At 70.3% G+C, this 107,353-nt stretch carries 95 protein-coding genes and 1 pseudogene (1 of these 96 only partly in view); 30 read left to right on the top strand and 66 right to left on the bottom strand.

Annotated features, from left to right (window positions below):
* Together MT347_RS10705 and MT347_RS10710 are read left to right on the top strand one after the other, a co-directional pair.
* On the top strand, positions 1–59 hold the 3' portion of the coding sequence (locus tag MT347_RS10705) for an OsmC family peroxiredoxin (RefSeq protein WP_243500929.1). Its footprint begins 367 nt before the window's first position; 59 of the gene's 426 nt are visible here — the last part of the coding sequence; its start codon lies off the left edge, out of view; it ends in the stop codon at positions 57–59.
* Positions 52–972, top strand: coding sequence for a TIGR01777 family oxidoreductase (locus MT347_RS10710; protein WP_243500930.1), 921 nt, complete (start codon positions 52–54; stop codon positions 970–972). Before MT347_RS10705 ends, MT347_RS10710 begins: the two co-directional genes overlap by 8 nt.
* 189 nt (positions 973–1,161) lie before the next feature.
* Here the strand turns inward: MT347_RS10710 and MT347_RS10715 are convergent, their stop codons facing one another.
* The 5 genes from MT347_RS10715 to MT347_RS10735 all read right to left on the bottom strand — a co-directional run bounded on the left by MT347_RS10715 (position 1,162) and on the right by MT347_RS10735 (position 6,757).
* A complete protein-coding gene (locus tag MT347_RS10715) occupies positions 1,162–1,614 on the bottom strand; it encodes a hypothetical protein (protein ID WP_243500931.1) in 453 nt (150 codons plus the stop codon).
* A complete protein-coding gene (gene dapB / locus MT347_RS10720; RefSeq protein ID WP_243500932.1) occupies positions 1,611–2,423 on the bottom strand; it encodes a 4-hydroxy-tetrahydrodipicolinate reductase in 813 nt (270 codons plus the stop codon). Before dapB ends, MT347_RS10715 begins: the two co-directional genes overlap by 4 nt.
* Before the next feature lie 97 nt (positions 2,424–2,520).
* Positions 2,521–3,123 carry a histidine phosphatase family protein gene (locus MT347_RS10725; protein ID WP_243500933.1) on the bottom strand — a complete coding sequence of 201 codons (603 nt, stop codon included), beginning with the start codon at positions 3,121–3,123 and terminating at the stop codon, positions 2,521–2,523.
* 77 nt (positions 3,124–3,200) lie between these two features.
* The gene (locus tag MT347_RS10730) at positions 3,201–4,226 is read right to left on the bottom strand and encodes an aldo/keto reductase (RefSeq protein ID WP_243500934.1); all 1,026 of its coding nucleotides are present in this window, start codon (positions 4,224–4,226) and stop codon (positions 3,201–3,203) included.
* A gap of 233 nt (positions 4,227–4,459) precedes the next feature.
* On the bottom strand, positions 4,460–6,757 hold the full coding sequence (locus MT347_RS10735) for a polyribonucleotide nucleotidyltransferase (RefSeq protein WP_243500935.1): 2,298 nt from the start codon (positions 6,755–6,757) through the stop codon (positions 4,460–4,462).
* A gap of 304 nt (positions 6,758–7,061) precedes the next feature.
* Here MT347_RS10735 and MT347_RS10740 point away from each other — a divergent pair, with 304 nt between their 5' ends.
* Positions 7,062–8,369: a hypothetical protein gene (locus MT347_RS10740; RefSeq protein WP_243500936.1), complete on the top strand. Its 1,308-nt coding sequence runs from the start codon at positions 7,062–7,064 to the stop codon at positions 8,367–8,369.
* Positions 8,370–8,582: 213 nt separating this feature from the next.
* Here MT347_RS10740 and MT347_RS10745 read toward each other — a convergent pair whose 3' ends face one another.
* Complete coding sequence (locus tag MT347_RS10745; RefSeq protein ID WP_243500937.1) at positions 8,583–10,550, bottom strand: glycosyltransferase; 1,968 nt, start codon at positions 10,548–10,550, stop codon at positions 8,583–8,585.
* A gap of 133 nt (positions 10,551–10,683) precedes the next feature.
* Here MT347_RS10745 and MT347_RS10750 point away from each other — a divergent pair, with 133 nt between their 5' ends.
* Positions 10,684–11,295, top strand: a complete 612-nt coding sequence (locus MT347_RS10750) for a DedA family protein (RefSeq protein WP_243500938.1) — start codon at positions 10,684–10,686, stop codon at positions 11,293–11,295.
* Between the two features lie 218 nt (positions 11,296–11,513).
* Here MT347_RS10750 and MT347_RS10755 read toward each other — a convergent pair.
* Positions 11,514–12,276 (bottom strand): annotated as a pseudogene (locus MT347_RS10755) (fructosamine kinase family protein).
* Positions 12,277–12,322: 46 nt separating this feature from the next.
* Between MT347_RS10755 and MT347_RS10760 the strand changes: the two are divergent.
* A complete protein-coding gene (locus MT347_RS10760; RefSeq protein ID WP_243500940.1) occupies positions 12,323–13,105 on the top strand; it encodes a DNA/RNA non-specific endonuclease in 783 nt (260 codons plus the stop codon).
* 133 nt (positions 13,106–13,238) lie between these two features.
* On the top strand, positions 13,239–13,937 hold the full coding sequence (locus MT347_RS10765) for a Pr6Pr family membrane protein (RefSeq protein ID WP_243500941.1): 699 nt from the start codon (positions 13,239–13,241) through the stop codon (positions 13,935–13,937).
* Between the two features lie 28 nt (positions 13,938–13,965).
* Here the strand turns inward: MT347_RS10765 and MT347_RS10770 are convergent, their stop codons facing one another.
* The 6 genes from MT347_RS10770 to efeU all read right to left on the bottom strand — a co-directional run bounded on the left by MT347_RS10770 (position 13,966) and on the right by efeU (position 20,701).
* The gene (locus tag MT347_RS10770) at positions 13,966–14,568 is read right to left on the bottom strand and encodes a bifunctional 2-polyprenyl-6-hydroxyphenol methylase/3-demethylubiquinol 3-O-methyltransferase UbiG (protein ID WP_243500942.1); all 603 of its coding nucleotides are present in this window, start codon (positions 14,566–14,568) and stop codon (positions 13,966–13,968) included.
* A 378-nt stretch (positions 14,569–14,946) separates the two neighbouring features.
* A complete protein-coding gene (locus tag MT347_RS10775; protein ID WP_243501130.1) occupies positions 14,947–15,591 on the bottom strand; it encodes an FMN reductase in 645 nt (214 codons plus the stop codon).
* A gap of 1 nt (position 15,592) precedes the next feature.
* Positions 15,593–16,822: an LLM class flavin-dependent oxidoreductase gene (locus tag MT347_RS10780; protein WP_243500943.1), complete on the bottom strand. Its 1,230-nt coding sequence runs from the start codon at positions 16,820–16,822 to the stop codon at positions 15,593–15,595.
* A gap of 178 nt (positions 16,823–17,000) precedes the next feature.
* Positions 17,001–18,347, bottom strand: coding sequence for an iron uptake transporter deferrochelatase/peroxidase subunit (efeB, locus tag MT347_RS10785; RefSeq protein WP_243500944.1), 1,347 nt, complete (start codon positions 18,345–18,347; stop codon positions 17,001–17,003).
* A 2-nt stretch (positions 18,348–18,349) separates the two neighbouring features.
* Entirely contained in the window at positions 18,350–19,579 is a 1,230-nt protein-coding gene (efeO, locus tag MT347_RS10790; RefSeq protein ID WP_243500945.1) for an iron uptake system protein EfeO, read from the bottom strand.
* A gap of 60 nt (positions 19,580–19,639) precedes the next feature.
* Positions 19,640–20,701 carry an iron uptake transporter permease EfeU gene (gene efeU, locus MT347_RS10795; RefSeq protein WP_243500946.1) on the bottom strand — a complete coding sequence of 354 codons (1,062 nt, stop codon included), beginning with the start codon at positions 20,699–20,701 and terminating at the stop codon, positions 19,640–19,642.
* Between the two features lie 271 nt (positions 20,702–20,972).
* Here efeU and MT347_RS10800 point away from each other — a divergent pair, with 271 nt between their 5' ends.
* On the top strand, positions 20,973–21,989 hold the full coding sequence (locus tag MT347_RS10800; RefSeq protein ID WP_243500947.1) for an isopenicillin N synthase family oxygenase: 1,017 nt from the start codon (positions 20,973–20,975) through the stop codon (positions 21,987–21,989).
* Between the two features lie 392 nt (positions 21,990–22,381).
* Here MT347_RS10800 and rpsO read toward each other — a convergent pair whose 3' ends face one another.
* A complete protein-coding gene (gene rpsO / locus MT347_RS10805; RefSeq protein ID WP_019180606.1) occupies positions 22,382–22,651 on the bottom strand; it encodes a 30S ribosomal protein S15 in 270 nt (89 codons plus the stop codon).
* Between the two features lie 175 nt (positions 22,652–22,826).
* On the opposite strand from rpsO, the gene MT347_RS10810 reads away from it, so the two are divergent.
* The 3 genes from MT347_RS10810 to MT347_RS10820 all read left to right on the top strand — a co-directional run bounded on the left by MT347_RS10810 (position 22,827) and on the right by MT347_RS10820 (position 25,433).
* Positions 22,827–23,048 (top strand): DUF167 domain-containing protein, encoded by a 222-nt coding sequence (locus MT347_RS10810; RefSeq protein ID WP_243500948.1) that lies wholly within the window; start codon positions 22,827–22,829, stop codon positions 23,046–23,048.
* Entirely contained in the window at positions 23,045–24,349 is a 1,305-nt protein-coding gene (locus MT347_RS10815) for an MFS transporter (protein WP_243500949.1), read from the top strand. Before MT347_RS10810 ends, MT347_RS10815 begins: the two co-directional genes overlap by 4 nt.
* A 166-nt stretch (positions 24,350–24,515) precedes the next feature.
* Entirely contained in the window at positions 24,516–25,433 is a 918-nt protein-coding gene (locus MT347_RS10820; RefSeq protein ID WP_243500950.1) for a DMT family transporter, read from the top strand.
* 283 nt (positions 25,434–25,716) lie between these two features.
* On the opposite strand, the gene MT347_RS10825 is transcribed toward MT347_RS10820, so the two are convergent.
* The 3 genes from MT347_RS10825 to MT347_RS10835 form a co-directional block, all read right to left on the bottom strand.
* Complete coding sequence (locus MT347_RS10825; protein WP_243500951.1) at positions 25,717–26,277, bottom strand: YceI family protein; 561 nt, start codon at positions 26,275–26,277, stop codon at positions 25,717–25,719.
* 150 nt (positions 26,278–26,427) lie between these two features.
* Complete coding sequence (locus MT347_RS10830; RefSeq protein WP_243500952.1) at positions 26,428–26,793, bottom strand: FKBP-type peptidyl-prolyl cis-trans isomerase; 366 nt, start codon at positions 26,791–26,793, stop codon at positions 26,428–26,430.
* 366 nt (positions 26,794–27,159) lie between these two features.
* Positions 27,160–28,320 (bottom strand): PrsW family intramembrane metalloprotease, encoded by a 1,161-nt coding sequence (locus MT347_RS10835; RefSeq protein WP_243500953.1) that lies wholly within the window; start codon positions 28,318–28,320, stop codon positions 27,160–27,162.
* 85 nt (positions 28,321–28,405) lie between these two features.
* On the opposite strand from MT347_RS10835, the gene MT347_RS10840 reads away from it, so the two are divergent.
* Entirely contained in the window at positions 28,406–29,272 is an 867-nt protein-coding gene (locus MT347_RS10840; RefSeq protein WP_243500954.1) for a fumarylacetoacetate hydrolase family protein, read from the top strand.
* A gap of 62 nt (positions 29,273–29,334) precedes the next feature.
* On the opposite strand, the gene MT347_RS10845 is transcribed toward MT347_RS10840, so the two are convergent.
* The 4 genes from MT347_RS10845 to MT347_RS10860 form a co-directional block, all read right to left on the bottom strand.
* The gene (locus MT347_RS10845; protein ID WP_243500955.1) at positions 29,335–30,798 is read right to left on the bottom strand and encodes an aspartate ammonia-lyase; all 1,464 of its coding nucleotides are present in this window, start codon (positions 30,796–30,798) and stop codon (positions 29,335–29,337) included.
* Between the two features lie 127 nt (positions 30,799–30,925).
* Positions 30,926–31,825, bottom strand: coding sequence for a phosphodiesterase (locus MT347_RS10850; RefSeq protein WP_243500956.1), 900 nt, complete (start codon positions 31,823–31,825; stop codon positions 30,926–30,928).
* A gap of 145 nt (positions 31,826–31,970) precedes the next feature.
* Positions 31,971–32,300, bottom strand: a complete 330-nt coding sequence (locus MT347_RS10855) for a peptidase (protein WP_243500973.1) — start codon at positions 32,298–32,300, stop codon at positions 31,971–31,973.
* Positions 32,300–33,517: an inorganic phosphate transporter gene (locus tag MT347_RS10860; protein ID WP_243501132.1), complete on the bottom strand. Its 1,218-nt coding sequence runs from the start codon at positions 33,515–33,517 to the stop codon at positions 32,300–32,302. Before MT347_RS10860 ends, MT347_RS10855 begins: the two co-directional genes overlap by 1 nt.
* Before the next feature lie 200 nt (positions 33,518–33,717).
* Here MT347_RS10860 and MT347_RS10865 point away from each other — a divergent pair, with 200 nt between their 5' ends.
* Both MT347_RS10865 and MT347_RS10870 read left to right on the top strand, forming a co-directional pair.
* A complete protein-coding gene (locus MT347_RS10865) occupies positions 33,718–35,844 on the top strand; it encodes a S9 family peptidase (RefSeq protein WP_243500974.1) in 2,127 nt (708 codons plus the stop codon).
* Positions 35,845–36,021: 177 nt separating this feature from the next.
* On the top strand, positions 36,022–36,870 hold the full coding sequence (locus MT347_RS10870) for an endonuclease domain-containing protein (protein ID WP_243500976.1): 849 nt from the start codon (positions 36,022–36,024) through the stop codon (positions 36,868–36,870).
* A 370-nt stretch (positions 36,871–37,240) separates the two neighbouring features.
* Here MT347_RS10870 and MT347_RS10875 read toward each other — a convergent pair whose 3' ends face one another.
* The 4 genes from MT347_RS10875 to MT347_RS10890 form a co-directional block, all read right to left on the bottom strand.
* Positions 37,241–38,269 carry a 6-phosphofructokinase gene (locus tag MT347_RS10875; RefSeq protein ID WP_243500978.1) on the bottom strand — a complete coding sequence of 343 codons (1,029 nt, stop codon included), beginning with the start codon at positions 38,267–38,269 and terminating at the stop codon, positions 37,241–37,243.
* A 126-nt stretch (positions 38,270–38,395) separates the two neighbouring features.
* Positions 38,396–39,457, bottom strand: a complete 1,062-nt coding sequence (locus MT347_RS10880; protein ID WP_243500981.1) for a hypothetical protein — start codon at positions 39,455–39,457, stop codon at positions 38,396–38,398.
* A gap of 228 nt (positions 39,458–39,685) precedes the next feature.
* A complete protein-coding gene (locus tag MT347_RS10885; RefSeq protein ID WP_243500983.1) occupies positions 39,686–41,845 on the bottom strand; it encodes a DEAD/DEAH box helicase in 2,160 nt (719 codons plus the stop codon).
* Between the two features lie 246 nt (positions 41,846–42,091).
* Positions 42,092–44,596 (bottom strand): cation-translocating P-type ATPase, encoded by a 2,505-nt coding sequence (locus tag MT347_RS10890; protein ID WP_243500986.1) that lies wholly within the window; start codon positions 44,594–44,596, stop codon positions 42,092–42,094.
* A gap of 285 nt (positions 44,597–44,881) precedes the next feature.
* Between MT347_RS10890 and MT347_RS10895 the strand changes: the two genes are divergently transcribed.
* Entirely contained in the window at positions 44,882–46,237 is a 1,356-nt protein-coding gene (locus MT347_RS10895) for an MFS transporter (RefSeq protein ID WP_243501134.1), read from the top strand.
* A 117-nt stretch (positions 46,238–46,354) separates the two neighbouring features.
* Here the strand turns inward: MT347_RS10895 and MT347_RS10900 are convergent, their stop codons facing one another.
* The 5 genes from MT347_RS10900 to MT347_RS10920 form a co-directional block, all read right to left on the bottom strand.
* Positions 46,355–47,299, bottom strand: coding sequence for a bifunctional riboflavin kinase/FAD synthetase (locus MT347_RS10900; protein WP_243500988.1), 945 nt, complete (start codon positions 47,297–47,299; stop codon positions 46,355–46,357).
* A complete protein-coding gene (locus MT347_RS10905) occupies positions 47,296–47,715 on the bottom strand; it encodes a hypothetical protein (RefSeq protein WP_243500989.1) in 420 nt (139 codons plus the stop codon). The genes MT347_RS10900 and MT347_RS10905 overlap by 4 nt, the downstream gene beginning before the upstream one ends.
* Positions 47,716–47,863: 148 nt before the next feature.
* The gene (locus tag MT347_RS10910; RefSeq protein ID WP_243500990.1) at positions 47,864–48,232 is read right to left on the bottom strand and encodes a hypothetical protein; all 369 of its coding nucleotides are present in this window, start codon (positions 48,230–48,232) and stop codon (positions 47,864–47,866) included.
* Positions 48,229–49,122 (bottom strand): tRNA pseudouridine(55) synthase TruB, encoded by an 894-nt coding sequence (gene truB / locus MT347_RS10915; RefSeq protein WP_243500991.1) that lies wholly within the window; start codon positions 49,120–49,122, stop codon positions 48,229–48,231. The genes MT347_RS10910 and truB overlap by 4 nt, the downstream gene beginning before the upstream one ends.
* Positions 49,122–49,628 (bottom strand): hypothetical protein, encoded by a 507-nt coding sequence (locus MT347_RS10920; RefSeq protein ID WP_243500992.1) that lies wholly within the window; start codon positions 49,626–49,628, stop codon positions 49,122–49,124. Before MT347_RS10920 ends, truB begins: the two co-directional genes overlap by 1 nt.
* 129 nt (positions 49,629–49,757) lie before the next feature.
* Between MT347_RS10920 and MT347_RS10925 the strand changes: the two genes are divergently transcribed.
* On the top strand, positions 49,758–50,636 hold the full coding sequence (locus tag MT347_RS10925) for an A/G-specific adenine glycosylase (RefSeq protein WP_243500993.1): 879 nt from the start codon (positions 49,758–49,760) through the stop codon (positions 50,634–50,636).
* Between the two features lie 230 nt (positions 50,637–50,866).
* On the opposite strand, the gene rbfA is transcribed toward MT347_RS10925, so the two are convergent.
* The 6 genes from rbfA to MT347_RS10955 form a co-directional block, all read right to left on the bottom strand.
* Positions 50,867–51,358 (bottom strand): 30S ribosome-binding factor RbfA, encoded by a 492-nt coding sequence (gene rbfA, locus MT347_RS10930; RefSeq protein WP_243500994.1) that lies wholly within the window; start codon positions 51,356–51,358, stop codon positions 50,867–50,869.
* Between the two features lie 214 nt (positions 51,359–51,572).
* Positions 51,573–54,392 carry a translation initiation factor IF-2 gene (gene infB / locus MT347_RS10935; protein WP_243500995.1) on the bottom strand — a complete coding sequence of 940 codons (2,820 nt, stop codon included), beginning with the start codon at positions 54,390–54,392 and terminating at the stop codon, positions 51,573–51,575.
* A 93-nt stretch (positions 54,393–54,485) separates the two neighbouring features.
* The gene (locus tag MT347_RS10940; protein ID WP_243500996.1) at positions 54,486–54,737 is read right to left on the bottom strand and encodes a YlxR family protein; all 252 of its coding nucleotides are present in this window, start codon (positions 54,735–54,737) and stop codon (positions 54,486–54,488) included.
* Between the two features lie 33 nt (positions 54,738–54,770).
* Positions 54,771–55,760, bottom strand: coding sequence for a transcription termination factor NusA (nusA, locus tag MT347_RS10945; RefSeq protein ID WP_243500998.1), 990 nt, complete (start codon positions 55,758–55,760; stop codon positions 54,771–54,773).
* Positions 55,761–56,008: 248 nt separating this feature from the next.
* On the bottom strand, positions 56,009–56,638 hold the full coding sequence (locus tag MT347_RS10950) for an HD domain-containing protein (RefSeq protein ID WP_243501018.1): 630 nt from the start codon (positions 56,636–56,638) through the stop codon (positions 56,009–56,011).
* Between the two features lie 245 nt (positions 56,639–56,883).
* Positions 56,884–59,379 carry a glycogen/starch/alpha-glucan phosphorylase gene (locus MT347_RS10955; RefSeq protein WP_243501020.1) on the bottom strand — a complete coding sequence of 832 codons (2,496 nt, stop codon included), beginning with the start codon at positions 59,377–59,379 and terminating at the stop codon, positions 56,884–56,886.
* Between the two features lie 161 nt (positions 59,380–59,540).
* Here MT347_RS10955 and MT347_RS10960 point away from each other — a divergent pair, with 161 nt between their 5' ends.
* Positions 59,541–60,350: a DUF1206 domain-containing protein gene (locus MT347_RS10960; RefSeq protein WP_243501021.1), complete on the top strand. Its 810-nt coding sequence runs from the start codon at positions 59,541–59,543 to the stop codon at positions 60,348–60,350.
* Positions 60,351–60,518: 168 nt separating this feature from the next.
* On the opposite strand, the gene MT347_RS10965 is transcribed toward MT347_RS10960, so the two are convergent.
* From MT347_RS10965 to MT347_RS10980, 4 genes are all read right to left on the bottom strand, one after another.
* Positions 60,519–61,340, bottom strand: a complete 822-nt coding sequence (locus MT347_RS10965; protein ID WP_243501023.1) for an aldo/keto reductase — start codon at positions 61,338–61,340, stop codon at positions 60,519–60,521.
* 153 nt (positions 61,341–61,493) lie between these two features.
* Positions 61,494–63,290, bottom strand: coding sequence for a proline--tRNA ligase (locus MT347_RS10970; protein WP_243501025.1), 1,797 nt, complete (start codon positions 63,288–63,290; stop codon positions 61,494–61,496).
* A 48-nt stretch (positions 63,291–63,338) separates the two neighbouring features.
* A complete protein-coding gene (locus tag MT347_RS10975; RefSeq protein ID WP_243501028.1) occupies positions 63,339–64,454 on the bottom strand; it encodes a hypothetical protein in 1,116 nt (371 codons plus the stop codon).
* Positions 64,451–64,984 (bottom strand): RNA polymerase sigma factor, encoded by a 534-nt coding sequence (locus tag MT347_RS10980; RefSeq protein ID WP_243501030.1) that lies wholly within the window; start codon positions 64,982–64,984, stop codon positions 64,451–64,453. The genes MT347_RS10975 and MT347_RS10980 overlap by 4 nt, the downstream gene beginning before the upstream one ends.
* Before the next feature lie 137 nt (positions 64,985–65,121).
* Between MT347_RS10980 and pcp the strand changes: the two genes are divergently transcribed.
* Positions 65,122–65,754, top strand: coding sequence for a pyroglutamyl-peptidase I (pcp, locus tag MT347_RS10985; RefSeq protein ID WP_243501032.1), 633 nt, complete (start codon positions 65,122–65,124; stop codon positions 65,752–65,754).
* A 25-nt stretch (positions 65,755–65,779) separates the two neighbouring features.
* Here pcp and MT347_RS10990 read toward each other — a convergent pair whose 3' ends face one another.
* Positions 65,780–66,964 (bottom strand): benzoate/H(+) symporter BenE family transporter, encoded by a 1,185-nt coding sequence (locus MT347_RS10990; protein ID WP_243501035.1) that lies wholly within the window; start codon positions 66,962–66,964, stop codon positions 65,780–65,782.
* 75 nt (positions 66,965–67,039) lie between these two features.
* The gene (gene ispG, locus MT347_RS10995; RefSeq protein ID WP_243501038.1) at positions 67,040–68,191 is read right to left on the bottom strand and encodes a flavodoxin-dependent (E)-4-hydroxy-3-methylbut-2-enyl-diphosphate synthase; all 1,152 of its coding nucleotides are present in this window, start codon (positions 68,189–68,191) and stop codon (positions 67,040–67,042) included.
* Between the two features lie 209 nt (positions 68,192–68,400).
* Here ispG and MT347_RS11000 point away from each other — a divergent pair, with 209 nt between their 5' ends.
* Positions 68,401–70,383, top strand: coding sequence for an anthranilate synthase family protein (locus MT347_RS11000; RefSeq protein ID WP_243501040.1), 1,983 nt, complete (start codon positions 68,401–68,403; stop codon positions 70,381–70,383).
* A gap of 266 nt (positions 70,384–70,649) precedes the next feature.
* Here the strand turns inward: MT347_RS11000 and MT347_RS11005 are convergent, their stop codons facing one another.
* Complete coding sequence (locus MT347_RS11005) at positions 70,650–71,966, bottom strand: site-2 protease family protein (protein ID WP_243501042.1); 1,317 nt, start codon at positions 71,964–71,966, stop codon at positions 70,650–70,652.
* A 109-nt stretch (positions 71,967–72,075) separates the two neighbouring features.
* On the opposite strand from MT347_RS11005, the gene MT347_RS11010 reads away from it, so the two are divergent.
* The gene (locus MT347_RS11010) at positions 72,076–73,734 is read left to right on the top strand and encodes a Mur ligase family protein (protein WP_243501044.1); all 1,659 of its coding nucleotides are present in this window, start codon (positions 72,076–72,078) and stop codon (positions 73,732–73,734) included.
* Positions 73,735–74,044: 310 nt separating this feature from the next.
* On the opposite strand, the gene dxr is transcribed toward MT347_RS11010, so the two are convergent.
* Together dxr and MT347_RS11020 are read right to left on the bottom strand one after the other, a co-directional pair.
* The gene (gene dxr, locus MT347_RS11015) at positions 74,045–75,127 is read right to left on the bottom strand and encodes a 1-deoxy-D-xylulose-5-phosphate reductoisomerase (protein WP_243501046.1); all 1,083 of its coding nucleotides are present in this window, start codon (positions 75,125–75,127) and stop codon (positions 74,045–74,047) included.
* A gap of 9 nt (positions 75,128–75,136) precedes the next feature.
* Complete coding sequence (locus tag MT347_RS11020) at positions 75,137–76,147, bottom strand: FKBP-type peptidyl-prolyl cis-trans isomerase (RefSeq protein ID WP_243501048.1); 1,011 nt, start codon at positions 76,145–76,147, stop codon at positions 75,137–75,139.
* Positions 76,148–76,261: 114 nt separating this feature from the next.
* On the opposite strand from MT347_RS11020, the gene MT347_RS11025 reads away from it, so the two are divergent.
* The 4 genes from MT347_RS11025 (at position 76,262) to dhaM (ending at position 79,413) form a co-directional block, all read left to right on the top strand.
* Positions 76,262–76,963: a 1-acyl-sn-glycerol-3-phosphate acyltransferase gene (locus MT347_RS11025; RefSeq protein WP_243501136.1), complete on the top strand. Its 702-nt coding sequence runs from the start codon at positions 76,262–76,264 to the stop codon at positions 76,961–76,963.
* Positions 76,964–77,054: 91 nt separating this feature from the next.
* Entirely contained in the window at positions 77,055–78,050 is a 996-nt protein-coding gene (gene dhaK / locus MT347_RS11030; protein ID WP_243501050.1) for a dihydroxyacetone kinase subunit DhaK, read from the top strand.
* Positions 78,047–78,685, top strand: a complete 639-nt coding sequence (dhaL, locus tag MT347_RS11035; protein ID WP_243501052.1) for a dihydroxyacetone kinase subunit DhaL — start codon at positions 78,047–78,049, stop codon at positions 78,683–78,685. Before dhaK ends, dhaL begins: the two co-directional genes overlap by 4 nt.
* Positions 78,682–79,413 carry a dihydroxyacetone kinase phosphoryl donor subunit DhaM gene (gene dhaM, locus MT347_RS11040; RefSeq protein ID WP_243501054.1) on the top strand — a complete coding sequence of 244 codons (732 nt, stop codon included), beginning with the start codon at positions 78,682–78,684 and terminating at the stop codon, positions 79,411–79,413. The genes dhaL and dhaM overlap by 4 nt, the downstream gene beginning before the upstream one ends.
* A 147-nt stretch (positions 79,414–79,560) precedes the next feature.
* Here dhaM and MT347_RS11045 read toward each other — a convergent pair whose 3' ends face one another.
* Positions 79,561–80,526 (bottom strand): sugar-binding transcriptional regulator, encoded by a 966-nt coding sequence (locus MT347_RS11045; protein WP_243501056.1) that lies wholly within the window; start codon positions 80,524–80,526, stop codon positions 79,561–79,563.
* Between the two features lie 110 nt (positions 80,527–80,636).
* Between MT347_RS11045 and MT347_RS11050 the strand changes: the two genes are divergently transcribed.
* The 3 genes from MT347_RS11050 to glpK all read left to right on the top strand — a co-directional run bounded on the left by MT347_RS11050 (position 80,637) and on the right by glpK (position 84,827).
* Complete coding sequence (locus tag MT347_RS11050; RefSeq protein ID WP_243501058.1) at positions 80,637–82,355, top strand: glycerol-3-phosphate dehydrogenase/oxidase; 1,719 nt, start codon at positions 80,637–80,639, stop codon at positions 82,353–82,355.
* Between the two features lie 123 nt (positions 82,356–82,478).
* Complete coding sequence (locus tag MT347_RS11055) at positions 82,479–83,234, top strand: MIP/aquaporin family protein (protein ID WP_243501061.1); 756 nt, start codon at positions 82,479–82,481, stop codon at positions 83,232–83,234.
* Positions 83,235–83,315: 81 nt separating this feature from the next.
* Positions 83,316–84,827: a glycerol kinase GlpK gene (gene glpK, locus MT347_RS11060; RefSeq protein WP_243501063.1), complete on the top strand. Its 1,512-nt coding sequence runs from the start codon at positions 83,316–83,318 to the stop codon at positions 84,825–84,827.
* 223 nt (positions 84,828–85,050) lie between these two features.
* Here the strand turns inward: glpK and MT347_RS11065 are convergent, their stop codons facing one another.
* From MT347_RS11065 to MT347_RS11075, 3 genes are all read right to left on the bottom strand, one after another.
* Positions 85,051–86,331: a type II toxin-antitoxin system HipA family toxin gene (locus MT347_RS11065; protein WP_243501065.1), complete on the bottom strand. Its 1,281-nt coding sequence runs from the start codon at positions 86,329–86,331 to the stop codon at positions 85,051–85,053.
* Positions 86,328–86,627: a helix-turn-helix domain-containing protein gene (locus tag MT347_RS11070; protein WP_243501068.1), complete on the bottom strand. Its 300-nt coding sequence runs from the start codon at positions 86,625–86,627 to the stop codon at positions 86,328–86,330. Before MT347_RS11070 ends, MT347_RS11065 begins: the two co-directional genes overlap by 4 nt.
* An 85-nt stretch (positions 86,628–86,712) precedes the next feature.
* Positions 86,713–87,183 (bottom strand): OsmC family protein, encoded by a 471-nt coding sequence (locus MT347_RS11075; RefSeq protein WP_243501069.1) that lies wholly within the window; start codon positions 87,181–87,183, stop codon positions 86,713–86,715.
* A gap of 126 nt (positions 87,184–87,309) precedes the next feature.
* Here MT347_RS11075 and MT347_RS11080 point away from each other — a divergent pair, with 126 nt between their 5' ends.
* The gene (locus MT347_RS11080) at positions 87,310–88,290 is read left to right on the top strand and encodes an asparaginase (RefSeq protein WP_243501071.1); all 981 of its coding nucleotides are present in this window, start codon (positions 87,310–87,312) and stop codon (positions 88,288–88,290) included.
* A gap of 17 nt (positions 88,291–88,307) precedes the next feature.
* Here MT347_RS11080 and MT347_RS11085 read toward each other — a convergent pair whose 3' ends face one another.
* From MT347_RS11085 to prmC, 17 genes are all read right to left on the bottom strand, one after another.
* On the bottom strand, positions 88,308–89,840 hold the full coding sequence (locus MT347_RS11085; protein WP_243501073.1) for an APC family permease: 1,533 nt from the start codon (positions 89,838–89,840) through the stop codon (positions 88,308–88,310).
* A gap of 63 nt (positions 89,841–89,903) precedes the next feature.
* The gene (locus MT347_RS11090; RefSeq protein WP_243501075.1) at positions 89,904–90,677 is read right to left on the bottom strand and encodes a PP2C family serine/threonine-protein phosphatase; all 774 of its coding nucleotides are present in this window, start codon (positions 90,675–90,677) and stop codon (positions 89,904–89,906) included.
* Positions 90,678–90,795: 118 nt separating this feature from the next.
* On the bottom strand, positions 90,796–91,776 hold the full coding sequence (locus MT347_RS11095) for an aldo/keto reductase (RefSeq protein WP_243501076.1): 981 nt from the start codon (positions 91,774–91,776) through the stop codon (positions 90,796–90,798).
* A 90-nt stretch (positions 91,777–91,866) separates the two neighbouring features.
* Complete coding sequence (locus MT347_RS11100; protein WP_243501078.1) at positions 91,867–92,523, bottom strand: large exoprotein; 657 nt, start codon at positions 92,521–92,523, stop codon at positions 91,867–91,869.
* 99 nt (positions 92,524–92,622) lie between these two features.
* The gene (locus MT347_RS11105; RefSeq protein ID WP_243501080.1) at positions 92,623–93,372 is read right to left on the bottom strand and encodes a YaaA family protein; all 750 of its coding nucleotides are present in this window, start codon (positions 93,370–93,372) and stop codon (positions 92,623–92,625) included.
* Positions 93,373–93,439: 67 nt separating this feature from the next.
* Positions 93,440–93,700 carry a F0F1 ATP synthase subunit epsilon gene (locus tag MT347_RS11110; RefSeq protein ID WP_243501082.1) on the bottom strand — a complete coding sequence of 87 codons (261 nt, stop codon included), beginning with the start codon at positions 93,698–93,700 and terminating at the stop codon, positions 93,440–93,442.
* 1 nt (position 93,701) lies between these two features.
* Positions 93,702–95,150 (bottom strand): F0F1 ATP synthase subunit beta, encoded by a 1,449-nt coding sequence (atpD, locus tag MT347_RS11115; RefSeq protein WP_055958085.1) that lies wholly within the window; start codon positions 95,148–95,150, stop codon positions 93,702–93,704.
* Positions 95,151–95,172: 22 nt separating this feature from the next.
* Positions 95,173–96,072 carry a F0F1 ATP synthase subunit gamma gene (locus tag MT347_RS11120; RefSeq protein WP_243501084.1) on the bottom strand — a complete coding sequence of 300 codons (900 nt, stop codon included), beginning with the start codon at positions 96,070–96,072 and terminating at the stop codon, positions 95,173–95,175.
* A 25-nt stretch (positions 96,073–96,097) separates the two neighbouring features.
* Complete coding sequence (atpA, locus tag MT347_RS11125; protein WP_055958091.1) at positions 96,098–97,729, bottom strand: F0F1 ATP synthase subunit alpha; 1,632 nt, start codon at positions 97,727–97,729, stop codon at positions 96,098–96,100.
* Positions 97,730–97,791: 62 nt separating this feature from the next.
* On the bottom strand, positions 97,792–98,580 hold the full coding sequence (locus MT347_RS11130) for a F0F1 ATP synthase subunit delta (protein WP_243501086.1): 789 nt from the start codon (positions 98,578–98,580) through the stop codon (positions 97,792–97,794).
* The gene (locus MT347_RS11135) at positions 98,580–99,140 is read right to left on the bottom strand and encodes a F0F1 ATP synthase subunit B (RefSeq protein ID WP_243501088.1); all 561 of its coding nucleotides are present in this window, start codon (positions 99,138–99,140) and stop codon (positions 98,580–98,582) included. The genes MT347_RS11130 and MT347_RS11135 overlap by 1 nt, the downstream gene beginning before the upstream one ends.
* A gap of 34 nt (positions 99,141–99,174) precedes the next feature.
* Positions 99,175–99,408: a F0F1 ATP synthase subunit C gene (atpE, locus tag MT347_RS11140; protein WP_043360904.1), complete on the bottom strand. Its 234-nt coding sequence runs from the start codon at positions 99,406–99,408 to the stop codon at positions 99,175–99,177.
* A 44-nt stretch (positions 99,409–99,452) separates the two neighbouring features.
* Positions 99,453–100,172, bottom strand: a complete 720-nt coding sequence (gene atpB, locus MT347_RS11145; RefSeq protein WP_374206528.1) for a F0F1 ATP synthase subunit A — start codon at positions 100,170–100,172, stop codon at positions 99,453–99,455.
* Positions 100,173–100,482: 310 nt separating this feature from the next.
* Positions 100,483–100,971 carry a hypothetical protein gene (locus MT347_RS11150; RefSeq protein WP_243501090.1) on the bottom strand — a complete coding sequence of 163 codons (489 nt, stop codon included), beginning with the start codon at positions 100,969–100,971 and terminating at the stop codon, positions 100,483–100,485.
* Complete coding sequence (locus MT347_RS11155) at positions 100,968–102,143, bottom strand: MraY family glycosyltransferase (protein ID WP_243501092.1); 1,176 nt, start codon at positions 102,141–102,143, stop codon at positions 100,968–100,970. The genes MT347_RS11150 and MT347_RS11155 overlap by 4 nt, the downstream gene beginning before the upstream one ends.
* Positions 102,140–102,877, bottom strand: a complete 738-nt coding sequence (locus MT347_RS11160; protein ID WP_243501094.1) for an L-threonylcarbamoyladenylate synthase — start codon at positions 102,875–102,877, stop codon at positions 102,140–102,142. The genes MT347_RS11155 and MT347_RS11160 overlap by 4 nt, the downstream gene beginning before the upstream one ends.
* A gap of 39 nt (positions 102,878–102,916) precedes the next feature.
* Positions 102,917–103,807, bottom strand: coding sequence for a peptide chain release factor N(5)-glutamine methyltransferase (gene prmC / locus MT347_RS11165; RefSeq protein ID WP_243501096.1), 891 nt, complete (start codon positions 103,805–103,807; stop codon positions 102,917–102,919).
* 98 nt (positions 103,808–103,905) lie between these two features.
* Between prmC and cysK the strand changes: the two genes are divergently transcribed.
* From cysK to MT347_RS11180, 3 genes are all read left to right on the top strand, one after another.
* Positions 103,906–104,844 (top strand): cysteine synthase A, encoded by a 939-nt coding sequence (cysK, locus tag MT347_RS11170; protein WP_243501098.1) that lies wholly within the window; start codon positions 103,906–103,908, stop codon positions 104,842–104,844.
* 2 nt (positions 104,845–104,846) lie between these two features.
* Complete coding sequence (epsC, locus tag MT347_RS11175; protein WP_243501100.1) at positions 104,847–105,416, top strand: serine O-acetyltransferase EpsC; 570 nt, start codon at positions 104,847–104,849, stop codon at positions 105,414–105,416.
* A gap of 127 nt (positions 105,417–105,543) precedes the next feature.
* On the top strand, positions 105,544–106,944 hold the full coding sequence (locus tag MT347_RS11180; protein ID WP_243501102.1) for an amidase: 1,401 nt from the start codon (positions 105,544–105,546) through the stop codon (positions 106,942–106,944).
* Positions 106,945–107,353 lie beyond the last annotated feature (409 nt).

Consider the following 107,353-nt stretch of genomic DNA (forward strand, 5'->3'; position numbering starts at 1 on the left):
GCCCGGTCTCGCAGGCGCTCTCGGGCATCGACATCACCCTCGAGGCCACGCTTGCCTGAGACCCCCGCCCGACGCGTCGTCATCGCCGGCGCGTCGGGCCTCATCGGCTCCGCCCTCGTCGACTCGTTGCGCGGCGACGGAGTCCAGGTCACCTCACTGGTGCGCCACGCTCCGCAGAGCCCGCACGAGGTGCAGTGGCTGCAGGACGCCGCTCCGCTCGACCCCGACGTCATCGCCGGCGCCGACGCGGTGGTCTGCCTCAACGGCGCCTCGATCGGCCGCTTCCCCTGGACGCCGTCGTACAAGAGCACGCTGCTGTGGTCGCGAATCACGCCGACCCGCACGCTGGCGACCGCGATGCGGGCGCTCGGCGACGACGCTCCCGCCCTGGTCAACGCCAGCGCGACGGGGTACTACGGCTCCCAGCCCGGCACGGTCCTCACCGAGACCTCTCCGCGCGGCGAGGGTTTCCTCGTCGACATCTGCGTCGACTGGGAGGAGGCCGCGCGTTCCGCGGGCGATCGCGCCCGTGTCGCCCTGTTGCGCACGGCGCCCGTCGTGCACGAACGGGGTGTGCTGAAGCCCCTCCTGCTTCTGACGAAGCTCGGCGTCTCCGGTCCGATCGGACGCGGCACCCAGGTGTGGCCGTGGATCACCCTCGACGACGAGGTGCGGGCCATCCGTCACGTCATCGACTCCGACCTCGCCGGCCCCGTGAACCTGACCGGTCCCACGCGGGCGACGGCGAACGACCTCGGTTTCGCGCTCGCGCGGCGGATGAATCGCCCCTACGTGCTGCGTGCCCCCGTCTGGGGCGTCAAGCTCGCGCTGGGCGCCGACGCGACGGAGGCTCTGCTGACATCGGACGCCGACGTGCGTCCCTCCGCCCTGGAAGACAGCGGGTTCGCCTTCACGCACCGCACGGTCGAAGAGGCTGTGGCCTCCGCCGTTCCCGCCCCTGCCGCGGAGTAGCGCGGCACGAGCCGAGGCCGGGCTTGCCGTCGCGCGCCGGGCGCGCCGCAGTGCGGCCCGGGCGCGCTGCAATGCAGCCCCGGGCATGCAATCGTGCGGCACAGGCCTCCGACGGACCCGCGACAGTTCTGCAGGGGCCGCACAGCCCCGCTGCGCACCCTGACCCGGCGCGCGATCCTGGCTCGGGAATCAGCCCCCGCGACGCTCGGCGCTCTCGAGGCTGATCGCCGCACGGACGGCCGCACGTGCGCGGCGACGGTCGCCCGCCGCGTCGTACGCCAGCGCGAGACGGTACCGGACGCGCCAATCGTCGGGATGCGCCTCGACGTCGGCGCGATAGCGCGGGAACAGGGCGTCTCCGTCCTCACGTTCGATGCGACCGCTCGGGCGCACCGGCAGGTCTTCGTCGGGAAGACCCCCCTCGGCGTCCAGCCTCTCCCCGAGCTGCTGCGCGCGGACGCCGAACCACAGCTCTCGTCCGATCGCCCACAGCGCCAGCAGCGGCAGCGCGAGCAGCGCCACCCCCATCACGATGGCGACCGGCTCGCCGCTGGTGAGCAGCACGAACGCCCGCTGCCCCGCCAGCACGACGTACAGCAGCAGCAGCACCGTCATCAGGGCGACGGCGACGCGAACCCTCATGCGCTGGTGGCGCCGGCGACCTGGCCCGACACGTCGCCGTCGGCGACGGGCGTCTCCGGCGTCTCCGGACTCGTATGCACTCCGATGTCGATGAAGCTGTCGAGACCGATCACGACGCCCCGCGCCTCCCGCGCCGCAGCCAGGGCGATACGGATGCCGGGGGCGTACGCCGAGGCAGGGTCGACGGTGTCATGCACGATCGTCAGCGACTCCCCCGCACCCGAGAGCACCGTCTCCTGGCGGGCGACGACACCCGGTCGCCGCAGCGAGTGGATGGGAACGGATGCGACACGCTGACCGCGAGCACGCTGGTCGACGTGGGGGGACTCCACGGGTCCGACGTCAGCACGCGCGGCGGCGATGAGCTCGGCAGTTCGCACGGCGGTGCCGCTCGGCGAATCGATCTTCGTCTCGCGGTGCGCCTCGATGATCTCGATCGAGGGGAAGAAGGGGGCCGCGGCGGCGGCGAGTGCGCTCCCGATCACCGACCCCAGGGAGAAGTTCGGGATGAACACCGCACCCGTACCGCTGGCTTCCACCAGGGGACGCACGAGCGCGATTCGTTCGTTCGACCATCCGGATGTGCCGACGAGGACGTTGATGCCGCGTTCGATCGCGGCGCGCACGACGTCGATCGACACCGCCGGAGTCGACGCGTCGACGACGAGGTCGGCGCCGTCGAGGTCGGCGAAATCGGAGCGCGAGCCGAGCACCGCGGTGACCTCGTACCCCTCTTCAGCCTCGATGACCTGACGGATCACCCCGCCCAACTTGCCGGTTCCGCCCACGATGGCCACGCGTGTCGTCATGCGTTCCACCCTAAGCGGCAGCGCGCGCCGCGGCCCGCGTTGTCCACAGACGCGCCGCCCGCCTTCCGGCCACCGACGCGCTCGGCGATCCGACCGCTCAGACGGGAAGCGGGTCGACCAGGCCGGTGCGGAGTTCGACCGGCAGGTGCGCGAGATCGTTGTGCGAGAGCAGAGTCCAGGGGCGGCCCTTCTTCTGCGCGATGACGGTGAGTCCGCAGTAGGCCTGGTTGATCGTCATCCAGCGCCAGTCGGGTGCCTGGAGCACCTCGCGCACGAACCACGAGATGACGAAGTTGTGGGTGATGACGAGTTCGTGCACTTCGCCGGCCTTGCGAGCGAGGAACTCCGCCGTCGCATCGGCCATCTGCGCGCGACCCGCGTCGACCTCGGCCTCGGTGACCGACCCGAAGAACGGCTCGTAGGCGGCGGGCGTCTCGGGCGTCATCCCCGTGGGAACGCAGTCGAACAGCAGCGCCGACGACACCGGCGACACCGCCGGCAGCCGGTCCGCTACGGCACGCGCCGTCTGAGCGGCACGCTCGAGCGGCGAGTGCCACACCGCGTCGAGGGGAAGTCCCGACAGGCGATCGGCGAGGAGAGCCGCCTGGCGCTGACCGCGCGGCGACAAAGGGCCGTCGGTGAGTCCATGCTCGGCATCCTGGTGCTCGCCATGGCGCACCAGGTAGATGTAGTGCGTCACGTCAGCCCACCCCGTTGTCGATCTGCCGTCCCCCGGCCGGTCGTTCCAGCCTACGTCACGCCCGCGCGGACGGGACGTCACTCGGCGGCGCGCGCGATATCCGACAGCTGGGCCCGACTGAGACGCACACCGACGGCGCGCATGCATTCCACGACATGGCGCGGGGCGAACGCATTCACGATGGGCGCGGTGACGATCTTCTGAGCGAGGAGCCAGGCCACCGCGACGGCGGCATCCGGGATGCCCAGTTCGTTCCCGACCGCGTCGAGGGCACGGAGGACGCGCGATCCGCGACGGTTCAGGTTCGCGGCGACCTGGGAGCCGCGCACGGACTTCGTGGACTGGCCGCGCGTGCGCATCTCGCCGGCGAGGAAACCGTGGGCGAGGGGATGCGAGGGAGTCACGGCCATGTTCTGCGCGGAGGCGATCAGGCGCACGTCGCCGTCGAACTCCGCCCGGCGCAGCACGTTGTAGGGCACATCGAGCACGGTGATGCGCGGGTATCCGGCCGACGACAGGATGCGCGCCTCCACGAGCTGCGCCGCGGTGTAGCCGTGGGCACCGATCGCGCGGACCTTGCCCGACTCCACCAGCCATTCGCTGGTGGCCAGGGTGTCTTCGAGCATGCCGCGGCCCCCACTGACGGCGTCGAGCGAGAGCACGTCGATGCGGTCGGTTCCGAGGCGCGTGAGCGATGCCTCGACGGCGCGGACGAGGTTGACCGAGTCGAGACCGGGGTGGTCGGGGTGGCCGCCGACGCGTACGGTCAGCACGGTGTCGTCGCGCACGCGGCGGGTGCGCATCCACTCGCCGATGATGAATTCACTGCGGCCGGCCGCGTAACTGTCGGCCGTGTGCAGGGCGTTGCCGCCGAGCTCGGCGTACGCGTCCAGGATCTCGTGGCTCGCCCCGGAGTCGACGTTCCAGCCGAATTCGCCGCCGCCGAGGAAGAGCGGGAAGACCTCGAAACCGGTCTCTCCCAGGGGGACCCGCACATGAGAACCGAGCCCCGGACCCTGCAGGGTGATGGGAGTGGACGGGTGCGCGGAGCGGTCGCGGCGCAGGCGCGGCGTGGCCGTCTTCTCGACGCCCGAGCCGCTCATGAGGTCCTCTCAGATGCCGGGCGACGGTACGGCAGACGCCGTATCAGCACGCCCCCCGACGTACTTCGAGATTATGCGTTCCCCCGCAGACGGCTGACCTTTCACCCGGCTCGCCGATAAACTTTCAGTAACGCTTGCGCGCGGCGTCGTCACTTCGTTCTCATCCGTCACACGCGTCACACGACGGATGCCCGCCCCGCATGACGCGGGACGGGCATCCGAAGACGTGAGGATCAGCCTTCGGCGGGAGCCTCGGGGCCCTCGCTCGCGGCGGCCGAGCTCTGCGTGTCGGCCGGCTCGGGGGTGGTGGCCTCCTCGTCGACGACGGGCTCGAGCGACAGCTTGCCGCGGTCGTCGATCTTCGTGATGCGCACGAGGATCTTGCGACCCACCGAGAGCACGTCCTCGACGTTCTCGACGCGCTTGCCACCGGCGAGCTTGCGGACCTCGCTGACGTGCAGCAGGCCGTCCTTGCCGGGGAGCAGCGAGACGAACGCACCGAAGGTCGCGATCTTGACGACCGTGCCCAGGAACTGCTCGCCCACCTCGGGGTTGGTCGGGTTGGCGATCGCGTTCACCTGCGCGCGGGCGGCCTCGGCCGACGGGCCGTCGGTCGCGCCGATGTAGACGGTGCCGTCGTCCTCGATGGAGATCTGGGCGCCGGTCTCGTCCTGGATCGAGTTGATCGTCTTGCCCTTCGGGCCGATGAGCTCACCGATCTTGTCGACCGGGATCTGCACGCTGATGACGCGGGGCGCGGTGGGCGCCATCTCGTCGGGCGCGTCGATCGCGGCGTTCAGGACGTTGAGGATCGTCAGGCGAGCCTCCTTGGCCTGGGTGAGGGCTGCGGCCAGCACCGACGACGGGATGCCGTCGAGCTTGGTGTCGAGCTGGATCGCGGTGATGAATTCGCTCGTCCCCGCGACCTTGAAGTCCATGTCGCCCAGGGCGTCCTCGGCGCCGAGGATGTCGGTCAGCGCGGCGTAGCGCGTCTGACCGTCGACCTCGTCGGTGACCAGGCCCATGGCGATACCGGCGACGGGGGCGCGCAGCGGCACACCCGCGTTCAGCAGCGACAGCGTCGAGGCGCAGACCGAGCCCATCGACGTCGAGCCGTTGGAGCCGAGGGCTTCGGACACCTGACGGATCGCGTAGGGGAACTCCTCGCGGCTGGGGAGCACCGGCACGAGCGCGCGCTCGGCGAGGAAGCCGTGGCCGATCTCGCGACGCTTCGGGCTGCCCACGCGACCGGTCTCACCGGTCGAGTACGGCGGGAAGTTGTAGTGGTGCAGGTAGCGCTTGCTCGTGATCGGCGACAGCGAGTCGATCTGCTGCTCCATCTTGAGCATGTTCAGCGTGGTGACACCCAGGATCTGGGTCTCGCCGCGCTGGAAGATCGCCGACCCGTGCACGCGCGGGATGACCTGCACCTCGGCGTCGAGCGGACGGATGTCGGCCAGGCCGCGGCCGTCCATGCGGACACCCTCGGCGAGGATGCGGCCGCGGACGATCGTCTTGGTGACCGACTTGTAGGCGGCGTTGAACTCGAGCGTCGCAACGGCGGGCAGTTCGCCCGACTCGACGGCGGCGAGCAGCTGCTCCTTGACCGAGGACTTGACCTCGTCATCGGCGTTCTGACGCTCCTGCTTGTCGGCGATCTGGTACACCGGCACGAGGCGGTCGTAGGCGCGACCGGCGACGAAGTCGTACGTCTGCTGGCTGTACGCCGGGAAGACGGGGAACGACTGGATCTCCTTGGCCGCGGTGCGCGCGACCTCGTTCTGCGCGTCGACGAGCTGACGCAGGAACGGCTTGGCCGCTTCGAGACCCTCGGCGACGACCTGCTCGTTGGGCTTGGTCGCGCCGCCCTTGATCATGTTCCAGCTGCCCTCGGTGGCCTCGGCCTCCACCATCATGATGGCGACGTCGCCGTCGTCGAGCACGCGGCCCGCGACGATGAGATCGAAGACGGCCGTCTCGAGCTGCGTGACGGTCGGGAACGCGACCCACTGGTCGCCGTTCTCGCCGTGGCCCGGGATGAGGGCCAGACGCACACCCGCGATGGGGCCCGAGAAGGGCAGACCCGAGATCTGGGTCGACAGCGACGCCGCGTTGATGGCGAGGGCGTCGTAGAACTCGCCGGGGGCGATGGAGAGCACGGTGACGACGATCTGCACCTCGTTGCGGAGGCCGTCGACGAACGACGGACGCAGCGGGCGGTCGATGAGGCGGCACACGAGGATGGCCTCGGTTGAGGGGCGACCCTCGCGGCGGAAGAACGACCCGGGGATCTTGCCCGCGGCGTACGAGCGCTCCTCGACGTCGACGGTCAGCGGGAAGAAGTCGAAGCCTTCACGCGGGTGCTTGCCGGCGCTGGTGGCCGAGAGAAGCATGGTCTCTTCGTCGAGGTAGGCGGCGACGGCGCCCTGGGCCTGCTGAGCGAGGCGACCGGTCTCGAAGCGGATGGTGCGGGTGCCGAAACGGCCGTTGTCGAGAACGGCTTCAGCGGCGGTGATTTCTGGACCTTCCAAGAGGTCCCTCCTTCTTTGTTTAGGCTCGCCGCCCCGTGTGGGAGGCGAGCTGACATGCGAAGGAGCAGGAACAGGCAGAAAGGGCGCGCCGACGGGTCGGCCCGGAAGTCCCGGCGACTGGCCACCAGTAGACGACCACCCGGCGATCACGACGGGGAGTCCACCACAGGGGACCAGCGTCTGCCGGCCTGCTCCGTGAGCTCATATGTAATTGAGCGGATGCCAAGACGGCATCCCGACAACCCTATCAGCGACGGCACCTCGCGGGCTGGGCATCCGGGGGCGCGTGCTCTAGCGTGACCTCATGGGTCGCATCCGTCGCAGCAGTCACACGCTCCTCGTGTGCGCCGCGGTCGTGGCGGCCCTCCTTCCCACCCCGGCGAGTGCCACCACCACGACGACGCGGGCGGCCGCGCCCCTCGCGGCCGTCGACGAGACCGCCGTCGCCCGGGTGAAGCAGCAGCTGGACGCCGCGGAGGCCGCGGCCGTGCAGGCCTCGCGCCGCGCCCTCGACGCGTCGGCGGCCGCGGAGCGCACCCGCGCTCTGGCCGAGTCGACTGCGGCGCGGGCCGACGCCCTCGCCCTTCGGAGTGCCGCCGCCGCGACCGACCTCTCGGACAAGAGCGAGCGGGCCGGAGCCAGCGCCGCCCGCCTGTACCGCACCGTGGGCGCCGGCCCCCTCGTCAGCCAAGTGCTCACCGACGCCGATCCCGACTCTCTGCTCGAACGTCTCGGCATCCTGGACCGCGTCGCAACCCTCACCGCGCGCACGGCACGTCAGGCGCGCAGCGCGGCCGACATCGCCGCGTCGCTGAGCGATCAGGCGGATCAGGCGCGTTCGGAGGCCACGCGACTCGCCGACGAGGCCCGGGTCACCGCCGATGCCGCCCAGGTCGAGGCGGATGCCGAATCGGCGAGCGTCGCCGCAGCGCAGGCGCGCCTCGACGACCTCTATGCGCAGCTCGCGACGCTGCGCGCATCGACGGCGGCCGCCGAGAAGGCGGCCCGCGAGCGGGAGAAGGCCCAGCAGGATGCGGCCGCACCCGGCGGTGCGACGGGCGGCGGGTCCGGCGCGAGCAGAGGATCGACCTCCGGCGGCTCGGCCGGGAGCGGTTCGGGCTCGGGCGGCGGGTCAGGTTCGAGCGGGGGCTCCGGCTCCGGCGGCGGATCCGGCTCGGGCGGCGGGACCGGCTCCGGCAGCGGGTCCGGCTCCGGTAGCGGGACTGGCTCCGGCAGCGGGTCCGGCTCCGGTAGCGGGTCCGGCTCGGGCGGCGGATCGACGCCGCCGCCGTCGACCTCGATCATGACCCCCGACGAAGCCCGCGCCAACGCGCGTGGACAGATCGGCGGCTACGGCTGGGGCGATGACCAGTTCTCCTGCCTGAACTCGCTCTGGAACCGCGAGTCAGGGTGGCGCGTGCAGGCCGAGAACCCCTGGAGCGGTGCCTACGGAATCCCGCAGGCATTGCCCGGCGAGAAGATGGCATCCGCCGGTCTCGACTGGCGCACGAACGGCGCGACGCAGATCTCGTGGGGCCTGTCGTACATCGACGCGCGGTACGGGAGCCCGTGCGGAGCGTGGGATCACTCCGAGCGGACCGGCTGGTACTGAGGGGCCGCCCCGGACCCTTCGACAGGCTCAGGCACCTTCCGCACGACGCGGCGCCGAACCCGTCGGCACGCTTGGGGACCTCCCATGCCAGGCGGCTGAGCCCGACGAAGCCGCCGGACCCTTCGACAGGCTCAGGGGACCCCCGCACGAGGTGGCTGAGCCCGTCGAAGCCACCGGACCCGTGGACAGGCTCGGCGTCCGTGCGGGCCCGTGTCAGGTCGTGCGGACCCGCTCCCGATCGCCGCGCGTGGGCAGCTCGACGTAGCCGGTGTGCTTGGACCGGATGCCGTCACCCGCGGTGCGACCGCGCATCCGGCGCCATACCCACGGGAGCGCGTCGCGAGTGAGCCAGCTGCCGACCGGCGCGTCGTCGGTGTCGGCGTGGAGCGCCTCGTCGAGATCGAGCAGGGCGCGGGCGTCGGGCACCCCGAGCGCCTCCGCCGCCCGGTAGGCGACCAGGCGATGTCCCGACGACCTCAGGTGCACAAGGTCGTCGGCCCACAGGGGCAGGTCGCCCAGGTCGGCGACGGCCTCCAGATCGAGCAGGATCGCCCCCTGCTCCTGGGCGATGCGACGCAGCTCCACGTTGTAGGCGGCGAAGCGACGCGCGAAGAGACGGGCAGCGGGTCGGCGCGGCAGGAACGTCGTCACCAGCAGCACATCCGCCCCGGTCCGTCGCACCGCCCGGACGGCCGACTCGACCTCGGCGACGATGGCCGGCATCGTCAGCACCGGGGTCAGCAGGTCGTTCGCGCCGATCAGGATCGACACGAGGTCGGGCTCCAGCGCGAGAGCCTCGGGGATCTGGTCGTCGATCAGGTGGCGCACCCGGCGGCTGCGCACCGCGAGGTTGGCGTAGCGGAAGGGGCCCGCCTCGCTCGTGTGCGCGAGCAGTTCGGCGAGCCGGTCGGCCCACCCGCGGAACTGCCCCGCCGGCATGCGCGAGGTGTCGCACAACCCCTCGGTGAGCGAGTCGCCCAGGGCGACGTAGCGCGTCCAGCGTCCCCGGGTACGGGATGCCGCGGGCGCCGCCGGCCGTGGACCCCCGCGCAACAGCAGGCTGTCGTCGATGCGGCGCAGGGTCACGGCATCCTCGTAGTGCCCCACGAGGTCGCGGGTGAGGGCCTCCCACGTGCGCCCCTGCACCGCGTCGCGGGCGGCACGGGCGAAGGCTCGCCGCTTGGACTCGTCGCCCACGAGGTCGGCGACGCGGGCGCGCAGGTCGTCGAGATCGCCCGGCTTGTAGAGCCATCCGTCGACGCTCGAGCGAACGAGGTCGAGCGGCCCGCCGACGCCTGTCGCGACCACCGGGACGCCGCTGGCGAGGGCCTCCTGGATGGTCTGCCCGAACGTCTCGCTCTCGCCCGGGTGCACGAAGACGTCGAAGCCCGCCATGGCCCGCGCGAGCGCGTCGCCCGACAGGTGGCCGGTGAAGACGGCATCCGGGATCGCCCGCTCGAGCGCCGGGCGCGAGGGGCCGTCGCCGACGATGACCAACCGGGTGTCGGGAAGGTCGGCGAGCGCGCGCAGATCGTCGACCTGCTTCTCCGGCGCCAGTCGTCCGACGTACCCGACGATGCGTTCGCCGTTCGGGGCGACCTCGGCCCGCCAGGCGTCGTCACGGTGCTCGGGGGCGAAGCGCACGGCATCCACTCCCCTGCCCCAGCGGCGGATGCGGTCCACACCGAGGTCGGACAGCTGTCGGGTCGAGGCCGACGAGGGCGCGAGGGTGAGGGTCGCACGACGGTGCAGGCGTGCGACGTGACCCGCGACGAGGGCGGTGGCGTGGGGCACCCCGTACTTCTGCGCGTAGGCGACCACATCGGTCTGGTAGATCGCGACCGAAGGGATCTTCAACGCGTCGGCGGCGGCGAGTCCCTGCCATCCGAGCACGAACGGGGATGCCAGGTGCACGACGTCGGGGTCGAAGTCGCGCAGCAGCGTGCCCAGGCGTGCCGCGCGGGCGAATACCACGCGCACCTCCGGGTACGACGGCAGCGGAACGGATCGCAGCAACTCGGTGCGGGCCCCGTGCAGGTCGGCGGTGACGTCGCCCGCCCTCGGGGCGATGACCAGCGTCTCGTGCCCCGCCTCAGCGAGATGGCGCAGCACGTGGAGCACGGAACCGGTGACCCCGTTCATGTGCGGGAGGAAGGATTCGGCCAGCAGCGCGACTCTCACGACACCAGAGTGGGACCTCGCGGGTCCCGGCGGAACGCGAAGGGGACCGACGTTCGCGATGTTCACCGGATGCTCCGCCGGGCGACACCGCTCGGTCGGCGGGGCGTCTCGATCAGCGGCGGAGAGTGACCGGATGGACGGTGTCGACGCGTGGCTGCAGGCGATCGCCGCGAGCCCCTGGGCCCTGCCCGGGATGGCCGCGCTCGTGTTCGCCGACGCGTTCCTGGTCGTCATCCCGGGTGAGGCGGCGGTGACCGCGTTCGGGACGTTGGCCGTGTCGCACGCGACCTTCCCCTTGGCATCCGTGATCCTCGTGGCGGCCGCCGCGGCCTTCGCGGGCGACGCGTGCTGCTATCTGGTGGGACGAACGGTCGGCGTCGAACGCTGGGCGTGGATGCGCGGGCCCCGCGTGGGCGCAGCGCTCGAGTGGGCGCGGGCGCGGCTGGAGCGCAACGCCGCTGTCGTGCTCTTCACGGCGCGCTTCGTGCCGTTCGCGCGGCTCGCTGTGAACCTCGCGGCGGGAGCGGCACGGGTGAATCCGGGCCGCTACCTCGGCGTCGCCGCGGTGGCGGCGCTCGCGTGGGCGGCGTACCAGGCCGTCATCGGGGCGATCGTTGCGGCGGTGGTGCCGGGAGGGCCCGTGGTGGCGGTCGTCGTATCGATCGTCGTGGCCGTGGGCATCGGCGTCGCTATCGATCTCGTGCTCGCCCGGCGGGCGAAGCGTCGGGAGGCGGCTCGGCGCTGACGCGGGCGGAGCGGGGTCGGCGGCCACGATGCGGTGTCGGCTGACGCTTACGCTCACGGGTTTCTCGCAGATGTGCTCGAGGCTCGCAGAAATCCGGCGACCGGGTGCGAGGAACGTGCAGAACTGCGAGATTCCGGATGCCGCGACCCGGCGGATCGCACACCCGACGCGTCTCGCGCCCGAGATCGAGGTGATCCCGGATGCCGAAGCCCGACGCCCTACGCGAGCGCGAGCGTCCGCTCGGCGGCGTCGACGAGCGCCCGACCGTACGACGGTCCATGACCGGCGGCGTGCACGGCGAGCGGGTGCAGCTGGTGCAGCGGCACGCGGTCGCGCCACCCGTCGCGCAGCGGTCGGGCGCGGTCGTAGGCGGCGAGGATGCGCTCGAGGAACGGGCAGCCGAAGAGCGACAGCATGGCCAGATCGGTCTCGCGGTGCCCGCCGTGGGCGGCGGGGTCGATGAGCACCACCCCCTCGGCCGACCACAGGACGTTGCCCGCCCACAGGTCGCCGTGCACGCGGGCGGGCGGTTCGTCGTCATCGAACGCGCCGCCCGCGACGAGCGCGCAGGCGCGTCGGACGAGGTCGGCCCCGGATGCCGAGAGGCTTCCGGCCGCGAGCGCGATCGGCAGGAACGGCTCGACGCGCTGAACGGCGTAGAACGCCCCCCACGTCGCCGTCGGTCGCGCGGGCTGCGGCCGACGGCCGATGAAGATATCGCCCGCCCACCCCGGCGGCGGGGATCCGAAGGCGGCGGCCCCGGCGGCGTGAGTGGCGGTGAGAGCGGCGCCGAAGGCGTCGGCGGCCACCGCGGTGGGTCGCGCGTCGTCGATCCGCTCCAGGGCGATCCGGTCGTCGCCGACGTCGAGCACCCGGGCGACGCGCGCCCCCCCGGGCCTCAGCGAGCCATCGCAAGCCCGCCGCTTCGACGGCGAAGAAGCCCGCGGGTGCGTCCGACCGGGTCTTCACGTGCTGCTCCATCGGTTCAGTCTGTCGCGATGTCGGAGGTCCCGGGCACGATGGAGGCATGAGCGACGGCTACGACTCCGACTTCCTCGGCATCCCCCTCCCCCTTCCCGCGCCCGACCGGCCCACGACGCGGCTCGACTACCCGCGGTTCTCGGTGCTGCTCGACGAGGAGCGCCGCTTCGCCGCCGTCACCGCCGTCGTCATCGACGGCGCGACGCTGCGCGATCAGCCGCGTACGGGCGAGTGGCGCCTCGACCCGCGGGTGGAGGACGACGCCCAGGCCGGACCCGAGGTCTACAGCCGCAACGACCTCGATCGCGGGCACCTCGTGCGCCGTCGCGATCCGGGCTGGGGCTCGGCATCCGAGGCTCAGGATGCCACCGAGGCGACGTTCTTCTACACCAATGCCGCACCGCAGGCAGCCGGGTTCAACCAGTCGAAAGAGCTGTGGCTCGGGCTCGAAGACCATGTGCTGGCGTACGCCGAGACGACCGACCAGCGCGTCGCGGTGTTCACCGCACCGGTGCTCGACGAGGCCGACCCGCCGTACCGCGGCATCCGTGTGCCGCTGCGATTCTGGAAGATCGCGGCCTGGCGTGAGGGCGACGCACTCGCGGCCGCCGGCTTCGTCCTCGACCAGACCGCTCTCGTCGACACGCGGCAGGGTCTCACGGTGCCCCGACTGGGCGCGTTCCGGACGTTCCAGGTCCCCGTCGCCGACATCGCTGCCGAGGCGGGCATCGACGTCGGTCCGCTCGCGGTGGCCGACACGTTCGTGCGCCGCGGGCTCCGTCCGGTCGTCGCCCGCGAGCTGGAGAGCGTCGACGACATCGTGCTGTGAGAGTCCGGGAGACGCGGGGTAGGCCCCGCTACCCTCGGCGACGACACCGCTCGCGGGCCTCGACGAGACGGCGCGTGTGATCCTCGACACGCGCGCCTGTACCGAGACAAGACCTGCGCCCTAGCATGAGCGCGTGAGCAGCCCCCGATATCTCGACGACCGGTTACCCGTGATGAGCGGGCACCGGCAGTGGACGGTCCGCGTCTTCTTCGGCGTCATGGCGGTCGGGCTCACCGTCACCCTCATCGCTCAGTGCATCCTCACGGCGTCGGAGGGACGCAGTCTCGCCAACACGTTCAGCTACTTCACCATCCAGTCGAACGTCTTGGTGCTCGTGACCTCCGCGATCCTCTGCCTTGGGCCCCAGCCCTCCGGTGCGTTGTGGTGGAGGCTGCTCCGGCTGTCGGCACTGGTGGGCATCACGGTGACGGGCATCGTGTACGCGCTGTTCCTCGCACGGTCCGTGCACCTGACGGGTCTGGCATCCGTGTACAACCAGGTGTTCCATCACCTGTCGCCTCTGCTGACCGTTGTGGGTTACGTGGTGATCGAACCGCGGCAGGGTTTCCGGCGCCGCGACCTCGCGTTTCTCGGCTGGCCGGCGCTGTGGCTCGTGTACACGATGGTCCGGGGTGCCTTCTTCGATCCCCGCTTCACCGGATTCGCCCCGAAGCCCAGCAACTACCCCTACCCGTTCCTCGACCCGACCCAGGCTCCGCCCGCAGAGATCATCGGTTCGATCGCCGTCGTCTTCGCGCTTCTGCTCGTCGTCGGGATCGGGTACGTGGTGAGTGACCGACGCAAGCCGTTCTGGCGCGGTCGTCGCGGCTGACCGTCGCGCCGGCTGAGGTCGAGGTTCGTCAGGCCACGCGCACCGCGTACAGCAGCGTGTCGACCGCCGCGGCGGCGTGCCCGCCGCGCAGCTCGGCGTCGGCGCTCGTGCGCGTGATGCGCTCACAGCGGGCGATGTGGAACCGGTCGTCGAGGGCGCTGCGCAGCAGATCCGGGGTGTACAGGATCGTGGGGTCCGACGGCCCGTGTCCCCCGGCGGCGATGTTGTCGACGTCGTGGCCGATCACCACGAGCGCACCGCCCGGAGCCACCCACTCCGTCATCCGCGCGACGGCCGCCGTGCTGTCGGGCAGGTGCAGGTAACACGACACCACCAGGTCCACGGGTGCCGCGGGCTCCCACTCGTGCACATCGCCGTGGACCCAGGTCACGGCATCCCCGCCCGGGCGTGCCGCGGCGAGCGCGAGCGCCTCCGCCGAGAAGTCGACGCCGGTACACGTCCACCCGCGGCCTGCGAGCCACGCCGCGGTGCGTCCATCGCCGGTCGCGACGTCGATCGCGGTCCCCGGCCGGAGCGCCGCCGTGATCTGTTGCGCGACGGCGGGAGGTTCAGCGGCCCACACTCCCCCGGGCGCTGCTCGGTATCGCTCGTCCCACTGCGCGGCATCCATCCGGCGTCCTCTCGTCGGCCCCACCCTAGGGCCGTCATCCCGCCACCGCTGACGGCTCGGTCAGGGGTCGTGACGTGCTGCCCGCCCTCAGCCGTGCGCACGACCTCGGGGGCAGGCACATCCTCGTCCCCGAGAACCGCGACTGCCGCGGACATCACGCACATCCGGAGCCGATGCCCACCCCACGCACACCCGCACAACCTCAGCGATACGCACACCCTCAGCCCGCGGATCACGGATGCCACTGACAGTGCGCGAATCCCGGAGCCTGAGACCGCGCCGCGCACACCCCCAGCCGTGCGCGCAGCAAGCCCCCCATGCATGACCCCGGCACGGCGAAGCCCCGCCACCCGAACGGACGACGGGGCTTCACCGGGGTCACTCCCCCGACAGACCGCCCAGCAGGTGACCGAACGATCGGCCCTCGCCGAGGTACGACGACGGGTCGAAGGGGTCCGCGTCGCGGACGGGCTGGCGTGCGGCGATGGCATCCGCCAGCTCGCGAGCGCCGCGATCGACGCGCGAGCCGAGAGGGGCGACCTCGTCGGCGTTCGATCCCCAGTCGCTGGATGCCGCGAAGACACCGGTCGGCACGGGGTTGGCGTGCAGGTACGTGAAGAGCGGCCGGATGGCGTAGTCGATCGCGAGCGAGTGGCGGGCGGTACCGGCGTTCGCGCCGATCAGCACGGGCGTGCCGTTCAGGGCCTGCGGGTCGAGCACGTCGATGAACGACTTGAACAGGCCGGAGTAGCTCGTGGAGAAGATCGGCGTGACCGCGATGATGCCGTCGGCGGAGACGACCGTGTTGATCATCTGCTCCAGAGCGGGCGGGGCGAAGCCGGTGAGCAGGTTGTCGGTCAGGTCGTGGGCGTAGTCGCGCAGCTCGAACACGTCGCTGGTGGCATCGATCCCGCGCTCGCGCAGCTCGGCGAGCGCCGCGTGCACGAGACGGTCACCCAGCATGCGCGTCGACGAGGGCGTCGAGAGCCCCGCGGTGACCACGGCGATGCGGCGGGCGGCCATCTCAGGCACCGACCTTAGTCGCGGCGGTACCGAAGGCGCTGCCGGCCTTCGCGGCATCCTGGTACGGACTTCCGGCGGTGAGGTTGTCTCCGCGGTTCGCCCCGGGAACGGCCTGACGGGGGGCAGCCCCGGCGTAGATCTTCTCGATGCGGTTGGCGTGCGTGGGCGCGTCGGGCACCTCGGCCGGGCGGTTCTTCTGCAGCTCCTTGCGCAGCACCGGCACGACCTCGGAGCCCAGGATGTCGAGCTGCTCGAGCACCGTCTTGGTGGGGAGACCCGCGTGGTCGATGAGGAACAGCTGACGCTGGTAGTCGCCGAAGGTCTCGCGCATCGCCGCGTAGCGGTCGATGACCTGCTGCGGCGAGCCGACGGTCAGCGGAGTCATCTCGCTGAAGTCCTCGAGGCTCGGGCCGTGGCCGTAGACGGGGGCGTTGTCGAAGTACGGGCGGAACTCCCGCACCGCGTCCTGGGAGTTGGCGCGCATGAACACCTGGCCCCCGAGGCCGACGATCGCCTGCTGCGGCGTGCCGTGGCCGTAGTGGGCGTAGCGCTCGCGGTACAGCGTGATGAGGCGCTGGTAGTGCTCCTTGGGCCAGAAGATGTTGTTGGCGAAGAAGCCGTTGCCGTAGTACGCAGCCTGCTCGGCGATCTCGGGCGTGCGGATCGAGCCGTGCCACACGAACGGGGGCACCCCGTCGAGCGGACGCGGGGTCGAGGTGAAGCCCTGCAGCGGAGTGCGGAACTTCCCCTCCCAGTCCACGACGTCCTCACGCCAGAGCTTGTGCAGCAGATCGTAGTTCTCGATGGTCAAGGGCAGTCCCTGGCGGATGTCTTTGCCGAACCAGGGGTACACCGGCCCGGTGTTGCCGCGGCCGAGCATGAGGTCGGCGCGACCGCCCGACACGTGCTGCAGCATCGCGAAGTCCTCGGCGATCTTCACCGGGTCATTCGTGGTGATGAGGGTCGTCGAGGTCGTGAGGATGAGCCGCTCGGTCTGCGCGGCGATGTACGCCAACGTCGTCGTGGGCGAAGACGACCAGAACGGCGGGTTGTGGTGCTCGCCGAGGGCGAAGACATCGAGGCCCACCTCCTCGGTGTGCCGGGCGATCGTGAGCGTGTCCTTGATGCGCTGCGCTTCGCTGGGGGTCTTCCCCGTGGTCGGGTCCTGGGTGATGTCGCTGACCGTCATGACGCCGAACTGCATGCCGGGCCAGGTGTTCGTCTCGCTCATGATGCGCCCTCCGTTTGTATGCATCTGAATATACATGGTGGAACGCGGGGCGCCGACGTTTATTCCGCGCACACCCGGAGGCTTCGACAGGCTCAGCCTCCTGACGAACCCCGAGCCCCTCGCCACGGTGCAACGGAGGTCCCTGAGCCCGTCGACGGGACCGGCGCCCGCAGACGCGTCAGGCGCCGAGCAGCCCGGCGCCCACCGATGCCCCCGCCGCGGGAGCCGGCGGCACCGCCCACAGCCCCGACCCGACGTGGCGGATGTATTCGCCCAGGGCATCCGTCGACAGCGATCGCTGAAGGGCGACGAATCGATCGGGGTTCTTCTGGAACGACAGGAAGAACAACCCCGCGTTCAACCGCCCGAGGTCGGTGGTGCCGTCGACGAAGTTGAAGCCCCGGCGGAGGATCCGGATGCCGCCGTTCATGTCGGGATGCGCGAGGCGCACGTGGCTGCGCGCATCGATCGCCGGCGTTCCGTCGGGACCGGCCGCCGCGAAGTCGGGAGCGGCGAACTCGTCGCCACCCGACAGCGGCGCCCCCTGCGCCTTGTCGCGGCCGACCACCCGGTCCTGCTCGGCCAGCCGCGTGCGATCCCACGTCTCGATGAGCATCGCGATGCGCCGCGCCACCAGGTACGACCCGCCCGCGAGCCACGCCGGACCCTCGGATGCCGAGACCCACACGTTCTCGTCGAGGGCGGCCTCGTCATCGGCGAGGATGTTGGCCGTTCCGTCCTTGAAGCCGAACAGATTGCGGGGCGTCGCCTGCGCGGCCGTGGTCTTGGACGTGCGTCCGAAGCCGAGCTGCGACCACCGGATCGTCGCGCGACCGAAGGCGATGCGGCTGAGATTGCGGATCGCGTGCACGGCGACCTGCGGATCGTCGGCGCAGGCCTGGATGCACAGGTCGCCGTCGGAGCGCAGCGGGTCCAGATCGTCGTTCAGGAACGCCGGCAGTCGCTCGAGACCCGCGGGCTTCTGCCCCTCGAGGCCGAACCGGGAGTCGAACAGCGACGGGCCGAACCCGAACGTGATGGTGAGGTTGCTCGCCGGTAGCCCGAGCGCTTCGCCCGTGTCGTCCGGCGGCGCCTCGGGCGAGCCGCCGACGGCGCCGGTCGCGCTCACGTCGAGCCCCTGCATCATGCGCGTCGCCGCGTACGTCCAGTCCGCGAGCAGCTCGGCGAGGTCGTCGCGGGTGGTGCGCGCCATCATGTCGTACGCCGCGAAGTGCAGATGTTCCTGCACCGGGGTGGTGATCCCGACCTGGTGGACGCCGGATGCCGGGGCCACGGCATCCATGGCATGCCGCGCCTGATCCTGGCCGTACGCGGCGCCACCGACGAGACCTGCGCCTGCGCCGACGACGAGGCTCGTCGCACTCGCCCCGAGCGCGAGGCCGATTAGACCGCGACGCGAGACGCCCGCTTCGGGCTCGGCGCCCGAACCCGTGCCATCCGGACCCGCGGCTGCCGCCGGACCCGAGGGTCCGGCGGCAGCGGTGGTCTGCTCTTGGTCGCTCACGCTCACTCCAGGATGGTGACGGTCAGCTGCGACAGCGGCTCGGCGAGCGCGTTGATGAGGTCGGTGAACTGGCGCTTGTCGGCCTCGGTGAGCTGCGCGTAGGGCACGAACCCGGCGTCGGCCGAGCCGTGCGCGGCGAGCGCCGCCTCGAGGTCCGTGTACCCGGCGTCGATGCGCGACACGAGTTCGGCGCCCTTGTCACCCTGCGACTCCGCGAAATCGCGGACGAGGGAGAACGCCATCTTGGAACCCTCGACGTTGGCGGCGAAGTCGTACAGGTCGGTTCCCGACCACCAGTCCTCTTCGCCGCTGATCTTGCCGGTGGCGACCTCGTCGAGCAGCGCGATCGCGCCGTTCGAGATCCCCGCGACGCCCTGCGCGTCCAGCGCCTCGGTGAACGCGTCGGAGTGCACGTAGTCGTACAGCTCTTGCGTGTCGGCGATGAGCTTGTCGCCGTACGTCGCGCGCTCCGCGGGGGTCGAGGGCGCCCAGTCCTTCCAGGCGGACGTCTCGCCGTCGGCGTTCAGCGCGTCCTGCGCCGGGACCCACAGGTCTTTCTCGATGCGGTGGAACCCGGTCCAGGCCAATCCCTCGGCCACCGCGTCGACCTCGCGGTAGTCGATGCGGGGGTCGAGGTCGCCGAGCGCCTCGGCGATGGGCTCGATTCGCTCGTAGGAGGCGCGTACCCGCGGGAACTGCTCGCGCGCCGCGGCGTCGTCGCTGGAGGCGTAAGCCGCGGCGAACGTCTGCACGGCCGGGATCAGCTGCCCGACCTGGTCTTTCACGAAGGCGGCGTACAGGTCGACGGCCTGCTGCTTCTGCTCGGCATCCGGACCCGAGACCGCGACCGCGTCACCGCTGACCGAGAAGCTCGCCCGGCCCACGCCGTCGCCGATCATGCCGGGCTTGCAGAGGGTGTAGTACTCGCCGGGCTGCGCCACGACGGTGAGGCTGCGCGAGGCGCCCGGAGCAATGTTCTCGACCTCACCCACGATGCGCAGGCCGTCGGATGCCAGCAGGTAGAACTCCGTGGTCTGGTCGCTCTTGTTGCTCACGTCGAAGGCGAGGGTGCCGCTCGGCGCCGACGCGGCCGAGACGGCGCACCCGTCGGCGGTCGAGGTGACGGTGAGCGCCCCGGAGGAGGCGGCGTCGGTCTTCGCGACGCAGCCCGTGAGGATGAGGGCGGCGGCGCCGGCCACGGCCGTGGCCGCGAGGAGGCGAGTCGAGGTCATGATGCTCCGTTCGGATGGAGGATGGATGCCGCGGCGTCGGGTGCGCGCGGGAACCGGGGTCTACGGGGCGGCGGTGACGCCGGAGGGGCGAGCGTCCGCGGGGGCGGCGGGGTTCGGGGGCGCGACGCTGCCCGACGCGTGCGGGGACACGGCGGGCGACACCGCGGCGGACGGAGGCGTCGAGGCGTCTTCGGACGCCGATGCCACGGCATCGTCGATCGGCACCGCCGGGCGCGGGCGGCGGTTCGCGCGCACCCCGCGGACGAACAGCGGCACGACGATCGCGACGTAGAGCACCCAGGCGATCACCTGCAGCCAGGTCATCGCGGGCATGAAGCCGACGGTCGCCTGCAGCAACGCCGCGAGGGGCCCGGACGGGGCGATCTGTGCGGACACGTCGAACGCCCACCCGAAGGGGAAGCCGGCCCAGCCGGTGGCGACGCCCCCGGTGACGGGGTCGAGCGGGGCCGCGCCGCCGAACGGGCCGGGGAGGGCGCCCGCTTCCTGCAGATCGTGGATCGCGTACGCCAACACTCCCGCGGCCACGACGACGAGGAATCCCCCGCTCCAGGTGAAGAAGCGGCCCAGATTGAGCCGCAGCATCCCGCGAGCGATGAGCCAGCCGAGCACGACGGCGATGCCGAGACCCACCACGGCTCCGAGGAGGGCTTCCGACCGATCCTGGAAGGACTGCACCATCGCCCACAGGAACAGCGTGGTCTCGACCCCCTCGCGCGCGACCGAGACGAAGCCGATCGCGACCAGCGCCCACACACCGCCCCGGAGCGCCCTGTCGACGCCGCCCTCGAGACCGGCTTTGAGCGAGCGGCCGGCCTTCTGCATCCAGAAGATCATCCAGGTGACCATGGCCACGGCAAGAAGCGACATCCCCCCACCGAGAAGCTCCTGCGCCTCGAACGTGAGCATGTACGCCCCGAAGGTGAAGACCGCTCCGACGCCGAGAGCGAGGGCCACCGCGAGCCCGACGCCCGTCCAGAGCTTCGGCAGGGCATCGCGACGCCCGACGCGGGTGAGGTAGGCCACGAGGATGCCGACGACGAGCGCGGCTTCGAGGCCTTCGCGGAGGCCGATGAGGAAGGTGGCGAAGAAACTGGCGAGCACGGGCGGTGATCCGACTTTCGGGTTCAGGGGAGCCGCGACGCTGCGGATCGGGTAAGGACAGCCTCACCTGACTGTGACAGATTACGCATGTTCGCCGTTTCGCGCACCTCCGATCTCCGGCGCGCCGTCGCTCCGCCCCTCCCGGTGCCGCATCAGCGGGGAGGGTCGGAGCCCGGCGGCCATCCGGCGACGCGCGCCGCCCGGGCGACCGAGACGGTAACGGTCGGCAACATTCCGCGCGCCCGCGGCGGGAGCGACCTAGCCTCGTCGCATGCCCGACCTGAATCTCCCCGTTCTCGACCTCTCCCTGCTCGACCAGGGTCCGGATGCCGCCGCCCGCTTCCGCGATGAGCTGCGCGCGGCCACCCACGACGTCGGCTTCTTCTACCTGACCGGCACCGGCGTCAGCGCCGAGCTCGAGACGAACCTGTTACGGGTGGCCAAGGATTTCTTCGCCCTCCCGGATGCCGAGAAACTCGCGATCGAGAACGTCACCAGCCCGCACTTCCGCGGCTACACGCGCGTCGGCGGCGAGCGCACGCAGGGCCGCGTCGACTGGCGCGAGCAGATCGACATCGGTCCCGAGCGCGACGCGATCCGGGACCCCGACGGCCCGGGCTACAACCGTCTGATCGGACCGAACCTCTGGCCCGCCGCACAGCCGGAGCTGAAGGAGGTCGTCACCGAGTGGCACGACCACCTCACCGGCGTCGCCCGCAAGCTGCTGCGCGCGTGGGCGCTCGCCCTCGGCGCCGAGGAGCAGTACTTCGACCGCCACTTCGGCGACCCGCAGACCCTCATCAAGATCGTCCGCTACCCCGGTAAGGACGACCCGACGCCGCAGCAAGGGGTGGGCGCGCACAAGGACTCCGGGGTCTTGACGCTGCTCTGGGTCGAGCCCGGCAAGGGCGGGCTGCAAGTGGAGCGCGACGGCGAGTGGGTGGACGCTCCCCCGGTGTCGGGCGCCTTCGTGGTGAACATCGGCGAGCTGCTCGAGTACGCCACGCAGGGCTACCTGCGCGCGACCAACCACCGCGTGATCTCGCCGCGCTTCCCCGACGAGCGCATCTCGGTGCCGTTCTTCTTCAACCCCGCGCTCGATGCGCGCCTGCCCATCATCGAGCTGCCGGTCGAGCTCGCGGCCGAAGCCCGCGGCGTGGAAGAGGACCCGACCAATCCCATCCACGCCACCTACGGCGAGAACGCGCTCAAGTCTCGCCTCCGCGCCCACCCCGACGTGGCCGAGCGCTGGCACCCCGACCTGGTCGCCGCCCGCGCGGCATCCTGATCCCGCCCGCCGCCCGCGCGGCATCCTGATCCTGCACGCCACCCGCGCGGCATCCTGATCCTGCCCGCCAGCCGCGCGGCATCCCTATCCCGCGGGCTCGCCAGTCACACCGCTCGCGAGCCGGGCAGTGTCTGTTCGGGGTTTGCCGCGCACCGGCATCCATTGAGGACGGCGCCCGACACCGCCGCGAATTTCATCCATAAACACGGATCGTGCGTGTAAACGCTGCGGCACCGTGTTGATGGGCCCGATCCGCGTTTATGCGTGGCGGTCCCGCATTCGCCGCACGGGTGCGACCGCGTGCGCGCGGGCGTCACGGCATCCGGGAACGACGAAGGCCGCCCCACACCGTGGGGCGGCCTTCGAGAAAGCGATATACGCGGGGGTCGCGCTTAGCGACGGAGACCCAGGCGCTCGATCAGCGAGCGGTAACGCGCGATGTCGATGTCCTGGAGGTAGCCGAGCAGACGACGGCGCTGACCCACCATCAAGAACAGACCACGACGCGAGTGGTGGTCGTGCTTGTGCTCCTTGAGGTGCTCGGTGAGGTCCTTGATGCGCTGCGTCAGCATCGCGACCTGCACCTCGGGGGATCCGGTGTCACCGGGGTGCGTCGCGTACTCTTCGATGATCGCCTTCTTGGCGTCAGACTCGAGCGGCATAGATGGGATCCCCTTTCTCTCATTGCGCGGCGCCCGACGCCTGATGCGTGGGCTCTCTTTATCCGCGGCCGATCAAACGGCAACCGCATGAGTCTACCGCATGCGGATGCCGCAGCCGAACCGCTGCAGCATCCCGGCCGCGCCAGGTGTCGGAGGGCTGGCGTAGCCTCGATCCGTGCAGTTCACCGTCCGCGTCAAGCCCGGCGACCGACGCGGTCCCCTGGTCGAAGACACCGCCCAGGGCCTCGTGGTCCGCGTGCGCGAACGCGCCGTCGACGGTGCCGCCAACAGCGGGGTCGTCGAAGCGCTCGCCGCCCACTTCGACGTGCGGCCGCGCGATGTCGAGATCCTGCGGGGGCACACGTCCCGCGTGAAACGCGTGGAGGTCGACGCGTGAGCGTGCGCCAGAGCGCGTTCATCGATCTACGCCCCCTCACGACCTCCCCCGCATTCGCCCGCCTGTGGATCGGGTCCACGCTGGCCGGGCTCGGCGGCCAGCTCACCGTGGTCGCGGTCATGCTGCACGTGTTCGAGTTGACCCAGAGCACTCTCGCGGTGTCGATGATCGCGGTCGCGGGACTCCTGCCGATGATCGCGGCGGGCCTGTACGGCGGCATGCTCGCCGACGCGTTCGACCGCCGCACGGTGGCCCTGCTCGCGGCCGTGGTCACCTTCGCCTCGACCGCACTGCTCGCGGTGTTGGCGTGGACCGGGCTCGAGACAGTGGGGTGGCTCTTCGTCCTCAGCGTGGTGAATTCCGCAGCCAACTCGATCGTCATGGCCACCAAGTCGGCGATCACTCCGCGCCTCCTCCCCCGCGATCTGCTGCCGGCCGCCGCCGCGCTGCAGGGGGTCACCTTCGGCATCATGGTGATGGCCGGTCCCGCGCTCGCGGGGGTGCTCGTCGCCGTCGCCGGCTACGCGTGGACCTACTCCCTCGACGTGCTGCTCATGACGTCGCTGTTCCTCGGCCTGTGGTCGCTGCCGAAGCTCCGTCCGGAAGGCGAGGTGGTGCGCCCCGGCCTGGAGTCGCTGCGCGACGGCGTGCGGTTCCTGCGCCGCGCACCCAACATCCGCCTGCAGTACGTGCTCGACATCATCGCGATGACCTTCGGCCAGCCGGTGGCCCTGTTCCCCGCGATCGGCGCGGTCCTCCTCGGCGGCGGTGCGATCACCACGGGCGTGCTCACGGCGGCGGTCGCCGCGGGTGCCTTCCTGTCGAGCCTGTTCTCCGGACCCATCGGCCGCGTCCGCCGCCAGGGGCTCGGCATCGAGAGGGCGATCCAGGTCTATGGTCTGTCAATCGGCGCCTTCGGGCTCGTGCTGCTCGCCGCCGCGTCGGGCTGGCTCCGCCCCGAGGTCGTCGACGAGTCGCACGCCGCCGTCGCCCTGATCGTCCTGGCAGCCATCGCCCTTTCGGTCTCCGGCGCCGCCGACAACGTCAGCGCCATCTACCGGTCGACCATGATGCAGGCGGCGGTTCCGGATGCCATGCGCGGCCGTCTCCAGGGCATCTTCATCGTGGTGGTGGCCGGCGGTCCGCGCGTGGGTGCCCTGTACGCCGGCACCCTCGCGACCATCGCGGCCCTCTGGGTGCCGCCCCTGCTCGGCGGCCTCGTGATCCTGGCCCTCGTGGGCACTCTCGTACGCCTCTCGCCCCGGTTCCGGCAGTACGACGCACGTGATCCGCAGCCCTGACGCTGCTCCCCCCGCTCCGCCCTCTCCGCGGCGCGCTTCCGCCCGCCCGAGGCCGCCGCCCCGCACCGCGACCGCCGCAGGGTCTGACTGCCGATCGTCGGCGGATTCCGGCCGTCGCACTCGCCCGGACGGTGCGATGTCGGTGCGCGGGCCTAGGGTCGGGAACGTGGCATCCGGTCCCTCTCCCTCCCCCGTCTCGATCGCTGTCCAGTTCGTCCTCGCCGGGATCGTCTGGGGCTCGAGCTTCCTCTTCATCGCGGTCGCCCTCACCGGCATGACACCGCCACAGGTCGCCGGCGGTCGCCTCCTCTTCGGCGCCCTGGCCCTCGGTGCGATCGTCGCGATCCGCCGCGAACGGCTCCCGCGGAGCCGGCGGGTCTGGGGGCACCTCTGCGTGCTGGCCGTGACGTTCTGCGCCGTGCCGTTCCTGCTGTTCGCCTGGGCCGAGCAGCACGTGTCGTCCGGTTTGGCGAGCATTTTCAACGCGACGACCCCGATCATGACGGCCATCATGGCCTGGGCGGCGTTCCGCGTCGAACGCCTCAAGCCCGGCCAGCTGGTCGGCATCGCCATCGGCATCGCCGGTGTCGTCGTGATCATCGCGCCCGGAGCGGTGACCGACGTCGGCGACAGCACCGTTGCCCAGCTCGCCCTCCTCGGCGCCACCGCCTGCTACGGATTCAGCCTCGCGTACGTGCGGCGGTTCCTGAGCGACACCGGGCTCTCGGGCATCGCCCTGGCCTTCGGCTACATCGGTCCCGCGGCGGCGATCATGGTGCTGCTGTCGCCGGTGATCTTGGCCGAACCGATGAACCTCACCCCTCCGGTGGTCGCGAGCATCGTCACGCTGGGCGTGCTCGGCACCGGCCTGGCGTACATCTGGAACCAGAACGTGCTGCGCGCGTGGGGTCCGACGCGCGCGTCCACCGTCACGTACATCACGCCGGTCGTCGGCGTGGCACTCGGCGTCCTCGTGCTCGGCGAGCGCATCTCGTGGAACGAACCGGTCGGCGCCGCGGTCGTGTTCGTCGGCATCCTGCTGGTGCAGCAGAGACTGCGGATCCCGCGGCGCACCCCCGTCTGAGCGGACGAGCCGGCACGGGGGGTTCCGCAACGCCGCGCGCGTGGGCGCGGCGGTCCGTCCGAGCGGCGCGACCCGCGGCCCGCACGCACCGCGACACCGGCGCGTGCGCGCGTGGCGACCCGTCCGAGCGGCGCGACCCACGGCCCGCAGCACCGCGACACCAGCGCGTGCCCGCGTGGCGCCCCCTGGTCGCCGACTCCCCTCGAAACACGACGAGGGCCCCGGATGCCATGGCATCCGAGGCCCTCATGGGATCACGTCCGCAGCGACCGCTGCGGGGGGATCACGCCTGGAGCGCGAGCTGAAGGTCGAGCTCGATGGTGACGTCCTTGCCGACGAGCACGCCACCGGTCTCGAGGGCGGCATTCCAGGTGAGACCGAAATCTTCACGGTTCACGACCGTCTTGGCGGTGGCGCCGGCCTTGTAGTTGCCCCACGGATCGGTGCCGAAGCCCCCGAAGTCGAGGGCGAAGGTCGCGGGCTTGGTGATGCCGCGGATGGTCAGGTCACCGTCGACGAGGAAGTCGCCGTCTTCGAGGCGGACGCCGGTGGAGCGGAAGTCCATGGTCGGGTAGGTCTCGGTGTCGAAGAATTCGGCCGAGCGCAGGTGCTGGTCGCGGCCCTCGTCCTTGGTGTCGACCGAGGTGACGTCGACGGAGGCCTCGACGGTGGCCTCGAGGGGGTTCTCGGGGGCGACGATCGTCGCGCTCTTCATACCGAAGGTGCCGCGGACCTTCGAGATCATCATGTGGCGCACCGAGAAGGTGACCTCGCTGTGGGCGGGGTCGAGAACCCAGGTGCCCGCCTTGTAGCCGGGGATGTCGAGGGTGGTGGTGTCGGTCATGTCACTCCTAGAGGTCTGGGGAGCCGCGTCGGCGTCCTGCCGGGGTTCAACTCCCATTCAGGCGAATGTATTCCACGGTCGAGTGAAACGACGAACCCGAGGAGGCCGCAGCCCCCTCGGGTTCGTGAACGTCCGGTGAAGAACGCCCGGTCAGCCAACCTTGATGAGGTCGATGATGAAGATGAGGGTCTTCCCGCCGAGGAAGTGCCCACCGGCGGGTCCGTATGCCAGGTGCGGCGGGATGACGAGCTCGCGGCGTCCGCCGACCTTCATGCCCGGGATGCCGTCCTGCCAGCCCTGGATGAGGCCGCGGAGCGGGAACTGGATGCTCTCGCCACGACCCCAGGAGGAATCGAACTCTTCGCCCGACTCGTACTCGACACCGGCGTAGTGCACGGTGACGGTGTCGCCGGGCTTCGCCTCGTCGCCGTCGCCGACGGTGATGTCGCGGATGACGAGGTCGGAGGGGGCAGGGCCGCTGGGAGCGTCGAACTCCGGCTTGGTGCGATCAGTCATGACTCCATCCAAGCACGCCGGGGGCTTGCGAGAAGCCCGGGACATCGGCTGGGGAAAGACTCAGCGCCCGGTGCCGCGGCGATGCCTGCGTGTCTACCGGGCGCTGAGTTGGCCTACCTCGATGGTGCTCCCGCGCCGGCGCGGTGTCAAGACCCGCCCCCGGGCAGCGGGCGAGGGCAGCGGGCCACCAGTCCGTCCGATGCGCACGAGCTGCGTGCTCGGACAACGGACAGCGGGGCGAGGGCAGCGGGCGACGGCACGGCCAGCGGGCGACGGCACGGCCAGCGGGCGACGGGCACGGTCGGCGGGGCACCGGAGCCCCGAGCACGGGCGCCCCGCTGAGGCCCGGGCAGGGCGCGCGTCGTCCTACGCCGACAGCAGCGCCGCCCGCGCGGCCATCGTGCGCTCCAACAGGTAGCGCTCGGTGGCCGGCGCGTTCGGGTCGCGGCCCGACAGCGACCGCTGCCGGGCGGCGGCGAGCGCCGTGGCATCCACGATGAACGTCTTCATCACCGCCGAGCGGTCGCCCGGGAGGGTACGCGCCCACGCGACGGCCGATCGGCGTCCGGGGCCGGTGGCGAGCATGTCGACCTCCTGCGCGGTGAACCAGCCGGCCGCGGAGTACTCGCCCAGGCGGGCACGGGTCAGCCGCGTCTCTTCGCGCCGCAGCGCCAGGATGCCGAGGATGAACAGCACGAAAAGCGGCACCTGCAGGGCCGCGTACAGCTCGAAGAAGTCGAAGAACGTGGCGGAACCGTTCCACAGCCCGTGCAGGACGATTGCACCGATGACACCCGGGATGCCGTACCGCAGCGCCGCCGCGGTGCCCAGACCACGCCGGGCGGCGAGACCGAGCGCGAAGCCCGTCAGGCTGGTGAACATCACGTGAGCGAACGGCGAGAGCACCGCCCGCAGGAAGAAAGTGCTCGCCACCTGCGCGGGGCCCCCCTCGAGGTAGCTGATGGCGAAGTACTGCACGTTCTCGGTGAGGGCGAATCCGGCGCCGATGAGCGCTCCGTAGACGATGCCGTCGACGGGCCCGTCGAACGCGCGCCGCGCGAAGACGAAGATCAGCAGCACGCCGAGCCCCTTCGCGACCTCTTCGACGATCGGCGCCTGCACGACCGAGCCGACGGCGGGCGGGAGTCCCCCGGTCACGAACGTCACCAGCAGGTCCACTCCGAGGGCGATGACCACCGAGGCGATGGCCCCCCACGCCACCGCGAAGATCAGCAGCCGGCGCGGCTCGGGCTCCCAGCGGTCGATGGAGCGGACCGCGAACCAGACGATGACGAACGGGATGGCCGCGAGGACCAGACCGATGAAGGATGCCGCCGTGCCGAGGAATCCGGTGAAGTACCGCACGAGCAGAGCCAGGAGGGGGACGAGGAGCACAGCGACCACCCACAGCGCCACGCCGCCGCGCCGTGACCGCGGGGGTGCGGCGGAGGGGGCCGCCGGGGGCGCGGTCGAGATGCGGGTGGGTTCGCCCGATCCGGGTCGGGCGAACGGCGAGGGGGAACTCATGCGCACAGCATAGGTGCGACGTCCGACACGGCATCCGGGGCTTGCGAGCTCCCCGACCGCGCGGCCGTCCGGGTAGCGTGGACGTATGCGCTTCGCCCACGCCCAGTCCCAGGAAGGGGCCGAAGCCCCCCGTCTCATCTCGGTCCACGGCGAGGAGTTCGTCTTCGTCGACGAGCTCTTCGAGGGCGCGCCCACGACCCTCGAGCGGCTCATCGCCGGCGGCGATGCCCTGCTCGACCGCGTGCGCGAGGCGGCGACGGACGGGTCACGGCATCCGGTCCACGGCGTCCGGTACGCCTCGGCCGTGCTCGCTCCCCCGTCGATCCTCGCGGTCGGGCTGAACTACGCCGCCCACTCGGGGGAACTGGGGCTCAAGACCGACGCGGGCCCCACGGTCTTCGTCCTCTGGCCCAACTCCCTCACCGCGCACGATGCGACGACGTCGTGGCCGCGCACGCTGAGCGAGGCCGTCGACTACGAAGCCGAACTCGGCGTCATCATCGGCCGCCCCGGCCGCGACATCGCCGAAGCCGACGCCCTGCAGCACGTGTGGGGGTACACGGTGGTCAACGACATCACCGCCCGCAACATCCAGTTCTCCGAGGCGCAGTGGTCGCGGTGCAAGTCGTTCGACGGGTTCACCCCCACGGGTCCGTTCGTCGTCACCGCCGACGAGATCCCAGATCCGCAGGATCTGCACATCTGGACGGTCGTCGACGGACACACCGTCCAAGATGCCAGCACCGGCCAGATGGTGCGATCGGTGGCGACCCTCGTCCACAAGCTGTCGGAGTCGGTGACGCTGCTGCCGGGGACCCTCATCTCGACCGGCAGCCCGGGCGGCGCCGGCTACTCGCGCGACCCGCAGATCTTCCTCCGCGACCGCTCGACGGTGACCGTCGGGATCGACGGCATCGGCGAGCTGACGACGCACTGCCGCATCCTCGACTGAGACGGCATCCGCGGACGAGGGCCCGGGACGACCCGTCCCTGGCCCCCGCACGTCTCAGCGGGTCACTCCTCGACGACGCTGTCGGCGGAGCGGATGACGGGGATCGCGGCGGTCGCCGTCTGCAGGCCCGAAAGCCTCGCCGGTGAAAGCTGCTTCGTGACCTCATCGCGCGTCATCAGGCCCGCCTCCACCACGAGGTCGGCGACGTTGCGGTGCGTCAGCAACGCGGTCTTGGCCAGCGCCGCCGACGCGGCGTAGCCGATGAAGGGCGTCAACGCCGTCACGACGCCGACCGAGGAGCCGACCATCGCACCCAGACGCTCGCGGTTGGCGGTGATGCCGTCGACGCAGTTCACCCGCAGCGTCCACATCGCCTGGCGCATCCAGGTGATCGACTGGTAGATCGAGTGGGCGATGACCGGCTCGAAGGCGTTGAGCTGCAGCTGCCCGCCCTCGACCGCCATCGTCACCGTCATGTCGGCCCCGACGACCGAGAAGGCGACCTGGTTCACGACCTCGGGGATCACGGGGTTGACCTTGCCCGGCATGATGCTGGAACCCGCCTGCCGCGGCGGCAGGTTGATCTCGCCGAGGCCGGCCTGGGGACCGCTGGAGAGCAGACGCAGGTCGTTGCAAATCTTCGACAGCTTCACGGCGTTGCGCTTGAGCGACGACGAGAACGACATGAAGGCGCCCGTGTCGCTCGTCGACTCGACGAGGTCGGCGGCCGTCTCGAGGTCGAGGCCGGTGATCTCGCGCAGGTGCCGCAGCACCGCTCCCCCGTAGCCCGCGTGGGCGGTGATCCCGGTGCCGATGGCGGTGGCGCCCATGTTGATCTCGTACATGAGGTACGCGTTCTCGGTGAGACGGCTATAGTCCTCGCCGAGCGTGGTGGCGAAGCCGTGGAACTCTTGCCCGAGCGTCATCGGCACGGCATCCTGGAGCTGGGTGCGCCCGACCTTGAGGACGTCGTGGAACTCCTCCGACTTCGACAGGAACGACTGCCGCAGCAGCGCGAGCTCCTCGAGCAAGCTCTGCAGCACCAGCGCGAGCCCGATCTTGATCGCCGTCGGGTAGACGTCGTTGGTCGACTGGCTGCGGTTGGTGTCGTCGATCGGCGAGAGGAAGGCGTAGTCGCCCTTCTCGCGCCCCGCCATCTCGAGGGCGACGTTGGTGATGACCTCGTTGGCGTTCATGTTGGTCGAGGTGCCGGCCCCGCCCTGGATGACGCCGACGGTGAACTCGTCATGGAACTCGCCGTCGATGACGCGCTGGGCGGCGCGGTCGATGAGGTCGGCCTTGGCGCTGTCGAGCACGCCGATCTCGGCGTTGGCGCGGGCGGACGCCTGCTTGACCATCGCGAGGGCGCGCACCAGATCCGGGTAGACCGAGATGGGGCGCTTGGCGATCGGGAAGTTCTCCAGCGCGCGGGCGGTGTGGATCCCCCAGTACGCGTCGGCGGGGATCTCGAGGGATCCCAGGGAATCGGTTTCGGTACGGGTGCGCGTCATCGCGTCCAAAGCCATGGGTACGTCCTTGTGGGTGTCACGGCGAGCAGGGATGCGACGAGCCTAACGACCGCCCCACCGCACGGATGTGGCCGCGGCGGCCTGCCGGGACATCCGCGTTGTCCGGCTCGTCTATTGCCCGCGTTCACCGTTTGCGCGAGAAGGCCTCGAGCCGTTCCTCGGGGCTCAATGCCGCCATACGCCGCGTCCACTCGGGGGTGAAGTGCCCCGTCGCCTCCGCATCGACGACGGGGACGACGGCGTGGGTGATCGTGTGCTCCCAGACGTGGACGAGGTGGAAGGACCTCCCGGCATCCATGCCGTTGACCTCGTCGGCGGGTCGCGCGAGATCCATCGTGTAACACGAGGCCGCCGCCACGCTCACGGGGACCCCCGCGAAGGTGCCCGAGGTGGAGTAGTGCAGGTGCCCCGCGAGGATCGATCGCACATCGCTGCCCCGGACGACGTCGGCAAGGCCGGGCTGGTCGCGGAGCTCGAGGACGTCGAAGAACGGGATGTGCGTCGGCAGGGGCGGGTGGTGGAGAGCGAGGATCGTCCCGAGGGGTGCGGGTTGGGCGAGCTCGGCGCGCAGCCAAGCGAGCTGCTCGGCGTCGACGTCTCCGTGATGCCAGCCGGGCACGGTGGAGTCGAGGGCGATGAGGCGCAGGCCGCCGAGGTCCCACACCCCCGTCACCGGCGCCTCGGTCGCCTCGCCGTCGAGCAGCTCGCGGCGCAGGGCGGGGCGCTCGTCGTGGTTTCCCGCCACCCAGATCACCGGCGCATCGAGCCGCGCGGCCCAGGGCTCCACTTCGGCGCGAAGGGCGCGGTACGCCTCGGGTTCGCCGAGGTCGGTCAGATCGCCCGTGAAGACCACGGCATCGGGACGCACGCCGGTCGCCTCGGCCGCGGCGAGAGTACGGCGCAGGTGCTGCGCGGTGTCGTATCGGTTTCCCAGAAGGCGGTCGGCGCCCAACAGATGAGTGTCGCTGAGGTGGAGGATCACGCGCGCGGCGGGCGCGTGCTGACCGAGCTGCACGGATGCCATGCGTCCAGCCTAGGAGGGGGCTCCGACATCGTGCTCCGCGGTGTGCCCGCGATCCTGCGGCGATGGCCGATGGCCGACGAGCGCCGGACGCGTGGTCGAGGACGATGCCGTCGCGAACGGCATCCGCTCGGTCGGGGGTCGTGGGTCAGTGATTCAGCAGGATCAGCAGCAGCGCGCCCAGCACCGCCGCCGCGCACACCGCGAAGCAGACGTATGCGCCCACGACCGACAGGCGCTTCTGCCCGTCGCTCAGAGGGTTCTTCTGGGCGGCTTTCGCGACCGCCCGCTCGGCGCGACGACGCTGCTTGTCGCTGAGCACGGTGATGGCATCCGTGAACTCCGCCGGTGCGACCAGCGGCGGACGCCCGCCGCGCACGAGCAGACGCAGACCCAGTGCATAGAAGGTGACCACGATCGATGCGCCCAGGAGCGCCGCGACGAAGACCTGGAGGAACGCCTCCCAGTTGATCCCCATCAGGCGTCCTTTCCGACCTTGTCGCGGTCGAGACGACGGCGGTGGCGCGTCGGACCGGGCTTGCGGGGAACCTTGACCGCGGCCCCCGAGTCGGCGACCTCGCTCATGGCGTTCGCCGACGTGACCGAATCGCGACGCGAGCGCAGGAACAGTCCCAGGATGATGACGACGGCGATCACCGCGTCGACGGCGACGCCCCAGCCGCCGAGCCAGACCACGATCAACGCGGCCGCGGCACCCACCGCACCGGCCGCGGGCAGCGTCAGCACCCAGCCGATCATGATGCGGCCGACGGTGTTCCAACGCACGGTCGAACCGCGGCGCCCCAGGCCCGAGCCGATCACGGACCCCGAGGCGACCTGCGTCGTCGAGAGCGCGAACCCGAGGGCACTGGATGCCAGGATCGTCGCGGCCGTCGAGGACTCGGCCGAGAAACCCTGGGCGGGCTTGACGTCGGTGAGGCCCTTGCCGAGGGTGCGGATGATTCGCCAGCCCCCCATGTACGTACCGAGCGCGATGGTGATGGCGCAGGCGAAGATGACCCACAGCTGCGGGTCGGGGTTCGCGCTGGACTGCCACCCGACGGTGATGAGGGCGAGGGTGATCACACCCATCGTCTTCTGCGCGTCGTTCGTGCCGTGCGCCAGGGCCACCAGCGACGAGGTGAAGATCTGCCCCCACCGGAAGCCGTCGCGGCCATCGGCCTTCATGTCGTAGCGACGGGTGACGCCGTAGGCGATCTTCGTGACGGTGAAGGCGATGATCCCCGCCGTCAGCGGAGCGATCAGCGCCGGGAGGATGACCTTGCTGAGGACGACTCCCGTGTCGATCGCACTCGCGCCCACGCCCACCAGCGTCGCCCCGATGAGGCCGCCGAACAGCGCGTGCGAAGAACTCGAGGGCAGCCCCAGCAGCCAGGTCAACATGTTCCAGGTGATCGCGCCGATGAGACCGGCGAAGATGATCGGCGGGAAGATGTCGGGGCTCAACTGATCCTCGCGGATCATGCCGCCCGAGATCGTCTTGGCGACCTCGGTCGACAGGAACGCGCCGACCAGGTTGAGGCAGGCGGCCAGCAGGACCGCCACCTTGGGCTTCAGCGCACCGGTCGCGATGGGTGTGGCCATCGCGTTCGCGGTGTCGTGGAAACCGTTGGTGAAATCGAAGAACAGTGCCAGCGCGATGACCAGCACGATGATGAGGGCTGCGCTCTCCACCGTTCGCTTTCCGTGAGAAGGAAGAGGGGATGCCGACGGGATCGGCGCGACGAACGAAGAGTTCACCTGGAGTTCGACACTCGTTCACCGAGGTCGCGTCGTCATCCTTTCACCGGCGCGCGCGCTGGTCAAACGCGGGCGGCGCGGCTTCCGGAGCGTCCTCCCGAGCCGATGTCGGCACGGCCGACTACCGTGGAACGGTGACCGACCACCCGCAGCAGCCGACCCCGCCCGTCACCGACCGCCGCCCCGCAGCGCGCACCCACCACGGCGACACGTTCGAGGACCCGTACGAGTGGCTCCGCGCGAAGGACGACGGCGAGGTCGTGGCCCATCTCGAAGCGGAGAACGCCTACACGTCCGCGCGCACCGCCCACCTCGCGCCCCTCCGCGAAGCCATCTTCGGCGAGATCAAGGGCCGGACCCTCGAGACCGACCTGTCCGTGCCCGCCCGCCGCGGCGACTGGTGGTACTACGGTCGCACGGTGGCGGGGGCGCAGTACGGCATCCAGTGCCGGGCTCCCCTGGACTCCCCCGACGACTGGACGCCGCCCGAACTGTCTCCCGACGTATCGGTGCCCGGGGAGCAGGTGCTGCTCGACGGCAACATCGAAGCGAAGGGCAACGAGTTCTTCTCGCTCGGCAGCTTCAGCGTCTCAATCGACGGAACGCGGTTGCTGTACGGCGTCGACATCGCCGGCGACGAACGCTATACCGTGCGGGTGCGCGATCTCACCACAGGTGAGAACCTCGTCGATGAGATCCCCGGGACCTTCGCGGGCGCCGTTTTCTCACCCGACGGACGCTTCATCGTCTATACGACGGTCGACGACGCCTGGCGCCCCGACACGGTCTGGCTCCACGAGATCGGAACCCCCGTCGACACGGACACGCAGCTCTTCCACGAGCCCGACGAGCGTTACTGGGTGGGGGCGGGCTTCACCCGCAGCGAACGCTACCTGCTGATCCAGGTCGGCTCCTCCATCACCTCGGAAGAACTGCTCGTCGACGCCGACGACCTGCGTCGGCAACCGCGTTCCATCTGGCCGCGGCGCGAGGGCGTCGAGTACTCGTCGTCGCACGCCATCGTCGACGACCAAGACGTTCTCTACGTCCTGCATAACGACGACGCCCTCGACTTCGAGCTGGTCAAGGTCTCGGCATCCGACCCCCAGGGCCCGCGCGAGATCGTCATCGCTCATCGCGCCGGCCGCCGACTGCTCGGCGTCGACACGTTCCGCGACTGGGGTGTCGTGGGCTATCGCCGCGAAGGACTCGAGCGTCTCGGTCTGCTGTCGTACGCAGACGGAGACGTGACCGAACTCACCTTCGACGAACCCCTGTACAGCGCCGGCGAAAGCGTCAACAACGAGTGGGCACCGCCGCTGCTGCGACTCGGCTACGGCTCCTTCGTCACCCCGGGCACGGTGTACGACTACGACATCGCGTCGGGCCAGCTGCTTCTGCGCAAGCGCCAGCCCGTGCTCGGCGGCTACGACCCCGCCGACTACGGCCAGGCGCGCGTATGGGCCGACGCCGACGACGGCACGCGTGTGCCCGTGTCGCTGGTGTGGAAGCGGTCGTTCGGCGAGCCGGGTGCCGCGCCGCGCCCGGTGCACCTGTACGGGTACGGCTCGTACGAGCACTCCATCGACCCCGGCTTCTCGGTGGCGCGACTCTCGCTGCTCGATCGGGGCGTCGTCTTCGCCGTGGCGCACGTGCGAGGCGGCGGCGAGATGGGTCGCCAGTGGTACGAAGACGGCAAGCTGCTCGCCAAGCGCAACACCTTCACCGACTTCGTCGCTGCGGCGCGCCATCTGGTGTCCGAGGGCTACACGACACCCGACCGCATCGTCGCCGAGGGCGGCAGCGCCGGCGGGCTGCTCATGGGCGCCGTGGCGAACCTCGCTCCCGAGATGTTCGCCGGCATCCTCGCCGACGTGCCCTTCGTCGACGCGTTGACGACGATCCTCGACCCCTCGCTCCCCCTGACGGTGATCGAGTGGGACGAGTGGGGCGACCCGCTGCACGACGCCGACGTCTACGCCTACATGAAGTCGTACTCGCCGTACGAGAACGTCCGTGCCGACGCGGAGTACCCCCGCATCCTCGCCGTCACCTCGCTGAACGACACCCGCGTGCTGTATGTCGAGCCGGCGAAGTGGGTCGCGCGCCTGCGCGAGGTCGGCGCCGACGCCCTGCTGAAGTGCGAGATGGTCGCGGGCCACGGCGGCGTCAGCGGCCGCTACAACGCCTGGCGGGAGCGCGCCTTCGAGCTGGCGTGGCTGTTGGACGTGCTGGGACTGGCGGAGGCGCCGAGCAAGTGAGAACAGGGGATCGTTCGAGAACAGGAGCGATGCGGCTCGCGCAGTCGGGTTCTCGGACGATTCCCTGTTTTCGCGCACGGGCCCGCGGCTCCTCCCCGACCTCCTGGCATCCGGATCCGTCCACCGTAGGCCCCCGGTAGGCGCCCGGGCCGGAACGGCCCAGGGCATCCTCGGGGGATGAGTGACGCCCTGGTCGAGTTCCTCCGTCGTCGAGGCGGCGCCGTACACACCCGCACCGCGCGCGCGGCGGGATTCACCCCGCACGCGATGGTGACCGCGGTGCGCGACGGGAGGATCGATCGAATACGCCGCTCGTGGCTGGTCCACCCGGAATGCCCGCCGCCCCGTCGGGCGGCCGCCACCCGCGGCGGTCGGCTCACGTGTGTGAGCGCCGCGGCGGAACGGGGTCTCTGGGTACCGCCGGCCGACGACATCCATATCTGGGTGCCGCCGACGGCTTCACGCCTCGATCCCACCCACGTGAAGCTGCACCGCGCAATCGGCCCCGTGCCCCTCGCGAACATCCAGCCCGACGAGCACATCGTCAATGTGTTGTTTCACGTCGCATCCTGTCTGCCACCGGCGGATGCGCTCGCCGTCGGGGAATCGGCACTTCGACATCGCATCGTCGACGCAGAGGTCCTGGCCCGCGTCGTCTGGCGCTCCCCCCGCGCCGCCGAGGTCGCCCGCGTCGCCGGGGCCCTGTCTGACTCGGGTCTCGAGAGTCACTTCCGCGCGCTCCTGACCGCCGCCGCGATCGCGATGCGTCAGCAGGTGCGGATCGACGGTCGTCGGGTCGACGGGCTCATCGGCGAACGACTCGTCGTCCAACTCGACGGGTTCGCGTTTCATCGCACCCCCGCAGACCGGCGTCGCGATCTCGAGCAGGACGCACGGCTCGTGCTGCGGTGGTACACCGTGCTGCGGTTCGATTACGCGCACGTCCTGCTCGACCCCGAGGCCGTGCTCGATCGCATCCGGATAGCCATGGCGCAGGGGCTGCACCTCCCCCCGGCCCCCCGCTAGAGGGAAGGGCTGCGCGGCAGCCGAAGGCTGCGCGGCGGTAGGGCGAGGCAGCGTGACGGCGCGTCGGCACGGCAAGGGCGCCCGACAGCGCGCAGGCACAGCGGAGCGGCGGTCCAGCAGCCGGGCAGCGCGGCGAAGCGGCACCCGCAGGCACCTGCACCTGCACCTGCACCTGCACCTGCACCTGCACCGATCAGCGCAAAGTGCCCGCCCTGCTCAGCACAGGAGATCGTTCCGGAACAGGACGCCACCTCCGGGCCGCGTCCTGTCCTCGACCGATCTCATGCCCACGAACGGGCCCGTCGCGGACGCTCGCGCGCGGCGGCGCCCCACCCCGCGCAAGCGGGACGGGGGGTCGGCCGGAGCAGGTTCAGCCGAACAGCGCGGCGGCCTCTTCGTAGCGGTACAGGGGCACGCTGTTCAGCTCGCCGAGGGCGTCGGCGAAGGGCACGCGCACGATGTCGGTGCCCCGCATGGCGACCATCTGACCCCAGGCGCCCTCGTGCAGAGCGTCGGCGGCGTGGAGGCCCAGGCGCGTCGCGAGCACGCGGTCGAAAGCGGACGGCGACCCGCCGCGCTGGATGTGTCCGAGCACGGTGGAGCGCGTCTCGATGCCGGTCAGGCGCTCGATCTCGGGAGCGAGCAACTCGCCGATGCCGCCGAGGCGCGGGCGGTTGAAGGCGTCGAGGCCCTTGTCGCTGAACGCTTCGTCCATGCCGGTGAGCTTGAAGCCCTCGGAGACGACGACCAGGGGCGCGCGACCGCGGTCGTGGGCGCGCGTGACCTGCTCGACGATCTCGTCGATCGACATGGGCACCTCGGGGATGCAGATGACGTGCGCGCCCGCGGCGATCCCGGCGTGCAGCGCGATCCACCCCACGTGGCGACCCATGACCTCGGCCACCATGCACCGCTGGTGCGAGTCCCCGGTGGTGCGCAGACGGTCCATGGCATCCGTGGCGATGTTGACGGCCGTGTCGAAGCCGAACGAGTAGTCGGTGGCACGCAGATCGTTGTCGATCGTCTTCGGCACGCCGAGAACGTTGATGCCGTCCTTCGACAGGCGGTCGGCCGCGGCGAGGGTTCCCTCGCCTCCGATGGCCAGGATTCCGTCGAGACGGTGCCCGTACATCGTCTTCGAGATGTTCTCGGCGCCGCCGCGCGCACCCTCGTACGGGTTGGTGCGGCTGGTGCCGAGGATGGTGCCGCCGACCTTGGACAGGCCCTTCACCTCGTGACGCGTGAGGGGGAAGAAGTCGGCGTCGACGACGCCGCGCCAGCCGTCGCGGATGCCGACGAACTCGATGTCGTAGTTCGTCGTCCCCTTGAGCACGACACCGCGGATGACCGCGTTGAGCCCGGGGCAGTCGCCGCCGCTAGTCAGGATGCCGATCTTCATTGGCTGGAGTCCTCGCTGTGATTCGGGTGAGGGAGCGGCGCCGTTGCCGTCTTCGACCCTATAGCCGCGAACGGGACCGGTGCCACACGGCGCGAAGCGAGGTGAGGATCGGGGCCGGTCCCACCGTCACGCCCGGTGCCAGCGACGTCCATCGGCGCCCGTGCGGGCCGCCCAGTCCTCCGCCGGTCCAGAGGGTGCCACGGTGTCGAACCAGAACGTCTCGTCGGGTCCCCAGCCCGCCAACACGCTGGCTTCCCGCTCGCCCACATCGACCACGCGCCCCGCCGTCGACAGGTAGCCCGCGACGCTGAGATGCACGCCCACGGCCTCACGCGCCACCGACGCCCAATCGGGCTGAACCCACGCGCCGCTCCTCCCCGTCGTCATCTCCCAGACGTGGCGACGACTCGCGCTGACGGAGACCGGATGCCGTCGACACAACGCCGCCCAGGCGTCGGGACCGTCGATCTCGAGGACCTCGCCCACCGGGGGTGTCACCGGCTGGACACGAGCTGTCGTCCACCCCAAGGAGTCCTCGACGAGGGTGAGACCCACGGGCCCGCCCGCCCCGCGGACGCGAGTCGTGCGCGGCAGAGCGAAGGGCGGCGTCGACCACCATGTGCCCGATACGTCCCGACCGGCGAACTCCCGGGCGAAGCGCCGCTCGTCGGCATCCATGTCGGCGCGCCACCGGGACAAGATGCCGACGGGATTCCCCTCGGGTTCCGCCGGATGCTCCCAGCCCACCGATGCGGGGGTCAGCCGATCGACCGGGCTCGACCACCACGCGGTGAGGGGTGACTCCGCGATCGCCCGCGCCACGGGCTCCAGGACGGGACGCATCTCGTCGGTCGCGAGCAGGATGTCTTCCCCGTGCGGCGGTTGCCAGTACGCGGCCAGATCGACCGTCACGGCAAGCGCCGCCTCGAGGACGGCGTCGGTGAGATCCGGCGGCGCGATGCGGCGCAGCGCGGCGGCCGCGGTCGCGACATCCGCCTCGTCGAACGTCGACGCCCCCGGAACGGGCCCGGCGATCGCGCCAGGATGGGCCAGCAGGTGCCGGGATCCCCTCGGGAACACGTTCACGCCGCCGAGAGCGTCGCGACGATCCCGGCCGCCCCACAGGATCTCGCCGCACAGTCGCCGCCCGCGGGGTCCCGCGAGGAGCGAACCGGGGACCAGGGACATGGCACGACCCTAGCCGCCGGTGCCCGGCCGTCCCTGCTTCGCGCGACACCGCGCGCACGGGCCGCGAACCGCCCCCGCCCGCTGTCATGCCCGTCCGCGCATCGCCCGGGCGTACGCGGCGACGCGGGCACCCACTGCGCCTGCCGACGCGGCGCCCGCCGACACCGCGCCCGCCGACACCGCGCGAACGCCCCGCAGCCGAAGCCGCGGGGCGTCGCGTGTGCGGTGTCAGGCCTTGCCGAGCGCCTGCCGCAGCAGGTGCATGAGGGCCGACAGCTGCACCGAGTCGCTGGAGCCGGGTTCGATCGCCTGACCGTCGAGGGCACGCTGGGCGAGACCCTCTTTCGAGTCGATGAGCTCGGCGATCTTGGTGTCGATCGTGTGCGCGGCGATGATGCGCCACGCCGTCACGGGTTCACCCTGACCGATGCGGTGCACGCGGTCGATCGCCTGCGTCTGCTCGGCAGCGGTCCACGACAGCTCGGCGAGCACCACGTTGGAGGCCGCCTGCATGTTCAGACCGACACCGGCAGCGGTCAACGAGCACACGGCGATACCCACGCCGGGGTCGCTGTTGAATGCGTCGATGGCGGCCTGGCGGGCGGTCGAGGTCTGCTCGCCGCGCACCGACACGGACTTCAGGCCGGAGGCCTTGAAGTGGGCCTCGGCGGCATCCATCACGTCGATGTGCTTGGCGAAGAACACGACCTTGCCGACGGAACGCTGCAGCTGCACGGCGTAGTCGGCGGCGAGGTGCGCCTTGGCCTGACCGATGCGACGGACCATGGTGAAGACGTTCTCGCTACCCGAACCCGCGGCTTTGCTCTCTTCGAGCTCACCGTGGGCGACGAGGCGCACGATGTCCTCGTCGATCGCGCCGGCGGCGAGACCCCGGTCGCCGCGCGCCTCGATGATGCGGCGGTACTTCGCCGCGAGCCGGGCGCCGAGTTCGCGCTCGGCCTGACGGATCGACCGACCGAATTCGTCGTCCAGCTCGACGGGGAGGTCGGCCACGAGCTTGTCGGGCAGGTCGGCCGCCACGTCCTTTTTCTTGCGTCGCACGATGCCCATTGAGATGACAGCCTCGCGCGCCTCCGGGTAGAACGCCTTGTCGGCGGGCGTCAGGCCGGTGGCGTCCAGCTTCTCCATCAGCTCGGAACCGGGCTTCTCGCCGTTGGTCCAGCCCAGGAAGCGCCAGATCGCGTCGAAGTCCTCGACATCGTTGATCAGCGGGGTACCGGTGAGCGCCAACATCAACGGATCGCGCGTCTGCTGACGGACACGGGATGCCAGGGCCAGCACGTTCTGCGAGCGCTGCGACGTGAGGTTCTTGATGAAGTGCGCCTCGTCGACGACGACGCCCTTGAGCCCGATCGACGACAACCACGACAAGTGGCGGTCGAGGATCTCGTAGTTGACGATGAAGATATCGGCGAAGGCGTCGATGTCGGCGCCACCGCCCGAGATGACGGTCGCACGGCGCTGCGGCGTCCAACGCTGCACCTCGCGGGCCCAGTTCATCTTGACGACGTTGGGCACCACGACCAGCAGCGGGTAGGCGTCCGCGACGCTGGCGGCGAGCACCGACTCGGCGGTCTTACCGAGGCCGGGCTCGTCGGCGAGCAGGAACGACCGGTGACCGGTGCGGACGGACTCGAGGAAGCGCGACTGGTGCGGCATGACCTCGAGCCCGCGCGGCGACAGCCGATCGAACTCGGGGACGGGCGGGAGCTCCATGCTGGCGGCCGAGCCGCCCGCGCCCATCTCGAACGCCTTGTAGAGCGGGCCCATGAGCTCCCAGCCGTCGAGACGGCGGCGCGGGGCGTCTCCGGTCGAGCGGGGGGTGAGGTCGGGAGCGAGGAAGGGGTTCGCCATCTGGCGCGCCTCGATGGAGGCCGGGACGACCTGCTTCTCGGCGAGCGCCGCGGGTACGACCGGGGTGATCTTGGGCGCGTTGTCGGTGATGATGAGCTCGTCGGCCGGCAGTTCGGCGCCGGCCTCGAGCAGCCAGTCACGGCGCATGCGACGAGCGACGGGCGATGCCGCCTGGTCGACCTCGAGCAACTGGATGAGCGACGTGTCGCGCGCGGCGGTCTTGGCCAGGATCGTCGCGACCCCGTCGAGGCGCTTCAGCAGCTCGGCGCGGGCGGCGTCCGTGATCTCGGTGTCGGCCTTGACCCGGGCGCGCTCTTCGCGCACGAGGAAGGCGATGACCTGGAACTTGACGCGGTTGGTGGGCCCGAGCTTGCCGCGCTGCGCCTTCGCCTCGACCTCGCGCACCTTGCGCGCGAGGATCGGGATGACGGGGGCTTCGTCGTCGCGTCGGGATGACGTGGTCTTTCTGCGCCGCTGGGTCGAGCTACGGGCGGCGGTTGCCGTGGTCGGCATGCTCCTCCTGAGCGTGTCGTCCGGATGACAGTCCGGAGCGTCCGGCGAACGCCGGTGGATCAGTGACCCCGGAGATGCGCCGCTCGAACCGCCGCCGAAGAAGCGGTGTCGGCGACCCGCAGCGCGTCTACGCCGGAATGGCTCGCGAGAGCGCGGAAGTCGGGGTCGCAACCATTCTAGCGGTCCCCACGGCTTCCGCGCGTGACGCGCACGGATCGATTCGCGAAGCGTCGGCCGGCGCGGGCATCACACCGCGCGCCGCAGGCGCAGGCTGTTCAGCACGACGAAGACGCTCGAGAACGCCATCGCCGCACCCGCGAGCATCGGATTCAGCAGCCCCAGCGCCGCGAGCGGCAGGGCTGCGACGTTGTAGGCGAAGGCCCAGAAGAGGTTGCCGCGGATCACCCGCATCGTGCGGCGGCTGAGCCGTACGGCGGTGACGATCCCGCGCGGGTCGTCGCGCATGAGCGCCACATCACTCGCATGCAGGGCGGCATCCGTCCCCCCGCCCATGGCGATCCCGAGATCCGCGGAGGCGAGGGCGGCGGCATCGTTGACCCCGTCGCCGACCATCGCCACGGTGCGTCCCTCGGCTCGAAGGGCGGCGATCTCGTCGACCTTCCCCTCGGGCAGCACCCCCGCGCGCACCCGGTCGATGCCGAGTTCAGCGGCGACCGATGCGGCGACGTGCGGGTTGTCGCCGGTGAGCAGCACGGGCTCCAGGCCCAGGGCGCGCAGCTCGGCGACGGCCGCGGCGCTCTCGGGACGCACCGTGTCTGCCACCTCGATCACAGCCCGCGCACGCATCGCACCCCGTTCGTCGGGCCACCCGGCCACGATCACGGTGCCGCGCTGCTCGCCGTCGGCGACGGCGGCGCGCAGCACCCGTGAAAGCGGAGCGCCGAGGTCGTCGGCGAGCGCGGGGCGACCCGCGAAGACGCGCACACCGTCGACGACGCCGGTGATGCCACGCCCCGGCAGCGCCTCGAGGTCGGCGGCGACCGCCCCCTCCCCCGCCGCGGCGACGATGGCGTGCGCCACGGGGTGCTCCGATCCGCGCTCTACCGCGGCGATGCGGCGGAGCGCGTCTGCGGCATCCTGATCCTCGTCGACGGTCACGGACGTGACGCTCATGCGTCCAGCCGTGAGCGTGCCGGTCTTGTCGAGCACGATCGTGTCGATGCGCTCGGCCGACTCCAGGGCCGCGGGACCGGTGACGAGGATGCCGAGCTGCGCGCCGCGGCCGGTGCCCACGAGGATCGCGATGGGAGTTGCGAGCCCCAGGGCGCACGGGCACGCGATGATGAGCACCGCCACGGCAGCGGTGAAGCCGGCCGCAATCGGCTGCCCCGCGAGGATCCACGCGACCAGCGTGAGCACCGCCAGCACGATGACGACGGGGACGAAAACGCCCGAGATGCGGTCGGCCAGGCGCTGCACGCGGCTCTTGCCGAGCTGCGCGTCCTCGACCAGGCGGGCGATGCGGGCCAGGCGCGTCTGCTCGCCTACGCCGGTGGCTCGCACGACGAGACGGCCGCCCGAAGCGATCGTTCCTCCCGTCACGGTGGATCCCGGACCGACATCGACCGGGATGGATTCGCCCGTCAGCATGCTCTCGTCGACCGATGCGCGCCCGTCGAGCACGACGCCGTCGGTGGCGACGGTGGCACCGGGACGCACGACGAAGTCGTCGCCCACCGCGAGCGAATCGATGTCGATGCGGCGTCCGTCGGCGAGCTCGGCCTCACGCGCGCCGATATCGAGGAGAGCGCGCAACGCCGCTCCGGCACGACGCGTCGAACGTTGCTCGATCACACGCCCCAGCAAGAGGAAGACGGTGACGGCGGCCGCGACCTCGAAGTAGACGACGGAGGTGGCGTCGTGAACCGGCCCGAACAGCATGACCTCGTGCCGGATGCCGATGCGTCCCGCACTGCCGAACACCAGCGCCCACACGCTCCAGAGGAAGGCCGCGAACGTCCCGAGCGTGATGAGCGTGTCCATGGTCGCGGCGCCGTGACGCGCATTGCGCAGGGTCGCACGGTGGAAGGGCCACCCACCCCACAGCACGATGGGCGTCGTCAGAACGAGCGACACCCACTGCCAGCCGGGGAACTGCCAGGCGGGGATCATCCCGAGCGCGACGACCGGTACCGCCAGCGCGAGCGACACCCACAGCCGCACCCGCAGTGGCGTCGCACCGGGTGCGTCGGCGGTGTCGTGCGCGTGTGCGCCGTGGGCGTCGGCGGGCTCGTGCACGTCGTGCGCCCCGTAAACGTGGTTCGCCTCGCCGGGCCGGTGAGCCGCCACGGGCGTGGCACCGGACGGCAGACCCTCGGTCGCCTCGAGGCCGCGACCGGTCACGGCGTCGATCTCGCCGCCGGGAGCGGGGATCGCGACGGGCGCGGGCATCGGGGCGTCGGCATCCGTACGACCCTGCGGCCGCGCGCCGGGAACATCCGTCGTGACGGCCGGAGCGGATGCCGGAGCACCTGCTGTGCGAGTGGCGGCACGCGGGCGGACGGTGGCGTCGTAGCCGGCGGCGCGCACCGCATCGACCAACGCGGCGGTGTCGAGGTCGGCGGGGTAGCGGACCCGCGCGGTCTCGGTGGCGAGGTTGACCGCGGCTTCGACGCCATCGACACGTCCGAGACGTTTTTCGACCCGGGCGACGCAGCTCGCGCAGGTCATGCCCTGGATATCGATCACCGCCTCGACGGTGGGGGCTGTGGCATCCGTGTTCTCGCGCATGGCTCCTCCTTCGGTCACCTCGTTCCCAACAGGATACCCCCTGGGGGTATTCCGTCGGGCCTGAGCGGACACGACGCAGGACGACGCCGATCTGTACCCCGTCGCGCCGCGTCTTCCCGCGGGGCGACCACGGCGTCTCCCGCGTCATGTCCGCGCACCGATCACCGTGCCGCGCGGTGGGCCCGGCACGGCGCCTCTCCGCACCCACGCCACCGCCGACGCCGGGAACGCCACCCCCGCCCCGCCGCGGCCGCGCGAGCCTACTCTGGAGCGGTGGCCGAGACGATGACGCGCGAACAGCGCACCGTACTCGCCATCGCCGTGCTCGCCTCGTTCGTGTCGTTCCTCGACGGCACCGTCGTCAACGTCGCCCTCCCCGCCATCTCCGGAGAACTTGGCGGAGGTCTGTCCACCCAGCAGTGGGTCGTCGACGCCTACCTCGTCACCCTCGGAGCGTTCATCCTCGTCGCGGGCTCGCTCAGTGACGTCTTCGGACGCGTCGTCGTGCTGCGGGTGGGCCTCATCGGATTCGGCGTCACCTCGCTCGCGATCGCCGCGGCCCCCACCGCCGAGTTCCTCATCGTGGCGCGGGCACTGCAGGGCGTCACGGGCGCATTGCTGGTGCCCAGTTCCCTCGCACTGATCACCTCGACCTTCCGCGGACCCGCACAGGCCCGCGCGATCGGCATCTGGACCGGGGCCACGACCGTCGCGATGATCGCCGGTCCCCTCATCGGCGGTGTCTTCGTCGACACGCTCTCGTGGCGCCTGGTCTTCCTCGTGAACGTCGCGCCTATCGCGGTGACCATGTGGCTCCTCGCGCGCCTCGGTCACCGCGATCACCGCCGCCCCGGCGCCCGCGTCGATATCGTCGGGGCGGTGCTGTGCGCTGCGGGGCTCGGCGGCGTCGTCTTCGCGCTGATCGAGCAGCCGAACCTCGGGTGGGCCTCCCCCGTGATCTGGATACCGGGACTCGTCGGTGCCGCCGCGTTCCTCGGCTTCCTCGTGCGCCAGCGCCTGGCGCGTGACCCGATGATGCCGCTCGATCTGTTCCGTGCCCGCAACTTCTGGGCCGGCAACCTCGCCACCGTGTTCCTGTACGCCGCGCTGTCATTGAACGGCTTCGTCGTGAGCGTCTACCTGCAACAGGGCGCGGGACTTTCGGCGACCCTCGCCGGACTCGCCTCGCTTCCGAGCACGATCCTGATGATCCTGTTGAGTTCGCGCATGGGTGCCCTCGCCGGGCGCTACGGTCCCCGTCTGTTCATGACCGTCGGGCCGCTCGTCATGGCGGTCGGGTCGATCCTGCTGTTGAGCGTCGGCGACGATTTCGACTATTGGACGCAGGTGCTTCCCGGCATCATCGTCTTCGGTCTCGGGCTGACCGCGACCGTGTCACCCCTCACGGCGGCCGTCCTCGGCGCGATCGAGAGCGAACGGTCGGGCATCGCGTCGGCCGTGAATAACGCCGTCTCCCGCGTCGCCGGTCTCCTCGCGATCGCGGCGGTCTCGGCGGTCGTCGGCGGTTCGCTCGACCTCGACGGGTTCCACCGCGCAGCGATCGTCACCGCGGCGCTCATGGTGCTCGGCGGACTCGCGTCGTTCTTGGGCATCCGCAATCGGCTGTCACGTCCGGTCTGACGTGCGCCGTGCGTCGCGGCTCACCAGGGCACGCGGAGTCGGATGCAGCCGATCCGTGGACCGGATCCTGCGTCGTGAGCGGGACGGGATGCCGCGCCGCGCCCCTATCGCGAGGGATCAGCGCAGGATGACGCGCGTCCGCTCGACGTCGTCGGCCATCTGGACGAGCAGCGAATCGACGCCGTCGAAGGCCGTCATCCCGCGCACGCGCTCGACGAAGCGCACCTCGACGTCATGACCGTAGAGGTCGAGCCCCGTCTCATCCAGCACGTACGCCTCGACCTGCCGGGAGTGCACGTCGTCGAACGTGGGATTGGTTCCGACGCTGATCGCCGCAGGGTAGCTGATGCGGCGGGCACCGTCGACGTCGATGAGCCACCCGGCGTAGACGCCGTCTGCGGGCACGAAGCCCTCGAGGTCGGATGACAGGTTCGCCGTCGGGTATCCGAGCTCGCGCCCGCGCTTGAGACCGTGCACCACCTCGCCCCACACGGACGGGGCCCGCCCGAGCAGGCGTGCCGCGGTGGCCACATCGCCGGCGGTGAGTGCCTCGCGGATCCACGTCGACGACACGCGACGATCGGCGTGCACGGCGCGCACGTCGTCGACCACATCGACGCGGAAACCGTGCTCCGCCCCCATGCGCTCGAGCAGGGCCGGGTCGCCCGCTCCCCGTGCGCCGAAACGGAAATCGCGCCCGACCAGCACCGTCCGCGCCTCGAGGGCGTCGACGATGATGCGGCGGACGAACTCCTCCGCCTCGATCGAGGCCAACTCCTCGTCGAAGGTCAGCAACAGGGTGGCATCCACACCCGCACGGTCGAGCAGATCGAGCTTCTGGTGCGGACCGATGACGTCGGGGGGGCAACGCTCGGGCATCAGCACGCTGAGAGGGTTGCGGTCGAAGGTGACGGCCACGACCCGGGCGCCGTCGGATGCGTCGACGCGGGCTCGGTCGATGACCGCGCGGTGACCGGTGTGGACGCCGTCGAATTTGCCGATCGCCACGACCGACGGCCCGAAACCCGCGGGGACGTCCGCCGGGTCGCGGAACACGATCATGTCGTCGTCCGGCGGTGGCGCATCAACCACCACAGGCCGAGGAACGGCAGCACGAGCGGGATGAACAGGTACCCGTAGCCGTAGACCGACCACACCGTGGGGTGCTGGAACAACGCCGGGTCGACCATGCTGAGCGTGCCCACCACGAGCACCCCGATCAGTTCGAAACCGATGGCGATCCACGCGACGCGGTACCAGGCCGATCGTGCCGAGAAGACCAGGGCGAGGGTCGCGAGGATGTAGACGACCGCGGCGAGCGCGGACAGCGAGTAGGCCAGCGGGGCGTCGTCGAACTCGCGCGCGATCTGGACGAAGGAGCGGCCCGTGGCGGCGAGCGCCATGATGCCGTAGACGACGACGAGGACACGGCCGATGCCGGTCATCCCCCGGGAGCGGGTGGGAGTGGTGGATGCCATGACTCGACGATTCTAGTTGGCCCGGGTCGGTGCCGAGCGGCTTGGCCCCGGCCCAGCTCTCTGAACGAGCCGCCCGACGGCTTCGACAGGTTCAGCCACCACCCTCGCGAGGTCCGTGAGCGCGTCGAAGGGACCGGGTTCGGCGTGCTCAGGCGAGCTGCACCGTCCAGATGATGTACATGCGCCACACCATCACGGCGACGGCGAGGGCGGCGACGCCCATGACGACCGTGCTCCAGCGGCTGCGCTCGAGGAGCGCCCAGGCCGCGCCCGCGATCGGCACGAGGGCAGCCGAGACGAGGTAGGTCCAGAACTCCAGCAGGCTACCCGAGGGCGGGTTGCCCGTGAACGGCGCGATGATCGCCACCACGATCTGCACGATCAGCAGCAGCTCGATGAGCGCGAGCGAGCCGACCGTCACGTCGCCCGGCCGGCGGCCGATGAGACCGGCGACGATGGCGACGGTTCCGGCGAGCACGGCGACGCCGACCTGCGCGAGAGTGAACCAGAGGATCATCGGACGGCCTCCTCGGGCATGTTCATGACGCTCTTCAACTGCGCGCCCCGCTTCTCGACGATCCCGATCAACCGGCCGTGGGGGTCGATCGCCGCGGCGATCGGTCCGGTCAGGCGACCGCCGCCGTCGATGCGTTTGCCGTGGCGCAGGTCGCGCGCCTCGTCGGCGCCGACGGCCAGCGCGCCGACCACGGTGGCCGCGGCGGTCGCGGGGTTCACGAGACGTTCCTCGGCAATGTCATCGACGGATGCCGCGGCACCGACCTCGAACGCGCCGATCCGCGTACGACGCAGCATCGTCAGATGCCCTCCGACGCCGAGGGTGCGGCCGAGGTCACGGGCGAGCGCGCGGATATAGGTGCCGCTGGTGCAGTCGACGACGACGTCGAGCTCGAGGATGCCGTCACCCCGGCGCACCTCGCGCACCTCGAAGCGCGAGACCGTCACGCGGCGCGCCGTGAGCTGGACCTCCTCGCCCGCGCGGGCGAGGTCGTACGCTCGGCGCCCGGCGACCTTGATGGCCGAGACGGTGCTGGGCACCTGCTCGATCTCACCGGTGAGGGCGGCGATCCCGGCCGCGATGGACCCGTCGGTGATGGCGGCGACGGATGCGGCCTCCGCCCGCGAGGTCTCGACCCCGTCGGCGTCGTCGCTGTCGGTCGAGACGCCGAGAAGGATCGTCGCCTCGTAGGTCTTGTCGGCGCCGACGATGAAGGTGAGCAGTCGGGTCGCTCCCTCGACGCCCAGCACGAGCAGGCCGGTCGCCATCGGGTCGAGCGTGCCCGCGTGCCCGATCTTGCGGGTGCCCAGGGCGCGCCGCGCGCGCGACACGACGTCGTGGCTGGTGATGCCTCCGGGCTTGTCGACCAGGAGGATGCCGGGACGCACCATCAGCAGAAGTCCCCGAACACCTGGACGGGGTGGGTGGGATCGGAGTTCTCGACGATGACGGATGCCGCGGCTTTCGGTCGCGCCGTGCGGAGGTAGTGCTTCTCGGCCTCGGGCAGTTCCGGACGGGGCGTGCCGATGGGCGGGTTGCTCTCGAGCCAGATCGAGAAGTTCCAGAGTCCGCGCACCTCGGAGGCGTGGAGGAAGCGTCCGGAGACGACGAGCACCGCGTCGGCAGGGGCGACCTCGCCCGACCCGAACGACTCGCCCGCTCGGAAGGGCGCGATCAGGCGCTCACGGGCGCGCGGCGCCCCGTCGGCGAGGGCCGCTCGGAAGACCGCCGTGCCCTCCTCGTCGACAGCCGCCGCGAACGCATCGGCGAAGGCGCCCGCCTCCGCGGCGTCGAGCGCGTCGACGGCGACCACGACGCGCCCCGCGCGGGCGTTCTGCCGCATCAGGGCGACCAGGCTCCGCTGCAGATCACGGGCGGTGTTCTCGGACGACGACATGCTCCCAGCCTACTTTCGACCGCCGACACCGGCCCGCGCACTCCGCGGGAACGCCGGCACGCAGAACAAGGTCCCCGCCGCGGCTCCCTCACTCCGCCGGGTCCGCCCGTCGCCTCCTAGGCTGGAGGGATGCCAGGACTCGCCGCCCCGCTCGTCGAGTGGTACACCGATGCGGCGCGCGACCTGCCCTGGCGTCGCGAGGGCTTCGGCGCGTGGGGAACTCTCGTGAGCGAATTCATGCTGCAGCAGACCCCCGTCGCGAGGGTCGTCCCGCACCTCGAGGCCTGGCTCACCCGCTGGCCGACTCCCGCCGACCTCGCCGCCTCGCCCCCGGGTGACGCGGTCACGCAGTGGGCGAATCTCGGGTATCCCCGCCGGGCGCTGTGGCTGCACCGGGCGGCGGTCGAGATCCGCGATCGGCACGACGGCGTGGTCCCGCGCGACGTCGACGCGCTGCTCGCCCTCACCGGCATCGGCGACTACACCGCGCGCGCGGTGGCGGTCTTCGCGTACGGGGATCGGCATCCCGTCGTCGACACCAATACCCGTCGCGTCCTCGCCCGTGCCGTGGAGGGACGAGCGCAGCCCGGTCCCCCGCACCGTCGCGACCTGGAGCGAATGGATGCCGAGCTCCCCGACGATGTCGCCGCGTCCGCGGTCGTGAACGCGGCGGCGATGGAACTCGGCGCGATCGTGTGCACCGCCCGCTCGCCGAAGTGCGGTCTCTGCCCGCTCGCCGCGCAGTGCGCGTGGCGCGCGGCCGGCTATCCCGAATCAGAGGATCGCCGGCGCCGTCAGGCGACGTACGAGGGCAGCGACCGCCAGGCGCGCGGCGCGGTGTTGAAAGCCCTCCGCGAGGCCGCCCCCTCGCCTGTCCCGCTGTTCGCGGTGCTGCCGGACTGGCCGGATGCGGCCCAGCGCGACCGGGCGATCGACTCGCTCGTGGCCGACGGTCTCGCCGAGGCGGTCGACGGCTATCTGCGCCCGCCGGGCCACCCGGCATCCTGACCGTCCCCGCACCGCGGGGAAACCCGTGTCCGCAGGCCGCGACAGGCGGGACACGGGTCGCCCCCTCCTGCGTCATGCCGTCCGCCGCGCCGCACCAGCCGCGCGACACCGGCCGGAAGGGATGACACGGGCCGCTGGTGCCCGAATCTGAAACCCACCGTCCCGGCGAGAACGACGAACGGCCGGACACCACCCGTTCGGGGCGGCATCCGGCCGTGGCGCGCAGCGCCTCAGGCGCGCGAGGTGCCCTCGGAGTCGTCGAGGTCGTCCTCGTCGCTCGCGGCGGCGTCGTGGTCTTCGTCTTCGTCGCGCGGCTTCACGTACGGGTCGGCGTCACCGGCGTACGCAGCGGATGCCGCAAGACCTGCCACCGACTCGTCGCGTTCGCGCGCTTCGCGCAGGAGCGCCGCGATGTGGTCGGCGTTCTCGGGGATCGCGTCTAGGATGAACTCCAGCGACGGGGTGAGACGCGTGTTGAGGTTCTTGCCGACCTCGCTGCGCAGCAACCCGGTCGCCGACTTCAGTGCCGCCGCGGTGTCGTTGCGATGCGCCTCGTCGCCCATGACGGTGTAGAACACCGACGCGTGCTGGAGGTCGCCGGTGACGCGCACGTCGGTGATGGTGACGAATCCGAGCCGCGGGTCGCGCAGCCCCTTCTCGAGCCGTTCGGCCAGCACCACACGGATACGGTCTGCCACCCGAGCCTGTCGTTCCCCTGCCACAACCTTCTCCTTTGTCTTCATACCGCCGCGAGTCGAGCGCCCCGCGGCTCATTGCCGAGTGGGAGGCGCGTCGCGGGGCAACTGCACCAGCGTAGGCCGGAGGGGTGTGCATCTCCGAGAGCATCGGGGTAGGGGCCCCGCTCTGCTCTCGGAGATGCACACCCCGCAGGCCGAAGCGGGAGCCGCGCCTGGTGACACGACTCCCGCTCGACGATCAGCCTCGCGGCTTCTCGATGAGTTCCGTCGTTTCGATCTCATCACCGATCTGGATGTCGTTGAACTTGCCGAGACCGATACCGGCCTCGAAGTCCGTACGCACCTCGGTGACGTCGTCCTTGAAGCGACGCAGCGACTCGATGGCCAGGCCGTCGGCCAGTACGACACCGTCGCGGATGACGCGGGCCTTGGCGTTTCGCGTGATCGTTCCCGATCGCACGATGACACCGGCGATGTTGCCGAACTTCGAGGAGCGGAACACCTCGCGGATCTCGGCGACACCCGACTGCACCTCTTCGAACTCCGGCTTGAGCAGGCCCTTGAGCGACTGCTCGACGTCGTCGATCGCGTTGTAGATGACGGAGTAGAACCGCACGTCGACGCCCTCGCGGGCGGCGCGCTCACGGGCCTTCGTGTCGGGACGGACGTTGAAGCCGATCACGATCGCGTTGTCGATCGTGGCCAGGTTGATGTCCGACTCGGTGATCGCACCCACACCGCGGTGGATGATGCGCAGCTGGACGCTGTCATCGACCTCGATCTTGAGCAGCGACTCCTCCAGCGCCTCGACGGCACCGGAGACGTCACCCTTGATGATGAGGTTGAGCGACTCGACCTTGCCCTCTTCGAGAGCGCGGGTGAAGTCCTCGAGCGAGATGCGCTTGCGGGCCTTGGCCAGCTGGGCGTTGCGCTGAGCGGCTTCACGCTTCTCGGCGATCTGACGTGCAGTGCGGTCTTCCTCGGCGACGATGAACACGTCACCGGCGCGAGGCACGGAGTTCAGACCCTGCACCGAGACGGGACGCGACGGGTAGGCCTCGTCGACCGCATCGCCGTTCTCGTCCATCATCGCGCGGACGCGTCCGTACGCGGTGCCCGCGACGATCGCGTCGCCGACACGCAGCGTTCCCGACTGGATGAGCACCGTGGCGACCGAACCGCGACCCTTGTCGAGCTTCGCTTCGATCGCGATACCGCGGGCTGCCTTGTTCGGGTTGGCCGTGAGGTCGAGCCCGGCGTCGGCGGTGAGCAGAACCGCATCCAGGAGAGCCTGGATGTTGAGGTTCTCGCGAGCCGACACGTCGACGAACATGACGTCTCCGCCGTACTCCTCGGCGACCAGACCGTACTCGGTGAGCTGCTGGCGAACCTTGGCGGGGTTGGCGTCGGGCTTGTCGACCTTGTTCACCGCGACCACGATGGGCACGCCCGCTGCCTGGGCGTGGTTCAACGCCTCAACCGTCTGGGGCATGATGCCGTCGTCGGCCGCGACCACGAGGATCGCGATGTCGGTCACCTGCGCACCACGGGCGCGCATGGCGGTGAACGCCTCGTGACCCGGGGTGTCGATGAAGGTGATCGCGCGCTCGATGCCCTCGTGCTCGGTCCAGATCTGGTAGGCGCCGATGTGCTGCGTGATGCCGCCGGCCTCGCCCGCGACCACGTTGGTCTGGCGGATGGCGTCGAGCAGTCGCGTCTTACCGTGGTCGACGTGGCCCATGACGGTGACCACGGGAGGACGGATCTCGAGATCGTCCTCGCTCTCGGCCTCGAGCTCGGCATCGAGGTCGAGACCGAAGCCCTCGAGGAGCTCTTTGTCTTCGTCCTCGGGCGAGACCATCTGGATCTTGTAGCCGAGCTCGGCGCCGAGCACCTCGAAGGTGGCCTCGTCGAGCGACTCGGTCGCGGTGGCCATCTCGCCCAGGTTGAACAGGATGGTCACGAGCGTTCCGGGCTGCACGTTGTAGCCGCGCAGGGCCTCGAGCTTGTCGGCGAAGTCGGAGATCGACGCCCCGCGACGCAGGCGGATGATCTCGCCGTTGCCCTTCGAGACGTTGACGCCGCCGACGACCGGCGCCGACCGCATCTCGAATTCCTGCCGCTTCGCCCGACGCGACTTGCGCTGCTTGGACTTGCCGCCACCCTTACCGAAAGCACCTGCGGTACCACCGCCGGGGCCACGGCCACGACCGCCACCGCCACCGGGGCGACCGGCGAAACCGCCGCCACCGGGAGCACCGGGGGCGCCGCCGGGACGCTGGAAGCCGCCACCGGCACCGCCGGGACGACCGGGGCCGCCAGGACGCTGCTGGAACGGAGCGCCGCCGGGACGACCGGCGCCACCGGGACGACCGGCACCGCCGGGGCGCGGAGCGCCGGGACGCGGGGCACCGGGACGCGGGGCCTGCGGACGCGGGATGTTGCCCGGGGTCGGGCGCTGGCCCATGCCCTGCGCCGAGGCGAACGGATTGTTACCGGGACGGGGGCCGGAGGCCCGCTGGCCCATGCCCTGCGCCGAGGCGAACGGATTGTTACCGGGGCGGGCGCCACCGGGACGCGGGGGCGCACTGGGGCCGGGCTTCGGCGGCGTGGAGCCGGGGCTCGGCGGCGACGACGGGGTCGCCGCCGGAGCCGCGGGCTCGGCGGCGGGCTTCGCCGCGGGTGCGGCGGGAGCCGGGGTCGACGGCGCGGGAGCCGGAGCAGCCGGGACGGCGGCAGCGGCGGGTGCCGCCGGAGCGGCGGGCTTCGCCGGTCCGGGGGTGGGTCCCGAGGGACGGGCGCCGGGGGCCGCGGCGGGACGGGCGGGGCCGGGACGGGCGCCGGATGCCGGGCGCGCCGCAGGCGCGGCGGAGCTGGCATCGGAGGATCCCGAGGAGCTCTCGGCCGCGAGAGCGGCGCGGAGCTTACGAGCCACGGGGGGCTCGATGGTGGATGAGGGGCTCTTGACGAATTCGCCGAGCTCCTTCAGCTTCGCAAGCGCGACCTTGCTGTCGACGCCGAGCTCGGAAGCGATCTCGTGCACGCGTGGTTTTGCCACAATTCTCCTGTCTGAGGGCCTACCCCGGACAGGGCAGACCGCTAGTTGCGGACGGGTCTCATTTCGAGCCGTTCACTTCGTGTCCATAGCCGTTCAGCCTTTTCGCTGGAGGTGTGATTCGAAGGTCTGCGTGTCAAGCGGGCCTGACACACGCAATGCTCGTACGAAGGCGCGACGCGTGAGAGCTTTCCTCACGCACGCGTCCGTCTCGTGCACCCACGCTCCCCGGCCCGGGAGGACCGCCCGCTCGTCAAAGACGAGGGCCGTTCCGTCGGCGACCACCCGCAGAAGCGAGGATCGGGGGGCGCGTGCGCGGCATCCGACGCACGTTCGTACTGGTTCCATCGTACACCTCGCCGTCGCTGCAGCGACGGACGCTCAGTTGTCTTCGAGGATGCTGTCGGGCTGGATGTCGATCTTGGCGCCCGTGAGCTTGGCGGCGAGACGGGCGTTCTGGCCCTCCTTGCCGATGGCGAGCGACAGCTGGTAGTCGGGGACCAGAGCGCGCACGGCCTTGGTCGAGGCGTCGAGGACGAACGACGAGGTCACCTTCGCCGGCGACAGAGCGTTGGCGACGAAGCGGGGCAGCTCGGCGTCGTAGTCGATGATGTCGATCTTCTCGCCCGCGAGTTCTTCGGTGACCGCGCGCACGCGACGGCCGAGCTCGCCGATGCAGGCTCCCTTGGCGTTGACCGTCGGGTCGTTCGCCTTGACGGCGATCTTGGAGCGATGTCCGGCCTCGCGCGCGAGCGAGACGATCTCGACGAGCCCCGCGGCGATCTCGGGCACCTCGAGCGCGAAGAGCTTGCGGACGAGACCCGGGTGCGTACGCGAGACGGTGATCTGCGGCCCCTTGTTGCCCTTCGAGACGGAGGTGACGTACACGCGCAGACGAGAGCCGTGCGTGTAGGTCTCACCGGGCACCTGCTCCTCGGGGGGCAGGATCGCCTCGACGGTGCCGAGGTCGACGTGCACCATGCGCGGGTTCGGCCCCTGCTGAACGACGCCGGCCACGATGTCGCCCTCTTTGCCGCGGAACTCCCCGAGCACCGCGTCGTCGGCGATGTCGCGCAGACGCTGGCTGATGACCTGTTTGGCCGCGAAGGCGGCGATGCGGCCGAAGTCATCGGAGGACTGCTCCTCTTCGCCGATGACGATGTCCTCGTCGTCGGTCACGGGCGTGAACACGCCGACGTGGCCGGTCTTGCGATCGAGCTCGACGCGCGCACCGGCGGGGATCTCACCGGTGGGCGAGATGTGCTTGGCGTAAGCGGTCAGGATCGCCTGCTCGATGATGCGCGCGAGTTCGTCGAAGGGGATCTCCTTCTCGCGTTCGATCGTCTTGAGAAGTGCGAGATCGATGTCCACAAGGCCCTCCGTTATTCAGCTCTCGTCGACGCGACCGGCGCCGACAACCCCCCTACGATACCCGGGATGCCACGGGCCTGGCGACCCGGCCGGCGCCGCAGTCGTTCTTGCACAGCGGTTTCCCGGGTGCGGCCGCCGCGACCCGGGATCGGCGAGCGACCGGGCCGTGCACAACTCCGGAGAAACGACGCTCGCCGCGCCCAGCCTCTGCGGCAGCACGCTGTTCGCTCCCGCGGGTGGCCCGAAAGTCAGGAGTTCTGCACGGTCAGGGCGCGGCTGATTCCCTCGAGCGGGTTCGCCGCGAGCTTGGCGACCACTCCCCCCTCGACCAGGCGGCGCGCCGCGGTATCGGGCTTTCGCGCGGCCTGGTCGACGACGCACGCACCGAACTCCGCGGCGAGAGCCCCACGCGGGTGCGCGGCCATCACCTCGGCCAGGAACGACGCGGGCAGCGCGTCGGGGCGCGCGCCCGAGATGTCGAGGGCGGTCGCCGTCTCGAGCAGGTAGCCCTCGGCATCCATCGCCGGGTCGACGCTCGGCCAGTTGTGTCGCACGATCACCTCGAGGACACGCTCACGCCGCTCGTGGGGCCACCCCGCGCCGGCCGTCACGGCGATGCCGACGTGACCGCCGGCGTGCTCGTACGAGAGGGTGTGGTTGTCGAACTCGCTGACCGTGCCGATGTCGTGCAGGATCGCGCCGACGTACAGCAGCTCGTGGTCGATCCCCGACACGCCGTCCACGAGGGCGAACGCCTCCGCCCAGAGCCACGAGCGCAGAGCGTGGGCGGTGATCGCGGGTGACTGGTACTGCTCGGCCAGCGCCAGGGCGCCGCGGGCGGCGAGCGTGTCGGGAACGGGGATGTCGGCGATCTGCACGGGGCCTCCGGGGTCGATGAAGTCCCACTCTCGCGCACCACCGACCGCCGGGGCAGATGCCCGACGGCCACCCTCCGACGCCTTCCTGCCAGCGGCGGCCACAACGCCGGGATCGTCTCCGGCGCGAACGGCGGCCGCACCGGGATCGTGCACCTCCGCGGCCGGGGAGTGGTCCGGTCTTCCGGCGGTGTGCATCCGCGCCGAGCGGATGCCGCGGCACGGGGGCCGCGGCATCCGGACCGTGGTCAGCTGACCGGCGTGGCGTGCCAGATGCGGTCGAGGTAGTCGCGCATCGCCCGGTCGGAGGAGAAGTACCCGCTGCGCGCGACGTTGAGGATCGCGGAGCGCACCCAGGTGTCCTGGTCGGCGTAGGCGACGTCGACCCGGTCCTGAGCGTCGAGGTAGGACCGGAAGTCGGCGAGCGCCATGAACCGGTCGTCGTAGAGGAGGTTCGACACGAGCGGCTCGAACACCGTCCGGTCACCGTCCGAGAACGCGCCCGACGCGATGAGGTCGATGGCGCGACGCAGCTCGTCGTCCGCCTGGTAGAAATCGGCGGGCCGATAGCCCTCGGCCCACAGGGCCTCGACCTCGGGCTCGCTCATGCCGAAGAGGAAGAAGTTGTCGTCGCCGACGAGACGGCGGATCTCGACGTTCGCGCCGTCGTCGGTGCCGATGGTCAGGGCACCGTTCAGGGCGAGCTTCATGTTGCCGGTACCCGACGCCTCCTTGCCCGCGAGCGAGATCTGCTCCGACAGGTCGGCGGCGGGGATGATGCTCTCGGCGAGGGTGACGTTGTAGTTGGCCGGGTAGAGGACCTTGAGCTTGCCCTTCACCCGATCGTCGGCGCTCACGACCTCGCCGACGGCGTTGATCAGGTGGATGATGCGCTTGGCCATTCCGTAACCGGGGGCGGCCTTGGCACCGAACAGGAACGTGCGCGGCTGCACGGCATCCACGTCGAGACGGCCCGACACGATGCCCTCGTAGGTGCTGACGATGTGCAGCACCTTCAGCGTCTGGCGCTTGTACTCGTGGAGGCGCTTGATCATCACGTCGAGCATGTGGCCGTCGTCGAGCGGGGTCTCGCCCCGCGCCTCCAGCACGTGACTCAGGCGCCGCTTGTTCGAGGCCTTGACCGCGGCGAAGCGCTCTCGGAAGTCGACGTCGTCGGCGAGGGCCTCGAGGCCGCGCAGACGTTCGAGGTCGACGGTCCACCCCGCTCCGAGCGCCTCGGTGATCAACGCCGAGAGGTCGGGGTTGGCCAGGCGGAGGAATCGGCGCGGCGTGACGCCGTTGGTGACGTTGGTGAACTTGTCAGGCCACATCTCGGCGAAGTCCTTCAGCACGTTGTCGCGCAGCAGCTGGGAGTGCAGCTCGGCGACGCCGTTGACCTTGGAGCCGGCGACCGTGGCGAGGTACGCCATGCGCACGGAGCGGGACGGGTGCTCGCCGATGATCGACATGTTGCGGATGAGCATCTCGTCGTCGCCGAAGCGCTCGCGCACCTCGAGGAGGAACTCGTCGTTGATGCGGTAGATGATCTCGAGGTGGCGCGGAAGCAGACGGCCGAGGAGGTCGACCGACCACACCTCCAACGCCTCGGGCAGCAGCGTGTGGCACGTGTACGCGAAGCACTTCTGCGTGATGGCCCAGGCGGCATCCCAGTCGAGCTTCTTCTCGTCGACGAGCACGCGCATGAGCTCGGGCACGCCGATGACGGGGTGCGTGTCGTTGAGCTGGAAGATGACGCGCTCGGGGAGGTTCTCGATGTCGAAGTCGGCCGGCAGGACGTTGTCGATGAAGTCAGCGATGGAGGCAGCGACGAAGAAGTACTGCTGCTGCAGGCGCAGCTCCTTGCCCTGCGGGGTGGAGTCCTCGGGGTAGAGCACCTTCGAGATGTTCTCGGCGAAGGTCTGCGCGCGCACCGACTGGACGTAGTCGCCGGAGTTGAAGGTGTGCAGGTCGAAGGCGTTGGTGGCCACCGCGCGCCACAGCCGGAGGGTGTTCACCCGGCCGTTGTGGTAGCCGGGAACCATCATGTTGTAGGGCACCGCGAGCACGTTCCACTCCGGAACCCAGCGCGTGCGTTCGACACCGTCGTCGTCGTAGGTCTCGGTGGTACCGGCGAACGAGATGGTCTGCGCGGCCTCGGGGTGGGCGAAGTCCCACGGCGAGCCCATGCGCAGCCACGCGTCGGGCTGCTCGATCTGCTGCCCGTCGGCGAATGCCTGGCGGAAGATGCCGTACTCGTAGCGGATGCCGTAGCCGATCGTCGGCACGCTCATGGTCGCGAGGGAGTCGATGAAGCAGGCGGCCAGACGTCCGAGTCCACCGTTGCCGAGCCCGGGCTCGATCTCGACCTGGCGCAGGTCGTCGATGTCGATCCCGCACTGCGCGAGCGCCTCGGTGGCGATGTCTGTCAGGCGCGAGGCGAGGAGGTTGTTGTCGAGCTGGCGGCCCAGCAGATACTCCGCGGAGAGGTAGCAGACGGTCTTGGCCTGCTGCGACTTCTGCTGGGCGCGGTCGTCGAACCACCGCGCCATGAGGTAGTCGCGCACCGTCAACGCCAGAGCGAGGTACTGGTCGTTGACGTCGGAGTTCGACAGCGTGACGCCCTGGTCGAAATTCAGGTTCTGCAGGAACTGTTTCGCGAAGCCGTCGACGGATGCCGCGGGGGCGACGACGGGCGCAAGGGCCAGCGGATGGGTGGGACGCAGCTCTGAGGTGTTCTCGGGCACCTTCCGACCGTAATGAGTCGCGCACCGCAGTGCCAAGACGGCAACGGCAACGACACACGATCTTCACCCCCGTGCCGCATTCCTGCCAGGAACCCCACAAGATCGCGCCCGATGCGCGCGCCCGGGTGTCGCGGTCCGGGAAGAGGCAATACGGTGCCGGAATGCCGCCCTCCGCCCGTTCCGCCGCGCGCGATGCCGAGGCCAATCCCGCGTTCCGCCTCGCCGCCCGCGCCGGATACGTCGCCAATGGCATCCTGCACCTGCTCGTCGGCGGGCTGGTGCTCGCCGTCGGCTTCGGCGCCGCGGAAGACGCCGACCAGACGGGGGCCTTCCGCGCTCTGGCCGCACTCCCGCTCGGGGCCGTGGCGCTCGGGGCCCTGGCGGTGGGCCTGGTGGCCCTCGGCTGCTGGCACCTGCTGCAGGCCGTCGTCCCGCGCCGACTGTCGGGACGGAGGCGACTCGCGCGGATCGCGGCCGAGGCTCCGCAGGGCATCGTGTTCGTCGTGATCGGGCTGATCTCGGCATCCGTCGCTCTGGGGGCCCGTCCGCGCGCCGAGCAGGCCGCCGAGGACGCCAGCGGGCTCGTGCTCACCCTCCCGATCGGCGGGCTGGTGCTGGGAGCCGCAGGACTCGCCGTGGCGGGGGTGGGAATCGGGTTCCTCTGGATGGGGGCGCGGCGGTCGTTCCACACCAAGGTGTCGTTGCCGCCCGGTGCCGCGGGTCACGTGCTGAGCGCTCTGGGCGTCGTGGGCTTCCTCGCGAAGGGGGTCGCTCTGGCGATCGTCGGCGTGTTGCTGGTGATCGCCGCCGTCAGGATCGAACCCGACACCGCGGGCGGCCTCGACGGCGCGGTCTCGGCGCTCATCTCCTTGCCCGCGGGTCCATTCCTGGCCGTGCTCGTCGGCGCGGGTTTCCTCGCCTACGGTGTCTTCACCGTGTTCCGGGCGCGCTACGCGCGTCTCGACGCCTAGCCTCCGCCCGCGCGGGGCCGGGACACGACGCAGGACCTCCCGGGGTCCTCGCCGTACGCGACGTCCACGTTCCGGGCGATGGCCGGCGAATCTTCTGCGTTGTGTCCGAGCCGCCCATGAGACCGGCCCAAAGCACTGTGCAGGAGAGGCAGCCGGCGGCGGCCCTCCTCAGTCGAGGTCGGGGTCGCGTCCGGTGCGCTCGCCCGTCTCGAGCGTGGCGATGAGGGCATGGTCCTCGGTATCGAGGGTGAAATCGAACACGTCGCCGTTCTCGCGGATGCGCTCGAGCGACACCGACTTCGGGAACACCACGAGACCGCGATCGAGGTGCCACCGCACGACGACCTGAGCCGGGGTCTTGCCGTATCGCTCGGCGATGTGCGCGAGCAGGGGCTCCTGCAGCAGTCCGCCACGCGCCAGCGGCGCCCAGGACTCTGTCACGACGCCGTTCGCGGCATCCCAGTCGACGAGGGCGTTCTGGGGGAAGCGGGGGTGCAGCTCGACCTGGTTCACAGTGGGGAGGACCCCGGTCTCGTCGCGCAGGCGTTCGAGGAGCGGGATCGAGAAGTTGCTCACACCGATCGAGGTCGCCCTGCCGTCCTGCTGCAGACGCTGGAGCGCCCGCCAGGTGTCGACGTAGCGGTCGGCGCTCGGAATCGGCCAGTGGATGAGGTACAGGTCGACGCGGTCGAGGCCCAGCTTCGCGGCGCTGGCGTCGAACGCGCGCAGCGTCTCATCGAACCCGTGGTCGTCGTTCCAGACCTTGGTGGTGACGAACACGTCGTCGCGCTCGAGACCCGACGCGCGCAGCCCCTCGCCGACCTCCCTCTCGTTGCCGTAGAGCGCGGCCGTGTCCACGTGACGGTAGCCCGCGGCAAGCGCTCCCTCGACCAGGCCCGCGGTGACCTCGGCGGGCACCTTGTACGTACCGACGCCGAGCTGCGGAATCGTGGAACCGTCGGACAGCGACAGGCGGGGAGCGGCGATCATGGCATCCACGCTATCGAGATGCCCGCCCCTTCCCGCGGCTCTTGACCGCGAGACGGCATCTCGCCGACATATCGGTTGCAGGCTGCGACCGACTCGTCAGCGAGACGCCGACTCGCGGAGAGATCAGCGGTCGGATGCCGTTCGGTGCGGAGCTCAGCGGGTGAGGGCGGCCAGGGCGTCGTCGACGGAGAGCGTCTCGCGCTCCCCGGTGCGGCGGTCCCACAGCTCGACCTGTCCGTCGGCGGCGCCGCGGCCCACGATGAGGATGCGCGGGATGCCGACCAGCTCGGCGTCGCCGAACTTCACACCGGGCGAAACCTTGGGGCGGTCGTCGTAGAGCACGTCGAGGCCGGCGGTCTCGAGCTGGGCCGACACCGACGCGGCGAGATCGAACGCGACGGCATCCCGTCCCGTCGCCACCACGTGCACGTCGAACGGCGCGACCGAGGCCGGCCAGATCAGCCCCTTGGCGTCGTTGTTGAGCTCGGCGATGATCGCGAGGATGCGGGTGACGCCGATGCCGTACGAGCCCATGGTGACGGTCGCGAGCTTGCCGTTCTCGTCGAGCACCTTGAGCCCGAGCGCCTCGGCGTATTTGCGACCGAGCTGGAAGACGTGGCCGATCTCCATTCCGCGAGCGAGCTCCACCGGTCCCGAGCCGTCGGGGGCCGGGTCGCCGGGTCGGACCGTGGCGACCTCGACGAAGCCGTCGCCGACGAAGTCGCGGCCGGCGACGAGGGAGTGCACGTGCTTCTGGTCGATGTTCGCGCCGGTGATCCACGCGGTGCCGTCGACGACGCGGGGGTCGAGCACGTAGCGGATCTTTGTCGCGGATTCCTCGCCGAGCACGGGTCCAGTGGGCGACCACGGGCCGATGTAGCCCTTGACCAGCAGCGGGTTCTTGGCGAAGTCCGCGTCGGTGGCGGGCTCGACCTCCGCCGGGGCGAAGGCGACCTCGACGCGCTTGTCGTCGACGTCTCGGTCTCCGGGAAGGCCGACGACGACCAGTTCGCGCGCGCCGTCGAGGTGGGTGAGCGCCAGCACGACGTTCTTGAGCGTGTGGGCCGCGGTCCACGCGGTGGCCTCCGCGGTGGCAGGGCCGGCGATGCCGGGAGCCGGGGCGGCGAGGTGCGCGTTGGAGTGGTCGACGAGGGTCGCGATCGTCGGGGTGTTCGGCGAGTCGAAGATCTCGGCATCCGGCTGCCCCTCGATCGGAAGCGCCTCGGGGGCGACGGTCGTGAACGCCTCGACGTTGGCCGCATAGCCGCCGGCGGAGCGGACGAAGGTGTCCTCGCCGATGGGGGTCGGGTGCAAGAACTCCTCGGACTTCGATCCGCCCATGGCTCCCGCGTCGGCGGCGACGATGACGTACTCGAGGCCGAGGCGCGTGAAGATGCGCTCGTAGGCGTCGCGCTGCGCCTGGTACGAGGCGTCGAGACCGGCATCCGTCGCGTCGAACGAATAGGCGTCCTTCATCGTGAACTCGCGGCCGCGCAGGAGGCCGGCACGGGGGCGCGCCTCGTCGCGGTACTTGTCCTGGATCTGGTACAGCGTCAGCGGGAGGTCCTTGTACGACGAGTAGAGGTCCTTCACCAGCAGGGTGAACATCTCCTCGTGCGTGGGCGCGAGGAGGTAGTCGGCGCCCTTGCGGTCCTGCAGGCGGAACAGCGCATCGCCGTACTCCTCCCAGCGGCCGGTGACCTCGTAGGGCTCACGCGGCAGCAGCGCCGGGAAGTGCACCTCGAAGGCTCCGGCGTTCGCCATCTCCTCGCGCACGACCGTCTCGATCTTGGCCTTGACCCTCAGACCGAGCGGCAACCAGGCGAAGATGCCCGGAGCGTTGCGGCGGATGTATCCGGCGCGCACGAGCAGGCGGTGGCTCGTGACCTCGGCATCCGAGGGGTCTTCGCGGAGCGTGCGGAGGAAGAAGTTCGACAGACGGGTGACCACGAGAGTCGAGTCTAGGCCGCGCAGAAGGGCGCAGAGGATGCCACGGACTCAGCCCAGCGCGGCGATGATGGCCGCCGCGACCTCGCGCGCCCGCTCCTCGCTCAGGTTGGTCACGTCGACCTCGAGGACCCCGCCGGACGCGTCCGCGCGCACGCTCCCCCCGGTGCCGTCGGCATGGGCGAGCCACCACGCCGTCCGGGCTCCCGTCACCGTGACCGGCACGCCGCCGAGGCGCTCGATCTCGCCCGCGTCCGACACCTCCCCCGCTCCGATGCTGATGCGGAGGAACGGAGGCAGTGACTCGTCGTATGACGTGGGTGCGAAAGAACACCAGGCCGCCGCACCTCGGGCCTCGAGGACGTCCCAGACCTGACCCTGGGGCACGCTGTCCGTCCCGAGAGGCCCGAGGTCGTCGCGTCCGAGTGTCGTGCCCACCGCATCACCGATCTGCTCCCGGCAGTCCTCGAGCCTCCAGGCGTCGGCTCGGAGGGGCCGCTCGCGCACCGCCGAAGCGGCGGGCCTCGATCCCACCTCCGCCACCGCGCGCACGGCGACCGCGGAATCATCGGCATCGGCGACGACCCACGTGTTGCCGAACCGTTGCGAATAGTCGCACGGTCCGCCGCCCTCGCACGCGGGAACACCATCCACGCGAGCCCGCACCTGCTCCGGAACGACCGACCACGGAAGGACGGTGATGTTCAGCGCCCGCCAGTCCTCCGGGGCCTCGGCGCGCCACTGGCACGAGATCCCGCCGAGAACGTCGCTGTCCCACACCGGCAGGCCGGGGGCCAGCCGGACGTCCGCACCCACGAGGGCCGATGCCGCTGCGTCGTTGAGCACCGCGGAGCAGTCGCCGCCGAAAGCGACGGCCGGTGCAGTCGGAGTCGAGGTGGGCGAGGACGTCGGGGTCCTGGTGGGCGCGAGAGTCGGCGTGGGTTCGGCGGTCGCGGTCGCGCTCGGCGACGGCGTCGTCGCGACGGGCGGCGCGCTCAGCGTCGACGTCACCGCCACTCCCCCGGCGATGGCGACGACCAGAGCCGTCGCCACGGAGCCGGCGATCCACGCGCCCCGATGCGCGCCGACCGGCTTGATGTCGTGGGCGCCGCCCACGATGCGGGCGCGCAGGGCGGCGCGCTCGGCGGGCGTCAGTTCGTCGTTCATGCCCGAACCCCTTCCAGCGCGAGCTCATCGCGCAATCTCGCCTTGGCGCGGACCAGCCGCGATTTCACCGTTCCGGCCGGGATGCCGAGAGCCTGAGCGATCTCCCGCTCCGGGTACCCCTCCAGCACCGACAGCACCACCACCGCCTGCTCTCGCTCCGGCAGACGTTTCAGAGCCGACAGCACCCCGCTGTCGTCGTGGGCGGCGGCCGCGGTCGTCGCTGTGGCGACCGGCGCCCGATCGAGCAGCGCCCGATACCGCCGGCTCGAACGCTCGAGATTCCGAGCGCAGTGCGCCACCGCCGTGAGCAGCCACGGTAACGGCGACCCATCGACCAGACGCACCGTCGCCCGCTTGCGCCACAGCTCGAAGAACGCGACCGTCACGGCATCCTTCGCATCCTCCCGATGGGTCAGCAGCCGGGAGGCGTGACGGAACAGCCGCATCTCGTGCCGGTCGAACAGGGTGGCGAGAGCGAGCTCGTCGCCTTGGCGTACCCGGTCCCACAGCCCGGCGTCGTCGTGATCCACACTGTGTAGTGTCCGCGATCTGCCGATCGGTTCCCGCGTCCGGGTGTATCGGGTCACGGGTCGGTAACGGCTCCTCTCGCCCGGGCATTGCCCGCTCTCCCCGCGACGGAGTCCGGATCGCGACATAGCCTGGGTCGGTGACCACCGTCCTCCTCACCGGATTCGAGCCGTTCGCGGGCGACGCGACCAACCCCTCGGGAGACGCCGTGCGACTCGTCGCGGAGCGGTGGTCGGGCGTCGAACGACTGGTCGTGGAGGTGCTGCCGGTGGTCTTCGCATCGGCTGCGGAGCGGCTCAGACGACTCATGGACGAGCATCGCCCCGACGTCGTGATCGCCGCGGGTCTGGCCGGAGGGCGTGCGCAGGTCACCCCGGAGAAGGTGGCGATCAACCTCGCCGACGCCCGCATCCCCGACAACGCCGGCGATCACCCCGTCGACCGCCCGGTGGTCGCGGACGGCCCCGCCGCCTACTTCACCACGCTCCCCGTCAAGGCCATCGCCGCCGCCCTGAACGACGACGGCATCCCCGCCGCGGTGTCGCACTCGGCCGGAACCTTCGTCTGCAACCACGTCATGTTCACCGCCCTCGATGCCGCCGCACCCGGCGTGCGCGCCGGGTTCGTCCACGTCCCGTACGCGCGCGAGGACGCCCCGGCCGGCGCACCCGCGCTGCCGCTGGCCGACATCGCGCGAGCGCTCGAGGTCGCCGTGCGCACGGCGCTCGACGTGCGGACCGACGCCTCGACACCCGGCGGCGCGCTGCACTGAACGACGGCCGAAGACGCCCTCGGGGTCAGCCCGCGCGCCGCCCGACGTGCAGCACGGTACGCACCACGAGACCCGCCACGAGCGCCCAGAAGGCGGCGCTCACCCCGAACACCGCGATCCCGGATGCCGCGACGAGGAACGTCACCACCGCCGGCACCCGCTCGCCGGGGTCGTCGATCGCCTGCTGCACGGCGGAACCGAACGCGCCGAACAGCGCGACACCCGCGACGGCCGGGATCACGCCCGCCGGGGCCACGAGCACGATCGCGGCGAACGCGGCCGACAGCACCCCGAGCACGAGGTACGTCCCACCAGCGGACACGCCTGCCACCCACCGCCGCTTCGGTTCGGGGTGCGAATCCGGCCCCGCCGCGATGGCGGCGCTGATGGCACCGAGGTTCATGGCGTGCCCGCCGAAGCCGGCCGCCGTCGCCGATCCGAGCCCGGTGACGAGCATCGCCGGGCGCCACGGGATCGTGTAGCCGAGGCTGCGCATCACGGCGACACCCGGGACGTTCTGCGACGCCATCGTCACGATGAACAACGGCAGGGCGATGCCGACGACGGAGCCGATCGTGAGAGTCGGCGCGGTGAACTCCAGTCGGGGCAGGAGGGTTGCGGCATCCAGCTGCGCTCCCGTGCGCGCGAGTTCGACCGCCACCACGACGATCGCCGCGACGAAGGCCAGCGGCACCGCCCAGCGCGGCAGGAGTCGGGATGCCACGAGCCAGACGATCAGCACCGGCGCGACGCCCCACGGGTCGTCGACGACACCGACGAACGGCGCCACGCACAGCGGGAGCAGCACCCCCGCGAGCATCGCCTGGGCGATGGAAGGAGGGATACGGGCGATGAGGGCACCGAGAGGGGGGAAGAGCGCCGTGCACAGGATGAGCGCCGCCGACACGAGGAACCCGCCCACGACCGCCGGCCAGCCCCCGTCGACCGAGCCCGTCGCCGCGAGCAACGCGACGCCCGGCGTCGACCACGCGACGGTGATCGGGATGCGATAGCGCCCAGCGAGCAGGATGCAGCCGAGGCCGACGACCAGCGTGATGGCGAGCAGACCGCTCGCCGCCTGTTCCGGCGTGGCACCGACGGCCCGCAGGCCGGTCAGCACGACCGCGAAGGTGCTGGTGAATCCGACGAGGGCGGTGACGACCCCGGCGATGAGCGGGCGGGTGAGAGGGGCGGCGGGATTCTCGGTCATGAGAATCCCGACGCTAGCGGAACCCTGCAGCGCGCCAGCGACGCCGTTGCGCGCGGCGGCCGGGCGAGAGCCGACTCAGGCCGTGATGACCTGCGCGGTGCCGGTGGCGGCGTCGGGGCCCATCTCGGCGGCGAGGCGGTTCGCCTCGGCGATGAGCGTCTGCACGATCTCCGACTCGGGAACGGTCTTGACGACCTCGCCCTTGACGAAGATCTGGCCCTTGCCGTTGCCGGAGGCGACGCCCAGGTCGGCGTCGCGCGCCTCACCGGGGCCGTTGACGACGCAGCCCATGACCGCGACGCGGAGCGGCACGGTCATGTCCTTAAGGCCCTCGGTCACGTCGTCCGCGAGCGTGTAGACGTCGACCTGCGCGCGGCCGCACGAGGGGCACGAGACGATCTCGAGCTTGCGCTCGCGCAGGTTCAGCGACTGCAGGATCTGGTGGCCGACCTTGACCTCCTCGGCCGGCGGTGCCGACAGCGAGACGCGGATGGTGTCGCCGATGCCCTCGGAGAGCAGGATGCCGAAGGCCGTGGCGCTCTTGATCGTGCCCTGGAATGCGGGGCCCGCCTCGGTCACACCGAGGTGCAGGGGCCAGTCGCCCCGCTCGGCGAGCAGGCGGTAGGCCTTCACCATGACGATCGGGTCGTTGTGCTTGACCGAGATCTTGAAGTCGTGGAAGTCGTGCTCTTCGAACAGCGAGGCCTCCCACACGGCGCTCTCCACGAGCGCCTCGGGCGTGGCCTTGCCGTACTTCTCGAGCAGGCGGCGGTCGAGGGACCCGGCGTTGACGCCGATGCGCAGCGACACGTTCGCGGCCTTGGCCGCCTTCGCGATCGCGCCGACCTGGTCGTCGAACTTGCGGATGTTGCCCGGGTTCACCCGCACCGCGCCGCAGCCGGCGTCGATCGCCTGGAAGACGTACTTCGGCTGGAAGTGGATGTCGGCGATCACCGGGATCTGACTCTTCTTGGCGATGATGTGCAGCACATCGGCGTCGTCCTGCGAGGGCACCGCCACGCGCACGATCTCGCATCCGGATGCCGTGAGTTCGGCGATCTGCTGCAGCGTGGCGTTGATGTTGGTGGTCGGCGTCGTGCACATGGACTGCACGCTGACCGGCGCGTCACCGCCGACGAGCACCTTGCCGACCTTGATCTGACGAGTCTTGCGACGAGGCGCGAGGACCTCCGGCACGCGGGGCATCCCGATGTTCACTGCAGGCACGCCGTTCAGCCTACGCCTCAGGCCCCGGACGGAGGCTGAAGACGCCCTGTGGTAGGTTCGGCGCCATGCGCGCGTACACACCCTGGTGGCCCACCGTCTAGGCGGTGTGCACGCATGCAACAGACCGCCCTCCCCCTGGGGAACCCGGGCGGTCTTCGTGTTTTCGGCGGCCGCTGTGGACCCTCCCTCACCAGACGGAAAGACTCTCGATGACTGGGCCCGACCCCTCCTCTCTGCTCCGCGACCTCGCCGACGGCACCGCCCCCTTCGCGTTGATCGCCCGCGACGGCGCCACCGTCGAGGTGCTCACCGGTGACGTCGTCGACGTCGACCTGCTCGCCGACATCCCGCTGACAGATGCCGCGGGCGTCGCGCGCGAGATCCTCGCCCTCGTGCCGTACCGCCAGGTCCGCGAACGCGGTTTCGTCTGCCACGACGACGCCGCGCCGCTGCGCTGCCTCGTCATCGACGAGCGGGTCTCGCTGCCCCGCGCCGAGGCCGTGGCGTCCCTTCCCGCCGCTCCGATCGCGCTCGCGGGTGCGGGGTTCGACATCGCCGACGAGGAGTACGCCGACATCGTCCGCCGGGTGATCGCCGAGGAGATCGGCCGCGGCGAGGGCGCGAACTTCGTCATCCGGCGCGACTTCGTCGCCGGGGTCGACGCCGACCCGCGCATCGCGGCCCTGACGTGGTTCCGGGCGCTCCTCGAGCACGAGAAGGGCGCGTACTGGACGTTCGCGGTCGTCACCGACGGGCACATCGCGGTCGGGGCGAGCCCCGAGGCGCACGTGAGCGCCAAAGACGGCATCGTCACGATGAACCCCATCTCGGGCACGTTCCGCCACCCCGCGGGCGGCGCCACCGCCGACACGCTCGCGGAGTTCCTGCGCTCGAGGAAAGAGACAGAGGAGCTCTTCATGGTCGTCGACGAGGAGCTGAAGATGATGAGCGCCGTCTGCAGCGACGGTGGCCGCATCACCGGTCCCCACCTCAAGGAGATGTCGCGCCTCACCCACACGGAGTACATGCTGCGCGGGCGCAGCGATCTGGACCCGCGCGACATCCTGCGCGAGACGATGTTCGCGCCCACCGTGACCGGCTCGCCCATGCAGAACGCGTGCACGGTGATCGCCCGCCACGAGTCCACGCCGCGTGGCTACTACTCCGGCGTCGCGGCGCTGTTCACCCCGAACGGTGCAACCGAGGGCCCCACGCACGACCTCGACGCGCCCATCCTCATCCGCACGGCCTACCTGGTCGACGGACGCCTGCGCGTGCCGGTGGGGGCGACCCTCGTCCGCCACTCCGACCCGTACGGCGAAGTGGGCGAGACGCACGGCAAGGCCGCGGGTGTGCTCGGAGCCATCGGGGCGATCCCCCGCGACGCCGCGCCCGCTGCCCCCGCCGCCGCCGATCCCGACGCCCCGGTCGCGCCGCGCCGCCCGCTGGGCGAGGATCCCGCGATCGCCGAACTGCTGGCCTCCCGCAACGACCGCCTCGCGCCGTTCTGGATGAATCCGCAGGACCCCGACGGCTCCGGTCCCTTCGCCGGCCGCACGGCTCTCGTCGTGGATGCCGAGGACCGCTTCACCACGATGCTCGCGCACCAGCTGCGCCACCTCGGACTCGACACCCGCATCGTGCACTGGTCGGAGGTGACGGATGCCGAGATCGACGCCGCCGATCTCGTCGTCTCGGGCCCCGGTCCCGGCGACCCGCGCGACGACAGCCCGCGCATGAGCGCGATGCGCCGTGTCGTCTCACGCCGTCTGTATAGCCGTTCGCCGCTGCTGGCCGTGTGTCTGAGCCACCAGATCCTCGCCGACCAACTCGGCATCGACCTCGAGCCGCTCGCGCAGCCGCACCAGGGTCTGCAGAAGAGCGTCCACCTGTTCGGCGAGGACGCGTCGATCGGGTTCTACAACACGTTCACCGCGCGCGTTGCGCCGGGGACGACTCAGCGTGGGATCTTCCTCGAGTCGATCACCGTGAGCGCGGAGCCGACGGGGGCCTCCCTCCCGGTTCCGCAGGGCCGCATCGACCTGCCCGCCGAGGTCGCGGCCGACCCCGAAACGGGTGACGTCTACGCGATGCGGGGGCGGGACTTCGCCAGTGTGCAGGGACACCTCGAGTCGATCCTGTCGCGCGACGGGATGCGCACGCTCGAGCGCCTCATCGCGCACGCGCTCTGACACTCCGTCACGCTGCCTCCGCGGCCCCGCCGCGTGACACAACGCAGGGGATTCCGCCGCGGCGGCAGCGACTCGCACCCGCCATCGACCTCCGGGCCCCGGCCTCCTGCGTCGTGTCCCTGCGCCATGCCGCTCCCGGGCGAATCCGCCCTGACATCACGTGTGACAGGACGCGAGATCCTGGAGGGGAAGAAGGCCGACGCACCGGTCCGATGGGCCGACGGGTCGAGAGGTTACGCGTCGGGGTTGCGGACCGGCCGCCATCTCTAGAGCAGCTGCACCGGGTTGAAGACGTCGGCGAGGAAGAGGATGCCGCCCATGCCGATCAGCAGCACGACGACGACGAAGGTCACGGGCACGAGCTTGGTGGCATCCACGGGCCGTGCGACCTTGCCGCGCAGGCGCGCGAACCAGCGCTTGAGGCCGTCCCACAGCGCCACCACGACGTGTCCGCCGTCCAGGGGCAGCAACGGGATGAGGTTGAAGACGAACAGCGCGATGTTCAGCGCGGCGAGCAGACCGATGATCGACTGCACGCGCGCCAGGATGGGGGCGTCGACCGCGGCGAACTCGCCCGCCAGACGGCCCGCGCCCACGACGCTCAGGGGTCCGTTCGGGTCGCGCGGCTGACCGGTGACGAGGTCGGCGGCGGTGTCGTAGATGCGCACCGGCAGTTGCGTCATGATCTGCGCGACCGCGCCGACCTGCTGGATCGTCGCCTCGGGGCCGACCCAGATCGGCTGCGGCTCGAGGGCCTGCTGCGCGAGGAGCCCGGCGAACCCCACGCTCTCGTACTCGGCGACGCCCGCGGCGTCGATCACCGGTCGGCCCTGGTCGTCGGTGACGGCGCGATCGGTCCGCGCCGGGGTCACGGTGACGGTCTGGCGGGCCCCGTCACGCTCGATCACGACGGGGAGGGCGCGGCCCGGGGCGTCCCGGATGATCGCGGCGGCCTCGGCGAACGTCGACACGGGCGTGCCGTCGACCGAGACCACGACATCGCCCGGCAGGATGCCGGCGGCGGCGGCGGGGGCCACGGGGTCGGCGGCCGTGCAGTCCGTGCGCTCCTCGCTCGCGGGGATCACGCATTGCGACACCGAGGCGACCGTGGTGGTGGCCGTTGCCACACCGATGCCGCTGACGGCGATGGCCGAGAGCAGGAACGCCAGCAGCAGGTTCATCACGGGACCGCCGAGCATCACGATCACGCGCTTGTAGACCGGCAGCTTGTAGAACACGCGATCATCGGCGGCGATGAGGGTCTCGGCGTTGGCGTCGCGCGCATCCTGCACCATCGTGGCGAAGAATCGCGACCGCCTCCGGGACGGCTCCTCCCCCTCGGGCGCCGGCGGGTACATGCCGGCCATGGAGATGAATCCGCCGAGCGGAAGCAGCTTGAAGCCGTACTCCGTCTCCCCGATGCGCTTGGACCACAGAGTGGGTCCGAAGCCGATCATGTACTGGCCGACGCGGACGCCGAAGAGTTTGGCGGGCAGCAGATGCCCGACCTCGTGCAGGGCGATCGAGACGGCCAAGCCGATCACGAGCACGAGCACGCCGATGAGGAAGGCGATCGCGGTCACCCGGCGACCCTACCGCCGCTCGGCTTCGAACGGCCCGTGCGGCGTCGATGCGGCGACTGTGCGGCGCCGATGCGAGGTCTGTGCGGCGCCGGATGAGACAATGGATGCGATGCCGACCGACGCGCCCTCGAACCTCCCGCCCGTGCTCCGGCCGGAGCGACCGCCCCGCCGCGATCTCGCGGAACTGGCCCGACGCTTCGGCGTTCGCAGCATCGGCGATGTGGAGGGGACGACGCTCACCGGCATCACCCTCGCCACCGCCGACCTTCGCGCGGGTGAAGCGTTCGTCGCCATCCGCGGCGTCAATCGGCACGGCGCCGAGTACGCCGCCACGGCCGCCGAGCGCGGGGCAGTCGCGGTGATCACCGACGACGCCGGCGCCGCGATCGCGGCATCCGCGGGTCTTCCCATCGTCGTCGTCGACGACCCTCGCGCGTCGCTGGGCGACCTGTCGGCGTGGGTGTACGGCACCGGTGTCGACGACGACCTGCCCCAGCTCTTGGCCACGACCGGCACGAACGGCAAGACGAGCGTGTCGCACCTGCTCGAGGGCATCCTCGGCCAGCTCGGCGTCGTGACGGGTCTGTCCTCGACGGCCGAGCGGCACATCGCCGGCGACGTGATCGTGTCGCGTCTGACCACTCCCGAGGCATCCGAGTTCCATGCACTGCTCGCGCTCATGCGCGAGCGGGGTGTCGAGGCCGTCGCGGTCGAGGTGAGCGCCCAGGCCCTCACCCGCCATCGCGTCGACGGGCTCGTCTTCGACGTCGCGGGCTTCACCAACCTCACCCACGATCACCTCGACGACTACGCCGACATGCGCGAGTACTTCGAGGCGAAACTCCCGCTGTTCCGTCCCGATCGTTCACGCCGTGGCGTGGTGTGCCTCGACTCCGCATCGGGCATTGAGATCGCTACGCGGGCGGAGATCCCGGTCGTCACGATCGTCACCCCGGCGATCGCCGAAGACCACGCGGTCGAGACCGACTGGACCGTCGACATCGTCGACGAGCGTCAGGAGGGCACCGAGTTCACGCTCCGCTCCCGCGACGGGCGCCGTCTGACGACCGTCGTGCCGGTGATCGGTCGTCACATGGCCGCCAATGCCGGCCTCGCCATCGTCATGCTGCTCGAGAGCGGCTACGCGTGGGAACGCCTCGTCGGAGCGCTCGACGGCGGCCGGATCGACGCTTCTCTTCCCGGACGCACGCAGCTCGTGTCCGGTCCCGACGGCCCCGCCGTCTACATCGACTTCGGCCACTCCCCCGACGCGTTCGAGAAGACGTTGGCCGCGGTCCGCCGGGTGACCCCCGGAAAAGTGGTGATGGTTTTCGGCGCCGACGGCGACCGCGACGCCACCAAGCGCCACGACATGGGCCGCACCGCCGTCATGGGCAGCGATGTCCTCCTCGTCACCGACCACCATCCCCGGCACGAGGACCCGGATGCGATCCGCGCGGTCCTCGTCGAGGGCGCGCGCCGCGCCCGACCCGACGCCGAGATCCACGAGTTCACTCCGCCCGAGCGCGCCATCCTCGAAGCGGTGAAGCTCGTCGGCGAGGGTGACGCGATCCTCTGGGCGGGGCCCGGGCACCAGGACTACCGCGACATCCGCGGCGTCCGAACCCCCTACTCGGCACGTGAGCTCTCGCGGCGCGCGCTGCGCGCGGCCGGATGGCCCGTGCCCGATCCCCAGTGGCCGGTGCCGTATCCGGGCGACCGCACGCCGTCGTCCGACCCCGAGCGCCCGGTCGACTTCCCCGCCTGAGGCGCACCCGCCTCATCCGCGCGGATTGCCGCGACACAACGCAGGAGATTCGCCGCACCACCGCGCCGATGTGCGGCCCGACCGGCTCCAACCGACGGACCTCCTGCGTTATGTTCAGCCCTGGCCCGCCAGCGCAGCCGCAGGACTACTCGCCGACCGACCACCGCACGCCCGGTCGCCCGCGCCGCGGTGCGGGACACAACGCAGGAGAACACGTCACCGCGCTGCGCCGAGGTGATCACCAGCCGACCCCGCCTCCGAAACTCCTGCGTTGTGTCCCGGGCGACCGGCCGACGGGCCACGCCCGTACTCAGCGCGCGGCGATGATCCCGTCGGCCGTGCGCCGTGCCCAGGCCTCCGCGTCGGCGAGCGATTCACGGCTGAGGGCGGTAGGCGGTTCGTGACGGTCGACGACGCGCTCGATGAGCTCGACGATGTCGAGGAAGCCCAGGCGCCCCTCGTGGAACGCGTCGACGGCCTGCTCGTTGGCGGCGTTGAACACCGCGGGGAACGTCGCCCCCGCGCGTCCCACCCGCTTCGCGAGGGCGACCGAGCCGAAGGCCTCCTCGTCGAGCGGCTCGAACGTCCACTGCGACGCGCGCGTCCAGTCGAGCGGGGCGCCCACGCCGCCGATGCGGTGCGGCCAGTCGAGGCCGAGGGAGATGGGAAGGCGCATGTCGGGCGGTGACGCCTGCGCGATGGTCGACCCGTCCACGAACTCCACCATGGAGTGCACGATCGACTGCGGATGCACCGTGACATCGATGCGGTCGTAGGCGACGTCGAACAGCAGGTGCGCTTCGATGACCTCGAGGCCCTTGTTCACCAGGGTGGCCGAATTGGTCGTGACGACACGGCCCATGTCCCAGGTGGGGTGGGCGAGCGCTTCGGCGGGGGTAACGTCGACGAGCTGTTCGCGGGTGCGTCCTCGGAATGGACCCCCGGATGCCGTGAGCACCAGCCGCCGCACCTCATGGGCCTCACCGGAACGCAGGGCCTGCGCGATCGCCGAGTGCTCGGAGTCGACGGGCACGATCTGACCGGGCGCGGCGAGCGCGGTGACGAGATCGCCGCCGACGATCAACGACTCCTTGTTGGCGAGGGCGAGCGTGCGCCCCTCCTCGAGCGCGGCGATGGTGGGACCGAGTCCCACCGAGCCGGTGATGCCATTGAGCACCACGTCTACCTCGACGTCTCGCACCAGCTGTTCCGCCTCGACGGCGCCGAGGGCAACATGCTCCACCCGGAACGCCTCGGCCTGCGCCTCGACCCCCGCGCGGTCGGAGCCGGCGGCCAGACCGACCACGTCGAAGCGGTCGGGGTTGGCACGGATGACGTCGAGCGCCTGCGTCCCGATCGAACCGGTGGAACCGAGGATGAGGACGCGGCGCATGCCGTCAGCCTACTGAGCGGCTTCGGGGGCGTGCTGCACGCCGAGGATGTCGACGACGAAGACGAGCGCGGAGTTGGCCGGGATCGTGCCGGTCTCTTTGTCGCCGTATCCGTCGGCGGCAGGGATCACCGCGACGACCTGCGATCCGACCGTCTGGCCCTCCAGGGCCTTCTGGAACCCGGGCACCACGCCCGTCGTCGAGAACTGAGCGGGCGTGCCGGCGTCCCAGCTCGAGTCGAAGACCGTGCCGCCGTCGTAGAGGACTCCGGTGTACTGCACGATCACGGTGTCGCCCGGCTGCACGACGTCACCGTCGCCCTTGATGAGGTTCTCGACGCGCGTCTCGCTCGGCACCGGGGAGCTGGGCACCGTGATGGTGGGGGCGCCGTCGTCGGCGAGGGTCACGGTGGGCATGCCGTCGACGGGAGCCACCTCGGCGCCTTCGGCGCGCGTGGGCAGTTCTTCGATGGCGTCCGCGACGAGCACGAAGGCGGGCGATCCCTCACCGAGGGCGCCGGCCGGGAACGAAGACACCGTCCGCGAGCCGATCGTCGCGCACTGCAGCGAGGCACCGAAGATCTGCTGCGGCGAGATGAGCGTGTCCATGCCGTCGGGAGCCGACTCCATCGACCGCAGCTGGACCTCACCGCTGGCCGCGTCGATGAGGGTGAAGGTGGCCTTCAGCACGTCACCGGCCTGCACCTGCTCGCCGGATCCCTCGATCAGCGTGGTGCGCTGCAGATCGGCGGGGGCGTAGGCGTCGGGAAGGGTGACGTCGACCGCCGACTGGAACTCTCCCGAGACCGTGAGTCCGTCGGGCGCGGGGGCGTCTGCGAGCGGGCTCTGGCACTGGCCGTCGGGCGTCTGCGTCGCGGCATCCGGGGTCTGCGCCTGGTCGGGCGAGCCGGAGCACCCCGCCAGCAGCAACGCGGCGACGGCGGCGACGGACAGGGAAGCGATCGGGCGGAAGCGCACAGCAGACCTCTCGAAGGGGGTGGGGAAGACTCCATCTTGGCGCATTCCGCTTTGCCGAGGCTGGGAGTCCCCATGCGCGCGCGGGTATGCGGCGGCGAGTAATCTCGTCGGGTGAGTTCCGACCTGCCCGCCGACCCCCCCGCAGCACGGCCGCAGCAGATGGGCGCCACTTACCTCCTCGGGCGCTCCCTGATCGCGCCCCTCGCCCGCGCCGTCTACCGACCGCGCGTGGAGGGCCGCGAGAACGTTCCGCGTACCGGCCCCGTGATCTTCGCCAGCAACCACCTGTCGTTCATCGATTCGATCGCCATCCCTGTCGCCGCGCCTCGACCCGTGCACTTCATGGCCAAGGCTGCGTACTTCGACAAGTGGGCGTCGCGGCAGTTCTTCACCGCGATCGGCGCCATCGGGGTCGAGCGCGGGGCGGGCCAGAAGGCCCTGGACGCCCTCGACCAGCAGCGGGCCCTGCTCGAGGACGGCCGGGCGGTGGCTCTCTATCCCGAGGGCACGCGCTCGCTCGACGGCCGCCTGTACAAGGGTCGCACCGGCGTCGCCTTCCTCGCGCTGCAGACCGGCGCTCCCGTCGTGCCCGTGGGCCTCATCGGCACCGACGCCGTCATGCCGGTCGGCGCCAAGTTCCCGGCGACGAAACCGCGGATCACGGTGCGCTTCGGAACGCCTCTCGATCTGTCCCCGCACGGCCCCGCATCGTCCGGCCGCGCCCGCCGCGGCGCCACCGACGAGATCATGGCGGCCATCCATGCGCTCAGCGAGCAAGAACTCGCCGGCGCGTACAACGAAGCCCCCGCGCAGAACCCGATCGAACGCATCAAGCAGGTCCTCCCCCACGAGCGCCTCTGACGCCGCCGCGCACCCTTGACGCGACGCCGGGCGACGAGCATCGTCAGGAGTGCGACGGCCCGCGCCGTCGACGCCACGACGAGGAGGCACCGTGAAGAAGTTCGTGAACGACCCGGAGAACGTGCTGGCCGAGGCCCTGCGGGGCATCGAGGCCGCCTATCCCGAGCTGAGAGTGGATGCCGCGAACCGCGTCATCTCCCGCGCGGAACCGACGCGCGCCGGCAAGGTCGCCCTGGTGTCGGGCGGAGGCTCCGGACACGAACCGCTGCACGGCGGCTTCGTCGGACGCGGCATGCTCGACGCCGCGGCCGCGGGTGAGGTGTTCACCTCCCCGACCCCCGATCAGGTGCTCGCGGCGACCCAGGCCGTGGATTCCGGAGCCGGAGTGCTGCACATCGTGAAGAACTACACCGGGGACGTCCTGAACTTCGAGATGGCGGCCGAGCTCGCCGCCGACGAGGGCGTCCAGGTCGAGTCGGTCGTCGTCGCCGACGACGTCGCCGTGCAGGACTCCACCTGGACGGCCGGTCGCCGCGGCACCGGCACCACCGTCATCCTCGAGAAGATCGCGGGCGCTCTAGCCGAGGAAGGCGCCGACCTGGCGGCGGTGGCCGCGTTGGCGCGGCGCGTGTCCGCGGCGGGCCGCTCGATGGGTGTGGCGCTCACCAGTTGCACCGTCCCCGCGGCGGGGCGGCCGACGTTCGAGCTCCCCGACGACGAGATGGAGGTCGGGGTCGGCATCCACGGCGAACCGGGGCGGTCGCGCGTGAAGCTGGCATCCGCCCAGGAGATCGCCGCGCTCATGGTCGACCCGATCGTGCACGACTTCGGCGAGCCGGTGGGACCGGCCATCGTGCTGCTGTCGGGCCTCGGCGGCACGCCCCTGATCGAGCAGTACCTGCTGTACGGCGAGATCGCGCCCCTGCTGGCGCAGGCCGGCGTCGAGGTGGAGCGGGTGCTCGTGGGCGACTACATCACCAGCCTCGATATGGCCGGGGCCTCGCTCACGGTGGTGAAAGCCGATGCCGAGATGCTGCGCCTGTGGGATGCACCGGTCGTGACCCCGGGCCTGCGGTGGGGCGCATGAGCGGCGCCGTCTCGACGGACGACCTCGTCGCCTGGATCCACGCGTTCCGCGATGCCGTGCACCAGCACCGGGATGAGTTGACGCGGCTGGACTCCGAGATCGGCGACGCCGACCACGGTTCGAACATGGCGCGCGGGCTCGATGCGGTGGTGGCCAAGCTGGATCCGGCCCCGGCGAGCGCACCCGAGCTGTTCAAGACCGTCGGCATGACCCTCGTCTCGTCGGTCGGCGGCGCCAGCGGGCCCCTGTACGGGACGCTGTTCCTGCGCATGGGCCCGGCCCTGTCGTCCGACGACCTGGATGCCGCCTCGCTCGGCGCCGCCCTCCGCGCGGGGGTCCACGGCGTCATCGCCCGCGGCAAGGCCGAGCTCGGCGACAAGACCATGATCGACGCCCTCGCGCCGGCCGTCGACGCGTGGGACGCCGCGGTGGGCGCCGGCGCGGCCCCGGTCGAGGCCGCCCGCGCTGCCGCGGAGGCCGCCGCGCGCGGCCGCGACGCGACCGAACCGCTGGTCGCCCGCAAGGGGCGTGCGAGCTACCTCGGCGAGCGCAGCGCCGGGCACCTCGATCCGGGGGCCACCTCGGCGACTCTGCTCCTCGAAGCCCTGCGCGACACGCTGGCGGGTACCGAGTGATCGGCATCGTCGCCGTCTCGCACAGCCGCGCCCTGGCCGAGGCGGCGGTCGAACTCGCTCTGGAGATGGGCGGCGCGCAACCGCCGGTGGTGCAGGTGGCCGCCGGCGGACCCGACGACGATCTCGGCACGGATGCCGTGGCGATCGCGTCGGCGATCGATGCGGCCGACTCCGGGGACGGCGTGCTGGTGATCATGGACCTCGGCTCAGCGCTTCTCAGCGCCGAGACGGCGCTCGAGTTCGTCTCGGCGCCCGAGCGTGTGCGGCTGAGCCCCGCGCCGTTCGTGGAGGGACTGGTCGCCGCCGTCGTCACCGCCGCCGGCGGAGCCGATCTCGACGCCGTCGCGGCCGAGGTGGGGAGCGCGGGCGACGCCAAACGGCGTCAGCTCGGTCACACCGACGTCCCGGCGTCCCCCACGGAAGAAGGCGCCGGCGCAGCGTCCGGTAGCGGTGAGCAGTCCTTCGACGCCGTCATCACCAACCCGTCCGGCCTGCACGCCCGGCCCGCGGCGACGTTCGTCAAGGCCGCGTCGCGTCACGACGCCGACGTGCGCCTCGTCGATCTGACGGCGGGCTCCGACATCGTGTCGGCGCGCAGTCTGCTCGCTCTCATGGCGCTCGGCGTGCGTCAGGGCTCCCGCGTGCGGGTGAGCGCGAGCGGCCCCGAGGCGACGGCGGCGCTGGATGAGCTGCGCACTCTCATCGACGACGGCTTCGGAGAGCGCTGAGCGTCCGCAACGCCGCGAACGCGATCCCACCGCGCCGGGAGACACCGTCCCCGCGGCCCCACAGGCCGGTCGCGGTCGTCGGCCGCCGCGCGCTGCGTCGATGCCCGGCTCGGTCGCCGAGGCCGGTGCCCCGGCCGGTCGCCGACGTCAGCGGGTGATGCTGAGGAGGCGCCGCGCGAGGGCCTCCTCCACCACGAGTTCGGTGATGAGCCCGGCGGCGAGCGCCCCGCGCAGTCCGTCGAGCTTCGACAGGCTCGACACCACGCAGAAACGCCGTGGGATGCGGCGGACGGTGTCGAGGTCGGGCCCACTGGAGCGGGCGTTGAGTTCGGGGATGTCGCTCGACCCGTCGGCCCGGTAGAACACCGTCGCGCAGTCGCCGACGATGCCCTCCCGCTCGATGACCGCACGGTCGCGCTCGTCGAAGTAGTCACCGCTGTACACGTGCGACGGAACGTCGGCGTGGGGGGAACCCAGTCCGAAGACGAACAGCCCCACCCGCTGCTGGATCTCCAGCACCGACCGCACCGAGCGCTCCCGCCACATCGCCTGCTTGGTGCGCGGGTCGTCGAAGAGGGCGGGCACCGGGAATTGGTGCACCGACGACGACCACGCGGTGCCGAACTTCGACAGGATCTCCCCCGCGTACGGGATGCCGGAAGTGCGCACGTTCGCGGCGCCGTTCATCTGCACGATATGGGTATCGTGCACGTCTTTGAGCGGCACGTGCCGGGCCACGGCGGACAGCGTCGACCCCCAGGCCACCCCGACCGTCATCGACGACTCGACGCGCTCGGCGAGGATGCGCGCCGCGGTGAGCGCCGTGCGCTCCAGTCGCTCGGCCTCGGAGGTGCGCGCAGGGGTGGGGACCACGTGCGCCGTGATGCCGAAGCGGTCGGCGATTCGCTGGGCCATCTGACCGCGCGCGTCATCCGGCGGACTGATCGAGATGGTGACCAGCCCTACGTCGCGGGCGTGCTGCAGAAGACGCGAGACGGATGAGCGCGAGACGCGCATCTCGTGCGCGATGGCATCCATCGTCAGGTCCTGCATGTAGTAGAGCTGCGCGGCGCGCAACGCGTCGCGGGAGCGCTCCTCCGCTTGAGTCGTCATGGTCGCTTCGCCTCCATAATCCCCATTCTGCACGTTTGTTCAAGGGGCTTGCAACAACGTGCAGAGGGGCGCATCCTCGTCTGTATCCACAACGAAAGGTCGCAGTCGACATGTCGTCCCCCGCTACTCCGCTCCGCGCCGATGTGCAGGCGCTCCGCGACGCCGAAGCCCTCGACGTCCTGATCATCGGCGGGGGCATCAACGGCCTCGCCACTCTTCGCGACCTCGCCCTGCAGGGCGTCCGGGTCGCCCTCGTCGAACGCGGCGACTTCGTCTCCGGGGCGTCGTCGGCGTCCAGCCACATGGTGCACGGCGGCATCCGCTACCTCGAGAACGGCGAGTTCCGCCTCGTCAAAGAGGCCGTCACCGAGCGCAACGATCTGCTCAAGACCGCCCCCCACTACGTCAAGCCGCTCGAGACGACGATCCCGATCTACAAGACCTTCTCCGGCATCCTCTCCGCTCCCTTCCGCCTGCTCGTCACCCACGGGCGCGGCAAGCCGAACGAGCGCGGTGCGCTGCTGATCAAGGTCGGCCTGATCATGTACGACACGTTCTCGCGCGACGGCGGATCGGTTCCGCGTCACACCTTCCTCGGCAAGAAGAAGTCGCTCCAGGCCCTTCCGAAGCTCAACCCCGACCTCGCCTACACGGCCACTTACTTCGACGCGTCGATGCACGACCCGGAGCGCATCGCCCTCGACGTGCTGCGCGACGGCATCGAAGCCGGCGGGGGACGCGCACAGGCGGTCAACTACGTCTCGGCCGTCGGCGCCGACGCCAACGGCGTCCGCGTGCGCGACGAGGTCTCGGGCGAGGAGTTCAGCGTCACGGCGAAGGTCGTGCTCAACACGGCCGGCCCCTGGACCGACCTCGCCAACACGGCGATGGGTGTCCCGACCCGGTTCATGGGCGGGACCAAGGGCTCGCACATCGTGCTCGACAACCCCGAGTTGCTCGCCGCGACCGGTGGTCGCGAGATCTTCTTCGAGCACTCCGACGGTCGCATCGTGCTGATCTACCCGCTGAAGGGCCGCGTCCTCGTGGGAACGACCGACATCGATGCCGACCCGGCGAAGCCCGTGGTGTGCACCGACGACGAAATCGCCTACTTCTTCGACCTGATCGGGCACGTGTTCCCCACGGTCGAGGTGGACCGCTCCCAGATCGTCTACACGTTCTCCGGCATCCGTCCGCTCCCCCGTCACGACGACACCGCGCCCGGCTTCGTGTCGCGCGACTACCGGATCGTCGAGGACGAGATCGCGGGCGTACCGGCGATGAGCCTCGTCGGCGGCAAATGGACCACCTTCCGCGCCCTCGCCGAACACCTCAGCATGAAGACGCTGCAGAAGCTGCGCCGTCCGCACCGTGTCAGCACGCAGAGCCTGCCGATCGGCGGCGGCGCGGGCTTCCCGGCCACTCCCGAGCAGCGCCGTCGTTGGGTCTCCGCGCGCACGAATGCGCATCCCGCCGATCTCGTGGATGCCATGCTCGAGCGCTACGGCACCCGGGCCGACGTGATCCTCGCCGCTCTGCCGACCGAGCCGACGCCGATCCCCGATGCTCCCGGTTACTACCGCGAAGAGCTCGCCTGGATCGCCGAGAACGAGCAGGTCGTGCACCTGATCGACGTGCTGCTGCGCCGCACGCACCTCGCTTTCGTCGGCGGAATGACCGATCGCACCCTGCGCGAGGTCGCCGAGACGATCGCGGCTCCGCTCGGCTGGGACGCCGATCGGGTCGACGAGGAGGTCTCCCGCACCACCGAGATCCTCCGTGCATCGCACCGCGTGGACCTCGCCCAGGCCGGAGTCGCTCGAATCTGAGAGAACGTGCGGGCGCGCCGTCTGTTGCGCGCCCGCACCCCGGTCGTAGGTTCAGACCACTGAGCCGCATAACATCACCCGCGCCGAAGTTGTCCGGGTGACCGAAGAAAGGTCGATGACGACATGCAAGAAGTCAACTTGGGGCTGTACTTCCTCTCAGAGGTGGTCGGCACCGCGATGCTCATCCTGTTGGGTTGCGGCGTGGTCGCGAACGTGGCCCTGGCCAAGACCAAGGGCAATGCCGGCGGCACGCTGATGGTCAACTGGGGATGGGGCCTGGCGGTCTTCGCCGGTGTCATCGTCTCCGCCTACTCGGGCGCACAGCTCAACCCCGCCGTCTCGATCGGCCTCCTCGTAGCCGGCAAGATCGCCTTCGTCCAGTTCCTCGTGGCCGTCGCCGCGCAGATGGTCGGCGCGATAATCGGTGCCGTGCTGGCGTGGGCCTCGTACAAGCAGCACTTCGATGACGAGCCCGATCCCGCCGCCAAGCTCGGCGTCTTCTCGACCGGGCCCGCGATCCGCTCCTACGGCTTCAACTTCCTCACCGAGGTCATCGCGACCTTCGTCCTGGTCTTCGTGATCTTCGGCTTCAGCGACTACGGCGTGGCCGACATCGGCGTCCCGGGCGGTATCGGCGGTCTCGCAGCCGTTCCCGTGGCTCTGCTCGTGGTCGGCATCGGCGCCTCGCTCGGCGGCCCCACCGGGTACGCCATCAACCCGGCTCGTGACCTCGGTCCCCGCATCGCCCACGCCATCCTCCCCATCAAGGGCAAGGGCGGCAGCGACTGGGGCTACGCCTGGGTCCCCGTGGCCGGCCCCCTCGTCGGTGGTCTGCTCGCGGGCCTGCTGGCGCCCGTGCTGCTCGGTCTCGGCGCATAACACTCCCGCGGGGGTGTCAGCCGACGCCCCCGCCCCGCCCATCCTTCACCTCTTCCACTGAACAAGACAAAGGAGTCCTCCATGGCCGACTACGTCCTCGCCATCGACCAAGGCACGACCTCGACGCGCGCGATGATCTTCGACAAGTCCGGGAGCGTCGTCTCCGTCGGACAGAAGGAGCACGAGCAGATCTTCCCGCGCGCAGGGTGGGTCGAGCACGACCCCCTCGAGATCTGGCGCAACACCCAGGAAGTGATCGGCCTGGCCCTCAGCCGTGCCGACATCACCCGCCACGACATCGCCGCCGTCGGAATCACCAACCAGCGCGAGACCGCGGTGGTCTGGGACAAGAACACCGGCAAGCCCGTCTACAACGCCATCGTCTGGCAGGACACCCGCACGCAGTCGATCGTCGACCGTCTCGCCGACGGCGACCCCGAGCGCTACAAGAGCATCGTGGGTCTGCCCCTGGCCACCTACTTCTCAGGCACGAAGATCGTCTGGATCCTCGAGAACGTCGACGGCGCCCGCGAGAAGGCGGATTCCGGCGACCTCGTCTTCGGCACCACCGACTCCTGGGTGCTGTGGAACCTGACCGGCGGCATCGACGGCGGTGTGCACGCGACCGACGTCACCAACGCCAGCCGCACGCTGTTCATGGACCTCGAGACCCTCGCCTGGCGCGACGACATCCTCGCCGACTTCGGGGTGCCCCGCTCGATGATGCCCGAGATCCGCTCCTCCTCCGAGGTGTACGGCGCGGTCGAGTCGTCGTCGTTGCTGCGGGAGACGCCGATCGCCGGCATCCTGGGCGACCAGCAGGCCGCGACCTTCGGTCAGGCCGCCTACGACCCGGGCGAGAGCAAGAACACCTACGGCACCGGTAACTTCCTCATCTTCCAAACGGGTGAGGAGATCGTCCGCTCGAAGAACGGCCTGCTGACCACCCTCGGGTACAAGCTCGGGGACGAGCCCGCGCACTACGCGCTCGAGGGATCGATCGCCGTCACCGGCTCGCTCATCCAGTGGCTGCGCGACCAGCTCGGCATCATCTCCTCGGCCCCCGAGGTGGAAGCCCTCGCCCGCACCGTCGACGACAACGGCGGGGTGTACTTCGTCCCGGCGTTCTCGGGGCTGTTCGCGCCGTATTGGCGCCCCGACGCCCGCGGCGCGATCGTCGGCATGACGCGCTTCGTCAACAAGGGCCACATCGCCCGCGCCGCCCTCGAGGCCACGGCCTTCCAGACCCGCGAGGTGCTCGAGGCCGTCAACGCCGACTCGGGCGTGGACCTCACCGAGCTCAAGGTCGACGGCGGCATGACCGCCAACGACGAGCTCATGCAGTTCCAGGCCGACATCCTCGGCGTGCCGGTCGTGCGTCCCGTCGTCGCGGAGACCACCGCCCTCGGCGCCGCCTACGCCGCGGGTCTCGCCGTGGGGTTCTGGGACAACCTCGACGATCTTCGCGCCAACTGGCAGGAAGACAAGCGCTGGGAGCCCAACATGGACGGCGACGAGCGCGATCGCGAACTGCGCTTGTGGAAGAAGGCCGTCACCAAGTCGATGGACTGGGTCGACGACGACGTGCGCTGACCTCGCGCTCCGAAGAACCCCGTCGGCCTCCGCCGGCGGGGTTCTCCCTTTCCCGGGCGGGGCTTCCTCGCACTCGGCGATCCGCGCATTCAGCACCGTCGGATCCCGGATGCCACGGAGGAGGCGCAGATCCCCGACACCTGCGGCGCCGCGCCCAGGTCCCTGAGCGTGTCGAGGGACCGGACCTGCGAGGAGTGCCCGGTCTCACAGTGGGTTCGCTCCTTCAGCTCCCGTCGGACGCGGCAGCGTAGGCGCGAGCGCGCTCTCGGTCCGTCGGGTCGAAAGCCGGCCACATCGCCTGAATCTCGGCATCCGGGATTCCGAACCCGTGAGCCACGTCTTCCCATCTGTCCACGACGGCGGCGATCGACGCCAGCATTCGGGCGGCATCCGGCCGGCGCAGTTCGAAGGCGTCCGCCGCATCGAGGAGCTCCCCGATGTCGCGCTCGCCTGGAACGGAGCGGTCACTGATCAGCCGGGACTGGACGAGCCCGCGCTGCACGCTGGGATTCACATCGAACAGCGGAGACAACAACCACCCTCGTTCCGATCGCAGGAATCCGTGATTCCGCCAATGGTCGTCGACGTTGTTCACGAAGATGGTCAGGGCGATCCGTCGGAAGAGTTCGTGCAACTCCGTCCGCGGGGACGCAACCAGTTCGCTGAGGCTGTCGGCGAGGTCGAGGTACGACAGATCGGTGCCGGTGCGATGAGTGCCGAGCTGCATCGCTGACGCGGCCGACATGTATCCCCTCCGGGCCCCGTCGGCGCCGCGGTCGAATCGTTCGAGCAACAGCACCGCCTTGCGGCCCTCACCCGCCGCGATCGAGAACGGGGGAACGCGCATCCCCGCCTCCGCGGCGAGGTGCAGCGCAACCGCCTCCCATCGTTCGACGTCGATGTCACCGTCCTTCGAATGGGGAAGCTTGGCCAAGCCGAGCCGCCCCCCGTCGAGCATCACGTTGGCCTTCGGACGCGCACCCCCGGGACTGGTGGCGACGCCGTTCAGGTACGCGATGTCCTCGTCCGTGGCCTCGTGTGCCTCGTATCGCCGGGAGGCCGCGAGAATCCGATGCAGCTCGTGTATGTCGGCAGCGCCGTCGACGGACGAGAGCCACTCTTCCGAGCCGACGGGCCGCAGGCGCAGCGCGCCCAGGCGAGTGGCATCCGAGACGCCGAGCAGGTAGTCGAACTCGCTGATACGCGGCAACCGCTCGCCGCTCGCCCTGGCCGCCCGCTCTCGCGCGGCATGAAGGATTCGCTGACCCCACTCGTCAGGAGACGCGTCCGCGAACGCGCCGAACAAAGTGGTGGAGTCCGGCGACCACAGACGACCCGGTTTCAGCGGAAGGTCGGGTGACAGCGCGTACCCCGATGTCAGATACGACGCGTCGTACTCGAAGGATGACGACGCCAGCGCCGCGCCCTGATAGGAGGGCCGGAGGATACCGACCAAGCGGAGCGCCGAGTCCTCGTCGAGGTGGACCTCGACCCCTCCGGTCACAGCCGCCCTCCCGCGGAGATGATCCCGTCGATGCGGGCACGCGCCGCGTCGCTGTTGTGCGGATCTGCAGCGCGGACGACGGTGTCGGCGATTCCCAACGCGCCGAGAACCGCGAAGAGGCTGTCCACTCGCACGGCCCCCGTCCCCTCCTCCAGGTTCTTCAGCGTCTCCCGCGTCACGGAGGCGCGCTCGGCGAGAAGGCTGGCACTCCACCCGTTGACTTTCCGCCACAGACGGAGATGAGCACCGAACTGCCGGAGTTCTCGCTCGCGCTTCACCGACCGACGAAGAACCATGTCGCACCTTCTTTGCTAGCTATACCTGCCAGATTACGTCCAGAATGCAAGGTTTAGCTAGCAAATGGCGTGATAAGACTCACGCTCAGCCGACAGTGATCTCCGGCTCGTGTCGCACGGGGAAGTTCACCGAGTTCGCGATGAAGCACCACTCGCGCGCCTGTCGATGCGCCGCGCGGGCGGCATCCACCATCGACTCGTCCGCGACCCGCACGCGGGGGCGCAGCATCACCTCGGTGAACGCTCCCCCGCTGTTGCCGTCCTCCTGCATCGTGCCGGTCGCGTCGTCCTCGTACGCGGTGACGACGACGCCGGTCGTGGTGCACGCGTGTAGGTAGGACAACAGGTGACACTCGCTGAGGGCCGCGAGCAGCAACTCCTCGGGGTTCCACTTGGCGGGGTCGCCCCGGAAGGGTTTGTCGGCGGATGCCGCGATGGCGGGCTTCCCGTCGACCTCGAGGGTGACGGCGCGGTCGTAGTCGCGGTAGCCGCTGGTGCCGCTCCCCCGGTCGCCGGTCCAGGTCGAGCGCAAGCGGTAGTGATGCTCTCCGTTCATGCCCCCAGTCTGGCGCCCCCACCACCGGATCGGGCCGCTCCGTCCCCTGATCGGGCCGCTCCGTCCACCCGGGCTCGCCCGGGACGCCACGGATGCCCGAGGAGGCCGCCGAGATACCATGGAGGGATGCCCACGCCCCCCGCTTTCGCCGAGCTCGCCGTCGTCGACCGCAACGGTTTCATCGAATCACGGCACCACGGTGTCGCGGTGGTGCTCGCCCCGGACGGGGCGGAGAAGCTCACCCTCGGCGACGCGACCGCCGCGTTCCTCCCCCGTTCGAGCATGAAGCCCCTCCAGGCTCTCGCGTGCCTGTCGGCCGGGGTCGAGCTGGCCGACGAGCGCCTCGCGATCTCGATGGCCAGTCACTGCGGCACCGATCGGCACGCCGAGGTGGCCCGCGGCATCCTGCAATCGGGCGGACTGACCGAGGACGACCTGGGTTGCCCCGCCGCGTGGCCGACCGACACCGCGTCGCGCGACGAGCTCGTGCGCGACCATGGCGCACCCTCGCCGCTGCGCATGAACTGCTCGGGAAAGCACGCCGCCATGCTGCTCACCTGCGTCGCGAACGGGTGGGCCACCGAGGGGTACCTCGACGCGCAGCACCCCCTGCAGGTGCACATCCGCGAGGTGATCGAACGCCTGGTCGGTGAGCGGATCACCACCACCGCGATCGACGGCTGCGGCGCCCCGGTCTACGCGATGAGCCTTGTGGGGCTGGCTCGTGCCATCCAGCGCATCGCCACATCGTCGGAGCGCTCGCCCTTCGCGTTGCACCGCAGCGCCGGCACCCTCGTACGCGCCGTGCGCGAGCACCCGTGGACCATCGACGGCCCGGGTCGACCCGACACGGTCGTCATCGAGCGTCTCGGCGTCTTCAGCAAGATGGGCGCCGAGGGCGTGCAGGTCATGACGGCGCCCGACGGCACGACCGTGGCGCTGAAGATGCTCGACGGCTCGAACCGCGCGGGTCACGTCGTTGCGCTGCGTCTCCTGGAGCGCGTCGGAGCGCTCGCGCCCGAGGCCGTCGCCGACGTCGCCGCGTATCTGTCCCTGTCAGTGCTCGGCGGCGGCCACGAGGTCGGCGCCATCCGTTCCGCCGTCTGAGGGCGACGGCCCGACTCTCAGATGCCGCCGTCCACCGATCGGGGGTAGGCGATCGGCTCGTCGGGCACGAGCACCGCGGTGTCGCGGTTGAGGCTCTCGCCGCGGAAGAAGGGCTTCGACCCGGGGAACGCGAACCAGATCAGCATGAGCAGGACACCGACGGCGAGCGCTCCGATACCCATGACGAAGGTCCCCCCGATTCCGAGCAACTCGGAGTCGCCGTAGCCGGTGTCGTACATGTCGATCGCCGATTGTACGAAGGCGAACGTGAGCATGAGGGCTCCCAGAAGAGGCAGGACGCCCCGCGTGACGAGGTTTCTCGCGGAGTCGAACAACTCACGACGGTAGTACCAGACGCAGGCGTACCCGGTCATCGCATAGTAGAAGGCGATCGCGAGACCGAGCGACAGGATCGAGTCTTGCAGGATGTTGTCGCTGATGATCGTCATTCCCACGTAGTAGACGCTCGCGACGATCCCCATCACCAGGGTCGAGAACGCGGGCGTCCGGAAGCGGGGGTGCACTGTCTGGAAACGACGGGGCAATGCCTTGTACGCCGCCATCGAGAGCGTTCCGCGTGCGGTGGGAAGGATGGTCGTCTGCGTCGACGACACCGCCGAGATGAGCACCGCGACGATGAGCACCCACCCGAAGGGCCCGAACAGATCATCCTTCAGCGCGAGGAACACGTCGTCGGCGTTCTCGGGGTTTGCCAGGCCCGTGCCGTCCTCGCCCACCCCGGCGTACATCATGGCCGCGACGGTCACCGTGACGTAGGTGCCGAGGAGGATCACGGTCGTGAGCAGAGCCGCCCGACCGGGGATGCGTTTGGGGTCCTTCGTCTCCTCATTGAGGGCCAGACAGGTGTCCCAGCCCCAGTAGATGAACAGGGCCAGCAGCACCGCCTCGGTGAAACCGCTCCAGTCACTGAACCCGAAGGGGTTGAACCACGCGATGTCGAACGGGGTCGGGTTGGGCGCCGTGCCGTCGAAGAACCTCCACAGCGCGAGCACCACGAACAACACGAGCACCAGGTACTGCACCGCGAGCAGGACGTTCTGGATCCGCTCGCCGATCTCCACCCCGCGGTAGCTCACGTAGGTCATCGCCGCGATGAACGCGACCCCCGTGGCCGTGACCAGCGGCACGTTCTCCGCGAGGGATCCGTCGCCGATCACGGACCAGAGGTAGATGCCCGCGATCTGCGACAGGTTCGCCAGCACCACCATCCCGGCGACGGCGACGCCCCACCCGCCCATCCACCCGATCCACGGACCGAACGCCTTGGTGCTCCACGTGAACGTCGTGCCGCAGTCGGGCACCTCGTTGTTCAACTCGCGGTAGGCGAAGGCGATGAACAGCATCGGGATGAAGGCGATGATGAAGGCGATGGGGGCCGAGGCGCCCACGGCGAGGACGACGAAACCAAGGGTGGCGACGAGCGAGTACACCGGCGCGGTGGATGCCAGGCCGATCACGGTCGAGCCCCACAGTCCCAGCGTGCCGGTGGCCAGGCCCTTACCGGCCGTGCGTTCGGGTGCGACGGTCATGTGCTGAACGTAGGTTCCCCGGCCCACCGCGGTCAAGCGCGGAGTTCGGGCAGTACGGCTGCGTCAGGCGTCGCGGCGGACGACGTCGAGGATCACGATGGTGATGTTGTCGCGGCCGCCATTCTCGAGCGCCGCGGCCATCATGGCCTTGACGGCTGCAGCCGGGTCGGCGTTGGCCTCGAGGAAGTGGCGGATGCCGAAGTCGGTGAGCTCTTTCGTGAGACCGTCCGAGCAGATCACGAAGCGGTCGCCGTCGAGCACGTCGAGACGCAGGTAGTCGGGCTTGACACTGTCGCTCGGCCCGACGGCACGGGTGATCACGTTTCCGTACGGGTGGTTCTCGGCCTCTTCGGGGCTGAGGCGGCCAGCGGCGATCAGCTCCTGCACGACGGAATGATCGGTGGTGACCTGCACGATCTCTCCGTCGCGCAGCACGTATACCCGCGAGTCGCCGATGTTCAGCGTGACCCAGTGCGGTTCTTCGGTGTGGGTCTCGAGGTAGACGCCGGTGAGCGTCGTCCCCGTGCCCTCGTCGGTCGTCTCGGGGTGCGCGGTGATGTCTTTCACCGCGCGCGACAGCGCTTTTTCGATGTTCTTGGTCGAGACAGCGCCACTGTCGACGACGGCGCGGAGACGGTCGACGGTGCTGGCGCTGGCGATCTCGCCGCCGAGGTGTCCGCCCATCCCGTCGGCCACGACGAAGAGGGGGTACTCGGCGAGGACCGCATCCTGGTTGACCTCGCGACGGCGGCCGGTGTCGGTGCCGGCGGCCCACGACAGGTCCAGCGTCATCTGACCCAGCGGAACGCTCCGCGTGTGAGTGGTCACCTCGGGCACGAAAGATCCTCCGGTTGGCCGACGACGTCGCCGGCGAAAGCGCACGGCCCTGTCATCTTAGTAGACGCCCGCACGCCACCTGCGAACGGCTCGACGAGCCGCCATCGGGTGCGCACTCTCAGCCCGCCGCCGGATCGGGAGGACAGCCCAGGATGCCGTCGATCTCGGCGAGGTCCGCGGCGCTCGGTGTCCACGCTGTGGCGGCGGCGGCGTTGGCCCGCACCTGGTCGGCGCTCGTCGCCCCGGCGATCACGCTCGACACGAGCGGATTGGCCAGGAACCACCCGAACGTGGCCTCGAGCATGCTGATCCCGCGCTCCTCGCAGAAGCCGCGGTAATGCTCGAGCGCGTCCCACGGAGCGTCGTGCCACAGGTGTGGGCGCTGCCGCATGATCCGGCTGTCGTCCGGCCCTCCCTCGCGGGAGAACTTGCCCGTCAGCAGTCCGTTGTGCAGCGGGAAGAACGGCAGGAAGCCGAGTCCGAAATGCTCGACTGCCGGCAGCACTTCGCGCTCGACGGCGCGGGCGAGAAGGCTGTACTGGTTCTGGGCGGAGACGAACCGGACGCCCGCGGCGGCGGCGTCGGCCTCGGCGATCTGCCAGCCGGCGAAGTTGGAATGCCCCACGTAGCGCACTTTGCCCGCGCGGACGAGGTCGTCGAGGGCATCCAGGGTTTCGTCGATGGGCGTGGACGGGTCCGGCGTGTGCAACTGGTAGAGATCGATCCAGTCCGTACGCAGGCGCCGGAGGGAGCCCTCGACAGCACGACGCACGTGCGAGCGCGACGCCTTGGATCCGCCCGGGAGCGAGGGCGCGAGATCGGCATGGCCGAACTTGGTCGCGAGGACCACCTCGTCACGACGCCCCTGGAGCGCCTCACCCATCAGCGTCTCGGACAGACCGAAGGTCTTGCCGTAGACGTCGGCGGTGTCCAGGAATGTCACTCCCGCCTCGATGGCGGCGTTCAGCACCTCCCGGGTGCCGTCGAGGGTCTCGGTGAAAGTGCCGGCGCGACCGAAGTTATTGCACCCGAGGCCGACGGCGGACACCCGGAGTCCGGACCGACCCACCGGACGAACGGGCAGCAGTGAGGATGTCATCCCCCCACGCTAACCCCCGGAGACGACGCGGGTTCGTCCCCGCACCCGTGGACGACGAGGCCTCCCGGTGTGCGGGAGGCCCCGTCGTGGTCAGTACTGCGGCGGGGCGGGCGGCGGGGGCGTGGTGCCCGACGCGGGCGGCGCCGTCGGACCGGCCGCGGGAGGCGCGGCGGGGCCGCCGTAACCGGGCCCTCCGTAGCCGGAACCGGTGGCCTGCTGACCCGGCTGCACGGGGATGCCGTCCCACACGGTCTTGTCTGCGGCGATGGTCGTGGCCCACGGCGCGGGAGCGATGGCCGGGTTCCAGCGCGCGGACCCGAAGGCGAGGATGCCGAGCCAGATCAGGGTTCCGAGACCGGGGATGAGCCACAGCAGCAGAAGCGGCCAGTCCTTACCGAACTTCAGACCGATCCGCCACGCGACGAGGACGCTCGCGGCGACGGCCACGAGGCCGAAGACGAATCCGATCACCGGGATGTTGCTCAGCACGCTCGAGCCGACGACCACGATGAGGTAGGCCCAGGGCGAGACATCGCCGAGCTTGGCAGCGACCAGCGTGTTGTAGATCGGCACCCAGGCGCGCCATTTGCCCTGAACGCCGGCCTTCTCGAAGATCTTCATCAGGAAGAACGACGAAATGATGTAGCCGGCGAAGATGCTGATGAGCAGGATGGGCAGCAGGACGATCAAGAAGGCGAGGGCCGCGAGCCCGCTCCCATCGTCGTACGTGTAAGACGAACCACTCATGTGGATTCCTTTCCAGGCGAGTGCGCGACGAAGCGTCCGTGCGCCCCGTGCGATCACATGCTAGCGAAGCTGAGAAGAACCTGTAAGCAGGTCTTCCCGTCACATCACGAGGGCGATCTCGCCGTTCCGGCCGTCGACGATCCGCCAGCCGGACGACAGCGCCCAGGCGCGCAGGTCGACGACGTCCTCGACAGCCGGCCGCTGCGTCGCGAGCGCGCGCACGAAAGCGCCCTTCGCATGCTTGTTGAAGTGGTTGAGCGCGCGCACCGCTCCCCCCTCGGCCTCCGTCACGACACGGACATACGCGGACGGGACGCTCGAGGGCACAGGGCCGAGGGCCGCGTACGCCTCGGAGCGGAGATCGAGGATGAAACCGGGGGCGACCGCCTCGAAGGCGGCGCGCGCGGCGTCCGCCCAGACGCGACGCAATGCCGGCACGCCGGGAAGCGATGTCCCCGCTGCCAGCCGGTAGGCCGGGATGGGGTCGAGCGCCCCGACGGGCCCGAACGGCGCCGAGTGGATCGCCACGTGGGCGCCGAGCCAAGCCCGGGCCGTGGCGTCGAGAGACGAGGCGTCCAAGGCGTCATAGAGCACGCCGGTGTACCGGTCGACGGCGGGCGTCGTCGGGGCGGTGCGCAGGGCCGCGTTGTCGGCGATCTCGTGCCGACGCTTCGGGCTCAGCTTGAGCACTCGAGCGGCGGTCTCCTCGTCGCCCGACAACGCCACCAGCGCGTTCGTGACAGCCTCGCGCGGCGCGCGAAGCGACGAGAAGGTCAGCCCGCCGATATCGAGCGCGGCGCCCTCGCCACCCGGGCGCTTGGTTTCGGACGGAGGAAGCAGGACCAGCATGGGAACTCCGGAAAACGCGACGCGCGCCGCCCGGATGACCGGGCGACGCGCGTCGGATGAAGCGGTGTCAGGAGACAAGCGAAGCGTTTCCCGCGACGATGGTGAGCTCGTCGCTCGCCATGGAGAGGAAACCGTCCGCCGCGTTGGCGAGGATCTTGGAACCGTCGGTGCGGGTAATGCGCACCTCGCCCTGGGCGAGGATCGCAAGCACCGGTTCGTGCCCCTGCATGAAGCCGATCTCGCCCTCGACGGTCTTGGCCACGACGAGAGAGGCCTCTCCCGTCCACACCTCGGCGTCGGCCGAGACCAGGCTCACGCGCAGCGGCATGTCAGCCGTTCTCCTTCTGGATCTGCGCCCACTTGGCCTCGACGTCGGCGATGCCACCGACGTTGAAGAACGCCTGCTCGGCGACGTGGTCGAAGTCGCCCTTGACGATCGCGTCGAACGACTCGATGGTCTCCTTGATCGGGACCGTGGAGCCCTCGACGCCGGTGAACTTCTTCGCCATGTAGGTGTTCTGCGAGAGGAACTGCTGAATGCGACGCGCGCGCGAGACGACGATCTTGTCTTCCTCGGAGAGCTCGTCGACACCCAGGATCGCGATGATCTCCTGCAGTTCCTTGTTCTTCTGGAGGATCTGCTTCACGTTGGTGGCGACGCGGTAGTGGTCGGCACCGATGTAGCGGGGGTCGAGGATACGGCTCGTCGAGGTCAGCGGGTCGATGGCCGGGTACAGACCCTTCGAGGCGATCTCACGTGAGAGCTCGGTCGTCGCATCGAGGTGCGCGAACGTCGTTGCCGGGGCCGGGTCGGTGTAGTCATCGGCGGGCACGTAGATGGCCTGGAGCGACGTGATCGAGTGGCCACGCGTCGAGGTGATGCGCTCCTGGAGCACACCCATCTCGTCGGCGAGGTTGGGCTGGTAACCCACGGCCGAGGGCATGCGACCCAGCAGCGTCGAGACCTCCGAGCCGGCCTGCGTGAAGCGGAAGATGTTGTCGATGAACAACAGCACGTCCTGCTTCTGCACGTCGCGGAAGTACTCCGCCATCGTCAGGGCCGACAGGGCGACGCGCAGTCGCGTTCCCGGCGGCTCGTCCATCTGGCCGAACACGAGTGCGGTCTTGTCGAAGACACCCGCCTCTTCCATCTCGGCGATGAGGTCATTGCCCTCACGGGTGCGCTCACCGACACCGGCGAATACCGACACACCACCGTGGTCCTGCGCGACGCGCTGGATCATCTCCTGGATGAGGACGGTCTTGCCGACACCGGCGCCACCGAACAGACCGATCTTCCCACCCTGCACGTAGGGGGTCAGGAGGTCGATCGACTTGATGCCGGTCTCGAACATCTCGGTCTTGGATTCGAGCTGGTCGAAGCTCGGCGCCTTGCGGTGGATACCCCAGCGCTCGGTGACCTCGATGGTCTCACCGGGGACGCCGTTGAGCACCTCACCGGTGACGTCGAACACCTTGCCCTTGGTCACGTCTCCGACGGGCACCGAGATGGGGCCGCGGGTGTCGCGCACTTCCTGACCGCGGACCATGCCGTCGGTGGGCTTGAGCGAGATGGCGCGGACGAGGTCGTCACCGAGGTGCTGGGCGACCTCGAGGGTGATCTCGGTCGACTGGTCACCGATGGTGATCGTGGTCTTCAGCGCATTGTAGATCTCGGGGATCGCGTCATGCGGGAACTCGATGTCGACGACCGGGCCGGTGACGCGCGCGACGCGTCCGACGACGGCCGCGTCGGTCTTCTCGGCGGTGAGGCTCATGGCTTCTTCTCTCCTTGGGAACTTACTTGCCGGATGCCAGGGCATCGGCGCCGCCGACGATCTCGGCGATCTGCTGCGTGATCTCCGCCTGACGCGCGTTGTTGCGCAGGCGGGTGTAGTCGGTGATGAGCTTGTCGGCGTTGTCGCTGGCCGACTTCATGGCCTTCTGGGTCGCGGCATGCTTCGCGGCCGACGACTGCAGGAGGGCATTGAAGATGCGGCTCTGCACGTACGTCGGCAGAAGCGCGTCGAGCACGGTCTCGGCGTCGGGCTCGAACTCGTACAGCGGGTAGACCTCGGACTGGGCCGGCGCTTCGTCCGCCTCGATGACTTCGAGGGGAAGGAGTCGCACCGATTCCGGCGACTGGGTCATCATGCTGACGAAACGGTTGTACACGAGGTGGATCTCATCGACGCCGTCGTTCTCACTGCCGGCGCGGTACGCCTCGAGGACGGCATCCGAGATGGCTTCCGCCGTCGAGAACTGCGGCGTGTCGGTGTCGCCCACCCACTGCGCGACGCTCGGCATGCGACGGAACTGGAAGTATCCGACGGCCTTGCGCCCGACCAGGTAGTAGACGACCTCTTTGCCCTGCGACCGCAGCAGCTCCGACAGCTCGAGACCCTCGCGGAGGATCTGCGAGTTGAACGCGCCGGCGAGACCGCGATCGGACGTGAAGATGACCACGGCCGATCGGCGGATGTTCTCGCGCTCGGTCGTCAGCGGGTGATCGACCGACGAGTACGTCGCCACGGCGGAGACGGCGTTCGTCACGGCCTTCGCGAAAGGCGACGCCGCGCGCACACGCGCCATCGCCTTCTGGATGCGAGAGGCCGCGATGAGCTCCATCGCCTTCGTGATCTTCTTGGTCGTCTGAGCAGAAGAGATCTTCTGCTTGTAGACCCGCAGTTGTGCGCCCATGATTCCGTTCTCGTGTCGTCGCTACTCAGCGACGGCCTTTGACGATCCGCTCCTGGTTGACGTCTTCCGCCCCGGCGGCGTCGACCTTCTCGGCGCCGACGACGCTCTGGTCCTTGCCGGGCTGGAACTCCTTCGAGAAGGCATCGACGTGCTTCTCGAGCTCGGCGAGGGTGTCGTCGCCGAGCGCGTTGGTCTCGCGCAGGGTGTCGAGCACCGTCGAGTTGCGACGGAGGTAGTCGAGGAGTTCGCGCTCGAAGCGGAGCACGTCGGAGACCTCGACGGTGTCGAGCTTTCCGTTCGTGCCCGCCCAGATCGAGACGACCTGCTCCTCGACCGGGTAGGGCGAGTACTGCGGCTGCTTGAGCAACTCGGTCAGACGCGCACCACGGGCCAGCTGACGACGCGACGCCGCGTCGAGGTCGCTCGCGAACATGGCGAACGCTTCGAGCGAGCGGTACTGGGCCAACTCGAGCTTCAGCGTGCCCGAGACCTTCTTGATGGACTTCACCTGGGCGTCGCCACCCACGCGCGAGACCGAGATACCCACGTCGACCGCGGGGCGCTGGTTGGCGTTGAACAGGTCGGACTGCAGGAAGATCTGGCCGTCGGTGATCGAGATCACGTTGGTCGGGATGTACGCCGAGACGTCGTTGGCCTTGGTCTCGATGATGGGGAGACCCGTCATCGAGCCGGCACCGAGCTCGTCGGACAGCTTCGCGCAACGCTCGAGCAGACGCGAGTGCAGGTAGAAGACGTCACCGGGGTACGCCTCGCGGCCCGGCGGGCGGCGGAGCAGCAGCGACACGGCGCGGTACGCCTCGGCCTGCTTCGAGAGGTCGTCGAAGATGATCAGGACGTGCTTGCCGCCATACATCCAGTGCTGGCCGATGGCCGAACCGGTGTAGGGGGCGAGGTACTTGAAGCCGGCGGGGTCGGAGGCCGGGGCCGCGACGATGGTGGTGTACTCCATCGCGCCGGCGTCTTCGAGGGCACCCTTCACCGAGGCGATGGTGGAACCCTTCTGACCGATGGCGACGTAGATGCAGCGCACCTGCTTGTCGACATCGCCGGACTCCCAGTTCGCGCGCTGGTTGATGATCGTGTCGATCGCGATCGCCGTCTTACCGGTCTGGCGGTCGCCGATGATCAGCTGACGCTGTCCGCGTCCGACCGGGATCATCGCGTCGATGGCCTTGATGCCCGTCTGCAGCGGCTCGTGCACGCTCTTGCGCTGCATGACGCCGGGCGCCTGGAGCTCGAGCGCACGACGACCCTCGGTCGCGATCTCGCCGAGACCGTCGATCGGGTTTCCGAGCGGGTCGACGACGCGACCCAGGTAGCCGTCACCGACGCCGACCGAGAGCACCTCACCCGTACGGGTGACGCTCTGACCCTCTTCGATGCCGGAGAACTCGCCGAGCACGACGACACCGATCTCGTTCTCGTCGAGGTTCTGAGCCAGGCCCAGCGTGCCGTTCGCGAAGCGGATGAGCTCGTTGGCCATCACGCCGGGAAGGCCCTCGACGTGCGCGATGCCATCGGCCGCGTCGACGACGGCGCCGACCTCGGTCGCCGCAGCGCCGTTGGGCTCGTAGGCGGTGACGAAGTCTTTCAGCGCGTCACGAATGACGTCGGGGCTGATAGAGAGATCTGCCATTGTCTTCCTTCGTTCGTGGGGCACTTGGCCCCCAGATCCACGCCCGCTCGGGCGGAAAGTCTTTAGCCGGCGATCCGCTGGCGGAGATCGGCGAGACGTGCGGACACGCTCGCGTCGATGACGTCATCGGCGACTTGCACGCGCAGTCCGCCGAGCACCGTCGGGTCGATCACGGTGTTCAGCGTGACCGCTGAGCCGTATCGCGCGCTGAGGGAGTTCTGCAGGCGGGCCTGCTGGTCGTCGCTCAGCGGGGCGGCGGCGTACACGGTCGCGACGATGCGCGAACGCTGGTCGGAGACGATGCGCTCGGCCCGGCGCAGCAGGGCACGCACCCGGCGACCGCGGGCGTGCTTCACCAGCGACGAGACGATGAGCGCGGTACCGGCGCTCGTGCGTCCATCGAGCAGCTTCGAGACGAGGTCGCCCTTCGCCGTGGCGCCGCCGAGGCGACCGCCCAGCGCGAGCTCGAGCTCGCCGTTCGAGGCGACCGTTCGCGAGAAGGCGAACAGCTCCGCCTCGATGTCGGCCGGCTCGGCGACCGAGGTCGCCTGCACCGCGAGCTCTTCGAGCCCCTCGATGAACTGACCGGAGTTCGACCAGCGCTGCTGGGCCGCGCTGGAGAGCAGTGCAACCGTTGTCGGCTGGTACGACGGACCGAAGACCGCCGAGACGAGCCCCGCACGGACGGCGGGCGGCACCGACGAGTCGGACAGCGCGCCGCTCAGCTGCGCCGAGCCGCTCACGGCGGCGACGGCCGCGAACAGCTCGCGCGCGACGTCGAGATCGACGCCGGACGTGGAGGCCAGCGCCTCCGTCGTCGCGGTTCGGGCCTGAGTGGTCGCGCTGCCCATTACTTGGCCGCCTTCTCGGAGGCCTCGAGCTCGGCGAGGAAGCGGTCGACCACGGCGTTCGCACGCGCGTCGTCGGTCAGCGTCTCGCCGATGACGTTGCCCGCGAGGTCGACCGCAAGGGTACCGACCTCCGAACGCAGCTGCACGAGGGCCGTCTGACGCTCGGCCTCGATCTGCGCGTGCGCGCTGGCGGTGATGCGTGCTGCCTCGGTGGCAGCCGCCTCTTTGGCCTCGGCGACGATCTTGCGACCGTCCTGCGTCGCGCCCTCACGGATCTCGCCGGCCTGCTTGCGCGCTTCGGCGAGCTGGGCGGTGTACTCCTCGAGGGCGGCCTCGGCCTGTCGCTGGGCCTCGTCGGCCTTGGCGATGTTGCCCTCGATGGCAGCACTGCGCTCGTCGAGCAGCTTCGCCATGCGCGGCAGAGCCACACGCCACACCACGACGGCGATGATGACGAAGCACACGAACGACCAGAGGATGTCGTACGCGGCAGGCAGGAGCGGGTTCTGCGCTTCCTCGCCCGCGGGCTCCGCGGCGAGTGTGACAAGAGCGTTCAGCATCCTGTCTCCTTACAGTGAGTCGAGAGCGGCCGGATCAGGTGAAGATGAAGCCGGTCGCGATACCGATGAAGGCGAGCGCCTCGGTGAAGGCGATACCGATGAACATCAGGACCTGGAGGCGGCCCGCGAGTTCGGGCTGACGGGCGACACCCTCGATCGTCTTGCCGACGACGATGCCCACGCCGATGGCGGGGCCGATGGCGGCGAGGCCGTAGCCGATCGTGGCGACGTTACCGGTGACCTGGGCGAGAACCGTAGTTGCGTCCACGGGTTTTTTCCTTTCGTTGGGTGGCTCGGCGTGCGCCGGGCCGCTCAGTGCTCTTCTGCGACCGCGAGCTGGATGTAGACCGCGGTGAGGATCGCGAAGACGTACGCCTGGAGGAAGGCGACGAAGATTTCGAACAGGGTGAAGGCGAGACCGAAGGCCAGGGATCCGGCGCCGAGCGCCGTCCACCAGCCGCCGAGCCCGACGACGAAGAACTGCGTCGCCGAGAAGAACAGCACCAGCATGAGGTGACCGACGACCATGTTCATCAGCAGACGCAGCGTCAGCGTGACGGGGCGGATGATGAACGTCGAGAGGAACTCGAGCGGGACGATGATGATGTACAGCGGCCACGGCACGCCCGAGGGCAGCAGCGCGTTCTTGAAGAACCCTCCCGGGCTCTTCTTGATGCCGGCGTAGATGAAGGTGACGTATGCCACGATCGCCAGCAGCATGGGAACCGCGATGACGCTGGTGCCGGCGATGTTCAGGAACGGGATGACACCCGTGATGTTCATGAACAGCACCATGAAGAAGATCGTGGTGAGGATGGGCAGGAAGCGACGCCCGTCCTTCTTGCCCAGGATGTCTTCGGCGATGTTGACGCGGACGAAGTCGAGGCCCATCTCGGCGACGCTCTGGAAGCGACCGGGGACGATCTTCATGCGCCGCGTGCCCAGCACGAGGAAGAGGACGAGCGCGAGGGTCGCCAGCATCTGCGTGAGGTTGATGCGCGTGATCGCGAAGATCGTGCCCTCGAACAGCACCGCGTCGGGGAAGAACTCTGAAATGGACGGCGGGTGGAACTCCGCACCCGCGGACGCGAAGTTCGTGATCAGGGTCGCAGCTTGAGTAGTCAGCGCTGGCTCCAGCTTCGGGGCATCGGTGTGAACCGTTGCGACGATGGTCGGTGATGGTACCCGATGAGAAGACCTGGAAAAGAGTTCCGATCGCGGGTGGGTACGTATGTCACCCTATCAAACTCCCGGCCCATCCACGTGTCGGGCCGGCCGATCCTCTCGCGACCGGAGTAACGCGCAACGGCGTTCTCCGCGGTGCGATACGGGCGCGCCCACCTCACGCTCGCCGATCACCGGCGTCGGGGTCGGTGGGCAGCGTCACGTCGCTGGCACTGGGGATGCGCATGCGCATGAGCACGACCACGTCGACCGCCAACGAGGCGAGGACGCTGACGACGAGCGCGACGTAGAACACGACCAGGTCGACCCAGTCCTGTCCTCGGAGCACGGCGATGGCCACGATGAACAGGACGAGCTTGAGCAGCCACCCCCCGAGCACGATGCCGAAGAAGATGGGCACGTAGAGGGGGTCGCCGTACCACCGGTTCGCGATCAGGATGCTGATCGCGGTCACGGCCAAGAACATCGCGCTCACGGCGACACCCGCCAGAGCACTGCCGAGGCCGGGCGCTCCCGCGACGGCGAAGCCCACGACGGCTCCCACGATCAGCAGCACCGCGGTCACGATGCCGCCCCAGACCAGGGCGGTGCGCAGGACCGGGGTACTCGACAGGGGGCGGCGGGATTCGGGGGCGGTAGGGCTCATGAGGGGGTCTCCGGTGGGGTGGGTCGGGTGCGACGGGACAACCGCCGCAGCCGGCGCTGAGAGGGAAGGAGGGTCAGAACGGCGCAGGCGGCCACGCCGGCGAGGCCGAAGACGACGCCGATCACGTAGTCGCCGGGCCAGCTCTGCTGCGTGCCGATGTACATCAGCAGGAACGCCAGACTGACCACAGCGGTCCAGCTGTAGAAGATGAGCACGGCGTCGCGGTCGGTATGGCCCATGTCGAGCATCCGGTGATGCAGGTGCTTGCGGTCGGGCGAGAAGGGCGACCGTCCGGCCCACTGACGCCGCAGGACGGCCAGGCCGAAGTCGAGCAGCGGCAGCAGCACGATCACGACCGGCAGCAGGATCGGGATGAAGGCACCCAGCAGCTGGGATCGACCGATCTTCTCGGGGTCGAGGACGGCCGGATCGAGCTGGCCGGTGATGGCGATCGCGGAACTCGCCATGAGCAGTCCCAGCATGAGCGCGCCCGCGTCGCCCATGAAGAGCTTCGCGGGTGTCCAGTTCATCGGGAGGAACCCGAGGCACGCGCCGACGAGGACGGCGGCGATGAATGAGGCCAGATTGAAGTAGGTGCTCGCGCCGGTATCGCGGACCAGCAGGTATGAGTACGCGAAGAACACGCCGTTCGCGATCAGGCAGACACCCGCGACGAGGCCGTTCAGACCGTCGATGAAGTTGACGGCGTTCATCACCACCACGAGCGCGAACACGGTGAGCAGGAAGCTCACCCAGCTCGATCCGACCGTCAGCGCCCCGATGGGCAGTGAGAGGATCTGCAGCTGTCCGAACCACGCGATGATCCCGGCGGCGACGAACTGGGCTCCGAGCTTGATCATCCAGTCCAAGTCCCAGAGGTCGTCTGCGACGCCGATGAGCACGATGAGGAGGACGGCCCCCAGCAGGGAGAGCACGGGGACCGGATCGGCCCACAGGATGGCGAAGTAGGGGTTCTGGCTCGACAGCGCGAAGGCCCCCACGACGCCGAGGAACATCGCCACACCACCCAGACGGGGCGTGGGTGTCTGGTGGACGTCGCGGTCCCGGATGCCGGGATAGAGCTTGAACCGCAGGGCGACCTTCCACACCACCCACGACAGCGCGAGCGTGACCGCCGCCGTGAACAGGATGATGAGGAGATACTGGGTCACGGACCCGGCGCCTCGGCATCCGGCGTCGGGTCGACCGAAGACGCTGCGGGGGCGACGGCGTCGTCGACGGGATCGGGCTCGAGCAGATCGCCGAGTACCTCGCGCAGACGCTCGCGCGAGACGGCGCCCTCGCGCAGGACGCGCACCTGAGGCTCGGCGCCCCCGACCAGGGTCGTGGCGTCCACGATTGTCGATGCCACACCCGTCTCGCTGGGACCGGCGTCGAGATAGGCGGCGACGCTGTCGCGCAGCATGTCGCGAGCGGAGTCGATGTCGACGGCTGCCGGCATCCCGGTGAGGTTCGCGCTGGAGACGGCAAGGGGTCCCGTCTCCTCCAACAGCTCGAGCGTCAGCTTCTGCGCGGGCATGCGCACCGCCACCGTGCCGTGCGTGTCGCCGAGGTCCCACGACAGCGAGGGCTGAGCGGGAAGGATGATCGTCAACCCGCCCGGCCAGAACTCGCGGACGAGATCGTCGACGGCGGGCGGCACCTCGGCGACGAGGGCACGGAGGGTACCCACGCCGGGAACGAGCACGGGCGGTGGGTGCTGGCGACCCCGCCCCTTGGCCTCGAGGAGTCCCGCGACGGCGCGCGCATTGAACGCGTCGGCGGCGATTCCGTAGACGGTGTCGGTGGGGAGCACGACGAGTTCGCCTCGGCCGATGGCCTGACGCGCATGGCGCATCCCGGACAGCAGCTGCGACTCGTCACGGCAGTCGTAGACGGGTGACATGTCGCGCGTCAGTCTAGCCGGGCGACGCGGAGCGCGCGGTCAGGGACGGACAGCGGTCGTTGCGCGATCGCGCATCGTGAGATCGGTGTGGGTGGCGGCCGATCGCCACCCGTCGTCGGTCAGGATGTCGCGGATCGCCGCGCCCTGCCACTCGCCGTGCTCGAGGACGATGGCCCCGCCGGGGTGCGCGAGGCGCAGGCCGACGAGGCTCAGCCGGCGCACGGCATCCAATCCGTCGGGTCCGCCGTACAGTGCCGCCGGCGGGTCGTAGAGACGCACCTCGGGATCGCGCGGGATCGCATCATCAGGGACGTAGGGCGGATTGGACGCCACCACGGAAACGGTGCCGTCGAGCTCGGCGAAGGCGACCGCGAGATCGGCGAAGGCGAGGGTGAGGTTCTCCGCGCCCACACGGCGGTGATTCAGCGTGGTCCAGATGAAGGCGTCGACCGAGTTCTCGGCGGCGAACACGCGCGCGTGCGGAACCTCCGTCGCCATCGCGAGGGCGATCGCCCCGCTCCCGGTTCCGAGGTCCACCGCGATCGGAGAGGCGGATGCCATGGCGCGCAGCGCATCGATCGAGAGCTGGGCCACCATCTCGGTCTCGGGTCGAGGCACGAAAACGCCCGGGCCGACGGCCAGTTCGAGCGAGCGGAACGGCGCGACCCCGGTGAGATGCTGCAGCGGCTCCCGCGCGCAGCGCCGGTCGATCAGCGACGCCAGGGCTGCGGCTGCATCTTCCGGCATCCGGTCTCCGCGGACGGCTGCGGCCTGTACTCCTCCGCGCGAGGTTGCGAGAACGTGGGCGACGAGCAACTCGGCGTCGACCTGGGCCTCTGGCACGCCCGCTGTGGCGAATCGTCGAGCGGCGTCGCGCACAACGGTTGCAACGAGGGCGGGAACGGGCGAGGGCGAGGACGTCTGGGGCATGACGGAACCCCAGCTTAGTAGCGCGGCGTCATACAAGAATCGGCCTCGAACCCCTCGCCTAAGATGATCGCGTTCTGACCGACGGCGAAAGGCGCCCCATGCCCGGCATTCATCCCGACATCACCTCCGCGTTCGGCGACACTCCCCTCGTGCGGCTGAATCGCGTCGCCGAGGGGACCGAGGCGCAGATCCTGCTGAAGCTGGAGTTCTACAACCCGGCCTCCAGCGTGAAGGACCGTCTGGGAATCGCCATCGTCGACGCTGCCGAGGCATCGGGCGAGTTGAAGCCCGGTGGCACCATCGTCGAGTCCACGAGCGGGAACACCGGCATCGCCCTGGCGATGGTGGGCGCGGCGCGCGGCTACAAGGTCATCCTGACGATGCCCGCCTCGATGTCGAAGGAGCGACGCATCCTGCTCAAGGCCTTCGGAGCCGAGCTGGTGCTCACCGACCCCACCAAGGGCATGCTCCTCGCAGTCGACGAGGCCAAGCGCATCGTCGCCGAAACCCCGGGCGCCGTCTGGGCCCGTCAGTTCGAGAACGAGGCCAACCCGGCGATCCACCGCCGCACGACCGCCGAAGAGATCCTGCGCGACACCGACGGGAAGGTCGACTACTTCGTGGCCGGCATCGGGACGGGCGGCACCATCACCGGTGTCGGTCAGGTGCTCAAGGAGCGCGTCCCCGGCGTGCAGATCGTGGCCGTCGAGCCCGCCGACTCCCCGATCCTCACCAAGGGTCACCCCGGCCCCCACAAGATCCAGGGCATCGGCCCGAACTTCGTCCCCGAGATCCTCGATCGCGACATCCTCGACGAGGTCATCGACGTCGAGTTCGACGACGCCATTCGTCTCGCCCGCGAGACGGCTGCCAAGGACGGCATCCTCGTCGGCATGTCGTCGGGTGCGGCCATCTGGGCGGCGCTCGAGGTCGCCCGTCGCCCCGAGGCCGCGGGCAAGAACATCGTCGTGATCATCCCCTCGTACGGCGAGCGCTACCTTTCGACCGCCCTGTACGAGCACCTGCGCGAAGACTGACGGTGGGGGCCCTCTCCCGCATCCGCGAAGACATCGCCTCCGCTAAACTCCGCGACCCCGCGGCGCGCGGCGGACTTGAGATCGCCCTGCTGTATCCGGGGCTCCACGCCGTCTGGTCGTACCGCATCGCGAACCGCCTGTGGAGACGGGGCCTGCGCTTTCCGGCGCGGGCCCTGTCCCAGACAACCCGCTGGCTCACCGGTGTCGAGATCCACCCGGGGGCGACGATCGGACGCCGATTCTTCATCGACCACGGCATGGGCGTCGTCGTCGGCGAGACGGCCGAGGTCGGCGACGACGTGATGCTCTACCACGGGGTGACCCTCGGGGGGCGACAGCGCGAGGGGGGTAAGCGGCATCCCACCCTGCATGACGGAGTGGCCATCGGTGCCGGGGCGAAGATCCTCGGGCCCATCACCTTGGGCGCCGGAACCGTGGTCGGCGCGAACGCCGTCGTCACGCGTGACGCACCCGCCGACAGCGTGCTCGTGGGTGTGCCGGCGAAAGCACGGACGCGGCGGAGCGGCGAGGACACCCGCGCCCTCCTGACCACGCCCGAGTACTGGATCTGACGCTCGCCCCGCCGTCCGGACGACCCTCGCCACCGCGGCGGCCGTCCGGGCGGCCCCGCGGTCCCCGGGTGGGAGGAGCCCTGCGCCGCTCCGCACCAGCGTCGGGCTGTCGCCGTAGTCTCGACTCATGGCCCGTCTGCACGACCTGTCGCTCGTCGCCCAGACCGAGGCACTGCGTGCGGGCGACCTCTCCCCCGCCGAGCTGGCCGCGCACTACGTCGATCGCATCCAGCGGCTGGACGACCTCGGCGCCTTCGCCGAGGTGACAGCGAGCGCCGCGCTGCAGCGGGCGGCACGGTTGGAGCGACCCACCGCCGCGGCGTTGTGGGGTGTCCCCCTGGCGGACAAAGACCTCGTCGCCCGCGAAGGCGTGCCCACCCGCTACGGCTCGCGTGCTCGCGTGGATCACGTGCCGACGGCATCCGATCCTCTCGCCCGCGCTCTTGATGCCGCGGGGACGGTGAACGTCGGCAAGACGAGTACGTCGGAGTTCGGACTCACCGGCTTCACCGAACCGCTCATCCATGCGCCGGCCCGCGATCCCTGGCGCCCCTCGGCCGGGGCGGGCGGGTCGAGCGGCGGCGCCGCCGTCGCGGTCGCGGCCGGCTTCTTGCCGGGCGCGGTAGGGTCCGACGGCGGGGGGTCGATCCGCATCCCCTCGGCCACCGTCGGGGTGGTGGGCCTGAAACCCTCCCGCGGGCGGTTGTCGATCGGTTCGGGGTTCGACTCCCCCGACGGGTTGTCGGTCACCGGTCCGATCACGCGTTCCGCAGAGGACGCCGGCCTGCTGCTCGACGCGCTCGTCGAGCTCGCACCGTTCCGTTACGCCACCGCCGCACCCGGGTCGGGGCCGTTCGTCGACGCCGCCCGTCGCCCCCCGGGCGATCTGCGCGTCGGGGTCACCACCGTGTCGCCCTGGGACGACGACGAGGACATCGTGCTTCATCCCGACGCGCGCACCGCCTTCGAGACGGCCGCCGCCTGGCTGAGCGACGCGGGGCACGACGTCACGGATGCCGATTGGCATCCCGTCGGCTACGCGTCGCTCTTCCACGTGCTCTGGCGCGCGAGCGCCGCGCGCATCCCCCTGAGCGACGACGACATGCCGCTCGTCGAGCCGCTGACCGCGTGGCTCGTGCGCGAGGGGCGCCGGCTCTCCTCGCTCGATCTGCTCGGCGGGCTCGCCTCGGCCCGGGCCTTCGAGCGCCGCACGATCGAAGACTTCTCGCGCTTCGACGCGGTGCTCACCCCGGCGCTCGCTCAGGTGCCGCAGCGGGTGGGCGCGTACGCGGGGCACAGCCCCGAACGCACGTTCGCCATGCAGGTGGAGTACGCCCCGTACTCGAGCTTCGTCAACGTCGCCGGACTGCCGGCGCTCACGCTGCCGGTGACGACGGATGCCGAGGGGCACCCCGTCTCGGTTCAACTCATCGGTCGGCCGGGGGGTGAGGCGACGCTTCTGTCGCTCGGTGCGCAACTCGAGCGCCGCCGCGGCGCTCTCCCCCACCCTCCGGTCTGGGCCGCCTGACGATCGCGGCCGCCCGCCGCCCGTGCGATGCGCCGGACCGCCGTCGAGGCAGAAGTCCGTCGCGACGTGCGCCGATCCCGGAGGTCGGGTGGCTACGCGGGGCGGAACGTCCGACCGCTCCGCATACTGCTGCGCGTGTTGTTAGCGGGAACATTCTTCGCTAGCCTGAGCGGACTCACCACAACTTCTCGCACCGGGCTTCGACGCCGAACCCGGGGAACACGCGTCGCCGACGACCGTCTCCCGAAGGGACACCCATGTTGTCTGACTACCCGTCCGTCAAAGATGGACGCCCGCGCCTTGCCCGCCGCGTCGTCGCCGTTTCTCTCGCCGCCGCGTGCCTGGGAGCGCTCCTCGCTCCCGCGTCCGCGGCGATCGCCGCCGAGACGGTGCCCGCGCCGGTCCTCGA

The organism is Microbacterium sp. VKM Ac-2923 (assembly GCF_022815605.1).
Classification (GTDB): Bacteria; Actinomycetota; Actinomycetes; order Actinomycetales; family Microbacteriaceae; genus Microbacterium.

Coding starts and splice junctions, on each gene's coding strand:
- MT347_RS10715 (WP_243500931.1), bottom strand. CDS start 1,614: ATGAGGGTTCGCGTCGCCGTCGCCCTGATGACGGTGCTGCTGCTGCTG.
- dapB (WP_243500932.1), bottom strand. CDS start 2,423: ATGACGACACGCGTGGCCATCGTGGGCGGAACCGGCAAGTTGGGCGGG.
- MT347_RS10730 (WP_243500934.1), bottom strand. CDS start 4,226: ATGAGCGGCTCGGGCGTCGAGAAGACGGCCACGCCGCGCCTGCGCCGC.
- MT347_RS10740 (WP_243500936.1), top strand. CDS start 7,062: ATGGGTCGCATCCGTCGCAGCAGTCACACGCTCCTCGTGTGCGCCGCG.
- MT347_RS10750 (WP_243500938.1), top strand. CDS start 10,684: ATGGACGGTGTCGACGCGTGGCTGCAGGCGATCGCCGCGAGCCCCTGG.
- MT347_RS10760 (WP_243500940.1), top strand. CDS start 12,323: ATGAGCGACGGCTACGACTCCGACTTCCTCGGCATCCCCCTCCCCCTT.
- MT347_RS10770 (WP_243500942.1), bottom strand. CDS start 14,568: ATGGATGCCGCGCAGTGGGACGAGCGATACCGAGCAGCGCCCGGGGGA.
- MT347_RS10775 (WP_243501130.1), bottom strand. CDS start 15,591: ATGGCCGCCCGCCGCATCGCCGTGGTCACCGCGGGGCTCTCGACGCCC.
- MT347_RS10780 (WP_243500943.1), bottom strand. CDS start 16,822: ATGAGCGAGACGAACACCTGGCCCGGCATGCAGTTCGGCGTCATGACG.
- efeO (WP_243500945.1), bottom strand. CDS start 19,579: ATGACCTCGACTCGCCTCCTCGCGGCCACGGCCGTGGCCGGCGCCGCC.
- MT347_RS10800 (WP_243500947.1), top strand. CDS start 20,973: ATGCCCGACCTGAATCTCCCCGTTCTCGACCTCTCCCTGCTCGACCAG.
- rpsO (WP_019180606.1), bottom strand. CDS start 22,651: ATGCCGCTCGAGTCTGACGCCAAGAAGGCGATCATCGAAGAGTACGCG.
- MT347_RS10825 (WP_243500951.1), bottom strand. CDS start 26,277: ATGACCGACACCACCACCCTCGACATCCCCGGCTACAAGGCGGGCACC.
- MT347_RS10830 (WP_243500952.1), bottom strand. CDS start 26,793: ATGACTGATCGCACCAAGCCGGAGTTCGACGCTCCCAGCGGCCCTGCC.
- MT347_RS10835 (WP_243500953.1), bottom strand. CDS start 28,320: ATGAGTTCCCCCTCGCCGTTCGCCCGACCCGGATCGGGCGAACCCACC.
- MT347_RS10840 (WP_243500954.1), top strand. CDS start 28,406: ATGCGCTTCGCCCACGCCCAGTCCCAGGAAGGGGCCGAAGCCCCCCGT.
- MT347_RS10845 (WP_243500955.1), bottom strand. CDS start 30,798: ATGGCTTTGGACGCGATGACGCGCACCCGTACCGAAACCGATTCCCTG.
- MT347_RS10850 (WP_243500956.1), bottom strand. CDS start 31,825: ATGGCATCCGTGCAGCTCGGTCAGCACGCGCCCGCCGCGCGCGTGATC.
- MT347_RS10855 (WP_243500973.1), bottom strand. CDS start 32,300: ATGGGGATCAACTGGGAGGCGTTCCTCCAGGTCTTCGTCGCGGCGCTC.
- MT347_RS10870 (WP_243500976.1), top strand. CDS start 36,022: ATGAGTGACGCCCTGGTCGAGTTCCTCCGTCGTCGAGGCGGCGCCGTA.
- MT347_RS10875 (WP_243500978.1), bottom strand. CDS start 38,269: ATGAAGATCGGCATCCTGACTAGCGGCGGCGACTGCCCCGGGCTCAAC.
- MT347_RS10880 (WP_243500981.1), bottom strand. CDS start 39,457: ATGTCCCTGGTCCCCGGTTCGCTCCTCGCGGGACCCCGCGGGCGGCGA.
- MT347_RS10885 (WP_243500983.1), bottom strand. CDS start 41,845: ATGCCGACCACGGCAACCGCCGCCCGTAGCTCGACCCAGCGGCGCAGA.
- MT347_RS10890 (WP_243500986.1), bottom strand. CDS start 44,596: ATGCGCGAGAACACGGATGCCACAGCCCCCACCGTCGAGGCGGTGATC.
- MT347_RS10895 (WP_243501134.1), top strand. CDS start 44,882: ATGACGCGCGAACAGCGCACCGTACTCGCCATCGCCGTGCTCGCCTCG.
- MT347_RS10900 (WP_243500988.1), bottom strand. CDS start 47,299: ATGATCGTGTTCCGCGACCCGGCGGACGTCCCCGCGGGTTTCGGGCCG.
- MT347_RS10905 (WP_243500989.1), bottom strand. CDS start 47,715: ATGGCATCCACCACTCCCACCCGCTCCCGGGGGATGACCGGCATCGGC.
- MT347_RS10910 (WP_243500990.1), bottom strand. CDS start 48,232: ATGATCCTCTGGTTCACTCTCGCGCAGGTCGGCGTCGCCGTGCTCGCC.
- truB (WP_243500991.1), bottom strand. CDS start 49,122: ATGGTGCGTCCCGGCATCCTCCTGGTCGACAAGCCCGGAGGCATCACC.
- MT347_RS10920 (WP_243500992.1), bottom strand. CDS start 49,628: ATGTCGTCGTCCGAGAACACCGCCCGTGATCTGCAGCGGAGCCTGGTC.
- MT347_RS10925 (WP_243500993.1), top strand. CDS start 49,758: ATGCCAGGACTCGCCGCCCCGCTCGTCGAGTGGTACACCGATGCGGCG.
- MT347_RS10940 (WP_243500996.1), bottom strand. CDS start 54,737: ATGGAACCAGTACGAACGTGCGTCGGATGCCGCGCACGCGCCCCCCGA.
- MT347_RS10960 (WP_243501021.1), top strand. CDS start 59,541: ATGCCGCCCTCCGCCCGTTCCGCCGCGCGCGATGCCGAGGCCAATCCC.
- MT347_RS10965 (WP_243501023.1), bottom strand. CDS start 61,340: ATGATCGCCGCTCCCCGCCTGTCGCTGTCCGACGGTTCCACGATTCCG.
- MT347_RS10975 (WP_243501028.1), bottom strand. CDS start 64,454: ATGAACGACGAACTGACGCCCGCCGAGCGCGCCGCCCTGCGCGCCCGC.
- MT347_RS10990 (WP_243501035.1), bottom strand. CDS start 66,964: ATGACCGAGAATCCCGCCGCCCCTCTCACCCGCCCGCTCATCGCCGGG.
- MT347_RS11000 (WP_243501040.1), top strand. CDS start 68,401: ATGACTGGGCCCGACCCCTCCTCTCTGCTCCGCGACCTCGCCGACGGC.
- MT347_RS11010 (WP_243501044.1), top strand. CDS start 72,076: ATGCCGACCGACGCGCCCTCGAACCTCCCGCCCGTGCTCCGGCCGGAG.
- dxr (WP_243501046.1), bottom strand. CDS start 75,127: ATGCGCCGCGTCCTCATCCTCGGTTCCACCGGTTCGATCGGGACGCAG.
- MT347_RS11020 (WP_243501048.1), bottom strand. CDS start 76,147: ATGCGCCAAGATGGAGTCTTCCCCACCCCCTTCGAGAGGTCTGCTGTG.
- MT347_RS11025 (WP_243501136.1), top strand. CDS start 76,262: ATGGGCGCCACTTACCTCCTCGGGCGCTCCCTGATCGCGCCCCTCGCC.
- dhaL (WP_243501052.1), top strand. CDS start 78,047: ATGAGCGGCGCCGTCTCGACGGACGACCTCGTCGCCTGGATCCACGCG.
- MT347_RS11045 (WP_243501056.1), bottom strand. CDS start 80,526: ATGACGACTCAAGCGGAGGAGCGCTCCCGCGACGCGTTGCGCGCCGCG.
- MT347_RS11050 (WP_243501058.1), top strand. CDS start 80,637: ATGTCGTCCCCCGCTACTCCGCTCCGCGCCGATGTGCAGGCGCTCCGC.
- MT347_RS11055 (WP_243501061.1), top strand. CDS start 82,479: ATGCAAGAAGTCAACTTGGGGCTGTACTTCCTCTCAGAGGTGGTCGGC.
- glpK (WP_243501063.1), top strand. CDS start 83,316: ATGGCCGACTACGTCCTCGCCATCGACCAAGGCACGACCTCGACGCGC.
- MT347_RS11070 (WP_243501068.1), bottom strand. CDS start 86,627: ATGGTTCTTCGTCGGTCGGTGAAGCGCGAGCGAGAACTCCGGCAGTTC.
- MT347_RS11075 (WP_243501069.1), bottom strand. CDS start 87,183: ATGAACGGAGAGCATCACTACCGCTTGCGCTCGACCTGGACCGGCGAC.
- MT347_RS11080 (WP_243501071.1), top strand. CDS start 87,310: ATGCCCACGCCCCCCGCTTTCGCCGAGCTCGCCGTCGTCGACCGCAAC.
- MT347_RS11085 (WP_243501073.1), bottom strand. CDS start 89,840: ATGACCGTCGCACCCGAACGCACGGCCGGTAAGGGCCTGGCCACCGGC.
- MT347_RS11095 (WP_243501076.1), bottom strand. CDS start 91,776: ATGACATCCTCACTGCTGCCCGTTCGTCCGGTGGGTCGGTCCGGACTC.
- MT347_RS11100 (WP_243501078.1), bottom strand. CDS start 92,523: ATGAGTGGTTCGTCTTACACGTACGACGATGGGAGCGGGCTCGCGGCC.
- MT347_RS11105 (WP_243501080.1), bottom strand. CDS start 93,372: ATGCTGGTCCTGCTTCCTCCGTCCGAAACCAAGCGCCCGGGTGGCGAG.
- MT347_RS11110 (WP_243501082.1), bottom strand. CDS start 93,700: ATGCCGCTGCGCGTGAGCCTGGTCTCGGCCGACGCCGAGGTGTGGACG.
- atpD (WP_055958085.1), bottom strand. CDS start 95,150: ATGAGCCTCACCGCCGAGAAGACCGACGCGGCCGTCGTCGGACGCGTC.
- MT347_RS11120 (WP_243501084.1), bottom strand. CDS start 96,072: ATGGGCGCACAACTGCGGGTCTACAAGCAGAAGATCTCTTCTGCTCAG.
- atpA (WP_055958091.1), bottom strand. CDS start 97,729: ATGGCAGATCTCTCTATCAGCCCCGACGTCATTCGTGACGCGCTGAAA.
- MT347_RS11130 (WP_243501086.1), bottom strand. CDS start 98,580: ATGGGCAGCGCGACCACTCAGGCCCGAACCGCGACGACGGAGGCGCTG.
- MT347_RS11135 (WP_243501088.1), bottom strand. CDS start 99,140: ATGCTGAACGCTCTTGTCACACTCGCCGCGGAGCCCGCGGGCGAGGAA.
- MT347_RS11150 (WP_243501090.1), bottom strand. CDS start 100,971: ATGAGCCCTACCGCCCCCGAATCCCGCCGCCCCCTGTCGAGTACCCCG.
- MT347_RS11160 (WP_243501094.1), bottom strand. CDS start 102,877: ATGTCACCCGTCTACGACTGCCGTGACGAGTCGCAGCTGCTGTCCGGG.
- prmC (WP_243501096.1), bottom strand. CDS start 103,807: ATGCCCCAGACGTCCTCGCCCTCGCCCGTTCCCGCCCTCGTTGCAACC.
- cysK (WP_243501098.1), top strand. CDS start 103,906: ATGCCCGGCATTCATCCCGACATCACCTCCGCGTTCGGCGACACTCCC.
- MT347_RS11180 (WP_243501102.1), top strand. CDS start 105,544: ATGGCCCGTCTGCACGACCTGTCGCTCGTCGCCCAGACCGAGGCACTG.